This window comes from Sedimentibacter saalensis (assembly GCF_007830175.1).
In the GTDB taxonomy this organism is placed as follows: Bacteria; Bacillota; Clostridia; order Tissierellales; family Sedimentibacteraceae; genus Sedimentibacter; species Sedimentibacter saalensis.
The window spans coordinates 1-115343 of sequence record NZ_VLKH01000002.1 but is presented as its reverse complement, the minus strand read 5'-3'; the positions used below and the strand labels follow the sequence as shown (position 1 = coordinate 115343).

The window sequence follows — 115343 nt, the reverse complement described above, 5'->3', positions numbered from 1 at the left end:
AGAGGGTGCTGAAGTAACAATTTATAAAATTACCTATTCAGGTTTATATAATGAAAAGGCTGAAGGAAGGAGGGTTGGACAGTATAAGACTGATGTCAGCGGTAACACCCCTAAAATTGAACTTCCTATATTAAATGAATTATTGCCGGGTGAACATTATTATTATGTTACCATAAGAGCTGACGGATTCAACAATGCCTTCATTATGAATGTGCAGGTATATTCGAATATACTTACTTCATATAAGGTTAACTTAATCCACTATGGTTATAGTGACGTTGAATTCAATTTTATGATTCAGCCCACAAGGACTGAAATGCACAATCCATTTCATCTCCATCAGCACAATCATGATTCAAGGAGGCCATAAGGTCTCTTTGTTTTACTTGACAATATTTTGACATTTGTGTAGTATTAAATCAAACATCACATAATCTGAACTTATTACTATCTTAAATAAAATATTATTTTTCAGAAAGTAAATCTACAGCAACAATTAAAAATTCGGAGCAAAATATGATTAAAGACAATACAGCAGAAATAATAGATGTAATGCAAAAATCCATGGAACTTATGAAATGCAGGAAATGCGGATGCATGAAAAAGTCTCTTGAAAGTATGAAGTGTGCTTTAGATGCCAGTAATAATGATTATGCAGCACTTATAGATGAAATTCAAAATGCACTTGATCTTACTGAACCATCTGAATACACATGAATTGGATGTAATCCATGCTGGTCAGCAGTTGTTTCAAATACTTTTGACAAAGTATTTTCTGATTTAAAAAACATTCATTCCATTGAAGACAATATTATAAGTACTGATATACTTCCTGCAGCAGGTGAGTATCATGTGCTGAACTTAGATGAATTAAGTCCTGTTGCTATATCTACATTGAGCAATTCTAAACTTGCCGATGAGTTAGCCGGTTTAAAGCCAAAGGGATTAAGCATTGTGGGCAAGACTGAAACAGAGAATATAGGTGTCGAAAAAATCATTAAGAATGTTTTAGCTGTTCCTTCAATAAAGTATCTTATTCTTTGCGGAAAAGATTCTGAAGGTCATTACAGCGGCAATACCTTGATGAAAATCTTTGAAAACGGAGTTGATAACAATAACAAGGTCATTGATTCAAAAGGAAGGAAACCTGTTTTAATTAACACTCTTAAAGAGGAAATTGAATCATTCAGAAAAAATGTAATAGTAATAAATATGATCGGATGCGAAAACACAAATAACATTCTTGATAAAATTGAGGAATTAAGAAAAAAAGGCTTTCAAATCCATGATAATATCAATATTAAATCTGCTGAGAATAAAGCACATAATACTAACACCAAAACAGTTACAGCATTGGAAAAAAATCCTGACAATGTAAAGTTGGACAAAGAGGGATATTTTGTAATAATGCCTGAATATAAAAGAAAAACAATTATTGTGGAGCATTACAGCAACAACAATGAACTGCTTCACATCATACAAGGTGAAAATGCAAGAAACATATATTGGACAATAATAGAACATAATTGGATTTCTGAACTAAGCCATGCGGCTTATCTTGGAAAAGAACTCACATTGGCAGAATTGTCTATCATATCAGGGAACAAGTATGTGCAGGATAAGGCATAAGGGTACCATGGCTGGCAATGCAGTGTTACATACTTTCTCGTAATTATTTTTTAGAATCATTGAATAAAATGCAAATTTAGTGTATAATGATTTAAACCATCTATATATGTGCGATTATACTCGGACATATACAGGTGGTTTAAATTTGCTTTACGAGAAAGGTAAAATATGGATGATAGTTTAAGAACTTCCGGCATTGAAAATATCGGAAAAATTTATTGGGGGACTCACATAGCCCAGCTATATGATTCTGTCGAAGATTTTTTTAATATTTCAGTGCCGTATATTATGTCCGGTTTAAAAAGCAATGAATTGTGTTTGTGGATTTACTCCCAAAATACAAGTTTCGATGAAATAATTAAATTTCTTGAAGTTCATATGGTTGATGTTGATTCCTATGTTAAAAGCGGACAGCTTATATTAATACCATATACGGAAATTTATATTGAAGATGACTCATTTAATGAAGTGCGTGCTAACAGACAGTGGAAACACTATGTTGAAAGAGCTCTGAAAGAAGGATACGACGGTCTTCGAGCAGTTGCAGACACATACTGGCTTGAAAAAAGCTATTACAGAACTTTTGAGCGTTATGAAAATAACATTCAAAAAATAATACCTGAAATGAACTTCATTGTGCTTTGTCTTTACGATGCAAGCAAATCTGATACGTTGCAGATAGCAGAAATCATTAAAAATCACAGCTATGTCATTATAAAAAGCGATGACAAATATGAAATAGTAAAAAATGTTGAACTTCTGATCAAGGACCGGCAGTTATTGCAAGCTCATGAATATGACAGACTTAAAAATGAATTTATGGCGAATGTTTCTCATGAGCTAAGGACACCTTTAAACGTTATTTTGGGAACTGTACAACTGCTTGAACTTAAAAAAACAGATGTTGATATAAAGGAACACAAGTACATAAAAATATTGAAACAAAATTGCTACAGACTTGTAAGGCTCATCAATAACGTCATAGATATAACTAAAATCGACGCTGATTTTTACAAAATAAAAAAGCAGAATTGCGATATTGTAAACTTTGTTGAAGAAATAACCGTTTCAGTTGCGGAATACGCATTGAGCAAGGAAATTACTGTTGTTTTTGATGCTGACACCAAACAAAAAGTTATAAATTGTGATCCTGATCAAATTGAAAGAATTGTATTGAACCTCTTGTCCAATGCAATAAAGTTTACGCCTGCCGGCGGCAAAATTTCAGTCCTGGTGCATGACAAGGGAGAAAAAATAGAACTGATTGTAAAAGATAATGGAATCGGCATTCCTAAAGACAAACAAAAAAGCATATTCAAAAGGTTTGAGCAAGTGGACAAATCCTTATCAAGGCATGAAGGAAGCGGAATTGGGTTATCTCTTGTAAAGGCACTGGTTGAAAAGCATGACGGAAATATTGCTGTCAACAGTGAAGAAAACAAGGGGAGCGAATTTATAATTGGACTTCCATGCAATATACAAAACAGTGAATCAGAAGAATCCTGGATTGTTCAATCCTTATTGAAAAGACCGGAAAAAATTAAAATTGAGTTTTCTGACATATAATCTTAATAAATAAAGCCCTGATAAACAGGCATACTATGACTTAAGAACATTCCGGCTATATGGTTACAATGAATGAGTTAACGGAGTCAGTTATAGCTGCCTCGAATATGAGGGCTTTAATTTGTTTATTTTATTCTAACGCATTGATAACTTGTCATAAGCAGAATTTGCACCGCTTGACATATCTTTTTTATTCATTTTATTAACTGCAAAGTTTTTTATTGCTGGAACAGCATAAACAGCAGCAGCAGTCAATCCTGCGCCAAGCAGCATGCTTCCTGCAGATTTGTTCATTTTCATAATATCACCTCTCTATAAGAATGTAATATATCTTCTGCATTTAATTTTTTAATATTCTGAGGTTAATTTTTAAAAACAGCATTATTGACTTGAGTTCATTGGTATGATTTAATAATACTGGTGCAAACATTAACAAATTAAATTTTTTTAATAATGGATTGCATTCTTTTAAATAGACAACTTTTCGGAGAATATATGAACGAAGAATTTTTAAAAGCTAAAAACAAAATATCTGTAATTGAAGCAACCGTTGTTGCTTTCATTGCATTTGTAATTGTGTATTACGCACCGTTTTTAATGGGTTTTATCAGAAATTTTTATGTGAGACTGGTTGTCAGACCTTTATTTTATGTACTTCTTACCATAATTCCGTTTATTGCAGGAAAAATTACAGATAATCGTTTAGGGCCGTTGATTTTTAAAAAAGAAGATATTTTAAAACAGCTTGTTGCAGGTTTGTATGTGTTTTCAATAAGCGCTATGATTCTTACGGCAGTATCACTCATGGTTGGAGATTACAAATATTATTTGATTGGTCCAAAGCAAACTGACATAATCCTTATTATATATAACATATTTTTTTATATCTTGTTTGTAGGAATGGGCGAGGAAATTTTGTTCAGAGGATATTTCATGCAGCGAATTGAAGCTGTAAGCGGTTCTAAAAAAATATCTGTTGTGGTATCAGCCTTAATTTTTGGTTTATGGCATTTTCCGGGAGGCAATAATTTCATTCAGGTATTCATAACTGCAGGGCTTGGAGCTTTTTACGGAATAAGCCTTTACAAGGTCAAAAACTGCTCTGTGCTGTCCTTAATAATTGCCCATGGTCTTTACAACATCTACATAATATTTCTTGCGCTGATGTTTCTTTAATTTATCTGTTAAATCCATACTGTCCAAACAATTGTTTTGCCGGTGTGATTATGGTATAATGTATAATAAATTTTAAGGAGTATATATGGCCATCTGGAATCCGTGGCATGGATGCCATAAATTAAGTGCGGGCTGCCAAAACTGTTATGTGTATCGAACAGATGCAAAATATGACAGGGACAGTTCGGTGGTTTCAAAAACAGTAAATTTCAATCTTCCGGTTAAAAAAACAAGAAATGGACAATACAAACTTCAAACGGATGAAATTGTTTACACATGCTTCACATCAGATTTTTTTCTTGAAGATGCTGACAACTTCAGAATTGAAGCATGGAACATGATATCTGCAAGAAGAGATTTGCATTTTTTGATTGTCACCAAAAGAATACACCGTTTCAATATAAATCTTCCATGGGACTGGGGAGATGGGTATGACAATGTTACAATTTGCTGCACATGCGAAAATCAGAACATGGCAGACTTCAGACTCCCAATATTCAAAAGCCTTCCCATCAAGCACAAGCATATAATCTGTGAGCCATTACTTGAAAAAATAGATATGTCCAATTACCTTGATTCCTCCATAGAAGGAGTCACCGTGGGAGGTGAATCCGGAAATGAAGCAAGAATTTGCAGATACGACTGGATTCTTGACATTCGCAAGCAGTGTATGGAAAAAAATGTTCATTTTCATTTTAAACAGACAGGTGCAAAATTTGTAAAGGATGGCCGTTTGTACAATATAAAGAGAAAACTTCAGCATTCACAAGCTGCAAAAGCAAATATAGATCTTTAACAAAGGAAGAAATCAATTGATGTTTGACAAGAAAATTATAAAGGTAATGCTGTTGCTGGTGGCATGCGCATTTTTATTCCTTGCAGATCAGTTTACAAGCAATACATATGATTTAACCCTTTTTGAATATTTTAAGTATTCTTCTGACATTACGGAGCAGGAAAGAGAGTATTTACAAAAAAAGAAAGTTATTTATCACGCTTCTGACAAAAACGCTCCTCCTTTTACTTTTAAGGATGAAAAAAATGGTCAGTACAAAGGGCTGGTAATCGACTATCTGTCTGCATTGTCCATAGAGCTTGAAGTTGAAATGGAATTTGTTCCCAAGGTATGGGAAGAGGCTCTTTCAAGCGTTATCTCCGGCGAAACAGATATGACAGAACTTATACCAAGCCAGGAAAGGTCTCAGTACTTTGCTTTTTCCGAAAGTATTTACACCTTCAGATCAATAATAATGACTAAAAATGAAAATTTTCATATAATTACCAGCAAGGATCTTTCAGGTAAAAGAGTTGCAATACAATCAGGTGATTATGCAGCGGAATATATAGAAAAAAACATACCCGGTGTTGAAATTGTAAGCACCTTAGATGTGTTAGAATCCATAAAGCTACTAATTAACGGTGAAGTTGACGCTGTGGTTGGAGATGAGCCTGTTGTTGTTTATTTCACGGGACAGCTTGGAATAGAAGATGACGTTGAAATACTACATCCTCCATTGTATGAAAGAGACATATGTTTTGGAGTAAATAAATCAGATGCACAGCTTTTAACCATATTAAACAAGGGGATACTAAACCTTAAGCAAAAAGATTTTGTTCAAAAAATTCAACAAAAGTGGCTGGGACTTTCAGAACCTATATTAAATGACAGAATGTCTGCTAATGTAATGCTTTTTTTCATGACCATAATAGTTATTTTTGTTATTTTCTTTGTTGTGGTAATATTATGGAGCTATACGCTAAAATCTGAGGTTAAGAAGCGTACTCTTGAACTTTTAAGGAGTCGCAATGACTTGCAGATGACTTTTGATGCAATGTCTGATTTCATAGCAGTGGTGTCAGAAGAAGGAACAATAGAAAATGTAAACAATTCATTTTGCCAATGGCTCAAAAAAGGCAGAGATGAAGTAATAGGAAACAATTTAAAAATGTTTCCTGTTTTAGACAAAGCGTCACTAAATGTAAAGGAAAATTTAATCATTGAAACCAGTTACATCGGTCGTCACTATGTGCTGTACATTACACCCCTTAAATATGATGACAATCGTGACCTCATAGTAATCGAAGACGATACGGATAAAATCATAACACAACAGCAAATGCTGCAGCAGAATAAAATGATAGCAGTTGGACAGCTTGCTGCAGGTGTTGCTCATGAAATAAGAAATCCTCTGGGGCTTATAAGAAATTACAGCTATGTTCTAAAAGGGAAGCTTCCTGTAAAAGATAAAGATCCTCTAATTGACAAATCAATAAACATTATTGAATCATCTGTTTTAAGAGCCGGAAAAATGGTAGATAATCTGCTTAATTTTTCAAGAATCAATGATCATGAATTAAAAGACATCAACCTTTTTGAATCATTAAATGAAATAATTGCTTTTGAATGCAAGAGAATATCTGAAAAAAATATTGATGTAAAAATAAACTGTGATGAAAATCTGATGTTCCTTTCAAATTTGGAAACACTTACTCATATTGTTCTTAATTTGCTTTCAAATGCTATTGATGCTGTATCTTCTGGAGGAAGTATAAAAATAGACTGCTGGACTGATACTAAATATTTGTATATTAACGTAAGAGATACAGGTGAAGGAATTTCAAAGACTGACATTGAGCATATTTTCAACCCGTTTTTCACCACAAAGACAGCAGGCAAGGGAACGGGCTTAGGATTATACATTGTTTACAATGAAATACAAAAAATAAACGGAGATATATCTGTTGAAAGCCAGGAAGGAATAGGCACAACATTTAAATTGAAGTTTTTATTAAAGGAGGATTAAGTGATTGACTTTAAAATATTAGTAGTTGATGATGAAACAGAATTCACGGACGTTTATAAAATTATTTTTGCAGATAAGGGTTTTGATACTTATAGTGTATCTTCAGGAGAAGAGTGTCTTGAACTATTGAAAGACCAAAGTTTTGACCTTGTCATAACTGATTTGAAAATGGGTGGCATGAACGGAATGGAACTTTTAAAAGCAATTCATGAGCACAAATACAACTGCGAAGTAATGCTTGTAACAGGCTATGGAACCATAGAAAGTGCAGTAAATGCCATGAAGCTTGGAGCATTTGGATATTTTATCAAAGGAAACGACCCTGAGGTATTATTGAAAGAAATCGATAAGCTGGTAAAAATAAAGACTCTTGAACAAGATAACATGAAAATAAGAAGCAGGCTCAATGATTTCAATTACCTGCTTGATAGCAACAGCACAAAGTTTAAAAATATTCTTAAGGTTTCTGAAAAAGCAGCTCTTAGCAATTCCAATATTTTAATTCTCGGAGAATCCGGCACAGGCAAGGAAGTTATAGCAAAATACATTCATCATGTAAGCCAAAGAAAAGATGAGAATTTTGTTGCTGTAAACTGTCAGATATTTTCAGATGGTGTTTTGGAATCAGAGCTTTTCGGCCATGAAAAAGGAGCATTTACAGGTGCTATTGAAAGGCGTATAGGCAGATTTGAAGAAGCAAACAACGGAACTTTATTTTTAGATGAAATTGGAGAACTTTCCCTTAACACGCAGGTGAAACTTCTAAGAGCCATAGAAAACAAGTCTTTTGAAAGAATAGGAAGCAACAAGAACATTTCCACCAACATAAGACTTATTAGCGCCACAAACAGAAAATTGTCAGAGGAAGTTAAAATCGGCAGATTCAGAGAAGATTTGTTTTACAGAATAAACACCATAACTATTGAAGTTCCTTCTCTCAGAGAAAGAAAGGAAGATATTCCTATTTTATTGAATTTCTTTTTAAACCAGTTGCAGCAGGAAATGAAGAAAAAAATTACAAAAGTGGAAGATGGTCTTTTAGATTTGCTGACTGTCTATGATTATCCCGGGAACATACGAGAGCTTAAAAATATAATTGAAAGGCTTGTGGTACTTGCTGACGACGGAACAATCAGAAAAAGGGACTTGCCGGATTTGAAAATGTACGATGACTCTTTACAGTCACCGGAAGAAATCAAATCACTGAAGGACATAAGACAAAATGCAGAAGAAAAATACATCAGAAATATTCTTGCTATGTGCAGCGGAAACGTCAGTGAAGCAGCAAGGCTCATGGACATAAGCAGAAGGCAGCTCTTCAACAAGCTTGTGGAATACGATATTAAACACTGATGTGGAAATAAATTGCACACGCTGGGAAATTAATTGCTCAACTTAAAAAGACTGATAAATGACACATTTTTATCAGTCTTTTTTTATTAAAAATAATTATTGAAATTTAAAAGTAAAATATGTTTGTCAGGAAAATATTTTCATATTGGTACGATTATTGCTTTATATAAAGCAAACATAAATCAACGGAGGTTTAATAATGAAAGACACAACAGTAAGAAAACCCTATTTATGGGAAGCAATGCTATCTTTTGGATTTCTTATATTAGTAATGGCAATTGGTATTGCCAAATATGAAGCTAATCCACACATACCGATGCTTATCGGAACATTATTTGCAGTACTAATAGCTATGAAAATAGGGTATAAGTGGAATGACATCGAAAAATCCATGTTTGATGGAATTTATCAGGCCCTTCAGGCTGTAATCATACTTGCCATCATTGGTGTTCTCATTGGTGTTTGGCTGGTATCAGGAGTTGTACCAAGCATGATTTACTATGGCTTGGCTATATTAAAGCCAAGTATATTTCTCGCTGCAACATTGATTATTTGCTCAATTACATCATTGGCAACAGGAACAAGCTGGGGAACTGCAGGTACAATCGGTATAGCTCTCATGGGTATCTCAAAGGGTCTGGGAATTCCTGCTCCTGTGGCAGCCGGCGCAATAATTTCCGGAGCATACTTCGGTGATAAGATGTCACCTTTGTCTGATACAACAAACCTTGCTCCTGCAGTTTCAGGTACTGATGTATTTACTCACGTAAAGGCCATGCTGCCTACAACATTGGTTGCATATTTAATAGCTTTTGTTTCTTTCCTTGTTATGGGATTTCAATATGCCAACACAGGCTCAGATGTAAGCGCAATATTATCAATAAGAGAAGGTCTGGCAGCAAACTTCAATATTTCTCCGTTGCTACTTTTACCTCCTTTAGCCGTAATACTTGCCATGGCATTTAAAATGCCGGCAATACCTGGTATTACCATTGGTATATTAATAGGTGCAATAGAAGGTTTTATATTCCAGGGAGCTGATTTAGGAGCTTTGTTGTCTGCAGCATATGACGGCTTCACATCAGAAACAGGAATAGCTGTAATAGATGAACTTCTTTCTGCAGGCGGACTGAGCAACATGATGTATTCTATTTCTCTTACAATCATTGCCATGATGTTTGGCGGAGTAATGGAAAAAACAAAACAGCTTGAAGTAATAGTAAACACTATTTTAAAGGGAATAAAATCAACAGGCGGCCTTATAGCTACCACTGTACTTACTTGTATCGCATGCAATGCTACAATGCCTGAACAATATATTTCAGTTGTTCTTCCGGGAAGAATGTATCACAGCGCGTACAAGGAAAGAGGACTTCATCCAAAACAGCTTTCAAGCACTTTGGAAGGTGCAGGTACTGTTACATCATCTCTTATTCCATGGAACACTTGCGGAGCATTTCTGTATGGAGTATTAGGTGTAACTGCATGGGAATACGGTAAATATGCCATATTCAATTACATGATGCCACTTATAGTTGTTTTGTTCGGTTTCCTGAAATTGTTCATCTACAAAATAGAAGATGATCCAACTACAATAATCGGCTCTGTAAACCAAGAACAAGAATAAAATCAAATAAGTTTACAATAATAAATGTAAATGATATAATTTTATTAACAGGATACCAAGGTATCCTGTTTTGTTTATATGGAGGACTCGATGAAAAAACTTTTAGAAGGTATTGTAAAGTTCAGACAGGGAGATTTTGAAAATCACAAGGAGCTGTTTATGGGGCTTAAAGAAGGTCAAAATCCGCATACACTGTTCATATCATGTTCTGATTCCCGAATTGATCCAAACATGATAACAAAGACATTGCCTGGAGAATTATTCATAATAAGAAACATAGCTAACATTGTTCCTCCATATAGGAAGACTGCAGAATATGTTGCCACAACCTCGGCCATTGAATATGCTGTTCTTCATCTTGGAGTTGAAAACATAATTGTTTGCGGACATTCAAACTGCGGAGGCTGTGCAGCTTGTCTTAAGCCCATAGACTCTCTGGATAATCTTCCCCACACTAAAAAGTGGCTTGAATTAAGTTATTCAATCAGGGATAAAGTCATGAATGAAGTTGGAGAAGAATATCCTGAAATAAGAGAATGGATGATGGAACAGGGAAATGTGGTGGAACAGCTGAAACATCTTTTAACCTATCCTTATATTAAGGAAAAAGTATGTGCCGGCTCGTTGAAACTAAGCGGATGGCATTACATAATAGAAACAGGAGAAATATTCATATACAACAAAGAAAGCCAGGAATTTTTGCTGGCTAATGGCAGAAACTAACAGGAGGATGAAATGGGAGAAGCAAGATATTCAAGAAACAAGGAACTCATAAGCGAAGATGAACAAAGAAAACTTGCCGATTACACTGTTGCAGTTATAGGTCTGGGAGGTTTGGGAGGTCACATATCTGAGCAGCTTGCTCGTTTGGGAATAGGAACTTTAGTCTTGATTGATGCCGATAAAGTTGATGAAAGCAACTTAAACAGGCAGCTTTTTGCAACAGAAGTTAGCATAGGACAGCTAAAAGCTGAAGCAGCAAAGGAAAGGCTTGCCAAGGTTAACTCAAATGTAAATTTAAAATGTTATTCAGCTTATTTTGATGAATCCTCTGCATCTCAATTGCTTTTCGGCGTTGATATTGTTGTAGATGCTGTTGACAATATAACAACACGTTTTGTTCTGCAAAAAATATGTAAAGATTTAAATCTTCCCTTGGTTCACGGCTCCATAGGAGGATGGTACGGCCAGGTTTGCTTCATAGCTCCCGGAGATGATACTCTTGATTTAATTTATACAGATAAGCAGGGGACCGGAGTAGAAAAAAAATTAGGCAACCCATCATTTACACCGGCAATGATTGCTTCTGCAGAAGTTGCAGAAACAATTAAATTTCTTCTTGGGAAGGGTGAACTTTTAAGAAAAAAGATGCTTTTTATAGATCTTTTGATGCAGGATTATATGATAATTACGCTTAATAAAGATAACCAGTAGACATAATTATTGATATGTATACCAAATATTCTTAATATATGGTATAAACAAATTAAATTACACAACAGGAATAATATCACAGATTATAGGAAATACTGTAATTTGTGATATTATTTTATTGTGGAGGTATTATGAAGGTTGGAATTCCAAAGGGATTGTTGTACTGTAAGTACAATGATTTCTTAACTGTGTTCTTCAGTGAACTGGGTGCTGAAGTTGTTACATCAGAAGAAACAAACAAAGAAATTTTGGATGAAGGTGTAAAATACTGCGTTGATGAGGCGTGTCTACCTGTGAAGATATTTCACGGCCATGTATCAAAACTAAAAGAAAAATGTGATATTATTGTGCTCCCAAGAATTATGCAGCTATACAAAAATGAATATATTTGTCCAAAGTTTTGCGGACTTCCTGAAATGGTCCTAAACAGCATTGACAACATGCCGCCGTCCATTACAGATCCTATTTATGCTTTTTCAAAAAAAAGTCTTTACAATTGGGCCAAGGCAGCAGGAAAAAAAATTACACCCAACTCTTTTATTGTTAAAAATGCGTTTATAAAAGCATATGATAAGCATTTACAAAGTACAAGCGGTATAAAGGATGAAGGTTATGATATAAATGTGGCACTTATAGGCCACCCTTACAACATCTATGACAGCTATGTTAACATGAATCTTGTAAATAAACTAAACAATTTAGGAATAGGTGTTGAAACAATGGAGTTTACTCAGTCATTATCAATCGACCTGGAAATAGAGCAATTATTCAAGAAGCCTTTCTGGACATATTTAAAAGAAAATTACGGCTTTGCTGCAAACGTGCTTAAGGAGAAAAATGTTGAAGGGATCATTTATGTTTCGTCATTCAACTGCGGGACCGATTCAGTTATAATCGAACTAATAAAAAACATCTCAGGGAGCTTTCCATTTTTGACCCTGAAGATTGATGAGCATACAGGAGAGGCAGGACTAAACACAAGAATTGAAGCATTTGCCGACATGCTTGAAAGGAGGGTCCACAATGAAAGCAACATTCCCACACATGGGTAATGTGTACATAGGTGTAAAAACTCTTTTTGACGGTCTTGGCATTGATTATGCTGTTCCTCCAAGCAGCAACAAGACTGCTCTTGATATAGGGTCACTTTATTCTCCCGAAGAAATATGCCTTCCATTCAAAATAATGATTGGAAACTACATACAGGCCATTGAAAATGGAGCTGACACAGTGATACTTCCTGGGAGCTGCGGACCTTGCAGATTTGGAGAATACTGCGAACTGCAGATGAATTTATTGAAAAGTCTAGGACACAATCTGGACTTTGTTGTTCTTGATTTTCCAAGAGACATTGGCTTAAAGGAACTTTACAGAAGAATAAGGATGATTTCATCAAACAGCAGTAAAAAAACTTATCAAAAGATAATTGCACTTTCTGATGCTTTAAAAGCAACAAGATTAATTGATGAAATTGAAGGACTTGCTCATATGTATGCTGGCTATGAAAGAAACAAGGGTGAATGTAAGCAATTGCTGAAAATCTGCAAAGATGAAGCAATGAAATGTACTAATCCTTCTGAAATGCTTAAGCTATTAAAAGACTACAAGGAAAAAATCCATCACCTATCTGTTGACATAAACAAAAATCCCTTAAAAATTGCAATAATCGGAGAAATTTACACTGTAATCGAACCATATTCAAACTTTTTCATAGAAGATAAACTCATGGATTACGGAGTTTCCTCAAAAAGAGGGCTGACACCAAGCTGGTGGGTTAAAAACATGGCATTGAGCCCATTTAAGCTTAATTCATTGACCATTAAAAAAAATGCAAAAAAGTACCTGTCTCTTTGTATAGGAGGCCATGCTGTTGAATGTGTAGGTGAAGCAGTTGCCTCATCCTTAGAAGGTTTTGACGGTGCTATTCAGATTTTCCCCATGGGCTGCATGCCTGAAATTGTTTCTAAATCCATACTTCCCACAATTTCTAATGACATGAATTTTCCGATTATGTCTTTGGTTGTTGATGACATGACGGGGGAAGCAGGATACATAACCAGAATAGAGGCTTTTATTGATTTGCTTGAAAGGAGGAGAAGCAATGTATTATCTGGGTGTTGATGTAGGGTCAGTTAGCACTGACATTGTGCTGCTTGATGAAAATTCGCAAGTTTTAGAAAAAATATACCTGAGGACAAAGGGAAATCCCATAAATGCCATACAGGAAGGATTCAGAATATTGAATGGCAAATATGAAAAGCATGAAATAACAGGTGCAGGTACAACAGGAAGCGGAAGGATGATTGCCTCTGCCATAATCGGAGCTGATGCAGCTAAAAATGAAATAACTGCTCATGCTACTGCTGCCCTTGAAATAGACCAAGATGTGAGAACAATTATTGAAATTGGAGGACAGGATTCCAAAATAATTCTTCTTAATGACGGAATTGTTTCAGATTTTGCCATGAATACAGTTTGTGCCGCAGGAACCGGATCATTTCTTGACAGACAGGCTGAAAGGCTTGACATTCCCATTGAGGAATTTGGAAATTACGCACTTAAGGCAACATCTTCCGTCAGAATTGCAGGCAGATGTGCCGTATTTGCAGAATCGGACATGATTCACAAGCAGCAGCTTGGATACAATCAGGCTGAAATAATACGCGGCCTTTGTGATGCTTTGGTAAGAAATTATCTTAACAACATTGCAAAAGGAAAACAAATCAAAGCAAAAATTTTATTTCAAGGTGGCGTAGCAGCAAACATCGGAATGAAAAAAGCTTTTGAAAACGCCCTTGGAACAGAAGTGATTGTTCCTGAACATTTCAACATGATGGGAGCCATAGGTGCTGCAATAATTGCCAAATCTGCTGTTAGAAAAAATGGATTCACAAATTTCAGGGGGTTTGATATTGCTCATAGAGACATTTTTTCAAGAAGCTTTGATTGCGAAGGTTGTTCAAATAAATGTGAGGTTGTAAAAATCTGTGAAGAAAATAAAGTCATAGGATATTTCGGAGACCGCTGCGGCAAGTGGGGAAGCAAATTAGCTGAAGCTAAAATTGATTTGCTGGCATAAGGAGGAAACATGAAAGACAATGAAATGTATACACCAGATGACATAAAGGGACAGACTCAGACTCAGCCCGGCAGGGAAAGCCTTATGGACCCGGAGCCTATCTATGACGACACTAATATTAAAGGCTTTGAAAGGTTAAAAGGTAAGACAGCCATAATTACAGGCGGTGACAGCGGAATCGGAAGAGCAGTTGCCGTAGCATTTGCCAAGGAAGGCTGCAATGTGTCCATAGTCTACAATATTGCAGATAATGATGCAAATATTACAAAGGCATCAGCTGAAGAATATGGTGGCAATGTGCTCCTTATAAAAGGTAATATAAAAGACTCTTCATTTTGCAATGATGTTGTTGAAAGAACAATTAATCACTTCGGAGGACTTGATATATTAATAAACAACGCAGCAGAGCAGCATCCTCAGGAAAATATTGAAGACATAACAGATGAGCAGCTTGATGATACATTTAGAACAAACATCTTTTCCATGTTTTATATGACTAGATCTGCCCTCAAATACCTTAAAGAAGGATGTACCATAATAAACACAAGCTCTGTAACAGCATACAAGGGAAATGCAAGTCTAATTGATTATTCATCTACAAAGGGTGCAGTGACATCTTTTACAAGAAGCCTATCCGCAAACCTTGCAGGAAGAAAAATCAGGGTAAATCAGGTGGCTCCGGGACCAATCTGGACACCACTTATTGTATCTACATTTGATAAAGCAAAAGTGGATTCCTTTGGAGCAGACACTCCTCTAAAAAGACCGGGGCAGCCTGTGGAACTTGGAGAAGCATATGTGTTTCTTGCTTCTGACAGCGCATCATACATTACCGGTCAGACAATACACATAAACGGCGGCCACATAGTTAATGGATAGTATAAATTTACAACAAAAAACCGGATTCATATCCGGTTTTTTGTTGTAAATTTTTAATTAACATTTATAAAAAGCGGCATAGCCGCTATTATTTAACTTGTATTTTTCCGTCTTCAATAAGTTCGTTGGCAACCCATCTTGCAACCTTGCCTGTTATTGTAAAACAATGCTGTTTTCTTTCAGGGCTTTTGAAATTGTCTCCCTGCCATTGTTTTGTAATAACTCTGCAGCAAGTTGAATTGTATTCATCTTTTATGTAATCATGAAGATTCTTGGATATGTCAAACATTTTATCCTGCATTGGATCGCCTTCAACTCTTCCATAAACAATGCCAAGAGCCATTTGTCCGCCTGATACAGCTCCACAAAGACATCCTGATTTTCCCATTCCTATTGGAAATCCGCTGGCAAGCTTAACAACATCAGCACCGTAAGGCATGCCTAAAAGTTCGTTAATAGTTTGAAGCACAGCTTCACTGCAAAAATATGTTCCGCTTTTAAACAAATTTTCAGCATCAGTCTGAACTTTGTCAAGAACTTCTTCTTTTGTAAAATCCATTGTATTAATTAAAGTCATGTCACCCTCCGATTTAGTAATCTATATAATTATAATTTGTACTCAGTAAAATTACCAATAAATAAAATTCATGATATTAATACTCACTATAATTTTAATTGATGATAACTTTTTCAGTCTGTATGCTATAATTAGTTACTTTGAAATTTTACTTGGAGGTAACAATGAACGCAATATTAAAAAATTATCCTGTTCCGGCAGCAGGACTTATTCTGGGCCTGGCTGCAGCAGGCAACCTGTTTCAATCATATGGAGAAATTTACAGAACTACGTTTGGAATTATTTCTGCAGCATTGTTTATTTTAATGATTGTAAAAATAATCAAATTTCCAAAAGGAGTGAAGGAAAGCCTTGACAATCCTGTAGTAGCCAGTGTTTTTCCGACATTTTCAATGGCAGCAATGCTTTTGTCCACTTACATAAAGCCCCTTGTTCCTTCTTTTGCTTTTGCTATGTGGATTGCAGCAGTCATTTTACACACAGCATTGATTGTGATGTTTACTAAAAAATATGTTTTGAACTTTAAAATCAAGACAGTATTTCCGTCCTGGTTCATAGTGTATGTTGGGATTGTTGTTTCAAGTGTTACAGCTCCTGCATACAAAATGATGGCTGTTGGTCAGGCAGCGTTTTGGTTTGGATTTGTTACATATCTTGTACTCCTTCCCATAGTATTGTACAGAGTTTTTAAAATTAAGGAAATTGCAGAACCTGCAAAACCAACCCTTGTAATATTTGCAGCTCCGGCGAGCCTTCTTTTAGCAGGATATATGAATTCCTTTGAAACAAAGAACATGGCAATGGTAGTATTTCTGGCCTTTTTGTCAATGATAATGTACATAGGAGCATTAACTGCACTTTTTAATCTTCTGAAGCTGAAATTTTACCCAAGTTACTCAGCATTTACATTTCCTCTTGTTATAAGCGGAATATCCATGAAACTTACAAACGGATTTTTAATGAAGACAAACCAAACTGTTGAAGTGCTCAAATATATTGTGAAATTCCAGGAAGCAGCAGCTGTTTTAATCGTGCTTTACGTGTTGTACAGATATATGAAATTTTTATTTGAAGCTGAACAGCAAAAAGCTTAATCAATTAATAATTAAGAGTTAAGAATTAAGAATAAAACAAAAACCAGATTGTTCCGTTTAGAATTTTGGTAAAGTACAATTTTGCATACGTAGGGGCAGGTCTTGTGCCTGCCCGTAATTGCATAATTTCTTTGCCTTCTATCTGAAAACAATCTGGTTTTTAATTTATTTTTTTAAGCATCAATTTCGTCTATTACATCCAGTGCATCAACTAATTCAACGTCTTCGTTTCTTTCCTGGAAGCTTTTCAGAGCATATGTGTTTGTGAACAATAAAACCGGCCTGTCATAATGATCATATACAAGCATGCATCTTGAGTTTTGATATTTTTTGAGTTCTTCCGGATTATCAGTCTTGACCCAGCGGGCAACAGTGAAATCAATATTTTCCATGCGTATGTCTGTATTGTATTCATTTACAAGTCTGTATTCGAAAACCTCAAACTGAAGTATACCAACAGCTCCCAGAATAACCTCATTGTATTCATTTTTGTAAACCTGTATTGCACCTTCCTGTGCCAGCTGTTCAACACCCTTTTGAAAGTTCTTGCCCTTAAGGGAATTCTTAGCACTTACACGGCAAAATAATTCCGGAGGGAATGTCGGAAGAGGTTCGAAAAATATTTTATCCTTTCCATTTGTGAGAGTGTCACCAATCTGGAAGTTGCCAGAATCATAAATTCCTATTACATCTCCTGCATATGCTGTGTCAACAGTTTCACGTTCATTAGCCATGAGGTGGGTGGATTGGCTGAGTTTAAGCTGCTTTCCTGTCCTTGACAATGTAACGTTCATTCCTCTTACAAATGTTCCTGAGCAAATTCTTAAAAATGCCAGACGGTCTCTGTGATTAGGATCCATGTTTGCCTGAATCTTAAATATAAATCCGGTAAATTCCTCATCTGTTGGATTAACAACACCCTTTGTTGTTTTTCTTGCAGAAGGGGGAGGGGATATCTGAAGAAAATGTTCCAGAAATTCCGTAACACCAAAATCTGCCAGAGCAGAACCAAAAAATACAGGGGACAACTTTCCATTTTTAACTGCTTCAAGATCAAATTCATTTCCTGCGCCGTCCAAAAGGTCCATTGCATTTCTTAAATTCTTCAAATTTATAGGACTTAAAATTCCATCAAGCTTACTTGAATTTACACGGTTCTCATCAAGATGAATTTGTTCGTTTTTTCTGAACAAATAAACTGTGTTTCTCAGACGATCGTATACTCCTTCAAATTCCTTGCCGCAGCCTATAGGCCATGTAACTGCCACTGACGGAAGACCCAATACATCTTCAAGCTCCTGCATTGATTCTAAGGGATCCATTGATTCACGGTCTAATTTGTTTATGAATGTAAAAATTGGAATTCCTCGCATGCTGCATACCTGAAACAGCTTTTTTGTCTGTGCTTCTATACCTTTTGCGGCATCTATAACCATTACTGCGCTGTCAACAGAAGTCAAAATACGGTATGTATCTTCACCAAAGTCATTGTGACCGGGAGTGTCCATGATTGAAATAACCTTGTCGTTATATTCAAACTGCATTACAGAAGATGTAACCGAAATACCACGCTGCTTTTCAATTTCCATCCAGTCTGATTTGGCATATTTTGAATTTTTTCTTGCTCTTACAGTACCAGCTTCTCTTATGGCACCTCCGTGAAGCAGAAGTTTTTCTGTCAAAGTTGTTTTTCCTGCATCAGGGTGAGAAATTATGCCGAAAATTCGTCTTTTGTTAATAATATCTATATTATTCATTTAAAATCCTTTCTAAAATATTACTAATTCTATCCATGGTATTTTACATCATATTTGATAAAATTAAAATGATTATTTTTAATTTAACCATAATTTGTGCAAATTATTGAATGTATTATAAATTATGATTTAATGCTTAATGCTACGTGTTGATTCTCTTTCATGAAGCACAGATTCATATATAGTGTGACTGGGGACAGTTAACTCATGAGATGCAACCTCTGTAATTATTTTCATGCATTTTGCTGCCATTTTTTCCATGGGAATATCCACAACTGAAATGGAAGGTATGAAAAACCTACTGAATTCAGGACTTCCCATGCCGACAGCCATTACTTTCATTTGCTGAGGAACTGAAATACTGTGTTCTTTTAATGCATAGATAAGCCCCTGGGCAATACTGTCTGAATCACAAAAAACAGCGTCCGGAAGATTTCCTCTGCTTATAAGCGTATTTCCTGCTTCAGCTCCTCCAGCAATTGAACCTTCCACATATATTATATCATTTATGTTAATATTGTTTTTTAAACACTCATTTAGAAAAGCTCCGCTTCTTCTTGACATTGCCAGGTAGCTTTTTTTCTGACAAATTATATTAACTGATTTAACACCTGAAGCCATAAGGTGAACAGCTGCTTTTTTTCCTGCTTCTTCATTGTCTATTCCTACTGTGTGATATATTTCTGATTCTCTATTAAACATTACAGTTGGAATGGGAAGTGGATTATTATTTATATAATCATTATCGTCATCTGTGGTATTGGCAATTATTACTGCATTATAAGTATTCAAGTTGTACAGTCTTTTTTCAAACCTCAGCTTGTCAGACTCATAAGGACATATTGCTATGTCAATTGGCATTTGTAGCTTTAAAATTTCTGACTGCAGCCCTGACATGAACCGGCTTAAAAAAGACATGCGAAAGTCAGAAGCCCAGAATACTCCCACAGTGTATACATTAGATTCGTTGCTCCTCAATTTTCTTGCAGAAATGCTGGGTTGATAATTCAATTGTTTTATTGCTTCTTCTACTTTTTCTCTTGTGGCTGTTGATATTTTTCTTTCTTCTGCTTTGTTATTTATTATTACAGAAACTGTGGAAACTGAAACTCCCGCCAAATTAGCTACATCTTTAATAGTTGCCATTTTTTCCCCCGTTATATTTTCAATGATATTACAGTTCACATACATTATAAAATATGTAACGATTTACGGCAACACTTTTTAAATTTAGAATAAAATAAATCAATATTGACTTTAGGGCGTAGTTAGCATATACTAACTACATAGAATAAATTTTGAATGTACATAACAATAAAAATAAATAAAAAATTTTACAGTTAAGTTAGCGCCAACTAACCTAAGGAGGAAATATGAGCGTTGTAATAATTGGAGGACATGAGCGAATGGAAGCTCAATACAAAGAAATATGCAAAAAATATAAATGCAAAGCAAAAATTTTCACTAAAATGCCCGTAAATCTAAAGGATCAGATAGGAAATCCTGATCTGATGATTCTTTTTACATCCACAGCATCTCATAAAATGGTGCATTGTGCAGTAAATGAGTCTGAAAGAAATAAAATTGCAATTACTCGTTCACATAGCAGCAGCGCAAGTGCACTTAAAGGTATACTTGAGCAGTATTCATAGTTTACTTTTTTGTCATAATAATTACATTGAAAGAGTTTTTATTGAACAAATTTCTATTAAATGATATAATATTCAGGATGTAATTATAAAGGATATTTAGAAAGTTGGAGAATTATGAGCAAAAGAGTAATTATTAAAGATGCTAGACTTAGCAGCGACAAAATAATAGAGTTGAAAAATATAAACGAACAGTTTTTTATAATGAACGGCAGACGAAAAACTTATCACATTCTTACTTATGGTTGCCAGATGAATGAGCATGATTCGGAGAAAATTTCAGGAATGCTCACTTCCATAGGATATGAAGAAACAGATGACGATACAAATGCAGATTTGGTTATTTTTAACACATGTCTTATTAGGGAAAACGCGGAACTGAAGGTTTTTGGAAAACTCGGTGAAGTAAAAGGTTTAAAAAGGAATAATCCGAATATGCTTGTTGCAGTATGCGGCTGCATGATGCAGAAAGAAGAGATCAGAGAAAAGGTAATTAAGAAGTTTTCATTTGTGGATATAATCTTCGGCACAAATACAATACATGAATTGCCTGGTCTTATATACAATGCAGAAATTAACAAAAATAAGAGCATTGACATAATAGAAAACACTGAGCTTATATATGAAAACATGCCAAAGCAGAGAAAATTCAAGTACAAGGCTTTGGTAAACATAACATACGGCTGCAACAATTTCTGCACCTACTGCGTTGTTCCATATGTAAGAGGCAGAGAAAAAAGCAGGGAGCCTGAAGAAATAATCAATGAAGTTAAAGCACTGGCACAGGACGGATGCAAAGAAATCACGCTTTTAGGACAAAATGTAAACTCATACGGAAGCAATCTTGAAAAAAAATTCACTTTTGCCGAGCTTTTATATGAAATTAATAAAATTGATGGAATTGAAAGAATTCGCTTTATGACTTCTCATCCTAAGGATTTGACTGACGATTTAATAATGGCAATAAAACATTGCAGCAAGGTTTGCAACCATGTTCATTTGCCTGTTCAAGCCGGAAGCAATAATATATTGAACAAAATGAACCGTAAATACACTAAGGAACATTATCTTGATTTGGTTTACAAGCTAAAAAAAGAAATACCAGATGTTGCAATCACTACAGACATCATAGTAGGCTTTCCCGGAGAAACAGAGGAAGACTTTTTAGAAACTGTGGATGTTGTTAAAAATGTGCAGTATGATTCTGCATTTACATTCCTTTATTCCATGAGAGAGGGAACCAAAGCTGCTTTAATGGAAGACCAGATACCTGATGAAGTTAAGCACGAAAGATTTGACAGGCTTTTAGATGTTCTGTACAAAATAGTTCTTGAAAGAAACTCCCAATGCATAGGACATACGTATCCTGTGTTGGTTGAATCCACCAGCAAGACAAGCGACAACTTCCTCACAGGAAGAACAGAGCACTTCAGACTTGTTCACTTCAAAGGAACTGAAGAGCTTTTAGGTCAGATAGTGAATGTAAAAATAACAAACGTCAAAACATTCCACATGGAAGGCGAAATAGTTTAATTAATGAAGAGTTAAGAAATAAGAATGGGTGAAGGAATTGTGCAATGCATAATTCAAACTTTTTATTCTTCATTCTTCATTCTTAATTGTAAACGGGAGGTTCATAATGGCAAAATATACACCTATGATGGAGCAGTATTTCAGTATCAAGGAGCAGTATATGGACTGCATTCTTTTGTACAGGCTTGGAGATTTTTATGAAATGTTCTTTGATGATGCACTAATAGCATCAAAGGTACTTGAAATTGCATTGACAGGCCGTGACTGCGGCCAGGAAGAAAGAGCACCCATGTGTGGTGTTCCTTTTCATGCCGTTGACAATTACATTTCAAAGCTCATTGAAAACGGATACAAGGTTGCAATATGCGAGCAGCTTGAAGATCCGTCAGCTGCCAAAGGAATCGTAAAAAGAGATGTCATAAGAGTCATTACGCCAGGAACAATAATTGACCAGGGAATGCTTGATGAAAAAAGCAACAATTACCTATGCTGCACCTATGTTGACAAGGGGTTCGGCATGTGCTACGCAGACATTTCTACTGGAGATTTATATGTAACAGAAAACATCTCACTAAGTGATTTTGATATAAAAAGCAACAGATTTGATCTTTTGAAGGAAGAATTATTAAAAATAAATCCTTCAGAAATTATCTCAAACAAGCTCACACAAAATGATGCAATTGATTCCATGATAACATGCTCTGAGCCTTTAAGCTACAGCGAATACAAGGAAATAATACTCAAACACTTCAAAGTGGTATCCCTTGACTCATTCGGGCTTTCTGACAACAGCTATGCAGTCATGGCTCTTGGTATGCTTTTAAACTACCTTAACAATACACAAAAAACTAATCTTGACCACATTAACAAACTTCATTTTTATAATGTGGGAGAGTATTTGTACCTTGATTCAAGCACAAGAAAAAACCTTGAACTCATTGAAACCGTTCGAGGCAAAAAAGGTCAGGGCACACTGTACCACGTCCTTGACCATACCATGACAGCCATGGGAGGAAGACAGCTAAAAAAGTGGATTGAAGAACCGTTAAAAAACATTGTTTTAATCAACAAGAGACTTGATGCAGTTGAAGAGCTTTACGGAAATGTAATGGCTTCAAACAACATCAAAGAATGCTTAAAGAGCATTTACGACATTGAAAGGCTCATAAGCCGAATAGTTTACGGAAACTGCAACGGAAGAGACATGAATGCACTGAAGCAGTCTGTTTCAAGCCTTCCTGATTTAAAGAGTGAGCTTTCAGAGCTTTCCTCCAAAATGTTTATGGAAATCCAAGAAAGTTTTGATACACTGAGAGACATTTATGATCTTATAGACTCATCAATTGTTGATGAACCTCCCATTTCTGTTAAAGAAGGAGGTATTATAAAAGAAGGCTATAACTCTGAGCTTGATGAAATAAAGGAAATTACCGTACACGGCAAAAACTGGATTTCAGAACTTCAAAACAAGGAAAGAGAAGCAACGGGAATTAAAAACTTAAAAATTGGCTATACAAAAGTTTTCGGATATTATCTTGAAGTTACACAGTCATATCTTAGAAATGTACCTGAGCACTATATCAGAAAGCAGACACTGGCAAACTGCGAAAGATATGTCACACCGGAACTAAAGGAAATGGAAGCTAAAATTCTCAATGCCGACGAACAGCTCATGAAGCTTGAATATGAACTGTTTCTTGAAATAAGACAACAAATTAAAAGTCAGGTTGTGAGAATTCAGGAAACTGCATTTAATATAGCAATTATAGATACACTTAATTCACTTGCAATTGCAGCTGTCAGAAACAATTATGTAAGGCCTGTCATGAACAACAACGGCTACATGAAAATTGTTGATGGAAGACACCCTGTAATAGAAAAAATTATGAAAAACGAAATGTTTGTTCCTAACGATACATACATTGACAACAAAGAACATCGCATGTCAATCATTACAGGACCAAACATGGCCGGCAAGTCCACATACATGAGACAAGTTGCCCTCATAGCACTCCTTGCTCACATAGGAAGCTTTGTTCCTGCCAAAAGAGCAGAGCTTTGCATTCTGGACAAAATATTTACACGTGTTGGAGCTTCTGATGATCTGTCCCAGGGACAAAGTACATTTATGGTTGAAATGAGCGAAGTTTCAAACATTTTGAACAATGCCACTGAAAACAGCCTTCTCATTCTTGATGAAATCGGAAGAGGCACAAGCACATATGACGGATTAAGCATTGCCTGGAGCGTAGTGGAGTATATCACAAAAAAAATCAAGGCTAAGACATTGTTTGCAACTCACTACCACGAGCTTTCCGAGCTTGAAAGCAAATTGAAAAGTGTTAAAAATTACAGGATTTTAATTAAGGAAGACAATGATAAAATAATATTCCTTAGAAAAATAGTTGAAGGAAGCGTTGACAGAAGCTACGGCATCCAGGTAGCAAATCTTGCAGGGCTTCCTGATGAAGTTGTAGTAAGAGCAAAGGAAATTTTATCACAGCTTGACGAAAGCGACATAAACAAACCATTTGCTAAGAAAAAGAAAGACAGAATAACAGATAATTTCCAGGTTTCCATGTTCCATGAAGACCCAATTGAAAACAGCAAGAACAAAGAATACAAGGAACTATCTGAAATAATTAAACATATTGATATAAACAATGTAACTCCGGTTAAAGCCTTTACACTTTTAAATGATATAATTGAAAAGGCAAAACACATTTAAAGAAGGTGGACCATGGCTAAAATACATTTGTTGGACAACGAAACAATCAACAAAATTGCTGCAGGCGAGGTTATTGAAAGCCCTAAATCAATAGTGAAGGAACTTGTTGAAAATTCCATCGACGCCAAAGCTGATGAAATTATAGTTGAAATTAAAAACGGCGGTAAGAGTTTAGTCAGAATATCAGATAACGGTAAAGGAATCAACAAGGATGAAGTTGAGGATGCCTTTAGAAGACACTGCACCAGCAAAATTGAATCATCAGACGATCTTAATTCTCTTTTCACTCTTGGTTTCAGAGGAGAAGCACTGGCAAGCATTGCAGCAGTTGCTCATGTGGAAGTGATAACACGTACTGCAAATGATGACTACGGTATAAAGATGTCAATTGAAGGCGGAGAAATTAAATTAAAGGAAGATGTGGGATGCCCTGTTGGAACAACTATCACGGTGACAGAGCTGTTTTACAATGTTCCGGCCAGGAAAAAGTTCTTAAAAAGCGATGCGTCAGAGAGCGGAGGCGTAAATGAAGTCGTTGTGTCACTTGCACTGAGCAAACAAAATATTTCATTTAAATATGTGAACAACGGCTCCGTGGCATTCAGAACGCCCAAGACAACAAACCTTTTAAACACAATTTCAAGCCTCTACGATAAGGATTTGTACAATTCACTTTTGAAAGTGGAATATGAAGAGAACAACATAAAAATAAATGGTTATACAACAAATCTTAATTACTACAGAGGCAACAGAAAGCAGCAGGTTGTATTTGTCAACGACAGATTCATAAAACACAAGAGAATAAATTATTTTATTGAGGCTGCATACAACACGCTTCTGCCAAAAAATAAATATCCTGCATGCTTTTTAAAAATTGAAATAGATCCATGGCTTGTTGATGTAAATGTGCATCCGGCCAAGACTGAAGTGCGCTTCCAAAATGAGGAATTCATCTTAAATGAAGTAAAAAGAGCTATATACAAATCACTTAACTCTAAGAGCATAATGAAGGAAGTAACAAACGATATTTATTTAAGAGAAGAACATAGGGCAACAAAAGAACCCTCAAACAATTTTTCTGTATTTGAAAGAATAAATAAAGATAAAACGTCCCTTTATGATGGCACGGATTATTCTGACAGTTCAAATTATGATAACATAAAGTTCAAGGAAGTAAGCTTCACTGATAATAACACAGTTGATATTTTTGAAAATGCCATAGAAGAAGAATCCAGTAACCATAAATATGCCGATTTATGCCACATGGATATCTTTGAAGAAAATGATCATAAGCAACTAGATTATGCAGAAGACGAAATTAGCATAAACACTCCCATGCAGCACACGTTTTTAGAACATGAGGAGCAAACTGAACAAAAAATTCCGGAGCTTGTTGTTGTTGGAATTGTCATGGACACATATATAATCTGCGAAAATCCGGAAAAAAACCAGATGTTTATGATCGACCAGCACGCTGCCCACGAAAGAATAAACTACGAGAAATTTCTTGGACAGTACAACAAAAACCAAATCATTAGACAGGAACTTTTAGTGCCTGAAGTTGTAAATTTGTCATATGATGACTTTTGCACAGCATCAAATAATATGGAAATTTTCGAAAATTTAGGATTTTCCGTTGAAAACTTTGGAATAAATGCTATACTTATAAATAATGTGCCGACCATATTCGTAGATTCAAATATCAAGGACGTATTTTTCACCATTTTGGATTCGTTGAAAGACTCTGGCAAATCCAACTTAAACCTACTCCTTGACAAAATTATTAAGAACGCATGCGTCAAATCCGTTAAGGCTGGAGACAGATTGCATATATCAGAAGTAAGAGCACTGCTGGATAATCTTAAACAAACAGAAAATCCGTATACGTGCCCTCACGGAAGGCCGGTAATAATCAAAATGACAAAATATGAAATAGAAAAAATGTTTGAAAGAATCCAAAGTTAAAGGAAATTTAAAATGAGTAATAAAATAATAGTTATAGTCGGACCTACTGCTGTTGGAAAGACTTATGTTTCAATTGAGCTTGCAAAAAAGCTGGGCACTGAAATAATCTCAGCAGACTCAATGCAGATTTATAAGGGTATGGATGTGGGTACCGCAAAAATCAAAACTGAGGAAATGCAGGGGATAAAACATCATATGATTGATTTGGTCTATCCTGATGAAAATTATTCTGTTTCGGATTTTAAAAGAGAAGCAGAAAAAAACATCGACGAAATTATTTCAAGAGGAAAGGTTCCCGTAATTGTTGGAGGAAGCGGCCTTTACGTGAATTCCCTCATATATGATCTTGATTTTTCCAATGCAAAATCCAATGAAAAACTAAGAGACTATTACACTTATTATCATAAGGAACACGGTGAAGATGCTCTTTATGAAAAACTAAAGAAAATTGATCCTGAATCTGCAGAAAAAATACACAAAAATAATGTAAAGCGCGTAATACGCGCATTGGAGGTTTATGACCTCACAGGAAGAAAGTTTTCAGAAACGAACACTGACATAAGAAAAAAAAGCAGCAAGTATGACTTCATACTTATTGGTCTAAGCATGGACAGAAAGATCCTTTATGAAAGAATTAACCAAAGGGTTGATAAAATGATAAATGAAGGACTGGTAGAAGAAGTAAAATCACTTCTCGACAAAGGTTTTGAAAAAAACCTGATTTCAATGCAAGCAATAGGGTATAAAGAGATTATAGAATTTCTAGAAGGAAACATCACTTTTGAAGAAGCCGTAAACATTCTCAAGCAAAATACCAGACATTTTGCCAAAAGGCAGTTCACATGGTTTTTAAAGGATGAAAATGTGAAATGGTTTGACATTGAAGATGTAAATAAAATTGATGCATCTTTAGAAAATATATATGATTACCTAGACCTTATTTAACCATGAAAGGAGAGATTGTATGAATTCAATCAATTTGCAGGACGCTTTTTTAAACAATGTCAGAAGAGAAAAAATAACAATAACTATATTTTTAAACAACGGTTATAAACTTACAGGCACAGTAATAGGCTTTGACAACTATGTGGTTTTTATTGAAACAGACAAGGGGCAGCAGCTTGTTTACAAACATGCAATAACATCAATACTGCCATACAAGCAGGTAAGACTTTTCAGCAACGAAATTATAGAGGAGTAATAAATGTCGACAGAAGAAATATTATGTAAACAGTTTGGCATAAGCGAAACTGTTTATAATTATGTTACAAAAATAGAAAAAGATTTAAAAGAAAAATATTTTGATAAAATAGAAAAAACAAGGGAAGCAAATCAATATAAAGTAATTTATGCAATGCAGGAACACAAGCTTGACTACACAAACTTTTACTGGAACACAGGATATGGATACGATGATGTGGGGAGAGAAAAAGCAGAAAAAATATTTGCTTCTGTCTTTCATACTGAAGATGCACTTGTAAGACCTTCCATAGCTTCAGGAACACATGCTCTTTACCTTACACTATCAGCCATACTTCAGTATGGTGACGAAGCCATTGCCATATCAGGACGTCCATATGACACATTATTGACTGTCCTTGGAGAAGAAGGAAATGAACCCTGCAATTTGAAGGAAGCAGGAATAATATATAAGGAAATTCCTCTTTACAACAACGACATCGATTGGGAAAGTGCAATAAAGGCTGTTACTATGAAGACAAAGCTTCTCATGATTCAGCGCTCCACAGGATACAGCTTCAGACCTGCTCTTACAATTGAAAAAATAAAAAATGCAATAGCAAAAATCAGAGAAGTATATCCTAACATTTATATAATGGTTGATAACTGTTACGGAGAATTCGTAGATGAAATTGAACCCTCTGACATAGGAGCCGATGTAATAGTAGGATCCTTGATCAAGAATCCCGGAGGAGGAATTGCTCTTTCCGGAGGATATGTGGCAGGCAAAAAAGCAATAATAGACCGTGTAGCAAATCGTCTTACAGCACCGGGAGTTGGAAAGGAAATAGGTCTTACATTTGGTACAACCAGAAACACACTGCAAGGGCTATTCTTTGCTCCTCATATAGTTAGTGAAGCAGTAAAAGGTGCAATGTTGTTCGGAGGAGTTTTTAGTTCCCTTGGATTTGAAGTTACTCCTGCACTGGAAGAACAAAGAAGCGATATTGTTCAGGCAATTAAGTTCAACAACAAGGACATGGTTGTCAAAATTTGTGAAGCAGTTCAAAACGCCTCACCTGTTGATGCTCATGTTTCACCTGTTCCATGGGATATGCCGGGATACTCAAACCAGGTAATCATGGCTTCAGGTGCCTTCGTGTCAGGTTCATCAATAGAATTAAGCGCCGATGCACCAATGAGACCTCCATACATAGCATACATACAGGGCGGATTGTTTTATGACCACTGCAAGCTGGGTGTTATGCTGTCTCTTGAAAAAATGATGGAGTTTGAAGAAGTGAAAAGTAAATTATAGAAAAAATCCGCAGTCATTGCGGATTTTTTGGCATATATATCCATTTTAAATGTTGAAAATTGTAAATTTTATGATATTATTAAATGGGGGGAATAATATGCAAAATAATTCAATTATTTACATACCAAGGATTAACAAAGAATTAACAAACATCGGCAGACATCCTCTGACAATAATCACAGCACCAATGGGTTATGGAAAGTCTACAGCTGTAAAACAATTCTTATCAGGCAGCGGCTTAAGACATATCTGGATTTCTTTGAATGAAGCATCAATGGATACCGGATATTTTTGGCGTGTTTTAACAACCAGATTGACCGGAGTCAATGAAGAACTTGGAAAGACATTGGATGGACTTGGATTTCCTCTGGACAACATGCAGCGTTCAAGAATTATTGATCTATTGAAAAAATTTTCACCACCTGAAGACTTTGTTCTAGTACTTGATGATTATCAGTATGCAGAAAATGATTTGCTTACAAACTTTCTCATTTCTATAATAAAATATTGCATTCCAAACTGCCACCTTGTAATAATAAGCCGATACCTGCTGAAATATGATATTAAAGAATTGTCCGCAAAAAATCTTGTGTGCACCATAGACCAGAAAACCTTAAAATTCAGCAATGAAGATATAAAAAAATACTTTATTAACATGTCAATGTACATCAGCAAAGATGAAATTTCACACATCCAAAATCTGACCGGGGGCTGGGCTGCAGCACTTTACCTTTTTTACCGCGGATTGACCTATGGCATGCCTTTAGAAAATATAACCGAAATAAATGAGCTTCTTAAAAAAGCTCTTTACGATTCTTATGACATGAAAACAAGGCAAGTGCTTTGTTCATTGTCAGTATTGGATGATTTTACCTCTGAAATGGCAGCTTACAGCACAGGCATTGAGAATATTGGGAAAGACATAGAAAGGCTAAGCAGTGAAAATGCATTTATAAATTTTGATTTAACAATTAAGAAATATACAATACACAGTGTCTTTAGAAGTTTTTTATATAAGGAAGCTGTTAATTCAGAAATTAATATTCAAGAAATTTACAGACGGGCAGGATTATGGCATATTGGAAGAAACAACATCAACCATGGATTTTACTATTTGTTCAAGGGTGAGGATTTTGATACCATGCTCAAAGAGTTGGAGAAGCCGGCACTGTATGTAAGGTCCTCTGACAGACCCATGATGTTCCATTATTTTGAACATATACCTGCTGATCATTTCAACAACCATCCAATAGCATATCTAAAATTTATATTAATGTTTATTATAACCGGAGATAAGAAAAAAGGCGCCAGCCTTTTAAATAATTTTGAAGAAGAATTGCCGAACAGAAACTATTCAAACAATGACTTGATAGAAATAAAAGCTGCAATTCACCTTATCAGAGTTTTTTTATCATTCAATGATCTGGACACGATGATTTATCATACAGATGAAGTCCTTAAGTTACTCGATGGAAAAGCATCAGTCATTTCAAGCTTTCAAGGACCTTTTTCCTTTGGAAGCCCGCATCTGAGCTACATTTATTACAAAGAACCCGGAACATATAAAAAAATTTCCGAAACTCCCCTTGAGAAATATGCTAGGGCATCTGGAGGTGCAGGTGTTGGCTCTGAATCACTGTGTGCAGCTGAATATTGTCTGGAAACAGGAGATTTATCTAATGCTGAAATCTTTGCAATTAAATCTTTATATGAGGCAAAATCAAGACATCAAACATCAATGGCTGTTTGTGCAGCTTTTACTCTTGCCAGAATTTATATTATTGAGAACAGGTATTCTGAAGCTATTTCCATGCTTGGAAACTTAGGCCATGATGTTTCATCAAATATAGAATCAATACTTCTCAACACTTATGACCTGTGTCTTGGCTACATATACGCCTGTACCGGAGAATATGAAAAAATTCCAAAATGGATACGTGAGGGCGATATGACCATCAATTCTCTTCTTATGCAAGGGGCAGTATTTTCCTATGTTGTGTATGGAAAATCCCTCATATTGTCAGAAAATTGGTCAAAAGCAGAAGCGCTGTGCGAAACGTTCACCAATTATTTCGGGATTTTTAATAATCAACTGGGTTTTCTTCATAATTACATAAATTTGTCCATTGCAGCCTATAACAGAGGTGAAATGAGCAAAGCAAAATCATGGCTTTTAAAAGCTCTCCTCATTGGACAGGAAGACAAAATAATAATGCCTTTTGCTGAAAACAGAGCAAGACTGATTTCTGTTTTAAATCTTGTATGTATAGATGATGGTTTGAACATGGAGTATGTTTCAAAAATTATAAAAATGTGCTCACGATATGATGAAATTGTTTCGAACTTCAATAAAATCGTTCTTACTTCAAGAGAAGTGGAAGTGCTGAAACTTGTGTCTAAGGGTATGAGCCGCAGCGAAATAGCTGAAAAACTCATAATTTCAGCTGCAACTGTAAGAACACACATTCAAAACATTTATCAAAAGCTGGAAGTAAACAAAAAAAGTGAAGCAATTGACAAAGCAGCTAAGCTTAATATCATATAAATACGTCTTTTTGACCGATGGAAGACTGAAAAAAATCCCCTATAATGTAAAATATAGGGGAATTTTTTTTGCGGGAGGTGATGTTGATACTATATTTTAAAAATGCAGTTCCAAAAGATGATTATACTTTAAGCATTGAATTTTCAAATGGCAGAAATGTTGAATTCCCCTTCAGCAACATGTTGATGCAGTTTCGTTTCAGTCCTCTTAAAGATGAATGTGTATGGAAGGCGGTTGAAGTTTTTCCAACTCATCTTGAATGGAACACTGGAACATTTCAGGTAAACCTTAACATAGAAGAAATTGTTCCAATCGTAAAAATTAAATCTGAGAAAGGAGGTTGAAAATGTTTAAAAAAATTTTATCATTGTTTTTGGCTATCATGATGATTGTAGCAATGATTCCATTGAACAATGCATATGCAGGCACTGCCGTTCCAGCAATGGACAATGTGCTCATGAAAAGCAATTATCAGTACATGGACCTGTTGTACGATTTCAGCAATGAAAACACCCCTTTGCCCAAAAAAGGAACCGGACCTTTGTACGATGATATCTTTTTTACCGATCCTGATGCTTACTGGACAAGAAAAATAGACAACACCATAGGCTATGTAACTCCTGGCGAAAGACCCACAGGTTCTTTCGGATTTTGCATAGACCTGAAAAAAAGCAGGCTCCTTGGAGCAGTTAAAAAAGGGGACCTTTACGCTGAGTGCACGGTAAATGCAAGAAACTATGATTATGACGGTGATTTTGGCAAGGCAGTCATAATTCCTTACAGCAGCGGAGGAGCTTACCTGACAGAATATTCAAGTGCAGAATATGACATGAACAACAAATGGGGCAATATAAGCGTAACCAGTCCATATATACGCAGTGATGCATATTATCTTATTTTCAGCGCATACGGAGAAAGAAGAGGAGGGGTTTTAAACAAAGCCCTGAATTTTGACGTCCATTCCATATATGGGAAAATTATTGACAAAACCCCTCCCAAGGTTGTCGGCATATCCGATACGGCAACAGACCAGTATGGAAATCAGTTCATTAGGCAGGACATAAACAAGAATGACCCTTCAATTTATGTGACCATGGATGAGGACTGCACCTTTGATATTGGAAATAAAGTAATTCTCACAAGAGCTGCAGACGGCTTTTATCCTGACAAATATGAAGTTTCGGCAAATCTGATATATGTTGGCGAAGAAAAATTTGATTACAGCACAGGAAATGTAACATACAAGTTCAGAATAGATACTTCACAGATATTCGGATATCATTACGACAAATTAAGGCTCAGCGTCTTAAACGCAAAAGATACATTAGGCAACAGAATTACTCAGTCAATGGAAAATATATCGCAGCTTGGCAAAGCAATCGACCTTGGAAAACCTTACTGGTCTCATTCTGCAACTAACAAAATTGGTTTCAGAGATGATTATGGACTTTCAAATGTAGGTTATTCTGTATCTTTAGGCAGTATAACAAATATAATTAATATATACGATGTTGGTGATACGGAAAAGCAAGAAATTTCAAACGCTGTAAAAAATAAGACTATTGAAATACCAGAACAGTTAATTACCGGCAATTACTACGTAAACGCATATTCTTATGACCTGGCTAAAAATTCAAGTTCATTGTATTTCAATGTTTTTTCAATAGGAAACAGTGACCCCATAAAATTTACATTGCAGAACAGCACAGCTCATTTTGCCATATCAGAAAATGATGTAAAGGCAGATGCTGATTTTGCTCTTACAAACATGACTTTAAAGGTTGATACATCTGTAATTCCAAAAGAAAAATTAAGTTCAGCCGAAATTCGCTACAAGTGGAGCAGCGTAAAGAACGACTCAATTTTAACCGAAAACCCTTCAACCTGGCAGGTAGTTAAGTTTAAACGGGAACAATCAGGTGCTTATACAGGTGAAACAGAACAAATTAAAATACCTGTCAAATCTGACATAACGGGTGAATTCCTCCAGCCACTTTTTGCTGAAGGCTATCTTTATGTAATACCTTACATGCATGATGATGTTTCAGGCATAAAGTACAGAACAGGCAGTCTTGCAACTCCTGTTGTTGGAATTACAGGTGAACCAAACAAAGTAAATTTGTTGCAGAGTTATCCATTAAACGGAATTTTTACAAATCTTGGGTGTGAATGCACAGGTCAAACACCTTCAGGTGATACGGTGGAATCCCATTATGCTGCAGTTAGAAACCACACAAAAGAAATCGGGTTTGTAATAGATGCTTCAAGCAAAGAAAAGTTCAGCAAAATCAAATGGTTTATAAGCCGCAAAGGGGATACATCATCTTACTTGACTCCTCCTGGTTTAACAGAAATTAAAGATTTTGGAACAGGTAAATTCAGTATACCAATTTCCGACATATCAAATTCAACAGGAAGCTATACGTTTACGTTAGCTCTTTATTCCATATACGGTGATGTAACTGTAAAAAAAATTGATGTGAACATTGAAAGTCCAAATGTGTCATGTACCAATGTATTATACAATGAAGCAACTCAAAATCTTGATTTTACAATAAATTATAATAAAAAATATGCTGTATTGTCTGATGTGCAAATTGAAATTTGCGGAAGAGACATAACTGCTTTCAAAGAGAATATTCTCAATGAAGAAGGAAGCATATATGCAGGGGCTGTTTTGTTAGAAAAAGATAAATGGGATACGGGATTTGGTGACAACACTCTTGTTAGAACTGAATTTTCTAATTCTGATCCAGCAAATCCTGATAAGATGAGCGCCAGCTTCAGGGCATCACTTACAAATATGGAGAAGGCAGGAGACGAGTTCATTAAACTGTCCGGTGAAAAGAGAGTTCATTTAAAGTATTTAACAGCTAATAATGTCCAGGTGTTTAACAATAATATTACCGTAATCAAAAAAACCAATATACCTCCAAGCGTTATGCTTATAAAGGGTACTTCTGATCTATACAAGACAGCAACTGATTACAACAGCGAACCCATAACTGTAAGAGCAGAAGAAATATTGGTTGACATGACAAAATTGAATTATGGATGGGTAGAAAACATTCATAATTCATTAGTTACTACTTCAGGTGCTATAAATGGCACAGCTGTAGCCATATCTTCAAACAAAATAGAATTTTCAGCACAAGTGCCGGATTTAGAAGGTGATGAACTTTACAAAACTTATTACCTTGCTGTCTATTCAGAAAACTCATCAAAAAAACATGCAGAAAAAATATACGGTCCATTTCATGTGTTGAATGAACAAATTAACAGCAAAAGGTTTTTAATTACTGCAACCGACAAGGCCATTGATGAAAGGAGCGTCCTTATTGCAGTTGATGACCGTTTAAGTTCCATTGAGGGTTTAATTAAAGCTGACATGGTTAAAACAACGTGGAAACATGAATCAGGTGATGAAAATAGAAATGTTGTAAAGAAATACGCAGTTGACTTCACAAAGGAAGAGGGTACAACAAACGTTTCCGTCATTAATATTCCTTATCCGGATCTGGTTGACACAGATGGAATGGGAGGAAATTACACTCTCGACAATATTGAAGTTTTCAATTCATCAGACAATTTAACAATTTTTAAATCATTTAAGCCCTTAAACATTGTGCACCATCTTCCTGAGTACTTTGTGACAATAAATAATCTTCCTGACCATTTACCACAAGGAGTGCATATATCGGCAAGCCAGGACAATACGGAAATTTCATATGGATGGATCAAACATCCATGGGAAATTCCTGAAAATTGGACCACCGCCAGGACCGGTACTTCAGGATTTGACATTACACACAATTTTAAGAAAAACATTTTTAACAACAGCATTTACATGTTGGCAAAAGCATGGAACAACATTTACCGGTCAGATGAGCTGACACTGCCTGACACTGCCTTGGAAAACATTGATGCAGCAATAAGTTCGGGAAAATCATCAGACGGACATCTGTTTCCAATAATAATTGAACTGCTGCCTGAAAATATGGATAAACTGGCTAAGGTGGAAGTATTTGACCATTTCAGTACAACTTCAGGTACGGCCATAAAATTGACTGACATGTATAAAATTTCTGACAGTAAGGCAGTTGGAATGGCAGCCCTAGTTACCAGCGGAAGCGCCATAAGCTGCAATGTTGTTATTAATGGTTTTGATAAGGGCAACAAAATAGAATCTGAAATCAACGAAACATATGCAGCACCTGTTTATTCAATTTCCAACAGAACAATAACATTAACAAATAAAGACGACTATTTGAAATACAAGTTAATCTCCAAAAGCGGAACAGTTTTCTCTTTTAATATGGAAGGCACGGCCGAAGTATTTTATGAGGGAGACTACTTGCTGATTTATGATGATGGAATAGACTTCTACAAGCTGACTTTTGATTCTGTTCAATATTCAGAAAGTGATATAACAGCAGTATTAAAACCTGCAACGAAGCCTGAAGAAAAAACTACAGGACCGGTGACTGCGTCAATATATATGCCTCTTGGTGCAGTGATTGAAGATAAGTATGGCGTTGTAACAAATGTTGAGTATGAAGGAACAAAGACAATTGCAACTGCAGTATTTTACAGAAATGCAAGCTATAGATTCAATATAAAATTTGCCAATGGTTATGTTCTTCCGAATCCTTATGGTATATCGATAAATTATATTGATGAAAATTTTGCTCCGGAAATCACAGCTGTAACTTCATCCTCTGCAATAACATACTTGCCTGCCGGGCCTGAGATTACAAATGAAGATGTAACAGCTTCATTAAATCCATCAATGAAAGTTATAAACAATAACGGCATAAATTCTCATACATTTAACAGAAACGGGAAGTACAGCTTCATTGTTCTGGATGAGGATAAAACATTGAAGGAATATGTTGCAGCAACAGACTGGATAGACAAAATTTGTCCGGTTCCTAAAATATCAAAATATGTTTGGTATGACACAGATGATGATTCAGTGGTTGATGTGGGAGAGAAAACTATTCAAATACCTGAAGGATTTAAGACTAAGCAAAATATAATAGTTGAAATTGAATTTCCTCATGTGGATTTAAAATCAAGACCTGTAAAAATAAACGGTTCTTCTGAGTTTACAAAGGAGGACGTTTTTGAATCAAACACTGAATATGCATACAAATATGTTTTACCGTACAAACCATCAACCAGTGAAACAAATCCAATATGGCAGCAAAACCTTACCTTCACAGATATATTGGGAAATTCAATGAACTACAATCTTTTAATTGATGAAATAGACAGAAATGATCTGTTGACTCAGCTTAATTACAGTACAACTGATTTCACAAACAGAGATGTTGTAGTATCCATGCTGTCAAACAAGCCTATTAAAAGATTTGAGGTAGTTGAAGTAATTGATGGAAATGGAAATATAGAACAAATTGAAAAAAATGCTTCTCCAACCTATGTTTTCAAAGAAAACGGCACCAAAGATTTCAACTACAGAGAAATCAATGTTGTTCAGCCCGATCTTGAAGAAGGAACGCTGACAGCAAATGTAACATGGATTAATAAGCGTATACCCGTTGTATATGTTGAATATTCAAAAACAGTTACAAATAAGCCTGTAGAAATAAAATTTACAATAGTTGACGGAGTATCAGAAAATGCCAAGTTAAAAAATGGACTAAAAGACATTGTTTTAGCACCGTGCAGTTCAGGAAATAATCTGACAGGTACAATGACTGTAAGTTCAAACGGTAAATATTCAGTTGAAGTAAGCAACAAATACGGCAATACAGGAACAATAATAGTTCCGGTAACAAATATTGACATGGATCCTCCGTTAATAAGCATTAATGGAAGAGAAGCTGTCTATATAAAAGTTGGTGAAAAATATTATGATAAAGGAGCCACTGCTTTTGATAAACGTGACGGGGATGTTACTAAGGGATTAACCGTTACAGGCAGTGTTGATACATCTGCTGCAACCGGAAACAGTTATTATACTTTAACGTATACAGCAACTGATACAGCCGGCAACACAAGCAGCAAAACAAGGCGTGTTCATGTACTTGATATAAGTTCAGCAGTTGCTGTGGTAGAAAATGAAATAGTGGATTTAAAAAGCCAGGCAATAACAAATATCAAAATACCTAGTACCGGTACAGTATATATTGAATTTGTAGGTATAGAGGGAAATTATACAGCCAAGTACAAAAAAGGTGAGAGTGAAAGTTATGACAATTCCTATTTTAAAAGAAACGGAAGCTTTCTGTCAAAACTTGGAACAATGTCAGCTGATTCCGGCATATATACTTTGTTCGTGCAGGATCAGGAAAGAAATACCCGAATAATCAAGCTTAACTTCTACAAATAGAAAGTACAGATGCGGCTGCGGCCGCATCTGTAACTTTACAGAAAGGAGTGCAATATGAATAAAACCAATAAAATAATTTCTGTTATATTGTGTATTTCCATTATTTTTTCAATTTGTTATTCTCCTGTAGCCTATGCCGGTACAAGTGAATGGAATGATCCGGTGGTTCAGATTAACAACGGTGTCATAAGAGTTACTGCAGATAAACAGTCAGGACGATTTATAGCTGAAACACTCAGCGGCATTCCAAATAAAAGTTCAGATGACAATCAGGATTTATTGTATGGCAATAGGTTTCAAAGCCCTGAAACATCATATACCACTGTCAGAATTGACGGAGAAGACTTTATATTTGGCAATTCTTATGATTTTATGGGATTAAATGGTCATTACACAACAGCACCATATGTTGAAACCGATACAAACAGCATTGTAAGCGAGTGGGCAGTTAAAGGCGTCACAATAAAACAAAGACTTACTCTAATGACAAATCCAAAGCTCCCAAGCATTGGAAATGTCTATGTATCATACGAAATAATAAACAAGTCATCAAATTCGAAAAATGTTGGGCTGCGCATGCTTCTAGATACAAAAATAGGCCTGGTTGATTGCCCTGCACTTACCATACCGGGGCAAGGATTTATATATAAAGAATCTGAATTTAGGGGAGATGAAATACCTACAATCTGGTATGCCTATAATCAATATATTTCTCCTGAGATTATTGCAGTAGGGGCTGTATCAGGAGAAGGCCTTTCAAAACCTGATAAACTTCAGTTTGCAGCATGGGGTGATGTTTCGCAAACAAAATGGGACTACACCATAGACAGAAATAAATCCATAATTCAAGTTCTTGTTGACAATCTTCCCTATGATGGTCCTAATGGAATATACCCAGAAAATTCTACTGTGGATTATGCCGTAAAGGACAGCTGTGCAGTTATGTACTGGAACCCTGAAGAAGTTAAACAAGGGGAATCCTTGACAATCGATACTGCTTATGGAGTGGGAGATGCTTCTTCAGCCGGTGATGCTGCAAGTTACAGAATAAGCCTGCAGGGAACTGACAAACTCAACATGAAGCAGGATAAATCAGGTTATACAACAGAATTTGTAAGTGCAGAATTTAACATTGATAATAATTTTGACAATTCAACAAATATATCCAGCGCACAAATAGAACTGGAGCTGCCTGATGAATTAACACTTGTTGAAGGAGAACAAAAAACTGTTATCAGCAGCCTGACAAAAGGGAGCTATCACAGAAGTATATGGAAAATAAGACCAAAGGTTCAGGAAAACTATACTGTTTCTGCCTACTCTGTAATTTTCAGGGCAGAAGGAAAGGTAACTCAAAGGATTACTAAAATACTAATTATGGAAGGTTCAGTTGGTGGATTGCCTAATATAGCTTTTCTCGACTATGCACCTAAGACTCCTTTTTATGTTTATGACAAATCAAGAACCGTCTCTGTAAATGGCAGCGGCTTTGATGTTTTCGGCAGTGCCATTAATCAAATTATGGAGGCAAAGTTAATTAAAGGAAGTCAGTCGTTCAATATTGATCCTAAAACATTAATCAGCAGTTCTGACAATGTGTTCAGCCTTTCAATTCCTGATGGTATTCCTCTTGGCACATATGATTTGTTTGTATCTGTAGCTGATGCAACAGGAAACAACAAGGATATGAAGACATTTAAAAGTGCTGTAGTTATTTCAGAAGACATTCAATATTCACATAATCTAGTAAACTCCATACAATTTCCAATTGTTATGAAGGAAGACGGCATCAACACACCAGAAGAATACATAACAATACATGGAATATTCATCGACAACAAGGATGGAACATATACATCTTTAGGCGCTGAATATAAAAATCCTGTTATAATAAACAACACGTTGAATTACTCAGGCGGCACATTGCTGGTTAACACAAATCCTTTACAGGCATCATTGATTTCAAACAACGGACTGCTGTGGTGTGAAATAATAGATCAAAACAGCAAGGCAGTTACTCAGACCATAATAGCAAAATCAGGATTCAGGTTTGAAGCCGACGGCGAAATGGGTGATGAGGACACAAAAGTCAGAATGGTGTATGATCTTGAAAAACCAGGTGTTAATTCAACAACTGATGTTTCATATAAAAATATGCCAATCACCATCCACAAGGTCATTCTTACTCAAACAGGCATTGATATTAATGGTTCCATGGGCATACTAAACCCTCTTACATATCTTACAAATTCAGTGGTGCCAAATGAAGATGTCGACAAACTAATAGGAGAGTTGGGAGGGATTGGATATTTTCAGGCTGAACTGGGAAACATTTCACTTGACCAGGATGGAATGAACATTGACGGAAGGTTTTCTTTTGTCATGCCATTTGCCTTATCATTAGTATCAGGCACAGATGCCGTTCTTGAAATCAATACAAAGGAAGAACATATTGTGGTGGAATTAGGCGTAAGCATAGGAAATATGCTTCCTGTTTCTGCAGGAGCAAAGTCACGAGTCGGTTTCAGGCGAGGCAGAATTGATGAGTTCTACATAAAAGAGTCTTTTCCTGAAGCCATACCTGTTGCGCCTCCTATACCTTTTGGCATAGCAGGAGTGTCAGGAGGACTTAACAACTTATCATTCAAGGGAGCACTGCCTCTAACTATGGTCCTTGGTTTGTCTCTTTCAGATACTACAGGCCTAGACTTTCAAAGCTACAACTTATTGTCTGTAGACGGAGAAGCAGAAGTTTCAGCTTTCCATTATCAGAGCAATGCCTCTGCGGCAGTTTATATGATGGATATAGCCGAAGTAAATCAAAGATATGTCTGGTGGACACTGGATCCTAATATAGAAAAAAGAGGAATTAGAATTGAAGGTACTATTCTTTATTATGTATTTGAAGGTAAAGTATATGTTTCATATTTTGAAGGTGAAGGATTCATTGGAAAAGCAAATTTAAACGTAGTAGTTCCTAAACTGGTACCTGTAATCGGAGGACTGGTTCTGGTGGGTGTAGGAGCCGAAATAACCGAATACAGCATAGCAGGTTCCGCATATGTCTTGAACCTTGATATTGGCATCAGGTATTATTTCTATACAAATAAGGTTGAATTTCTGGAGATGAAGGAAGAACTGGAAAGTTCAAGGAATGGAATAGAAATAGAATACGGAGATGGCTTCATAGCAGAATACGGTTATAATTTTATTCCTGTTGATACAACACAGTATGCAGACGAAAATTTAAATTACATTACAGAGCTTAATTTAACCAACAACAGCAATGTGATGCTAGTTTTGAAAATGACGGAAGAACAGTTTAACAAGCTTGACGAAGACAGCATTAAAATCATAAGACCTGGTACAGGAGGAATTCTGAAGGTAAAATACATCAACAACACTGACTTAATTGATGCTGAAGGAAAAATTGTCAATATTGAAGCAGAACAAAATGAAATCATAGGTGTTAAACAAATTATAGATAATTCTGCTGATGGTATGGCCAATGAATACATGGTTACAGTTCCCATGGCTTCACCGGAAGACGGACAATGGACTATTATAACAAATGGCAGCATGGAAGTATTGCCTTATTCTTCAATGCAGAATCCTGAAATAGTCAGCTTAACATCTGAATACAACAGTGACGGTACCATTACTTCAAAGTGGGTATTGGATAAAGAACCTGACAAATTCAGATTGTATATTGTAAATTCAGATAACGTGAGTGAAGATGAGTTACATAATCCGGCTAGTTTGTGGGGAAAAGGCAATCTTCTTTACGGTCAGACTGTTACAACAAAAGATTACACTGTTCCTTCTACAAATGAAAAAATGCAGCTGGAGAATGAAATTATATATACAACACCCACAAAGGATGGAGAAGTTGGAACCTATACAACTGAAAAGCTGAACCTTCCTACAGGCACATACTTTATATATGCAAAGGCTGATAAAGAAAACACTGTTGCAGCATACGAAGTATGTCAAATTAGTATTGCTAATCCTGCAACTCCTGATTCACCTAAAAACTTTTTAGTAGAAGATATAGGCAACAATAGTATAAAACTTTCATGGGATGCAGATTACAGCGTATCCAGATATTTCATATACAGGAAAAACAGCTCCGACGAAAAATATGATACCGGGTCTCCTTTTGCAGTGTATGAAGTTGACAAATCAGGAGAAATGCTTGACAGGTTTGAAATAGTCATACCAGGTGATGAGGTTGACAAAGGCAATCCAACTTCAAAATCATATTATTTTGACATAAGGGCTGTTGGTAAGAAGCCTCAGCTGTTGACTTCATTAAATGCTATCAGCATCAATAATGATGAAACCATAGGTTTGCCTGCATCAGGCTTTGTTAAAATGTCAGTTCCTGAAGAAATAACTGTATACAGCGAATTAAGATCGGCAGATGACAAAATATATCAAAAGCCATTTGTGGAAAAAGATAATGACGGCATTGAACACCTGTACTACATGTATGTGACAAAGTCAAAAAATACGTTAATAAACTGTTCATCCGAGCATCCTGTTAAATATAAAATAACCCAAAACGGAACAGGACTGCCGAGTTCACATAGTGGATATGTAACAGACTTCAGTGAAAAATTAACTCTTTCAGACGGTATAAACTACTTCATAATCACATATGAAAATGAAGGGGGAGACACTCTGGTAGAAGAATATGTAGCTGAGCTTGACAACAAGGCTCCTTCACTGGTTGTACTTGAACCGGTGGAAGGTAAAGTTGCAGTTAACGGAAAAATAAATGTATCAGGTGTAACTGAACCCTTCGCAGTAGTTTCTGTAAATAATTTGAACTATGAATCTGATTATAACGGAAATTTCACTGCTGAAATTAATTTAGGAACATCTTTTATTTCTGAAATAACAATTGAAGTGAGGGACACAGCCGGAAATGTTGCTTCTAAAAAAATAAGTGTATTAAATGACATGGCAAAAATAAGTGATATAACACTGATTCCTGAATATAAAATAACTACTACAGGAATGTCGCAACAGCTTAGCACTTATGTTTCAGAAAATGATGTGCTGGGTGAGAAACTGCCGAGTAACCTTGTAAAATACAGCATAACTCAGGGCAGTGATCTGGCAGCTGTAAATGCTGATGGTATTCTGACTGCCAAATATGCAGGTACAATAATTATAAAGGCAGAGGTATTTGTTACAGACAACGCATCCTTAAGCGACAGTATTGCAGTTGAAATATCAGGAGATAAAAAACCGGGGCCAAGCCGTTATTATCCGCCGGTATATTCTAAAGAAGAACTTACATGGCTGGCAGGAAGCAGCATGTCTACATCGGGAGGAATTATTAAGACTGTTGATGGTGTGGAACTTAACGTACCAAAAGGAGCAGTGCCGTACTTCCAGGAAAATGTAGATATCTATGTGTATAATGACATTCCCGGTATTTTAAGCAAAATGAAGATTCCATCAGGAGCCTCTGCAGCAAGCAGCCCTTACTATATAAGCCTTCTGACTGATTTTAAAGTTCCAGCACAGCTTACACTTCCAGTGAACGGCTTTGACAAAGCGTATATCTACTACTTTGATGAAAACATCAAAGCATTGATTTACAAGGGTGGAGAAATGTCCTCTGACAAAACAAGAGTTACAGCCCATATAACAAAACCCGGCACATATATTGCTTTAAATTATCCTTCTCAAACTATATTTGCTGATGTAGCAGCAGATTTCTGGGGATATGATTATATTTATGGATTGAACTACCTTGATATAATAAACGGGTATGAAGCAGGCGGTAAGACAATATTTAAGACTGATTCATACATAAAGCGTTCAGAATTTATAAAACTTCTTATAATGGCTTACAACATAAATTTTGGTGATGCAGAAGGAATTGAACTTAAGTTTGCAGACAATGAAAACATACCTCCGTGGGCAGTTCCATATGTAAAAGCTGCTGTAATGAAAGGACTGGTCAACGGTAAAAATATTGACGGTAAAAATTATTTTGCTGCTGATGATTTTATTACAAGAGAAGAAATCGCTGCAATGATTGGAAGAAGCCTTGAAGAAGTTAAAGCAGGAAGCAAACCATTTAACGACAGCAGTTTTATCAGCAGCTGGTCCAGAGAAGAAATAATGAAACTAGTTGAGCTGGGCATAATAACCGGCTACGAAGACAATACTTTCAGGCCTAAAAACAATGCAACAAGGGCTGAAACAGCAGTACTGATATACAAGTATTTAATGCTGTTTAAATAACACTCCAAGACTGGCAGTTGCCAGTCTTGGTTTCTAAATGAAAGAATGAGGTGATTGTTTGAACATTAAAGTTGCTGCACTGGCTTTTTGTATGCTTTTTAATTTCAATACAACAGAAAATATAAATGAATATGAACCTACAATCGTAGCTATTATTGACAGCCATGTAAATATGGACCAGGAATACCTTAAGGGAAGATGTATACAAGGCGAAAGTTTTATATTGGATGAAGACAATAAAAACAAAGAAAATCATGGAACATATGTTGCCGGTGCAGCAATAAAGTATGCTGATATGACTTCAAGGCTGTTCTTTCAGAAAAAAAGCAGCATAATGATTCTTCCGGTTGAAATAAATGTGGAAGATACTCAGACTGACAGCGGTTTTCTATTAGGAGAAGCAATTCAATATGCCGTAGACAGCGGTGCTGATGTAATAAATATGAGTTTTTCAAGTTCTTCTCCTAATTTATATGTATATGAAAAAATAAGGTATGGCATGGAAAAAGGTGTGATATTTGTTTCAGCTGCAGGCAACAGCGGGTACAGTTCCTACTGTTTTCCGGCATCATATGATGGTGTGGTTTCAGTTGGTTCATATTCATTAGATGAGCAAGGAAACCGTAAAAGAAGTACATTTTCAAACAGCAACGATGACGTGGATTTATTGTTCCAAGGTGAAAAAATGCTCTTAAAGGATACCAGCAACAAATATTTGGAAAAAAGCGGTACATCTTATACCTCAGGAGCTGTCAGCGGAATAATTGGTGAACTCATAAGCAGATATCCCAATATAAACAAGCAACATGTATTGTATGCTCTGTACGATACTGCAAATTCAATAGACGGTCCGGGCTGCGGCTACGGAGCAGTAGATGTTTTAAAAGCTGTTGACTATCTGAATAAATATATGAGTGCAAAAATACCTCCCACATATAATGAAAGTTTACAAGACAACAGTCCGCCGAAAAAGTTTGCAGCATCAGAAATATCAATTTCTGCAGGCCGTAGCCACATAACAGTTGTGGAAAATAATAAAATCAGAATTATAGGAAACACAGGTTTAAACAGAGGTTATGCTGTGAATTGGACAAATATAAGAAAATCATATGCCGGAAGCGATAATACGTCAGCAATTGATTTAAATGGATGTTCAAAAGCCTGCGGCTACAACCTGTTCAATAAGAATATATTGCGCAACTGGGTAAATATGGACAGCCTAGCTTTGTCAAGAAATTTTACTGCAGGATTAACAAATGACGGCAATGTATGTGTTACAGACTATCTTGAGGGTAAAGTCTCTCAGTGGAACAATATCATGCAAATTACATCCGGTTCTCATCATGTTGCAGCATTAGATTCAAGCGGCAGAGTTTATACGGCAGGATACAACATATACGGGCAAATAAATACATCTGATTGGAAAAATATAAAATACATTGCCGCCAGCACAAAAAACACTTATGGTATTGATTCTGAAGGAAACGTGCTTGCGGCAGGGGATAATCATTACAATCAATGCAATTTAAATGATTGGAAAGACATGGTATCAGTTGATGCGGGAGATGGTTATGTTGTAGGGCTCAAATCAAACGGTAAGGTAGTTGCAAAGGGAAGAAACCTATACGGTGTATGCATTGTGGAAGATCTGAATAATATAATTTTCATAGATGCATATGACACCTACTTTGTTGCCGTGGATGAAAATCTGAACATGTTTATTAAAGGAAAAATGAGATAATAAAACCTCATGGTACCAAGGTACATGAGGTTTATTGTTAATATTTTCGAACAACTGCTTTTACAACACCTAGGATGTAAGGGTTTTTTACTAAAATAGGATCCATGGCGCTGTTTTGAGGCTGCAGACGAATGTGGTCTTTTTCCTTGTAAAAAGTTTTTACTGTTGCTTCATCATCTATGAGAGCAACAACTATGTCTCCGTTTTTTGCAGTATTCTGAGAGTTTACAATTACAAAGTCGCCGTTTAAAATTCCGGCTTCAATCATGCTTTCACCTTTTACTTTCAGCACATATGATTCTTTGTTTCCTACAAAGTCTACGGAAATAGGAAGAGTGTCATCAACATTTTCAACGGCAAGTATGGGAGCTCCGGCAGTAACTGTTCCTATAATTGGAACATTCACAATTTCTTTTTTGGGAAGATTGCAGCAAATATCATCTATATCAATAAGTTCGAGAGCTCGTCTTTTGTTTGTTCCTTTTTTTAAATAACCTTTTTCTTCCAATGTGCTCAAATGCGCATGTACTGAAGAAGTAGAGCTTAAACCTACAGCTTTGCAGATTTCACGGATTGACGGGGGATAACCTCTCAGCGCCAGCTCATTCTTTATGTATTGCAGTATTTTAACTTGCTTATCGCTTAAGCCTTCATAATTCATGGTTCCACCTCTTTTGTTTTTCTTTATATTACCATACTTTTCATAATAAATCAAACATTTGTTTGAGAAAATTTCAAAAACATGTTGACATCGAACAGATGTTCTGCTAGAATTAAGACAGAAAATATGTTCGAGGTGAATTATGATAATATTAAACAAGTACAAAGTAACCAATATGAAAAAGTTTAAAAGATTTATGTTTTTATCAATATTATCAATCAGCATGCTTGTTTTTACATTTGCTGCAACTTTTAATGCATATTCCAAAGACATACCGCAGTTTGACATTGTAACTGTTCAGTACGGAGATACACTTTGGTCAATTGCATCAAGCTATGCTGCTGACAGAAATGCGGACATAAGGGAACTGGTTTACGAAATTTCTAATGAAAACAGCATTTATAATGCTTCTATTCATCCCGGTGATGTGATTAAAGTTCCTGTGAATGTAGAATAATATAATAAGTTTTTATTGACATTCATCATTTCAGTGAATATAATAAATTTAAAGGTAGATTATAGATTTTATGTGATCAATAGGAGAATTTTATGTTAGAGAGTGTATCTAACCAATAGATTAAATTAATATATAATGAGCAAAAGCTGTGATAACAAAAATGTCACGCTTATTTGAATTTGCTTATTATCATTGTCTATGGAAGATACAATCACACTACTGAAGCATTATTTATAATGTTATATTTCCTTATTAATAATAGAGAAAATATATAGCTGTGGATATATCCGCAGCTATTTTTGTGCAATAAATAAATCTACCTGGTACTTCCATAGCTTATTTTTTAAATAAGAAAGGAATGAAAATGAATAATACAACCTTAACAAAATTACAATTTGAAGAATTAAAAAATATTGTAAAAGATTTTTGTGTAAGCAATCTTGGAAAAAACATGATCCAAAAGCTCTTGCCTTCTTCAAATATTCAGACTGTCAAAAATAGACTTCTTGAAACATCAGAAGGAAAAATACTTCTGGAAAGCAGCACTGTTCCGCTGCAAGGCATAGTCAACATTGATAACATTATTATAAATGTTGAAAAAGATGGTGTTTTAAGCCCTGAACAATTGAGTAATGTTTCTGACTTTTTAAGAGGGTGCAGAAAAATCAAGTTTTACATGAAAGATAAAGAATTTTATGCTCCAACATTAATGAGTTACAGTTATTCAATACGAGAGCTTGAAAATGTTGAAGAAGAAATCAATAATTCTATTCACAATAATGTTATAGACTCAAATGCAACAAAAGAATTGAAAAGGATCAGAAGGCTCATTGAAAACGCAGAAATTAAAATAGAAGAAAAGCTGGATGGGTTTTTAAAATCAGCAAACAACAAAATTTTAATACAGGATTTCTTTGTGACAAAAAGAAATGGACGATTTACCATACCAATTAAATCATCCTACAAAAATCAGGTTGATGGAACTTTAGTAGACACTTCTTCTACAGGTTCAACTGTTTTTATTGAACCATCCATGGTGAGCAAGCTGACAGCAGAACTAATGCAGCTAAGGGCAGAAGAGTCAAATGAAGAATATCAGATTTTATGTTATTTAACAGGCCTTGTGCGCGAGTATATAAGCGAATTAAAAGCGAATATAGAAGTAATAGGTTTATATGACATGATTTTGGCCAAGGCAAAATACAGTATATCAATTGGAGGCATTTCTCCGGACATCAATGATTATGGTTATATAAATATAATAAATGGTCGACATCCGCTGCTTAAAGGAAAAGTTGTACCTTTGAACTTTTCAGTGGGAAAGGATTACAGAACACTTGTTATTACAGGACCTAATGCAGGCGGTAAGACTGTTGTGTTAAAGGCTGTGGGATTGTTGACATTGGCGGTTCAATCAGGTTTTCATGTGCCATGTGAAAAAGGTAGTGTAATTTCAGTATTCAGTCACATCTTTGCAGATATTGGTGATGATCAAAGCATTGAAAATGCATTGAGTACATTTTCTTCTCACATAAAGAACATTGCTGAAATCATAAAAGAAACAAATAAATCAACACTTTTACTTTTTGATGAAATTGGAAGCGGAACTGAACCAAACGAAGGTGCAGCACTAGCTATTTCCATATTAGAAGAGGTTTATCACAGAGGCGCCATAACCGTTGCAACAACACATTACGGCGAAATTAAAAACTTTTCATTGAAACACAGTGATTTTCAAAATGCTGCAATGCTTTTTAACAGCGATACATTAGAACCATTATATAAATTGTCAATTGGCGAATCAGGAAAGAGCAACGCATTGTGGATTTCTAAAAAAATGGGTATTCATGAAGACGTCATACAAAGAGCAGAACATTATATTAAAAACAAAGATTACAATTATAATTATGTAAGTAAAAATAAAATTAGAATCGAACAAGAGATTACAGAAAATGTTCCATATGAAAATTACGATTATAATATTGGCGACAAGGTTTATTTGACAGAATACAAAAAAAGCGGCTTGATTTATAAACCAAAAGACGAACTCAACAATGTAACAGTCTTATATGACAATAAGTTTATGGAAGTGAATGTAAAACAAATCAAATTGGAATTTAAAGCTTCAGAGCTGTATCCCCAAGATTATGATTTGAATTCTTTATTTACAAGCTTTGCAGAAAGAAAATTAGAAAAAGATATTGCAAGAGGATCAAAAAAAGCACTTAAAAAACTGCAGAAAGCAAGAAAAGAAAGGCAGTAATAAAAACTGTAGATTTCATGTATTCAGGAAATCTACAGTTTTTTTATATAGCAAAGTTGCTGAGCAACCTTTTTATGTTTCAGATTCTTCTAAATTTAACGGATTTAATTTAACTGCATCCCGCAGCTGTTCTTTATTTATATGAGTGTAAATTTGTGTGGTTGAAACACTTTCATGACCAAGGAGCTCCTGCAGGGTTCGAATATCCACATGACCGTATTGATACATGAGCGTTGCAGCTGTGTGGCGGAGCTTGTGAGGAGAGTAGTGCTTGCCTGACAATCCAGCTTCAGCCAGGTACTTGTCAACCATGTGCTGGACACCTTTTTGCGAAAACCGGCTTTTTCTGTTGCTGATGAAAAGTGCCTTTTCATGACCGGGCTTAGGATCAGGCCTGACTTCCAGATATTCTTCAATTGCTTGTACACATACATCATTGAGATATATTGTCCTTTCCTTATTTCCTTTTCCAACAACCGTAAGAGTGTCTCCCTTGATTTTGTCGATGTTTATGCTTATGAGTTCAGACAAACGCAGTCCGCAGTTTAAAAAGAGAGTAATGATTGCATAATCGCGCTTTTCGTTTGAACCGTTTATTGATGTAAGAAGACTTTTTGATTCATCCAGAGACAAGGCAACGGGAAGACGGCTGTTTTTCTTTGGAGTTTCAAGGTCTAATGCTGGATTTTCAGGAATGAGTTTTACAATTGAATACAAATATTTGAAAAAAGAACGAAGGCATGCAATTTTTCTTGCCTTTGTTCTGTTTGAATTGTTTCTTTCCCTGTCAATATAACCTATGAAGGAGTGAAGGTCCATAATTTTAATTTTTTTGATGGTGTCAATGTCCACCAGGGAAATGTCTATATCTTCAAACACATCAGTATTGTCGCTTAATTTGTATCTCATTACAAGAAATCTGTAAAAAGTGCGAAGATCAAGAAAATATTCGTTAACTGTTTTTTCTGATTTACCTCTGATGGACAAAAGATATTCTAAAAAATTGCTCATGGGAGCAGGGCATAGGTCACTGTAATTTATGTACATAGTTTCTCCTTTGCAAAAATGTCGCAAAATAATTATAATACAATTATAGACAAAATTTACATTAAATGCAATGGAAACTGCAAATTTAATTATTATTTCGAATAATACAAATTGAATCATGAATTTTAATCAAAAAATTTCGTAAGAGCTAATTAATTTGCTCAATTAATAATATTAAACTCAAAATAGAACATTACTAACAAAATTCATTGGTATAAATAATCGACAAACAAAATATCTTTCGTTTAAACGCATTTTACGGCCTCGTTTTTTTAAAGATAAAAATTGAAGAGTTATTATCCATGAAGTGCAAATTAGCAGGTCAAAACATCGGCTAACAAAATCAAAAGGTATAAATACTTGGCAATGAAAATATCTTTTGTTTAAACGCATTTTGAAGCCTTGAAATTTTGAACATTTAAAGAATGCTGTAACATTAATTATAACTGCAGCAAAAAATAAAATAAGTAAAAATATTTTTCAAAACAATAATCGAAAATTAAAATTGTAATTTAAAAATGATATTTGAAAATATATCAAAAATAATATAAAAGTTGTCAACAGAACTGTAAAAATTAATTATTAAAAGCAAAAAAAGGCTGAGAGACTGCAATTCGATAAACGTTGAAATTTCAATATTTGTAGAGCCTTCCCCTTTTTCTTTAATTTTTTTGTCGCAAAATATCTATTTTGCGACATATAAAACGTCCTTTAAAGTGGAGATTTTGCACATTTTTCTCCTAAAATGTCAAATCTCCACTATTTCCACAGGAATATTTCCAAAATTTCATCATATGCAATTTGCTGTCATGTATAGATTGTTAACTTGCACAAATCTGAAAAATCTCATTTTGATTTTAAAATTGTTTATTGAATTATATAATAAACATTAATTAATATGTCGTGACAATTCTTAATTTTTAAGTTAGGTACTGTTAAAGACATAAAATATTTCAAAGCACTGCATTTATTCTTTATTCAGAGCAACTACAATTAACTCCGGTCGATTGAATATTCGAAAGGGAAAGAGACTATTCCCCAATCCTCTGCTTACAACCATGGATGTTACGCCTTCCCTATGCATTCCTTCTGAATACTTTGGAAAAAACCCTTGGTTTGGAGACAAAATCCCTCCTAAAAAAGGAATTCTGATTTGACCGCCATGAGCATGTCCGCTGAACACCAAATCTACATTAAATTCTTTGTAAATTTCAAAAAGCTCAGGTCTGTGAGATAAAAGTATATTAAAATCTGTTTTTATGTTGTGAGTTAGCTCATGTAATGTATTTCTCATATATGTTGTATTGTTTTCGCTATGATATGTTTTTTCATTTTGGTTAATTGAAGGATCAGCAATACCTAACAATACTATTTCACTGCCTTCAATATTAATTTTAGTATATACATTATCCATTATTATAACGTGTAATTTATTAAATTCCTTTTTCAATTCCTCATAATTTCCTGATAACTGTTCATGATTGCCGGAAACATAATATACAGGTGCAATTGTAACAATTTCTTTTATAAATTTGACTGCCAAAGCTACATTTGTTTTTCTTCTGTCTATTAAATCTCCAGTAATAAAAATAATATCAGGATTTATTATTTTAATTTTCTTTGTTAATTTCCCATGAAAATTTTTGTTGTGTAAGTCAGATACATGCACAATTTTCATACCGCTTAATTTATCCGGAATCTTATTATTTATATAATTATATCTTGTTATAACAATGCCATTGTTTTGCCAAACAAGGAATGGAACTAAAATTGATAATATGAATAATGCTATGTATAATTTCATAAAACCTACTTTCTATGTACTAAATAAGCGAAAACTTATTTTTTATAATTAAAGCTGCTTCTTCCGGCCGTAGATTTGAATTGTCTATTCTTAAATAATTTTCTTTTGATACTTCCCCATCAAATGAATTTAGTCGATATGTATTTTCTAAACTTCTAAATAATGATTCGGATTTTTCTATGTTTCTTTTTGTAGGCTTGTTCAGAAGTCTGTTTTCAGTCTTATTTCTCTCAATCCTCAGATCATAATCTGCTTCTAATTCAACGAAATATATCTGTGCTCCTCTGGAAGAAAATAATTTTTCAACATAATCAATATATTCCCAGTCTTCTTTACGGTCAAAAGCCCACATATATGTAAAAATCATTCCATATTCATCACTTTTAGAATATGCCTCAAATATTTCTTTTCTGAAAAGGTTTATTAGTCTGTTTCTTTCCTTGGGTATGTTTTCAAACAAGTCACTGACTACATCTATTGTCATATGATTGTGAAATAATTTAAGTTTAGTAATTTTGGTCAACTCCTGCCCTACAGTCATTTTACCCACTGCATGTGGTCCAAATATTATAAAAAGTTTCATAATAATTTCCATCCTCATTTAATAGATAATTGTATTTTTCTCTATGTAAATTTATTATATTCTTCAAGGAGTGTTGCTTTCTTTTCTTTGATAAACCTTTAAACTATCATTAAGATTAGCCGCTGTTTTAAAGTCAATAAGCCATGAAACTAAATGTACAATAATAAATACAATAATTATGGATACGGCCACAGATGTTAAAATCATTGTATCCTTCATTATTCCAAAAGAATATCCTGTTATTAGTATCAAACATTCCAGTACCAGAAGCTGAATTACATTTCTAAAGATCATTTGTCTTACTGTCAACTCTTTTTTAGAATAAGTTACAAAGGAAGAAACAGTACTTATTGCTCCAAAAATAAGAGGTGAAAAATATGCTTCATATCCGAATCTTCTGTTTGGTTCATAGATTAATCCTAAAATCCCAATTACAACTGAAACGAATGTAACTATTATAAAGAAATTCATTAAACACTTTTTTAAGAAATCTTTGAAATTCATACTAGTCCCCCTTTTAATCTTTCTTTTAATTCTGCGACATACTGCCTTGAAATAATCACTTTTTCACTATTATTAAGGGTTGCCATAAATCTGCCGTTAAGAGCCGGTTTTATATATTCTATTTTCATGAGATTTACTATTACGGATTTTGAGCAGCGGAAAAAATTTGTTTCTCCATATAATTCTTCAAACTCATACAACTTAATTTTAAGTTCATAAACCTTATTCTCTAAATATGCAAATACCTTATTATCAACTGCTTCAATGTAGTAAATATCCTTTAAATAAACAAAATATATTTGTGATTCATAGTAAGCTGTAAGAGATGTATCTCTTGATTTCACAAAATTAATTATTTCGTCTATTTGTTGTGTAACTTCATAACACTCGATTAACAACTGCTCTTCTTTTTTCTTGTCTATGATTTCTACATTGATTTTCATAATTATCCCTTAATATTCAGTCATAATATTTAACTCTTTACTATCCTTTAGATAATAGTTGAAATAATCCAGTACAACGTTATTCATTTTTTCTACACAATATACTTTTTCTATATTACCCGTTCCAAGAATTTTAGCTAAATACGGAGAAAACAAAGGTAAATCTGTAAAATTTAAATGTCCGGATTCTTTAAAAACTACATCATGGGAATCTATTGCATTTTCACTTGCTACCATGTTAGCATAATTTGAAGAATTTAACAATGCTTCATTATAATGCTCCTCATTATAAATATTTAAAATCGGAACTGGATATTCGTTACTATTTAAAACTGATTTTCCATCTCTAAAATAAATTTCTTCTCCAATCATTGTTCCGTCAATGACAATCACTGCATCTATATCTTTTCTTATCCTTCCTAGTTCAGCAGCTGTAGCTCCCCCAATAGAATGACCGAATAATCCTATTTTTTCTGTATCTATTATCTTATAAACATATTCATCATTTTTATTATTCAGTATTGTTTCAAGAACAAAATTAATATCATCAGTCCTTAATTTAAGCCATTCATGAGTCAGTTTAAAAGTCTTTCCATCATCATAATCACCGTTTTGTACTGCAATTGCATCATTTATAAAATCATTATTTACTATTACAGTTTTTCCATCTACTTGCTTTGAAAAAAATGACTGATATGTATGATCTACGCTGCATACCACATACCCGTTGCTGGCAAGCTCCATAAATGTTGAATAATTACTTCCTCGAAATCCAAAAGCACCATGAGAAAATATTACTAATGGATACTTTTTATTTTCTGATTCTGCACCAGGATACCAGAATTGCACTGTAATCTTCCTATAGCTGCCATCATTAGAATATGTTTCTATTCTGTCAGCATCAGTAAAAGTATAGCTTTCTGTTGCTACAGAATAATTACCACTGGGTTCAATATTCTTAAACTGTGGAAATAAAATTGATGGTATTATTGCAATGACTAGCAGCACACTGCGGTTAATAAAAGACAATACCGCATATTTCTTCTTAAAAACTTTAATAGATTCAGGTTTTTTAACTAAAAATACAATTCCTATTATTGCTTGAATTAAAAGAATGATGAATAGCATATACCATCTGAAACTAAATTGGACAATACTAACCATCACTAAGAAACCAAAAAGTGCAAACTCACATAATCTTATGATATGTTTAATTTTTCTTTGTTCTGACTTTGTTCGTAAACAATAAACCATAAACACTAACTCAATAATAAGTAATATAAATATAATAATAACCCCTAACATAAAATCCTCCTTGTAAATCATTCTACAAGGAGGATATGTTAAATAAATACTTAAGTCAATAGCCTAAGGGGTAAGTTGCAAAAAACCGAACTAAGTTGCATAAAAATATTGCTTTATATTAAATTCAACTATGTTATTTCAAAATAACTAATGTAATAATATATTTACCACCTACTAGTTTAATGCTATATATCCTGCCTGTTCAATGCATTTCTGTCCTTCTGGTGACAACATCCATTTTAAGAACTTGCCTGCGGTATTTTGTTCATCTTCCTTCCGAATGACCCCATAATAATTAGTAGTGAACGGATACGTTTTGTTTTTCAAATTTTCATTTTCAGGCGAAACACCATTTACCTTAAGAACTTTAATGTTTTCATTCTTATATAGAGTGTCTATGTAATATTTATATGTATATCCTATACTTGCCTGGCTGTTCTCATATTCTCCGACAACATCAACAAGCATTCCCATTCCTGCTGCAATCTTAATCATATTTGGCGGAAGCATAGGTATACCCTTCATTACTAAATTCTCCATGGCAGTCTGGCTGCCTGAATTTTCTTCTCTTTGATATGCATTAATTTCTTGATTATTTCCCCCAACACCTTTCCAGTTTGTAATTTCACCGGAATATATTTTTTGTATTTGTTCAATAGTTAGATTATCAACGGTGTTATCCTTATGTGTTATAAAAACAAATGCATCATAGCAAACAGGTTCTATTATCATTTCAACATTTTTTTCTTTTGCTAAATTAATTTCCTCATCTGAAGGTTCAGTGACAATAATCAGATCAACAGGGTGATATTCATCCAAAAAAGTATTGGTGGTTCTGATCATACCAAGGGTGTTAGGTTTTCTTAATATTAAATTTTCATATGCATAATGAGTTGTTGAAAATGAAGCAAAATCATTGGAATCCTCATCTGAAAAACCAAGGTGCTGCCTTGAAAATTCAACTGCCATCGGTATTGAAACTGTTGAGCCATCAAGGCTTGGATATGTTCCAAACTTAATTTCATAGTAATCTTCTTTACCGCTTGGAGTATTCCAGCTTCCCTTCACCCTTCTTTCACCCAGCTTAAATTCACTGTCTTTTACAAATTGCTGCCAATTACTGCTTCTTTGCACATTTTGATTAATTTGTGCTCATGAGCCTGTTTTATCTGGAATACCTTTTTCATTTTTATTTATTTTGTTTAAAAAAATCATAAATATTGCTACTATAAAAATGCAGAGTACAAAAATATTTTTCCTTTTCATATAAACCACCTTTATAATAATTTATTGAATAGCTAAAATAAAATTATTCCATCATCATTGTTTAATTTTACTATACAGCTTCGTTCTTCTTCATGAACTTTTTCCCACATCTGAACCTGTTTCTAAAAACGGTGAATACATCATTAAAGCATGATTCTCTGTTATATATTCTTCATCTATTATTTCACCTGTTATGGTGTATCGTCTTCGGTACAATTCATTGTGTCTGCTAAAGCCACCCCAGAATTCACTCTTGAACTGATGTTTTTTTTCAAATATTTCATATGTATAAATTGGTTTATTGTTTGATAACCAGGTGCCTTTCAGGAAAGAATGTCCAACATTAACTCTTAGCTGAAAGTCTTCTGCAGTGTCATTTCTAATCATTAAGTCTCTGTATGGATAAACACATGTGGCTCCGCTGCCAAAAGGCTGCGTGCGTTTTGAATCAGGAAATACATCAAAAGAATGACGGTAACGTTCTACAACAGTCAATGGAGTGTGGAGAGTCATCCAATAAATCAAATTTGAAAGTTGGCATAGCCCTCCACCAATACCCATAGTGTAAGTGCCACAATACAATACCATTCCGTTGACATACCCTTTTTTTGATGTTGGCTTGCCGATTAGCTTCCAATAGCTAAATGTTTCTCCAGGCTTAATAATAATGCCATCAATCCTTTTTACAGCTATTTTCAGGTTAATGATTTTATTATACTGGTATTGCATATCTACTTCCTTTAATTCTCTAAATAGCGGAGTCATATGTGAATAACACTCAAATTTTAATGATTGTTGACTTTTCTTTTGAGCAAATTTGAATTTTTCAGAATGCCATAACAAGTAACGGGACAATGTATAATAAATTTTCCCTACTAATAACCTACATTTGCTTCTTTTTATTGGTTTCAAATTATTTATTTCACTCATAATATCCCACTCTATATTTAACAATAATTCAAATAGTAAGTCCTTCTATTTTACATCAATCAATTCAATATAATCGCCGTATCCATTTTCCTCCATTTGAGACAATGGTATGAATTTCAATGATGCACTGTTTATGCAGTATCTTAAACCGCCTTCTTCAACAGGCCCATCTGAAAAAACATGACCTAAATGAGATTCAGCGTTTTTACTTCTGACCTCTGTTCTCTCCATTCCATGGGATGTATCTCTTTTATAAACAATGGTGTTTTTATCTATTGGTTTAGTGAAGCTGGGCCAGCCGCAGCCGGAATCATATTTATCAGAAGATACAAACAAAGGCATTCCGGTAACTATATCAACATATAAGCCCTTTTCTTTATTGCTCCAGTATTCATTTTGAAAAGGAGGTTCTGTTTTATTCTTTTGGGTTACATCATATTGCTCTTTAGAAAGCATTTTCTTAATCTCATCATCATCGGGTTTTTTATATTCTTCGATGTTTACATTAATATTTCTGTCTTTCATTTTATACTCCTTTATACATTTTTATCCTACAATGAGCATGCTTGCAACATCATTGCTATCTATATGAAATTATAGTCTAATATCAGTTAGAATTTGCTGATGAAGCAGCAGCACTGGATGCTATAACTGCTGTCATGGCAGCTTGTTGTGCTATAATTAAGTTTGTTATGCTGTTAACTGCTGCAATATTCATTGCATGTTTAGAAAATTGTTTTTGATATTCTTGTGAAACTAAAATAGCTGAATACATAATTCTTTGAGTCTTTCCTATTCCAAAAGTACCAAAGCCTTTAATAGATGAAAGATACTCATTTACTTCAACTATTTCATTAATTGTTGTATCAATATCTTCTGTTGTTATGGCAAGCAGGCCTAACACCGAGAGTTCAATACCGGTTCCAAATTTGCAATTTCTTTCTTTTAATTTATCGAAAATATCAATTGTAATATTACATTTGTCAACTGCGTTTCTTTCATCTAAGGCCAAAATATGACTAAGTGACTGGACGGCATTTGATGAAAAAAACTTACTTTTTAAAATATGGTAGCATTTTTCCATTTCCTCTATAGCTTCATTTTCGTTTAAATTACTTAATGCAGTTAATACCGCATAACTGCAATCCTCACTTGAAGTCAAAAATGGATGTTCGTTTTTCATCTTGTTATAAATGCCCTTGGATTTTTTAGCTATTCTTCCGTAATCATCGGTTTCTGATATATACGAAATAATGAATGCTGATAAAGGCAAATATGAAGACGAATGAAATTCATTTCTTAAAATATCATGTATTTTTAATACATCTGAAAACTTTCTTTCAGGATAATCTTCTAAAGAAAGCAATGTTACCACAGCCATAAATGGAATACCTTTAAAGCTTGAAAAAATTCCTGTATTAGTCTTTATTATTTCCTTGGACAGCTTAATTTTGTCCGCATGCATTTCCAACCCACGTTCTGTGTAAATACTTGCACATAACGGAAACATCATTGAATTTTCCCATCTGAAATTTTCCTTCATTATATCTCTGTTTCTTACAAACAGTTCACATCTGTGTTTTAACAAATCATTCACTGTATTACCCCCTCTGGATTTAGAACTATAACTAATAATTCATCCTCTTTTTTCTTTTCCTTTGCCGAAATGAACACTATCATTTTATTTTATTACTTTAATTGATTTAATAACCGGCTGATTTTCTTTGAGTACTGTTCCATTTTTATCTTGCACCGGTGTCTGGGAACATATTTTATCAACGATATCCATTCCCTTTGTAACATAACCAAAGACAGCATAGCTTCCATCTAATGGAGTACTGTCTTCGTGAACAATAAAAAATTGAGAACTGGCACTGTCATAATCATCTGAACGAGCCATGGATATGGCACCTCTTGTATGAGACAACGTATTATTAACTCCGTTTTCAGCAAATTCTCCTTTTATTTTCTCATCTGAACCACCCCTGCCATTCCCCAGAGGGTCGCCGCCTTGAATCATGAAACCGGAAATTATTCTATGAAATGTCAATCCGTCATAAAAACCTTCTTCAGCTAATTTAACAAAATTATTTACTGTAATTGGAGCACTCTCTGCATCTAAATCAACATAAATAGTTCCATAGTTTTCTACTTCTATTTCTACTTTATGAGTGGCTTTGAAACTTGATTCAGAACCAGTATCACTTCCAATTTCTTCATTTTTAGAATCATTCTTATTACAACCCACTAATCCAAATATTGATAGTGAAATAATAAGTAATATTAAATATACATTTTTAATTTTCATAGTTTCTCCTTAAATTTAAACAATATTTTAATTTTATAATTTAAAACTTTCAGGTATTTACATTCCTATTAATTTATTAATTAATTTTTTCGGTTAATATACCTTCTGAAGTAATTGTGCACTTTATTTCATGAGGGCTACTCATATTAACATTATCTAAAGCTTCATCATAACCTTCAGTTTGTAGTATAAATTCATTATCATTTATAACTTCTTTCAGGTTATAATAATAATTATATTCAACAGGTATAATTACTTTTTTAGGATATTCATTATTTATATAATAATATTCTCTCTCCTTTAAACCATCATTTTCATCATATACAGTGTAATTAACAACTACAAAATCATCTGCTATACCTGAATTACCAACAGATTTGCCACCTTCAACAGTAAACAGATTCTTATAGTCTTCATCTAGAGAAATAATTTCATTCAATACTCCTCCAGGGCCCCACCCCATGCCATAATTATAAACTAAGAAGTAACCGGATGTTTTAAATTTTCCCTTTCCAAACAATGAATTATTCGTTAATTCATCATATAGTTCATTAGTCTTTGAAAACCAGACGGAACTATTTGTTCTTTCCCCATAAATTGTCGGAAAGTTTTTTAAATACTTTTCGTCAACAAATATAAAGCCCGTCGGACCATACATAGAAGATTCATTGGGATCAATAAAATAGAAACCTTCACTTTCAATTTCTCCAGCAAAGCCTACTACTACACCACCATTATTTTTAACCACATGGTCAACAATAAGTCCATTTACTCTATCTTTTAGTTCAACCCTGTCATCCAAGTCATTGCCTTCATATACTTTACCTTCATAAAGAATAGTGCCTATTGTATCGGTTAACATTATGTCCTCTATAATCAAGTACCCATATTCATCTATATTCTTAATTTTAACTTTAACCTTGTAAATACCCAATTCATCCGGAAGTTCAGTCACCTTATCTAGGCTATCATACGCTAATTCATATTGTTGTTTTCCGCCATACTTGGCTTTAATTATTTCAAGACTTTCCTTATCAGGAATAAACGTAATAAAGTTTTTACCAATTTCTTCAATGACTCTGTAATTGCCTTCTGTTATTATTTCACCTGTTATGTATTCTGATCTATCAATAACATTGACAGACGTCTCATGTTCATTTTGTTCTTCTTCATCTCTAGAATCAGTCTTGATAACAAAAGCATATTCACATTCATTTTCACCCCAGGAAGCAATCATCCTGAATCCTCTCAATTCTTGTTTATTGGGCTCATAATATGAACTTAAGGCTGAGGCAAAATGATTTTCTATTTCAAAAACATACTTACTGTCAACTAATTCTACGGGAATATTTTTTATTTCTTTGTCCGTATAAATTTGCTGTCCGTTTTTATCAATTAAAATATCCGAAACAGTAAATTTGCCAGGTGGATTGCTTTTAAAAGATATTTCAACAATGCTGTCATTTTCAAAAACAGGAATATCTTTTTGTTCCTTTAATATTGTAACAAATGTATCTTCTCTATCATAAATACTTCCATTCCATTTATTTTTAGCTGATATATATTCAATTACCTTATCCCCAATATTAATTACTAACTCCGGCGGTTCTTCCATGGAATTCGAAGAGCACCCCACAAGAACTAATGTCATTAATATCACCGCAAATAAAAGTTTTGATTTTCTCACTACTATCCCCCCTCTATTAAAACAGTTAAATTGATATACACCATATTATTAATGCAAAGCTCTTCATAATATAGCCTAACATATAAATAGACGATTTACCAGTACGTTATGTTCCTTTAATAAAAAAAGGCTGAGAATTTCTCTCAGCTCTTAGTTTTAGATTTAATTTATTTATCACATGAATTTAATTCTCTTATTGCTGTTTTAATAAATCTGCAATATCATTGTATCCGTATTTTTTTGCATATAAAAATGCTGAAAAATTATTTGCATCTTTTAATTCCGGATCTGCACCGCCATTTAATAATGCTTCAACAGGTTCAATAACACCGTTGGCTGCTGCATACATCAAGGGAGTCCAACCAGATGAGTCAGCCATATTTGGATCAGCGCCAGATAATAGCAATAAGTTGATTGCTTCAACATTTTGACTGTATATGGCTCTTATTAATGCTGTTTCTTCATAATAATCAACCATGTTTGGATCAGCTCCCGCCTGGATTAAAACATTCATAATTTCAACATCACCATCTTGAGCTGCCCACATTAGCGGAGTCCATCCGTCCATGTCCTGTACATCAGCATACATTCCATCATTTAATAATTCATTGACCCTTTCAACATCACTCTCAGCTACTGCCTCAGTAATAGCTGTTGCGTCTTCTTCAGCAAGTGTATCTGATAAAAAGTTATCTGCTGCCATCATTATATTATTGTTATACTTTATCACAATAAATGCTATAATACCTACCACAAGAACTATCATTGATGATGATAATATTTTTTTAAAATTCTTTTCAATGGGATTAAAATTATTCTCAAAATAGTTTTTAATTTCATAAATTCTTTTAGGCAACGAAGGATGTGTGGAGCTTTTTTCAGCCAATTTATTTAATAACCCTTTATTTTTGCTGTGTTGAAGAAGATATTCATCACGATTAACCTTATTAAACAATGTCTTGCCTATTGCAAGTATTGTCAGTGCATTCATAGAAGCTTCTGAATTATTGATATAATAAGCAGCAATGCGGTCACTGGTATATTCGCAAGCTCTCAAATAAGCATTTCCAAGCGAAGGAATCCACATGGCCGGCAAAATAAACAAATGTTTGGCTACATGACGCCTTTTAATATGAGCAAGCTCATGAGCAATTATAAATGATAATTCATCATTGTTTTCAGTATTTATCAAATCAAATATGTCTGAATATAAAATAACTATATTCTTTCTAAATGATTTTGCAGCAAATGCATTTAATATTCCGCCTGATTCAATTACATAAACTTCCGGAATACTTTGTATTTCCATAGAGTTACATAATTCAACGACTTTATTATAAACCTCAGGAAATTGATTAGCACTTAAGCGTACTCCGTTTGTCCTAATGCGGGCTATCATTAATCCATTTGAAAATAAAGAAATTGCAGTTAATAACAAAAGCACTCCTAATCCTTCCAAATAAAATAGTAATGATACATAAATTATAATGCTGACTATCAGTGCCACAGAAAAATATCTTTTTTCATCTTTGTGAATCAAGTTCTTTAATGATAATTCTTTTGTCATTTTATCTCCTTGCGAATTTAATTTACATAGATAAATGATTATATCATGCAATTATTTTATAACATACTGGTAATCAATGTTATTCATGTATTATTTTAAAGTTAAATATTAGATTTCATTCATTATTTTTTCTGCAAATTTTTCTGCATTTTTAAAATCCACATTGTTAGGATGACCTTTTGCAGTGCCTCCAAAGATATCTAGAATTTTTGTTGTAAAAAAACCTCTGCAGGAAAAGCTTCCTACAACTTTTGCGTTTTTGTCTAAAAGAAGCTTTATAGCATCATTATTGTACTTTTTTATACCAACAGCACTTGTTGAAAAAACAAAAGTATTTTTGTTTTGTAAATTTGATTTTTCAATTGCTTTAAAAATTGACGGATGCATTTTTTGATTGTAAACGCCTGAACCAAACCCTACCAAGTCGTAATTATTAACATCATTTTCATTGTAGTCTTTTGCATGTACTAAATCTCCACAAAATTGTCCTGCCATACATTCTGCTATTTTTTCGGTATTTTTTCTGTAAGCTGAATAATACACAATCAAAGTCTTCATTTACCACACTGCTATGTGACCGTCGGCTCTTTTTTCAGTGCCGCCGCACAAAGTCCCCTCCTCTGTTCTGATTATTATCTGCCCTCTTCCAAAAGATGTTTCATCTGTTTGTATTTTTATTTCATGACCTTTTTTTATAAGTTCCTTAACAACATGAACAGGAACATCGTGTTCCACTTCAATATTCTTGTCTTTGATCCATTGCCATCTTGGTGCATCCAGCGCTTCCTGTGGATTCAAGTTAAAATCTATCATGTTCATAACAACCTGCACATGGCCCTGTGGCTGCATAAATCCTCCCATAACTCCGAAAGGCCCAACTGGTTTGCAGCCATGAGTTATGAATCCGGGTATTATTGTGTGGTATGGTTTTTTGTGAGGAGCTAGACAATTGTCATGATTGTTGTCATAATTAAAATTATGTCCCCTGTTTTGAAGAGCTATGCCTGTTTCTGGTACTACTATGCCTGAGCCAAAACCCATGTAGTTGCTTTGTATGAAAGAAACCATGTTTCCATCGCCGTCAGCAGTGCAAAGATAAACTGTTCCTCCGCTGTCCGGATCCCCTGCTTCCGGCATTTGAGCTGCATCATTTATCAAATCTCTTCTTTTTTCTGCAAAACTGTCACACAAAAGTTTTTCAACTTCTGTTGTCATATGATTTTTGTCTGTTATGTACTTCCTGCCATCTGCAAAGGCAAGCTTCATTGCTTCAATTTGTTTGTGGATTGTATCTGCATCTTCTTTTTTGGAAAATTCATATCCCTTCAATATGTTAAGCGCCATGAGAGCAACAATGCCGTGTCCATTGGGAGGTATTTCCCATATGTCATATCCCCTGTAGTTTACGCTGATTGGCTCAACCCACTGTGGTTTGTAGTCGTTAAGATCTTTTCTTGAAAGAAATCCGCCGTGCTTTTCAAAAAAATATGAAATTTTATCAGCTAAATCTCCTCTGTAAAAGGATTCCGCATTTGTTCTTCCTATGGATTCAAGGGTGTCCCCATGACATGGCAGTTTCCACAGTTCGCCGTATCCCGGAGTTCTTCCTTCTTTTGTGAATGTATCAAACCATCCCTTGAATTCTTCACCATTTTGACCGCTATAAATATTAAAAGCTCTATCCCATGCATTTTTTACAGTTACTGAAACTGCAAATCCGTTTCTTGCATAGCTTATGGCTGGTTTTAATACTTCTTCAAGGGATAATCTGCCGAACTTTTTAGAAAGCTCTGCCCATGCAGCAGGAGCTCCCGGAACTGTTACTGGAATAACTCCGTATTTTGGAATTTTCTTTAGGCCTTTTTCCTTTAATTTTTCTATAGAAATGCTGTACGGAGAATAACCGCTTGCGTTAAGCCCGTGTAGTTTATCCTTGAACCAAACTATTGCAAAGGCATCACTTCCAATACCATTTGATGTGGGCTCAACAACTGTCAAACATGCTGCAGTGGCAATAGCAGCATCCACAGCATTTCCCCCCTTCTTTAAAATTTCAAGTCCTGCCTGAGCTGCAAGAGGTTGTGATGTTGCAACCATGCCTTTTTGTCCGTAAACTAAATTTCTTCTAGAATTGTACTTGTATTCAGATGGATTGTATTCCATGTTGTCCTCCTATTATGAATTACCAGGGTCTTGCTCCTTCAAGCCATCCCTGTTCTTTCCAGTAATTGTTGTCAGCTGGGTTAAACCCTCCGCCCTTCTGAGCATACCTCATTAAGTAAAACAAAATTCTAACCTTTAAATTTGGTGTTACATTTTTTGATATGCTGATGATTTTTGAACTTATTTTTTCAACTTTTTTTTCAATTTTATCCTTGTTTTCTTTTTTTACTCCATCCCAGTTTATTGCTGCAACGCCTTTTCCAAACTTGAAGATCCTTCCCACTCCCCAGTAAGAAAGGCTGTCAATCATATCTGTATTTGTCTTCCTCATGCCGGCTCCCGCTGCAGTGGTAACAACAAGCGCCATTTTCTTGAACATTGTTTTATTTGGTCTGTGAACCATCCATTGATATGCAAAATGATCAAGCAACGTTTTCATCTGCCCTGAAGCATGATATGCGTATACCGGGCTTGTGAAAATCAGCAGATCTGCTTTTTCCATTGTCTCCTTGATTTTGTTCACCTGATCGAAATCCGGGCATAAATTTTCATTTTTCATGAAACATAAAGCACAGCCTCTGCAGAAATTTGACATGTCTCTGGGAAGAAAAAATTCAGTCACTTCAGTAATTTCATTTTCAAGTTTTTTTAAAAATAATTGAGCTATGTTATAAGTGCTTCCTTTGTGCTCAGTTCCATAAACAACAGCTACTTTCATTTCTCTCTCCTTATTATTTATAAATATTTATAAAAAGGGCAACAACTAATAGTCATTGCCCGGATGATTTATTTAAATGTCACCTTTACATTACCCAACTGGCTGAATTCAAAATTAAATACATCATTTTCACTTGCACTTGGAGCAGAAGTTATTGCTCCTGTAAGTATTAATTCACCTTTTTTAAGTGTTATACCATATTTCATAAGCTTATTAGCAAGCCATGCTACACTTATGGCAGGATTTCCTAGAACATCTGATCCCTTACCTGAATTAACTATTTCGCCATTTTTATACACTGTCATTTCAATATCCGGCAGCGACACATCATTAAGCTTTACTTTTTTATCTGATAAAACGTAACAGCTGCTTGAACCGTTGTCAGCAACAGTGTCAACAAGTTTTATTTTCCATTCCTTTATTCGGCTGTCTACAATCTCAATGGCAGCCATAACATAATCAGTGGCTCTGTATACATCTTCAACCGTAACATCCGGTCCTGCAAGGTCTTCTTTCAGAACAAAGGCAATTTCACCTTCTGCTTTTGGAGCAATTACATCCTTCATGAATACAATACCGTCTTTTTTGTTCATGCTCTCGTAAAGATGTCCGTAATCCGGTTCGCTTATTCCCAAAAGTTCCTGCATTGGTTTAGAAGTAAGTCCGATTTTTCTGCCCGATATTATTTCTCCTTCACCGACATATCTTTTTACATTCATAAGCTGAATTTCATAGGCATCTTCAACTGTAAGTTCCGGATATGTGTCGCTTAACACATCTATGGGTTCACATCCTGCAAGTGCGTTGTATAGTTTTTCTGCTGCTTCCTTTTTCATTGTTTCTCTATGCATTCAAGCCTCCAAGTATTATTAAAGCAATATTAAACGTTAAGCTCTATATTTACTCCCAGCAGTTCTTTGTTTTCTTCCAATATTGGCTTTATAGTTTCATTGTAGAACTCTTCAACCTGCTGAGGCGCCCTTCCTATATAATTGGAAGGATTTATAGTTGCATCTATTTCTTCCTTAGTCATGTTTATTATTTTACTTCCATACATTCTTTCTATGAGGTCATTTTGCTTTCCGAATTTTTTAACCTGTTCTGCAGACTGCATGGACAATACTCTTATTTCTTCATGAAGGTCCTGTCTGTTTCCGCCGCGCTTAACAGCTTCCATGATTATATTTTCAGTTGCCATGAACGGTAGTTCTTCAAGAATGTGCTTTTCAATTACTTTTTCGTTTACAACCATTCCATTGAAAACATTTATGGCAATTCCAAGCACTGCATCTGCTGCCAGGAAACCCTGTGGAATGCTCAGGCGCTTTATAGCAGAGTCATCAAGTGTTCTTTCAAGCCACTGTGTTGTTACTGTGTTTGCCATGTTTGCTTCATTTGAAATGATAAATCTTGAAAGAGAGGCGATTCTTTCACTTCTCATAGGATTTCTTTTGTAAGCCATGGCCGAAGATCCTATTTGGCTCTTTTCAAATGGCTCTTCTATTTCCTTCTGGCTCTGGAGAATTCTTATGTCATTGGTAGCCTTGTGAAGACTTTGCGCTATTCCGCTTAAAGCAGCCAGCACATAAAAATCTACCTTTCTTGTGTATGTCTGCCCTGTAAGCTTAAATGCTTCTTTAAAGCCCATTTTAGCGACTACAAGCTCTTCAAGTTTTTTCACTTTTTCACTGTCGTTGTCAAACAAGCTCATGAAACTTGCCTGAGTTCCTGTAGTTCCCTTTACTCCTCTTAATTTAACCATATCTATTACGTGATTGATTTCTTCATAATCAAGATATAAATCCTGAAGCCAGAGGCTTGCTCTCTTGCCTACAGTAGTAAGCTGAGCTGGCTGGTAGTGAGTGTAACCAAGAGCCGGTACATCTTTGTATTTCATGCAAAAATCTGACAATACAGCTATGACATTTACAAGTTTCTTTTTTATTAAAAGAAGTGCTTCCTTCATGAGAATAGCATCGGTGTTATCAACCACATACATGCTTGTTGCTCCAAGATGTATTATGGGCATTGCCTTTGGACATGCGGTACCAAAAGTATGTACATGAGCCATTACGTCATGTCTGAATTCTTTTTCTTTTTTAGCTGCAAGGTCGTAATCGATGTTATAAATGTTTGCTTTCATTTCATCTATTTGTTCATCAGTTATGTTAAGTCCTAATTCTTTTTCTCCTTCAGCCAATGCAATCCACAATTTTCTCCATGTGGAAAATCTGCTTTCATCTGAAAAAATGTAACTCATATCCTTGCTGGCATAGCGCGTTATTAACGGGTTTTCATACGTATCTCTTGACATTTAATCTTTCCTACCTTTATTCTTCATTCTTAATTCTTAATTGTTTTTATTTATTCTATAACTAAATTAAAAAGAAGTAAACAATAAATTTGTTTACTTCCGTACATTTCGTTTTATTTATTTTGCATATTCTGTTGCTCTTGTTTCTCTTATGACATTTACTTTAATTTGTCCAGGGTATTCCATTTCTTCTTCAATTTTCTTAACTATGTCTTTTGCAATGAGGATTATGCTTGCATCGCTTGTAACTTCTGGTTTAACTACGATACGAATTTCTCTTCCTGCCTGAATAGCAAAAGATTTTTCTACCCCTTCAAATGAATTCGAAATTTCTTCTAATTTTTCCAAACGCTTGATATAAGTTTCAAGTGTTTCTCTTCTTGCTCCCGGTCTTGCTGCTGATATAGCGTCGGCTGCCTGAACCAATACTGCTTCAACAGACTGAGGTTCCACATCTCCGTGGTGAGCTGCAATACCGTTAATTACTGCTTTGCTTTCTTTATACTTTCTAGCCAAATCTTCGCCTATTGTAACATGAGGTCCTTCAACTTCATGGTCAACTGCCTTGCCTATGTCATGCAATAAACCTGCACGCTTAGCCAATTTAACATCAGCGCCTAATTCAGCTGCCATAATTCCAGCCAAATATGATACTTCAACAGAATGTTTCAATACGTTCTGACCGTAACTTGTTCTGAATTTCAATCTTCCCAGCAATCTTACAAGTTCAGGGTGAAGACCGTGAACACCGGTGTCAAGAGTTGCTTGTTCACCTTCATCTTTAATTTGCTGTTCAACTTCTTTTTTTGCCTTTTCAACCATTTCTTCAATTCTTGCAGGATGTATTCTTCCATCTGCAATAAGTTTTTCAAGAGCTATTCTGGCAACTTCTCTTCTAATAGGATCAAATCCAGAAATTACTACGGCTTCTGGTGTGTCGTCTATTATTATATCTATACCCGTAAGTTGTTCAAGAGCTCTGATATTTCTACCTTCTCTTCCTATAATCCTGCCCTTCATTTCATCGTTAGGCAAGTCAACTACTGATACAGTTGTTTCCGCTACATGATCTGCAGAACATTTTTGAATTGCATATGTAACAATTTCACGTGCTTTTCTGTCTGCAGTTTCTTTGGCTTCTCTCTCAATTTCTTTGACTGCTATTGAGGCTTCTTGTTCCGCTTCCCTCTTGATATTGTCGATTAACATGTTCTTTGCATCATCTGTTGACAATCCGGAAATTCTTTCTAATTCCTCGACCTGCTTTTCATGAATCGCTTCTAACTTATTTTGCTTTGTTTCAATATCTTTTAGTTTCTTTTGAAGCGTTTCTTCTTTCTTTTCAACAAGCATACTTTTGGAGTCGAGCATTTCTTCTTTTTTAATTAATCGTTTTTCTGATCTTTGTAATTCATTTCTGCGTTCTTTGTTTTCTCTTTCGTACTCATTTCTCATTTTGTGAGCTTCATCTTTTGCTTCAACAAGTATTTCTTTTTTCTTTGTTTCGGCTTCTTTTGTTGCATCATCAACTATTCTTTTAGCTTCTTCTTCAGCACTACCTATTTTGCTTTCAGATATATTTTTACGAACTATAATTCCTACAATTATACCTATTATTGCGCAGATAATACCTACTATTACTTCTTTGAATAACAATTCAGCACCTCCCAATATTAAATTTTCAAGCTGCGAAATATATACATTCTTTACATATCACTATAGTATGAAAAATAAAAAATGTTTATCTTCTAAGTTATATTTAAATAGTAAAAGTTATTTCTTTATACTTGAATATACTATATTTTATAATTTTTTATGCCCAATGTCAAGATATAATGTTAAAGTTTGCAATTTTAGGCGTTTTATAAACTTCTGACTAGCTATGTCAGTTTACATATTTTTATTTCGGTAATCTTTATTTTGCAAGAATATGAATTTTTATATAATTTTTGGCGAATTGTTGCATAAAATAATTTGTTAATGAAATAAACATTTAAAAATATTGCGAACAATAAAAAGAGGCACATGAGTGCCTCAGGTTGATTATAAAGAATATATTTGACATTGTCATTCTGAGAGCTTGCTCGAAGAATCTCACGTTTCAACAAAGATGAGATACTGCAGTTTCGCACACAAATTTATTTATTCGCTAACGCCCATATAAATTTGGTGCTCATTGCGAATGACTACCGCTATTTTTCAGAAAAACACTTGAAAAATAGGGTTAGAGCAACTTTCACTATCGTTCAGGATGACAGCGTCCGAGTATGTCACAGTCTAAGGCATGTGAGTGCCTATTAATCATCTAAATCATTTTTTTCAGTATCGTCGGAGCTTAAATTAATGTCTCCCATTTCAAACTTTTCTCTTACTTTCTTTTCTATTTCTTCCATGAGCTCAGGGTTAGCCAGCAAAAATTCCTTTGAGTTTTCCCTGCCCTGACCTATCCTGTTGCTTTCGTAGGAATACCATGCCCCTGCTTTGTTAACAACATTGGCTTCCACAGCCATGTCAAGAATGCAGCCTTCCTTTGATATTCCTTTGCCGTATATAATGTCAAATTCAGCCTGTTTGAATGGAGGAGCAACCTTATTTTTCACTACTTTTACTCTTGTTCTGTTTCCATATACTTCATCGCCTTTTTTCAATGATTCGATTCTTCTTACATCAAGCCTCATTGATGAGTAAAATTTAAGAGCTCGTCCGCCGGTTGTTACTTCAGGATTTCCAAACATTATGCCCACCTTTTCACGGAGCTGATTTATAAATATGGCAACTGTATTAGATTTGCTTATGGCTCCGGCCAGCTTTCGAAGAGCCTGTGACATAAGTCTTGCCTGCAGACCAACATGAGAATCTCCCATGTCTCCGTCGATTTCAGCTTTAGGAACAAGAGCTGCAACAGAGTCAACAACTATTACATCCACAGCACCGCTTCTTACTAAAGCCTCTGCAATTTCAAGTCCTTGCTCTCCTGTGTCCGGCTGGGATATAATTAAATCTTCAATAGAAACTCCAAGTTTTTTGGCATATCCAGGATCAAGGGCATGTTCTGCATCTATGAATGCTGCTATGCCACCCCTTTTTTGTGATTCAGCTACTATATGTAATGCCACTGTTGTCTTACCAGACGACTCAGGTCCAAATATTTCAATGATTCTTCCTTTAGGTACTCCGCCGATTCCAGTTGCAATGTCAAGAGGCAGCGCACCTGTTGGTATGGATTCTATATTCAATTTGGCATTTTCTCCAAGCTTCATTATAGAACCTTTTCCAAATTGTTTTTCTATTTGAGCAATTGCCAGCTCAAGGGCCTTATCTTTTTCCATTTCACGACTCCTTCTTAGAACATTTGTTCTCTTTAATTATATATATATTTCTTTGCCTTGTCAACTAAAACTTATGTAAGTTATATAATTTTAAACGTTATGGTATTAAGATATTTAAAATAAAACAAAAACAATTTTTAATCAAAAACGCCTCAATAGAGGCGTTTCTGGCTTTAAGCCTTAATTACATTCATATTTTCATAAATATAAGTTGCACCTGAAGTTACTGTCAAAAGAACAACTACAGCAACTAATGGATTAACCCAGCCGTTTGTAAATGCAAAATATCCTGTGTAGTTAAATAAAACCACAACAATCAAAATCATCTGGAAAACAGTCTTAATCTTGCCCCATGGATTTGCAGCTATTGTAACTCCCTTGGAAGCAGCCAGGGTTCTGAAGCCTGAAACAAGAAACTCCCTGGAAATTATAAGCACAACAACCCAAGCGCTCATGTATCCCATTTCAACAAACGCAATAAATGCTGAAGCCGTCAGAAGCTTATCTGCCAAAGGATCCATGAACTTACCGAAATCAGTTACTAAATTATCTCTTCTTGCAATGTATCCGTCAATTGCATCTGTTACTGCAGCAGCTATGAAGATTAAAAGAGGCAAAAAGCGGAACACTCCCTTTGTAACATAAAGAAAAAATAAAAACAGTGGTATTGCCAAAACTCTGAGAACTGTAAGCTTGTTTGGCAAATTCATTTTTTTAAACCAATCCATCAACCACATCTCCTATCAAATCATATTCTAAGGCATCATTTATATTGACTTTGTAAATATTGCCTATAACAAGTTCTTCATCAGATGTTACATATACACAGCCGTCAATTTCTATGGAATCCATGTATGTTCTTCCCACATATATGTTCTCAACATCTTTTTCTTCAATGAGAACATCGTATGTTCTGCCGATTTTTGAAAGGCTGTTTTCGTAGGATATTCCAAGCTGAAGCTCCATGAGTTCATTGTGTCTTTGTTCCATAACTTCTTCATCAATCTGATCCGGAAGTCTGTATGCAGGAGTGTTTTCTTCTCTTGAATACTTGAATATTCCTACTCTGTCAAGCTTGTACTCCTGTAAAAACTGTTTCAGTTCTTCATGTTCTTCTTCAGTTTCACCAGGGAAGCCTGTTATGAGAGAAGTTCTGATTACAGCGCCTTCAACTTCTTTTCTAATTTTTTCAATTAAACCCTTAATCTCTTTACTGCTTGTGTTACGGTTCATTCTTTTTAATATTCTGTCGTTTATGTGCTGCATTGGTATGTCAAAATATTTAAGAAGCTTTGGATTGTTTTTAAATTCATCAATCAGTTCATCGTAAATATCTTCCGGATAGAGATAATGCACTCTTATCCATTGAACTTCTTCTATTTCCGATACTTTTTGTATGACTTCGTGAAGCTTTCTTTCATTGTAAACGTCAAGTCCATACTTGCTTGTATCCTGAGCGATAATAATTATTTCTTTTGCGCCGTTTTTAGCAAGTGATTTTGCTTCTTCAACTATGCTTTCTATTTTACGGCTCTTGTAAGGGCCTCTAAGCTGCGGTATTACGCAGTAAGTGCAGTTGTTGGAGCAACCTTCGGCAATTTTTAAATAAGCGTACCACTTTGAAGTCAAAGGGTTTCTGGGAAGATCCATATCGATGTCAAGCTGTATTTTAGTGTCGACAACCAGCTCTTTTTTCTTTTCATATTCATGGATGTATTCATCGATTTTTTCAAATCCGCTTGTTCCTATTATAACATCTACTTCAGGAATTTCCTTGGCAAGCTCTTCACCAAATCTTTGTGAAAGACAGCCTGTAACAACTATTTTTGCTTTCTTGTTCACATTGTTTTTTATGTCTGCTGCTGATATGATTGCATTTACAGACTCCTGCTGAGCGTCGTTTATGAACGAGCATGTGTTTATTATGATGTAATCTGCCTTGTCAGCATAGTCTGTAACTTTGTATCCTTTTTTTGTTAATATACCCAGCATGTTTTCTGAATCCACTAGATTCTTTGAGCATCCCAGGGAATGCATGTAAATTTTCTTCATTAATTTCCTCTCATTTCGTCTAATTCTTCTTTTGTTATAAGTACCTTACGTGGCTTGCTTCCTTCGTGCCCGCCCACAATGCCTCTTTCTTCAAGCTGGTCTATGATTCTAGCTGCTCTAGAATAACCAACCTTAAACTTTCTTTGAATGTATGAAGCTGAAGCCTGGCCGTCCTGAACAACCATTTCAATTGCCTGTTCCAGGAATTCGTCAGCATCTTCGTCTTGTACCTGTGCTTTTTCAATTTCTTCTATTATTTCGTTTTGTTTGCCTGTTTTTATTTCTATCTGCTGTTCCTTTATGCTTTCCACAACTCTTTTAATCTCATCATCTGATATAAATGTTCCTTGAATACGAACAGGCTTTGGAAGCCCCATTGGATGGTAAAGCATGTCTCCCTTGCCAAGAAGCTTTTCTGCCCCTCCCGTATCAAGTATAGTTCTTGAGTCTATGTGGGATGAAACAGCAAATGCTATTCTTGATGGTATGTTAGCCTTTATAACACCGGTTATAACGTCGACAGAAGGTCTTTGAGTTGCAATTACAAGATGTATGCCGCAGGCTCTTGCAAGCTGGGCAATTCTTGTGATGTATTCCTCAACCTCAGTGGAAGCAACCATCATGAGATCTGCGAGTTCATCTATTATTATTACAATCTGCGGCATTTTTTCGCCGTTTTCCCTAAGCATCTTTTCATTGTAGGTTTGAATGTCTCTTACGCTGTTAGCTGCAAAAACCTTGTAGCGGTTTGTCATTTCTGAAACCGCCCAGTTAAGAGCATTGGCAGCTTTTCTTGGATCCGTGACAACAGGTATCAATAAATGAGGCAGTCCGTTATAGACGCTCAGTTCAACTACCTTTGGATCTACAAGTATAAGTTTAACTTCATCAGGCTTACCCTTGAACAAAATGCTCATTATGAGCGAGTTGATGCACACGCTCTTGCCTGAGCCTGTTGCTCCTGCTATTAAAAGGTGAGGCATCTTGTCAATGCTGGCAATAATATTTTTCCCGGCAATGTCTTTTCCAAGAGCAAAAGGAATGTTTGAAGAAACTGCTTTGTATTCTTTTGACTCTATAAGGCTTCTTAAATAAACGCTGGTCTTGTTCCTGTTTGGTACTTCAATTCCTATGGCAGCTTTACCCGGTATGGGTGCTTCCATACGTATTTCTGAAGTTGCAAGGGCAAGAGCTATGTCATTTGAAAGCCCTGTGATTCGGCTTACCTTTATTCCCGGTGCCGGTTGAATCTCATATCTTGTTATTGTAGGACCTTTGTTTATTTGGGTGATATTGCACGGAATATTGAAATTGTTCAGCGTTTCAATAAGTTTTTCTCCGTCCTTCTTCAAATCTTCCTTATCCCCTTTTGCCTGCTGTGGAATAGGATCTAGAAGAGATGTTGGAGGAAGTTTATATTTGTCTGCCTTTACTCCTGCAATGTTTATGATGTCGTCAGTAATTTCTTTTGCTTCGAATTTTTCCTTACTCTTCTTATCTTCGGTTCTTTCCTGACTTTTATCTTCAACTGCTGCTATGTTGTCATGCATGTCATGAATTACCGGTTCTTTTGTTTCTGTCTTTCTGACTTGCTGAGCTTCCTGCAATAATTTTGCTTCATCTTTTTTATAGTCATCAAGCTTAAGTTGAGTAATTTCTGCTTTCTTACTATCAGAAGACGGGTTTAAATAATCGTAAATTTTTATGTTTTCCTGTTCCTCAAGTTCTTTTGTCTTTTTTTCCTGTTTTAATTGAGCTTTCTTTTGTGAATCTTCTGTTTCCGTAAACAAGAAATTGTATATAGCTCTCACAAATTTCTGTACATATCCAATTAATAGCTTAAAAATTCCAATTAAGCTCTGGTTTGTCAGAAGTATGAAAAATGAGAATAAAAGCGCTCCAAGAATTATATATGTTCCGTTTTTTCCCACCAGCTTAACAAAAATAAAAGTGAGCAGGTTTCCAATGAGGCCGCCGCCTTGATTGTTTATCCCGTTTTCTATGGATGATTTCATTATTTCATTAAAAGTGCTTGTTCCTGTGAGCAGACTGTAAATACTGCTGTTGGAAAGAGCTGAATACATGATGTAGCATGTAAAAAATCCAAGTACAGCAACAACCTGGTTGCTGTCATTAAATACTATAATATTCAATAAACGCATTATTCCTATTGTCAAAATAAAATACGGAAGAACTTCCGAACCCTTGCCAAAAACAGAATGGGTAAATAAGTTTATTGTCTTTCCTACAATGCCCGTCTGGTTTTCCTTGGATGTTACAACTATTAAAAACACAGCAAAAGCTACAATAAAAATCCCCATTATTTCTTTTTTAAGCAATTCAACATTGTCATTTTTCAATGACTTTGTGCTTGTACTTTTTTTTCTTACAGTTGCTTTTGTTTTATTTTCAGTTTGTGACTTAGCCATTTGATACAGCGTCCCCCTGTTTTTTCTAAATTTAATTATATCATATTACAACGTTAATCCGCAATGATTATTTGACTCTCAAAATCATCATGAGTTGCTATTTTTGTCGATTAAATCTCTTAGGATAGTCATGGCGCTGCTGAATCCACCTATCTCATCAATGAGCCCTATGTCAACAACTTCATCAGCATTTAATACTGTTCCCACATCATTAGCTATTTCATCCGTGTCATACATGTACTTAAGAAGAGCTTCCCTGTTTACCCTTGAATTAGAAACAATGAAGTTAGTGATTCTTTCCTGCATCTTCTGAAAATATCTGAAGGTTTGAGGAACACCTATTACAAAGCCATTTGTGCGTATGGGATGTATTGTCATAGTTCCTGTTGGTGCAATAAGAGAATATCTTGCTGATACAGCAAGAGCTGTTCCAATGCTGTGCCCTCCCCCAAGAACAAGTGATACTGTTGGTTTAGTAATGCTTGCAATAAGCTCTGATATGGCAAGACCAGCCTCCACATCGCCTCCTATGGTGTTTATAAGCAATAAAACTCCCTTTATCTGAGGGTCCATTTCAGCACCGATTATCATAGGTATTATGTGCTCGTACTTTGTTGTCTTGCTCTGTGGAGGAAGTGAATTGTGTCCTTCAATTTCTCCTATGATGCTTATAAAACAAATATCCTTCACAGGATTTATATCTGTTACGCTTCCCACTTCTTTTACATTTTCAAGCTGCTCATCAGAATTAGAATCATTTTTGTTGTTGCTTGAGCTGAACAAAAATGGATTTGCAGGCTCTTGATTGTTGTTTATGTTGGTTCTGCCGTCCTGATTTGTGTTGTCTTCGTACCTGTTGTTTGAGTTTTTATTAATGTTGTTTGAGTTTTGTCCTGAACTTTGTCTTTCGTTTTGATTGTTGCCGGAAATATTTGTTTTCATGCTTAAGTCCAAATTATTTAGTGCCACTTTATTATTAACTTGCATATTCTTGTTTTCCATATTACCTCCAAAAAAATAATCAGGTTTTTGATATCCTGATTATTCTTTGAAGTTTTGCATATTTTATTCACCGCATCATAAATTTCTATTCGTTTTCAATGATTATCATGTCACTGCCGATTTTTTTTATATTTTTCCACAATATTTCTTTTCTTTTCGGTTCCTTAAAAAATCCGAAATGTGATGAATTTCCGGAAATAAAACTGATTATCTCTCCTGTTTTTTCTTCAATAACCAAGTCACAGTCACCAAAAATCCCCAAATTTTCTCCTGTGTCCACGTTTATTATTTCCTTGCTGTAAAGTTCGCTGAGCTTCACAATATCCCCCCTTTTACAATTATACCCCTGTGTGGCCGAAACCGCCTGCTCCTCTTTCGGTTTCATTTAATTCTTCAACCAGTTCAAAATCTGCCTGTTCATGTTTGATAAATACCATCTGAGCAATTCTGTCTCCTGAATTGATGGTGAAGTCTTTTTCTCCAAGATTTATTAAAATAACCTTTATTTCTCCGCGGTAGTCGGAATCAATTGTGCCTATTCCATTAACAAGGCTTATGCCGTGTTTTATTGCAAGACCGCTTCTTGCTCTCACTTGTGCTTCATAGCCTTCTGGTATTTCAATGAACAGTCCAGTGGGCACAAGATGTCTTTCCATTGGCTTCAAAACAACAGGGCTTTCAACATTCGCCTGCAGGTCAACTCCTGCTGAACCTTTGGTTTCATATTCCGGCAATTTGAACGGATTGTTTTTTACAATTTTAATCTTCATATTTTTCTCCAAGCACTTTATTTATTTTATCTTCAATGTCTTTGTTTTTGTTCAGATTTCCTGTAAATGTTATGCTTAAACTATCAATGTCGAACAACTCTGCTGCAACATTTAAAACATCTTTCTTTTTAACGTTGTTGATACTTTCAATCACTTCTTCAGGATATTGTATTTCATTGTATAAAAGCTCTCTTCGCCCTATGGATGACATACGGCTGGAAGTACTTTCAAGGCCCAGTATGTAGTTTCCTTTAATCTGCTGTTTTGCCCTATTGAACTCCTCATCAGAGATGTTTCCATTTTTAATGCTTATCATTTCTTTTAAAATTGTCCTCAAAGCATCTTCTGCCTGATTGTAGGACATTCCAGCATAAATGCTGAAAATTCCTGTGTTGGAATAATTAGATACAAAGGAATAAATTGAATACACAAGCCCCTTTTTTTCTCTTACTTCCTGGAATATTCTTGAACTCATTGTCCCGCCGAAAAGGTTGTTCAGCACCAGAAGAGGATAGTAATTTTTATGGTGTCTTCCGATTGTCTTGTTTCCTATACACATGTGCAGTTGTTCTAAATCCTTGTTGACACCCACAACGCTTCTTTTGTATTCTGCTTCCGGATCAACATGCTTAATGTTGTCATTGTGCCAGTCCTTGAATTTCTCGTTGATCATCCGCACGAATTCTTGTTCGTCAAAGCTTCCTGCCACTGCAATAACAGTGTTGTAAGGTGTGTAGTTCTTTTTCATGTATTCCACAACTTTTTTAGTTGTGAATGTTTTTAAATTTTCTTCTGTACCAAGAATGTTGTAAGCCATAGGGCTGTTTTTAAAAATCAACTCTGTAAGCTTATCGTGTACAACGTCCTCCGGAGAATCTTCATACATTTTAATTTCTTCTATTACAACTGATATTTCCTTGTCTATTTCTTCCTGCTGGAACAAGGAGTTGAAAAACATGTCAGAAAGTATGTCTACAGCATCTTTTATATTTTCATCAAGCACCTTAACGTAAAAGCATGTGCATTCTTTGCTTGTGAAAGCATTGAGCTGACCCCCGAGGTTGTCAATATCTTCTGCAATTTCATTTGCCTTTCTGTTTTCTGTTCCCTTGAAAAGCATGTGTTCAATGAAATGAGACAATCCGTTTGTTTCTTCATTTTCATTGTTTGAACCCACATTAACCCAAATTCCAATGGATGCAGATTTTACATAATCTATTTTTTCCATCACAATTCTGATGCCGTTATCCAAAGTGTGTTTCTTAATCATATTTCCTCCAATATTTTATCATTTGCATTCTAAAAGCTCATAAGCATAAACCTCGCTTAAAAATCTCATCCTAGAGTTGCTGCACCTTGTAGCCAATAGAAGCACAATAATTGCTGCCATAAGAACTATTACTATAATTCTTCTGATAAACGCTATGTTATTTAAAAAAAATCTCATAAAAATCCCCCTTATAATAATGTATTATAAAAAGGGTCTATTTATGATTTGCCAAATAAATATTTTACTACATTCGTATATTATCAAATTTTTGCAAAAAATACAACTGTTTTATGTGTAATGAGATCCATGTTCACAATGTATTAGATTAACTGAAATAAAAGAACTTCTGCAGCAACTTAATTACTGGTAAAGAAGCGTAAAATTATATAAAATAAAAAATAACAAAATCAATGACCTTTGTCATGATATTGTTATCTTATAGTTGTTAGTTATTTTCAGTTTCTTTCAGAGCATCTTTTCTTGAAAGTTTGATTTTTCCTTGTTGGTCAATTTCAATTACTTTTACAAGAATTTCATCTCCCACATTCAGAACATCTTCAACTTTTGCAACTCTCTTGTCGGAAATCTGTGATATGTGAAGAAGTCCGTCTTTGTTGTCAGTAAGTTCTACGAAAGCTCCGAATGTTGCCAATCTTACAACTTTACCAAGTATAATTTCTCCGACTTCGATTTCTTTTACGATGCCTTCGATTATTTTCTTAGCTTTGTAAGCACTTTCAACATTTTCTGCTGCTATTAATACAGAACCGTCGTCTTCAATATCAATTTTAACTCCAGTTTCTTCAATAATCTTGTTGATTACTTTTCCGCCTGCACCAATAACGTCTCTTATCTTGTCAGGTTTAATTGTCATCTTGATTATCTTAGGAGCGTACTTGCTAACTTCTTCTCTAGGTTTGTCAATGCATGCAAGCATTTTGTCAAGAATGAATAGTCTTCCTTTATGTGCTTTTTCAAGTGCCTGGGTAAGAATCAATTTGTCAATTCCATGAACTTTCATATCCATTTGAATTGCAGTTATTCCTTCAGCAGTTCCGGCAACCTTGAAGTCCATGTCTCCCAAAAAGTCTTCCATTCCCTGAATATCAGTAAGAACAGCCACATCGTCGCCTTCTTTTATCAATCCCATTGCAACACCTGCTACAGGAGCTTTAATAGGAACACCGGCATCCATTAAAGACATTGTGCTGCCGCACACACTTGCCTGAGAAGTTGAACCGTTTGAGCTTAAAACTTCTGAAACAAGTCTTATAGTGTAAGGGAATACATCAACACTTGGAATAACAGGTTCCAATGCTCTTTCAGCCAATGCGCCGTGACCTATTTCTCTTCTTCCAGGTCCTCTTGAAGGTTTAGTTTCACCTACTGAGTATGAAGGGAAATTGTAGTGGTGCATGTAACGTTTAGAAGTTTCTTCGGAAATTCCGTCTAAAGTCTGTTCATCGCTGGAAACACCCAGTGTTGCAACTGTAAGAACCTGAGTCTGACCTCTTGTGAAAAGTCCTGAACCGTGAGTTCTTGGCAACAAGCCAACTTCACATGTAATTTTTCTTATTTCGTCTATTGTTCTGTTATCAGGTCTTATGCCTCTCACAAGTATGTTTTCTCTTACTTTTTCTTTTACGATTTTGTAAAGAGAATCATCTATGTCAGCTGCATTTTCCGGATATTTTTCAAGGAATATTTCTTTTGCCGCTGATTTGAAATTGTCTATTTTTTCTTGTCTTTCAAGCTTATCTTCAACAATTATTGCTTCATTAATAATAGGAGCAGCATATTCTCTTATTTCCTGTTCTATGTTTGCATCAGCAACGAATTTAACGTAGTCTGATTTTAATTTGCCCACTTCATTTTGAATTTCGCTTATGAAATCACAAATTTTCTTTATTTCTTCATGAGCAAACATTATGGCATCAAGCATAACAGATTCTTTGATTTCATTTGCACCGGCTTCAACCATCATTATAGCGTCTTTTGTTCCTGCTACAGTAAGATTTAAAACAGTTGCTTCTCTTTCTTTGCTGTTTGGGTTAACTATAAACTCGTTGTTAATGAGTCCTACGTTAACTGCACCAGTTGGTCCTTCAAATGGCACGTCTGAAATTGACAATGCAATTGATGAACCTATCATGCCGGCAATCTCAGGAGAACAATCCTGATCAACTGATAACACTGTTACTGTAACAGATACGTCATTTCTGTATCCTTTAGGGAACAACGGTCTCAAAGGTCTGTCAATCAAACGAGATGTAAGAATTGCCTTTTCCCCCGGTCTTCCTTCTCTTTTAATGAATCCTCCAGGAATTTTTCCTACGGAGTAAAGTTTTTCCTCATAATCCACACTCAGCGGGAAAAAATCTATGCCTTGTCTAGGCTCTTTTGATGCTGCCACATTGGCCATTATGACTGTGTCGCCATATTGTACAATACAGTTACCATTTGTAAGCTCTGCTATTTTGCCAACAGTAACTTTTAATTCTCTTCCGGCAAGCATGTATTTAAATACTCTTTCTTCCATTAGTACCTCCTTTTATATTTTTCTGTAAGGCTATTACCTCATTGCGTTTGACCTACCGCCATTTTTTTCTTCCTTCGGTCGAAAAAATGGGGTTAGGACAGGACATATCGCAGTTTCGTTCACCAATTTATCAGCTCCCTAACGGTCGCATAAATTGTGCAGTTTCATTCACAAATTTGTTTGCTCGCTGTCGCTCGCACAAATTTAGAATTCATTGCGGTTGAATTACCATCAATTTATCCTTCGCTATCGCTCGTATAAATTGGGTAAATCATACGGAACTCATTGCGTTTGACCTACCGCCATTTTTTTCTTCCTTCGGTCGAAAAAATGGGGTTAGGACAGGACATATCGCAGTTTCGTTCACCAATTTATCAGCTCCCTAACGGTCGCATAAATTGGGAACTCATTGCGTTTGTTCTACCAACGATTTCTCTTTCCCTAACGGTCAGAAAAATCGGGTAGAACATAAACAATAGAGCGGGTATCCCCCGCTCCTAAAATTATCTTCTTAATCCTAATCTTGCAACAATGCTTCTGTATCTTTCGATATCATTATCTTTTAAGTAGTTAAGAAAACCTCTTCTTTGTCCAACCATTTGCAGAAGACCTCTTCTTGAGTGATGGTCTTTTTTGTTTCCTTTTAAATGCTCTGTAAGGTTGTTAATTCTGAAAGTCAACAATGCAATTTGAACTTCAGGAGAACCTGTATCCTTCTCGTTGATTCTGTATTGTTCGATAATTTGTGTTTTTTGTTCTTTATTCATTTCATACCTCCGTGGTTTCTGTTTTATTTCACCATAATCCAAGCAATACGTTGAGGATTCGTAAAACTTAGGCTATGGAAACACAATAAATTCTACCATATTACATTATTTTTGTAAATAAAAATTTTGAATATTTACAATTATTTACAAAGCCTTGTCAAGAAAAACAATGTTCTCGTTTTTGCCTATAGCTTTGTCAAATGTGAGCACCGAACCTGACTTGTTGGTAACTATTGTAAGAACTGCCTTCTCATCACCTGCCAAAACAAAATATCTTCCATCGGCCGGTACAACAATGCTGCTCTTATTATCTACAAAACCTATGTTTTTATTATAATCCATTTCAATTTCTTCGCAATAAATTGTGTAGTTGTCAACTAACAAATTGTTGGCCTCATGAATTTTGCCTTCCTGTAAAAGGTTTCTCACAAGTGTGCTGCTGACAACAACCCCGTTGTATTTCACAGGATATATTTCTTCTACATCATATCCGTACTTGTCCGCAAACTCCTTAAGTGTGGAAATGCTGCCTGAGGCCTTGTATCCAAATGTAAAATTGTAGCCTACAACGATATTTCTTGCATTGAATCTGTCCACAAGTATTTCCTTTATAAACTGTTCCGGAGTATACTTTGAAATAACTTCATCCAGCTCAATTTCAACAACATCCGTGACGTTGTATAATTTGAGCAGATTTAGTCTTGTAGGGAGGCTGTTTATATACTTTATGTTGAATGTAGATTTTTTCAAATCTTTTTTTACAAATTTAAATGTTATTATTATGCTGTCTTCATTGGTTTCGCGGCTTAATTCAATCATCCGTCTGATAAGTGTGTCATGACCTATATGAATGCCGTCAAAATTACCAATTGCAATACATGATGCATTTTTCATATCTTCACCCGGCTTTTACATTAGTAACTTTTCTACTTTTATTATATTTTCATGCACTTTTTTTCCAATGCCCACAAGATTGTCTTTGCAGTATATGTAAAATTCATCACTTAATATACTGCTTGTGTCGGCCGGTATTTCATTGCCGCAAACAAGTCTGTCAAAATAAAGTTCATCTGCATCCACTCTTTCAAGGGGATATATGACATCCACCGGAATAAGGCATTCATGCAATCTGTTGTTGTCGTTTAAAAATTTTAGTTCATCAAGGGTTACAGAATTTTCGATATGTAAACCTTTTGCATTTGTTCTAACCAGTACACCCATATGTCCCAGAGTTCCAAGCATGTCACCTATATCATTGCAAAGTGTTCTCATATAAGTTCCCTTTGAGCATTTGATTCTCATGAGAACTCTATTACCGTCAAATTTAATTAGCTTTATTTCTTTTATATCAACAGTTTTTCCTGGTTTTTCCACTGCTATGTTTTGTCTTGCATATTCATAGAGTTTCTTGCCGTTTAACTTCACAGCCGAAAATGCCGGAGGAACCTGTAGCTGTTCTCCTTCAAAACATTTTAAAACTCTTTGTATTTCTTCATAATTTACGTGAACATTTTCTTTTTTTTCAATTGTTTTGCCATAGCTGTCCTGGGTGTCAGTTTTTTCTCCCAATATCATTTCACAGATATATTCCTTGCTTCCGTTCATGAGATATTCACTGAACTTTGTTCCCTTGCCCACACAAATAACAAGCACTCCTGCTACATTAGGATCAAGTGTGCCTGCATGGCCAACCTTCTTGGTATTTAATATTTTGCGCACGGAGCTTACAACATCGTGAGACGTCATTCCTGTAGGTTTTAAAATATTTAATATTCCGTTCATTATTCTCCAAAATATTCTTTAAAAGTATTAATCATTAATTTTTTAGTGTTTTCAACTGTGTCCTTAATCTCAAAACCAGCAGCTTTTTTGTGTCCTCCGCCTCCGAATTTCAGAGATATTTCAGAAACGTCAATATCATTTTTGGCTCTTAGGCTTACTTTTGTGTACATATCCTCTGTTTCTTTAAGAACACATGAAACTTCAACTTCTTTTATTTCTCTTATGAATTCAACCACACCATCAATGTCGCCCATTGATGCATTGTTAGTTTCAAGAATTTTCTTTGTTATGGCAGTAATGCCAAATTTGTTCCCATAGTGAAGTTCAATTCCCTTAATACAGTCAATAAAAGCTTTTACCACATTAGCAGGCTTCGAATTGTACACTTCGTTGTCAACATCTGAAACATCAACTCCAAGTTCAATGAGCTCTGAGACCTTTATGTGAGTGAGGCTGCTTGTGTTTGAATAGCTGAACTTCCCTGTATCTGTAAGAATGGCAACATAAATGAGTGTTGCAGTCTTCTTATTTATTTCCATTCCCGTCATTTTCATGATGTCGTACAAAAGCTCTCCCGTTGAACTCATTTCCGGGTCTATTATGTTTATGTCAGCAAAGCTTTGGTTTGTTTTGTGGTGGTCAATGCAGATTGTTTTTTTTGCTTGTTTAGTTACGTCTTTAAACTTACCAAGTCTTTCGGCGTCACTGCAATCAAGCATAAATAAAATATCATATGTGGTATGGTCAATTTCTTTCATTATTGCATTTTCTTCTGCAAATGCCTTGTAATTAAAAGGCACATCTCCATCAATAAAAACATCAACTTTTTTATTTAACGGTTTTAAAAATTCGTATAGGGCCATTACAGACCCTATACAATCTCCGTCAGGCGCCTTGTGTCCTGCGATGCCGATATTACAAGAATTATTTACAAGTTCAAATATTTCTTCTACATCATTCATCATCAGATTCATCTTCGACCTTCCTGCTTGCTTCTTCTTCAATAACTTTGTTTATCAAACTGCTCATATAAATTCCCTTTTCAATGGAGTCATCTTTTTCAAATATGAGTTCCGGAATTATGCGCATTTTTATTCTTTTGCCGATTTCTCTTCTTATAAATCCTTTGGCGCTTTGAAGAGCATCAAGTGTAGATTTTGTGTCACCGTATACTGATATAAATACTTTGGCGAATTTTAAATCCTCAGTAACATGTACATCAGTCACGCTTGTGAGCTCAGACAATCTTGGATCTTTAAGTTCGGTTCTGATTATTTCAGATATAACTCTTTGCATTTCACCTGACAATCTGCTGTTTCTTCTATTTGCCATGTTATACCTTCTTTCTTTATACTATCTCTTTATTTCTTCCATAATATAGGCTTCAAGAGAGTCGCCTTCTCTTAAGTCATTGTATTTTTCTATGCCTATACCGCCTTCATAGTTCGAATTCAACTCTGAAACATCATCCTTGAATCTCTTCAGTGAAGAAATTGTTCCGTCATGAATAACTATGTCGTTTCTCAATACTCTTATTTTTGATTTTCTAGTAATTTTTCCGCTTGTTACATAAACTCCGGCAACAGTACCTATGTTAGGAACTTTGAATGTCTGACGAACATCTGCTCTTCCAAGTACAACTTCCTTGAAAATTGGAGCAAGCATACCCTTTACGGCCTGCTGGATATCTTCTATTGCCTGATAAATTATGTTGTACGTACGTATATCAACATTTTCTCTCTTTGCAAGTTCCATGGCTGCAATTGAAGGTCTTACGTTAAAACCTATAACTATTGCATTTGAAGCCGAAGCCAGAAGAACGTCATTTTCATTTATTCCGCCTACACCGCCGTGAATTGGATTAACTTTAACTTCTTCCATGCTCAGTTTTAGAAGAGATTGCTTAACAGCTTCTATGGAGCCGCTTACATCCGCTTTAATTATGATGTTCAGATCTTTAACTTCACCCTTTTGTATTCTGTCAAACAAGTCATCCAGTGAAACTTTTGAAGAAGCGTTCATGTGTTCAATATGTCGTTTGTCTTTGCGTTTTTCAGCTATGTTTTTAGCATCTTTTTCGCTGTCCATAACAACAAGGATGTCTCCTGCATGTGGAGTTTCAGAAAGACCAAGTATCTCTACAGGAACAGATGGACCAGCCTGATTGATTCTTTTTCCTTTGCTGTTGAACATTGCTCTTACTTTGCCGTGAGCGCTGCCTACAAGAACAACATCACCTTTGTTCAATGTTCCTTTGTCTATTAATACTGTAGCAACAGGTCCTCTTCCTTTGTCAAGTTTTGCTTCAATGATTGTTCCTTTTGCTTTTCTGTTTGGATTTGCCTTGAGTTCCTGAACTTCAGCTACAAGAAGAATCATTTCTAACAAATCTTCAATACCCATGTGCTGCTTTGCTGAAACTGGAACGAATATTGTGTCTCCGCCCCATTCTTCAGAAACAATTCCTTGTTCTGAAAGCTCCTGTTTAACTCTGTCAATATTTGCAGCAGGTTTGTCGATTTTGTTAACTGCAACTATAATAGGAACTCCTGCAGCCTTTGCATGGTTTACTGCCTCTACTGTCTGAGGCATAACTCCGTCGTCTGCAGCAACAACCAATATTGCAATGTCTGTAACCTTTGCTCCCCTTGCTCTCATGGATGTAAAAGCTTCATGTCCCGGTGTATCCAAAAATGTAATTTTCTTGCCTTTTATCTCAACCTGTGAAGCTCCTATGTGCTGAGTAATTCCACCAGCTTCATGTTCTGTTACGGATGTATTTCTGATAGCATCCAATAAAGATGTCTTGCCGTGGTCAACATGACCCATTACAGTTACTATTGGAGGTCTTGGCATAAGATCTTTTTCATCGTCTTTGTCATCCTTGAACATGGAATCTTCAAGATTTTGAAGTTCATCAACCATTTCAATTTTAGTAACCTTAGCACCCAGTTCTTCACCTATTAACACAGCTGTGTCAAAATCAATTTCCTGGTTCATGTTTGCCATTATTCCAAGAAGTATGAGCTTTGAAATAATTGCATTAACAGGAACACCCAGCTTGTCGGCAAAAGTTCTTACAACTATAGTGTCTTCCATTTCCACATTTTTAATCTTCACTTGATGTGATTTCTGCTCAGGCTCAGCAGGTTTTTGCTGCTGGTACTGTGGCTTGTTTTTCTGCTGGAAAGGCTTCTTCTTGTTGTTAAAATTGTTACTGTTGTTATTTGAATTGTTGTTATTGTTATTGCTGTTATTGTTGTTTGAATTGTTGTTTCTTGTCTGCTGCTGTGCTTTTACAGGCTGCTGTACCGGTTTTTTGACCGGTGAGATCAGGCTCTTGTCAACTTTTTTAAGTTTTGCCTGGTTTAAATCAATATGTTCATCTACTAATGGTTCATCGTCTATTATAATATTTTTACCGCCTTTGACTGTCTTTGTTGTAGTTTTATTGTTGTTAATTAAATTTAATGCTTTTCTGAGCCTTATTACTTCAAGGTCAGTTAATGAACTCATATGGTTTTTAATTGAAATGCCAAGTTCCTGTTCTGCAATTCCAACTAAATCCTTACTGTTCAAGTCTAATTCCTTTGCAAGTTCGTATATTCTCATGCAACCACCTCCGGTTTATAGGTTATTTAGTAAGTATGACGCAATGTTCTCGTCATTTACCGAAAGAACACTCACCATCTTCCTCCCGAGAAATTTACCCAGGAGTTCCTTTTCTCCATACTCTATATGTTTGCAATTGAATTTGTCGCACACATACAGAATATTTTTTTTGGTTTTTTCTGATGCATCTGCTGCAATCAAAACCAATACACTTTTATTTTTTTCTATATTCAAACAAGTCACATCATATCCGATAGCAACTTTGCCGCCTTTGTTTGCAATGCCGATCATTGAATATATCTTATTATTCATTCTTGGCAATCTCCAATTTTATTGATTCATATATTTCTTCAGGAATTTCTGCTTCAAGAGATTTTGACAATCTTTTTGTTTTTATTGCTTTTTCAAAACATTCAGTTTTTTTGCAGATATAAGTGCCTCTGCCGTTAATTTTTCCTGTTGAATCAAATAAAATTTCATTATCTTTGTTCTTAACTATTCTGCACAATTCTTTTTTTGGAAAGCTCTCCATGCAGCCAATGCATTTTCTCATAGGTATTTTACGGGTTTTCATACTTCCTCCTTAGAGTTTCTTTCCTTCTCCTGCATTTCGCTGATAATATCTATTTTCCATCCTGTAAGTTTTGCTGCCAGCCTTACGTTTTGTCCTTCCTTGCCTATGGCAAGAGAAAGCTGATTGTCCGGAACAACAGCAACCGCACTTTTTTCTTTTTCATTTGCTGTTACCTTGACTATTTTAGCAGGTCCAAGGCTGTTTGCTATAAACTTTTCAGGGTCCTTGTCATAAATTATTATATCAATTTTTTCCTGACAAATTTCATCAATTATATTTTTAACTCTTGTACCCTTGTTTCCTACGCATGATCCAATAGGCTCAACGTTAGGGTCATGAGTGAACACGGCAATTTTTGTTCTGGAGCCGGCTTCTCTTGATATTGAATATATTTCAATTGTTCCGTCGTGAATTTCAGGAACTTCCAGTTCGAACAATCTTTTTACAAGGTTCGGATGGCTTCTTGAAAGCATTATGCTTGCGCCCTTTCCAGAGTTTTTAACTTCCACTATTACAGTCTTGACTCTGTCTCCAGGATTGTAAACTTCTCCAGGTATCTGTTCATTGGCAGTGATTACGCCTTCAATTTTTCCAAGATCCACATAAATGTTTCCCTTGCTTTCTCTTTGAACAACTCCTGTCAATATGTCTGACTCCCTGCCATAAAATTCGCTGAAAATAGATTCTCTTTCAGCTTCTCTTATTTTTTGAAGAATTACCTGTCTTGCAGTCTGAGCAGCTATACGTCCAAAATCTTTCTTTGGCTTTATTTCAATTTTTACTACGTCTCCCACTTCATACCTTGAATCTATCTTTCTGGCATCTTCCAATGATATTTCAAGATTCTCGTCATTTACATCTTCTACTACATTTTTATCCTGAAAAAGTTTGTATTCACCGTTTGCTTCATCTATGTCTATGCTGAAGTTAGTTGCCTTAGCAAAATTTTTCTTGTATCCTGTTTCAAGTGCAGCTTTTATAGCCTCCAACACTACGTCCTGGCGAATTCCTTTTTCTTTTTCAAGTTCGCTTAACGCATTTAAAATCTCCTTGTTCATATATCCTCCACTAAAAATCTTCTAGAACTCTGTTTATTTTTGAAATATCTTTAACTTCAATTTTAATTTGTTCTTCGCCCGCTTGTATAATTACTTGATTATCCTGTTTTTCAGAAAGTATTCCTTCAACTGATTTTCTGCCGTCAATGGGTTTGTAAAATTTCACTTCAACAAAATTACCTATGTTTTTCTGATAATCAGCATCTGTCTTGAAGGGTCTTTCTACTCCGGGAGAAGAAACCTCCAGAAAATACTGTTCTTTTATTAAATCAACTTCATCAAGTTTTTTATTTAGTGCCCTGCTGACATCTGCACAGTCGTCCACAGTTATTCCTTCAGCTTTATCCAGGTAAACTCTCAGATATTTAAAAGGACCTTCTTTAACATATTCAATGTCCACCAGTTCAATTTCCGAAGATCTGATAATATCTTCTACAAGGTCCTGAACTGATGATTCAATAGATTTTTTGTTCATTCTCTCTCCTTATCTCGTTATGTAAGTATACAATCAGAAAGAGTGGGATATCCCACTCTTTCCGTCAAAAATCATCTTTTGTGTAGTATAACACAAAATTTACGAAAAATCAAATATAAATTTAATTTTTCGTAAATTATTGAATAAAAATTAATCATAAATCATTCTAGTTATGTAATCAGTTATATTAATCAAAACATTTAAACAACATAAGTTCAATTTAATATTGCAGTCACAAAAAAATTATATCATTGCCTTACCATTTGACGTTTCGTACTCTTACGATTAGTAATAATTTCATTAATTTTGATGAAAAGCTTTACCAAATTCAATTTTAATGATAAAATAATTAACAAGCGTAACATTTAATCCTAATCAATTACATGAAAGATTATCATATCTCAAAAACTACTCTACAAATTCTTTTTATTATCAGTTAAATTTCTTTGACATAGTATTATTTAACTTTAGATTTGCTGTTGAAATTTTTGATATATGGTAAATTAATATTATTAAAGGAGAACCATATGGAATGGAAAAAAGAATTGGAAACTAACATCAAGACTGCAGAAGGGGTTAAAAAGGCATTGAACTGGGACCTAAATGCCGAAGACGAGGAAAAATTAAAAAACATAATAAAAAGATATCCTATGTCTATACCCGAATATTATTTGTCCCTTATAAATCCCAATGACCCAGAGGATCCTATCAAGAAGCTGTGCATACCTTCAATAAAAGAAACTGATCTAAGCGGCAGCCTTGATACAAGCGGCGAAGCCAGCAACACTGTTGTAAAAGGACTTCAGCACAAGTACAGACAGACCGGAATGATACTATCAACCAGCAAATGTGCCATGTATTGCAGGCATTGCTTCAGAAAGCGCCTTGTTGGCCAAAGCGATGATGAAATCAACAACAGCTTTGATGATATAATAAATTACATCAACAATCATGAAGAAATGACAAATGTACTTATTTCCGGCGGAGATTCTTTCATGAACTCCAATGAACAAATTAAACATTATTTAAGTGAATTAGTAAAAATTGATCATCTGAGTTTTATCCGCTTCGGCACAAGAACACCGGTTGTTCTCCCTTCAAGGATATATGGCGATGAAGAGCTTCTTGAAATACTGAGCCATTACAACAAGCAAAAACAAATATATGTAATAACACACTTCAACCACCCAAATGAAATTACTAAAGAATCAGTTAAAGCAATTGATGCATTGAAAAAACAAGGAATAATTGTAAGAAATCAAACCGTGCTTTTAAAAGGCATTAACGACAATTCAGAAACACTTGCCACTCTGCTCAGAAAACTTACAGAAATCGGAGCTGTTCCTTACTATGTATTTCAATGCAGACCTGTAACTGGAGTTAAAAATCAATTTCAGGTACCTTTCAAAACATCATGTAAAATTGTAGACGGAGCAAGAGCTCGTCTTAACGGCATAAGCAAAAGCTTCAAATATGCCATGAGCCATCCAACAGGAAAAATAGAAATTCTTGGAGAAATCGAAAACAATAAAATTCTTTTTAAATACCACCAGACAAAATATGACAAAGATCAGGGAAGAATAATGGCTATTGAAGTAACAGACGACCAGGCTTGGCTTCCGGATGTTATTTAATTAATTAAATCCAAAATAATTTATAAATATATACACCCAGACAATGATTTGCTATAATATATAGTATTCAACAGTGTCAAAGGAGTGTTAAAATGGAAATGTTGCACGAGTTAAACATTGTTTCAATTTCTTTTCGTGTATTTCTGTCGCTTATTTTCGGAGGAATAATAGGACTGGAGAGAAGCAGAAAAAGCAGACCTGCGGGTTTTAGAACATATATGATTGTTTCACTTAGCTCCACTTTGGTAATGATGACAAATCAATACATGTTCATCCATTATGAAGGAACAGACATAGCAAGACTTGGAGCTCAGGTCATAAGCGGTATAGGCTTTCTTGGAGCTGGTGCCATAATAGTCACAAGCAGATCTCAGGTCAAAGGACTTACCACTGCTGCAGGTTTGTGGGCATCTGCATGTCTTGGTCTAGCCATAGGAATTGGCTTTTATGACGGAGCCTTAATAGTTGCCATTTCAGTATTTCTTGTCATTACAGTCTTTAAAAAACTTGACAACTACCTTACATCAACAAACAAGGCCATCACAGTCTATACTTCATTTTCATCCGTTGAGAGCTTTGACAAATTCATTTTATATTGTTACAAATCAAAATATAAAGTACGTGACATAGAAATTACAAAAAACCCTCATCTGAACGAAGCTGCAGTTGTGGCTATTTTGCAGCTTGAAGCTGACAAACGCCTGAACCACGTTGAAACATTGCAGCATTTAAGTTCTTTTGACGGATTAATTCACATAGAAGAACTGTAAGTTAAAAAAGTTGCTCCGCAACTCTGCTAGGGGGACCTATGTCCCCCTTCGGCGCAAAAAATACTAACGTATTTTTTGCTGAGCACCCCCCCTTGACGGCAAGGGCGTCCCGCCCTTTGCAATCCCCGTTTTTTATATAAAATGTTTTACATCTTTTCGATTTCATCAAGAAGAGTGTTTACAATGTCTTCTTCCTTTATTTTTTTGATAATCTCGCCTTTTTTAAACAAAAGCGCTTCACCCATGCCTCCGGCTATTCCTATGTCAGACTGTCTTGCTTCTCCGGGGCCGTTTACTGCGCAGCCCATTATTGCAACAGTTATGGGTTTATCTACATTTTTAAGCCCTTCCTGAATTTTTTTCGAAAGTTCTATAAGCTGTATTTTTGTTCTTCCGCATGTGGGACATGTTATGTAGTTAATTCCGAAATTTCTAAGACCAAGACTCTTTAAAATTTCTCTTGCAACCTTTACTTCTTCTCTTGGGTCGTCAGTTAATGAAATTCTTAAGGTATCTCCTATACCGTCAGCAAGAAGACTTCCAACTCCAATGGCTGAGCGTATGCTTCCTTCAAAAAGAGTTCCTGCATGGGTTATTCCAAGATGAAGTGGGTAATCTACTTTCTTTGCCATGCTTCTGTAAGCTTCAATGGTCATTTTAATGTCTGTACCCTTCATGGAAATTACAATGTTGTCATAATCCAGGTCTTCAAGGATCTTAACATGTTCAAGAGCAGATTCAACCATACCTTCAGAAGTAGGAACACCGTTGTATTTTTTAAGTATTTCCTTGTGTATGCTTCCTGCATTCACGCCTATTCTTATGGGAATATTTCTTGGTTTGGCCATTTCCACGATTTTTTGCACCCTGTCAATGCTTCCAATATTTCCGGGATTAATTCTTAATTTATCGATGCCGTTTTCTATGCTTTTTAAAGCCAATCTGTAATCAAAGTGAATGTCAGCAACAATAGGTATGTGTATTTGTTTTTTAATTTCCTTTATAGCTTCTGCATCTTCAGCATCTGCAACTGCAACCCTTATTATTTCACAGCCTGTTTCTTCAAGTCCTAAAATCTGATTTACCGTCGATTGTACATCCTTCGTGAATGTGTTTGTCATGGACTGCACAGGAATTTTAGCTCCTCCTCCAATTTGCACATCTCCGCACATGACTTTTTTACTTTGCCTTCTTGTTATAGTATCCATAAATCCCTCCGTACAAAAATAATGAAGAATTAATAATTAAGAGTGAAAAATTGATGAAAGGATTTGTGCTCGCACAAATCCTACCATTAATTCTTAATTCTTAACTCTTAATTCTTAATTAAAAATGCTTTTTATATTCTAAATAATCTGAGTATATCCTTGTATGTTATGAAAAGCATGAAACCGATTAACACAACAAAACCTATGAAATGAATGTATCCTTCTTTTTCCACGGGAATTGATTTGCCTCTTACAGCCTCAACAACAAGGAATACAAGCTTGCTTCCGTCAAGTGCCGGTATTGGCAATAGATTCATGAATCCAAGGTTGATGCTGATGAACGCTGCGAGGTTCAAAAGTGATAAAATTCCGCTTTCTGCAGCTTCCCCTACCATTGAAATAACCATTACAGGCCCTCCAAGAGAGTCGCTTCCAAGCTTTCCTGTAACCAGCTGAGCTATTGTTTTAAACATCAATTTAATGAAATAAACAGTCTTGTATGCTGATGATGATATAGCTGTTGAAAAAGACTTGTCAAGAGCTGTATTGAATTTCACTGAAATTTGTGTTTGAGGAACAATTGTAAAATCCATTGTTTCACCGTTTCTTTCAACGGTGATCTTTACAGCCTTATCTGAAGTTTTTTCAATGTTTGAAGTTATTTCTTCCCACGAACTGACAGGAACATCATTGATTTTTGTTATTACATCTCCATCCTTTATACCTGCTTCATATGCAGGAGATGTAACATCAGAAGGAGACACTGTTGTTGTTGTTTTTCCATCTACAAGCTTTGAAGTAACTCCAACAATTTTTCTGTAGTTGTTTGAAATTTTAGCTTGTTTTAAAACTCCGTCTCTTTCGTACTCCACTGTGTAATATGTATTGTCCGGATTTGTAATTTCATAATAAATATCTTCCCAGATGTAGGATTTGTCACCATTTACAGAAACAATACTGTCTCCGGTTCTTAGTCCTTCTGCATATTCATTAGAATTTTCATCAATAAAGTCAATTGTATTTCCGTAAACTCCAAAAGAAAAAGCAACAATTAAAAATAATGCAAGAGCCAATACAAAGTTCATTACCGGTCCTGCGGCCACAACTTTAAATCTCTGCCATACTGACTTTGTGGAGTAACTAGTGGAAGTTTTTACATCTTCTTCTTCGCCTTCCATTTGCACAAATCCACCTATGGGAATGGCTCTTATGGAATAAACTGTCCCGTTTTTTTCCCTTTTCAGAACTGTAGGTCCCATACCTATGGCAAATTCATATACTTTTATGCCTACACTTTTTGCAGCCTTGTAATGTCCAAACTCATGAACCAGAACTATGGCTGAAAAAACAAGTATAGATGCTATTAATGTTAACAATATATTCCCTCCATGTTATAAGAAGTGACGAACAAAGTAATAAACAACCGGTGCCACGAAAAGCACGCTGTCAAATCTGTCAAGTATTCCTCCGTGTCCCGGAAGCATGTATCCAAAATCCTTTATTCCGTGTTCTCTTTTTATTTTTGATGCAGCCAAATCGCCTGCAATTGAAAATACAGAAGCGCTGACACTAAATATTATAATGTAAATATATTTATTTATGCTTAAATAATTAAAATAAATTAACGATAAAAGCGTGCTTCCTATTACACCGCCAATTGCACCTTCAATTGTTTTATTGGGACTAACTTCGGGATACAACTTGTGTCTTCCGAAAAATCTACCTGTAAAATAAGCAAATGTGTCTGATCCGAATGCTATTATGTACACAAGCCACACATAGACAGAACCGTTCATAAGCATCATGTGGTACATAAAAAACACTACATAGCATCCTATAAATACTATTTCTGAAATTTTCTTTATGTCTGTTTTTTTATTGAACACAAAAATCAGAAAGTTCAATGATATGTACATGAATAAAAAGAAATCAAAAAAATGCTGGTATTTTGTTGTTTTTTCTATGAATAAAGCAATTGCAAACATATAGTTAACAACAGCTCCGTAATCAAATCCGTTATTGAAAAATGCTTTTGAAAGCTCATATATTCCTATGCATATAATACCAAAATACACAAAGTCATAAAGGGTACCTCCAAAATATGTAACAGCAGCAATAAATGCTCCCCCTGCCACTCCGGTCAACACTCTTTGTCTCATAACAACACCGCCTTAATTTCCGAATCTCCTTTTTCTTGCTTGATAGTTAAGTATTGCTTTCAATAATTCATCTTTTCCAAAATCAGGCCACATTATATCCGTAAAATAAAACTCTGTATATGCAAGCTGATATAAAAGAAAATTGCTTACACGCATTTCACCGCTTGTTCTTATTAACAAATCCGGATCTGGCATGTCATGGGTAAACAAATATTTCTTGAAGCTATCTTCATTTATTTCATCTATGTCAATTTCATTGTTTTCATAATCTTTAACTATGTTTTTTACAGCATTTATAATTTCGAATCTTGAACCATAGCTGAGGGCTATGTTCAAATGAAGTGTATGATTGTATTTAGTAAGTTCCACAGAGCGTTTGACTTCCTGCCTTGTTTTTTCAGGTAAATCGTCCATGTTGCCCATCATTGTTATCTTAACGTCATTTTTATTTAAGTAGTCAAGCTCCTTTACCACAAATTCCACCAGGAGATTCATCAAATAATCGACTTCTTTTTTTTCTCTTCTCCAGTTTTCAGTTGAAAATGCGTATACAGACAAATATTTTATGCCTATGTCAGCGCAGTTTCTTACCAAATCAGTAACTCTTAAGGCACCTTCTCTATGTCCCATTTTTGTAGGCAGATTTCGTTGTTTTGCCCATCTTCTGTTGCCGTCGAGTATTACTGCAATATGTGCAGGAATTGTACCACTCAGCACTTGCTCCTCTAAATTCATAATATCCTCACCATTTCTCAAAAAATACACTAAACAGGCTTATGAAATCATAAGCCTGTACTTCAGACTAATAGTATGAAACATACAAAGTTACATAATTGTCTTTGTAATGTTCCCTTATGACATACGGCTTGTGAAGTTCATTGAATTTTTTATTCCAGCCGATAATTTTCTTTATATTTATAATCTTATTGTTGTTTTCTTCTAATATTTTAAGAGCTTCTAACAGCGGGTAACCAATTAAAGTATCCATTGTTAAACCTCTAAAATTTCTTTTTCCTTTTCCTTGTAGATGTCTTCAACAAATTTGATGTATTTATCAGTGAGCTTTTGCATGTCCTCTTCTGCTTTTTTCAGATCATCTTTAGTAATTTCACTTGATTTTTCAAGTTTTTTCAGTTCTTCGTTAGCATCTCTTCTTATGTTTCTCACTGCAACCTTAGCATTTTCTGTTTCTTTTTTTACAATCTTCAGAAGATCTTTTCTTCTTTCCTCTGTTAAAACAGGAATAACTAGTCTGATAACCTTTCCGTCATTAGAAGGTGTGATTCCTAATTCTGATGCTAAAATTGCTTTTTCAATTTCTTTTACCAAGCTTGCATCCCAAGGCTGTATCATAATTGCTCTTGGTTCCGGCACAGATATGTTTGCTACTTGGTTAAGGGGGGTCATTGTTCCGTAATAACTTACTTGAATTTTGTCAACCAGTTTAGGATTTGCTTTACCGGCTCTGATTGTGGCAAGGTCTTCTTTAAGAAAACCCATTGATTTTCTCATTGTTTCTTCTGATTTTGCTACTACTTCTCTATACATTACTACGCCTCCTTGATTATTGTTCCTATATTATCTCCCATTACAATCTTTTCGATGCTTTCCGGTTGTTCAATTCCAAAGACCAAAATAGGAATTTTGTTATCCATACACAATGACGTTGCTGTGGAGTCCATTATTTTCAAACCTTTATTCAACACATCTATGTAATTGAGCTCGTCATACTTCACTGAATCCGGATTTTTGTTAGGATCATCGCTGTAGACACCGTCTACGCCGTTTTTAGCAAGGAGTATTATATCTGCATTTATTTCTGCAGCTCTTAATGCTGCTGTAGTGTCAGTTGAAAAATATGGATTTCCGGAACCACCGGAAAAAATAACAACTCTGCCTTTTTCCAAGTGACGTACTGCTCTTCTCCTGATGTAAGGCTCTGCTATTTGTCGCATTTCTATAGCAGTCTGAACTCTGGTTTCCACGCCAATCTTTTCTAAAGCATCCTGCAAAGCAAGTCCGTTGATTATTGTGCCCAGCATTCCCATGTAATCAGAAGTTGTTCTGTCCATGTCTTTAGCACTTGCACCTCTCCAGAAGTTTCCTCCTCCGACTACTATAGCAACTTCAACTCCCATGTTTATGACATTCTTCACAACATTAGAAATTCTAGATACTATTTCAGGGCTTATGCCATGACCAGCATTGCCGGATAAAGCTTCTCCACTTATTTTTAATATTATTCTCTTATATTTGCAATCCATCTTATCCTCCTGAAGACTGTATTTTTATTAATGGAGAACTTAAAAAAGTTCTCCATTTGTATCATTTTCTATCAGGATTATTTACCCATTTGTTTTGCAACTTCATCAGCAAAGTTTTCTGATTTCTTTTCAATGCCTTCGCCAACTTCAAATCTTTGAACTCCGGCAATTTTTATGTCTTTTCCTAATTTAGCAGCTGTGTTTGCAATAACTTTCTTTACTGTTAAATCACCATCTTTAACAAATGCTTGTTCCAACAAACATACTTCTTTCAATTCTTTCTGAAGTCTTCCTTCAACCATTTTTTCAACAATGTTTTGTGGTTTTCCTTCATTTAATGCCTGAGCAATAAGAACTTCTCTTTCATGTGCAATGAATTCCTGATCAACATCATCAGTAGATATGTATTTAGGATTCATAGCTGCAACCTGCATTGCAAGGTCTTTTCCAAGAACTTCAAGAGCTTCTTTGTCTCCTTCTGATTCAAGAGCAACTATAACAGAAATTTTTCCGCCGCCGTGAATGTAGCCTACAACTGCTCCGTTGTTTACTTTTTCAGCTGCAAATCTTCTGATTGACATGTTTTCGCCTATTTTAGCGATTTTGTCAGTCAATGTTTCCTGAACAGTCTTGCCTGATTCAAGAACAACAGCTTTTAACGCTTCAACGTCTGCAGGAGTATTTTCAACTACAACCTTAGCAACGTCCTGTACAAAGTTATGGAATTCTTCATTTTTTGCAACGAAGTCAGTTTCTGAGTTTACTTCTACTACAACACCTGTTTTTCCGTCTGCAGAAATTATAGCAGTTGTAAGACCTTCTGCTGCAATTCTGTCAGCTTTTTTAGCTGCTTGAGAAAGTCCTTTTTCTCTCAAATAGTCTATTGCTTTTTCCATGTCTCCATCTGTTTCTTTTAAGGCTTTTTTGCAGTCCATCATACCTGCATTAGTTTTATCTCTTAGTTCTTTTACCATTGAAGCTGTAACTTCCATTTAAATACCTCCAAAATTTAAAAAAGCAAGGCGTAAGGAAAAAATTCCTAACCCCTTACTTTGATTTTTATTTTATTTTTTATTTTTATTCTTCTATTTCTGTTTCTTCAACTTTTTCAAGTTCTTCTTCTGATACTTCATCTTCAACTTCTTCTTCAGTCAACTGAACGCCTTGTCTTCCTTCAAGGATAGCATCAGCAATTGTAGCTGTTAAAAGTTTTACGGCTCTGATAGCATCATCATTTCCAGGGATTACATAGTCTACTTCATCAGGATCGCAGTTAGTGTCAACTATTGCAACAACTGGTATTCCCAATATTTTAGCTTCCTGAACAGCTATTCTTTCTTTTCTAGGGTCAACTATGAACAATGCTCCAGGAAGTTTTTCCATGTTCTTGATTCCGCCTAAGAATTTTTCAAGTCTTTCAGCTTCACCTTTCAACTTTATAACTTCTTTCTTAGTTAAAAGAGCAAATGTTCCGTCTTCTTCCATTCTCTTCAACTCATTGAGTCTGTCAATTCTTCTTCTGATTGTCTGGTAGTTTGTAAGCATACCACCCAACCATCTTTGGCTTACAAAGTGCATTCCGCATCTTGCAGCTTCTGATTTAGTTGATTCCTGAGCTTGTTTTTTTGTTCCAACGAACAATACTTCTTCTCCGCTTGCAACAACTTCTTTAACAAAGTTGTAAGCTTCGTCTACTTTATCGCTTGTTTTCTGCAAGTCGATTATGTAGATACCGTTTCTTTCTGTAAAAATGTACTCTGCCATCTTAGGGTTCCATCTTCTTGTCTGATGACCAAAGTGAACTCCTGCTTCCAGCAATTTTTTCATGCTAATTATTGCCATTATTTTTTCCTCCTTTTGTTTTACCTCCAGAAATATCATCCCGTGCAGAAGACCTTTCGGCACAACTCCTGCACAATCTAAATCTGTGCGTAATTATGTTTAGTATAACACAGCCATTTTTCAATTGCAACAACAAATTGTAAATTAATTGCATATTTTATTGAAAGCTGCATAAAGTCAAATTATTAAAACTTATTCTTCTGTTTTCCCGCATTTTTTATTGATGCATGTTATCTTGTTATCTTTAATAACCATCATCTCACCGCACACAGGACATTTTTCTTTTGTTGGTTCAAGCCATGACATGAAATTGCACTCAGGATAATTTGTACATCCAAAAAACCTTCTTCCAGCCTTGGAAAACTTAATTGCAATCTTGCCGTCGCACTTGGGACAATTCACATCTATTGTTTTTACTATAGGCTTAGTGGTCTTGCAGCTAGGATAATTTGAACAGGCAAGAAACTCACCGTATCTTCCTTTTCTTTTGAGCATCTTAGCTCCGCAAACTTCGCAAACTTCATCAGTTTCCTCAACAGCCTCTTTGCCTCCCAGAGGTTTTGTATTCTTGCACTCCGGATAGTTTGGGCATGCCAGAAATTTACCATACCTTCCCTTCTTAATAACCATGAAGGCACCGCAGTTCTCGCACTGTACATCGCTTACTTCATCCTTAATTTCAATTTCTTCCATTTCCTTTTCGGCAACGTCAAGTTCTTCTTTAAAGTCCTTGTAAAACTCATTTATTACTTCATGCCATTCAACCTTACCGGAAGCAACTTCATCAAGCATATTTTCCATTTCAGCTGTAAACTTTTCATTTATTACCTTGGAAAAATACTTTTCCATCATTTCAGTAACAAGAAATCCCATGTCAGTAGGAAAAAGACTGCCTTTGTCCTTGACTATATATTCCCTGCTTGTAATGGTTGTTATTGTAGGAGCATATGTGCTTGGCCTTCCTATTCCTCTTTCTTCAAGATCCTTTATAAGGCTTGCTTCCGTGTATCTTGCAGGTGGCTGTGTGAAGTGCTGCTCCGGAGATATCTGGCTGATTTCTAACATCTCACTTTTCTCAACTTCCGGAAGAAGCTTGCTTTCCGAATCATCTGAATACTTGTAGACTTTTTTATACCCGTCGAAAACCAATATTTTACCACTTGCTTCAAAAATATTTCCGTTTCCGTCTAAAAGAACCTTTGTAACATCATATTCTGCATCAACCATCTGACATGCAATAAATCTTTTCCATATGAGGCTGTAAAGCTTGTATTGGTCTGATGAAAGGCTGTCCTTGATGAGATCAGGATTTTTGTTTACATATGTTGGCCTTATGGCTTCATGGGCATCCTGAACCTTGTTTTCATTTTTCTTAGGCTTTGTGAACACCCTGTTCATGTAGTATTTATCACCGTAGTTTGAAACTATGTAATCCTTGGCCATTGTCACTGCTTCGTCAGAAAGTCTGAATGAGTCAGTCCTGATGTATGTAACCAAACCTACGCTTCCTTCTCCCTTAATGTTGATTCCCTCGTAGAGCTGCTGCGCAATCATCATTGTTTTCTTTGCCGGGAAGTTAAGCCTTCTGTTTGCTTCCTGCTGCAGGGTGCTTGTTGTAAAAGGAGCGCTTGGTTTTGAATAGCTCTTTGTTTTTTCAGTTTTATAGACGGATATTTTTTCCGTATCCATACTATTTATGATTTCTTTTACTTCATCTTCATTTTTTATTTTTATTTTGCTTAACTTATCATTTTTAAGAATTCCCGCATACTTGGCAATAAACTTTTTTTTATTTTTTTTAACTTCAAGTTCCAGTGTCCAGTATTCTTCAGGAACAAAATCCATTATTTCTCTTTCTCTGTCTATTACAAGTTTCAATGCAACAGACTGTACTCTTCCGGCACTCAATCCCTTTTCAATCTTTTTCCACAACAGAGGGCTTATATTATAACCAACCAATCTGTCTAGAATTCTCCTGGCTTGCTGGGCATCAACAAGATCAATATTTATTTTTCTGGGATTCTTGCTTGCTTTTTTTATGGCTTCCTTAGTAATTTCATTGAACTCTACTCTTATATCCTTGCTTTCATCAAGATTGAGTATTTTAGCCAGATGCCATGAAATTGCTTCACCTTCTCGGTCAGGGTCCGTTGCAAGATACACGTTGTCTGCCTTTTTTGCTTCCTTTTTAAGTTCCTTTATTACATCCCCTTTACCTCTTATGGTAATATAGTTAGGTTCAAAATTATTATCAACATCAATGCCAAGCTTGCTTTTGGGCAAATCTCTCACATGACCAACCGAAGCTTTAACAGTATAGTTTTTTCCTAGAAACTTAGCAATTGTCTTTGCTTTTGCCGGAGATTCAACTATTAACAAATTATTCATTTTTCCTCCAATACCTCGTATACGTTTAATTTTAACAATAATTACCGTATAATTCTATTATAACATATAATAGATTTTTTTATTTGTCAATAGCTTATCAATTAAGCAAAAGACTCATCATTCATTATTATTACAAAAAATATGTATCATATATTTATTCATTTAAAAACTTTTTAATCAGTATTCCAAGGAATAAATATCAGAAAATTCTATATTTATTTTGTCTATTTTGCTGTCATAAAATATTGCGTCACTGACTTGTTTTTCGTCCAAGACAATGACCGGCAAATCAAAAATAAATTCGCTTCCTTCCCCCACAGTGCTGTTGACCATAATTTTTCCTCCGTGCATTTCAACAAGAGTCTTGACCAATGACAAACCTATTCCGCTTCCTTCCCTGTTTCGGGTTAAAGACCTGTCAACCTGGCAGAACCTGTCAAAAATAGCATCTAGCTTGTCCTTTGGTATGCCAATACCTGTATCCTTCACACTTATGCGCACAAAATCTTCGTGGTCTTCAACATTTACCATTATTTCGCCGCCGTTATTTGTAAACTTTACAGCATTTGAAAGCAAATTTAACAGTATCCTTTCAAGTTTATCTTCATCCACTGCCATTACTTTTTCTTCTGTATCCGTGTCAAAAATGATTTTAACGCCTTTAGATTTGAAATTTTCGCTTACCGACACTGAAATGTCTTCTGCAATTTTTACGATGTCATGGTTGTGCATGTCCAATTTCAAATATTTCGAATCATATTTAGAAATATCAATAAGGTTATTAATAAGCCTTATGAGCCTGAAAGTATTTTGCTTCATTATTCTCAGATACCTGCTCTTTCTATACTCACATGAATCCGGCAGCTTTTCTTTTACCGGCATTTCAAGAAGCTGTATTGTACCCAGTATTATGTTAAGCGGTGTTTTAAGCTCATGGGATATATTCGTGAAAAATTCCGTCATCAGCGTGTTGTACTCGTTAGATTGCTCAAGTTTCTTTTCTCCTTCTGCTATGTCGTTCTTAAGTGATATTATTCTTTCCTGAGAACTGAATCCCCTGAATATGGTCATGACTGCAGGTTCTCCTCTGTACATGATATAATTGAAGCTGCATTCTGCTCCTACTTCAACACCTTGGATATTTAACAACTTAATTTCTTCAAATGGAAAATTTAAATGATTGTTTTCAATATTCATAAAATGATCTTTTGTCATTTCAGTTTTGTCATCATGAATAAAGTCCCAGATGTTTCTTCCCATAATGCTTGATATTTCTCCAGCTCCAACATTTAAAGCAAAAGTTGAATTTGCATATATGATTTTATTATTCTTGTGAATCACTATACCGTCTCCCGAGCGGTCTATTATAAGATCGTAACACTTTTCATTTTTAAGTATTGCATCTTCAATATGTTTGCGGTAGTTTTCCTCCATATCCAGATTGTGTATCAGCTTCTCATAAGGCCTCTGAAGTCCGTTTTCAACTATTCCCTTGTACATTAGGAAAAATGATACAACTTTTATTATGTGTCCAAGTGAAAACATAATGTCTGTATTAAATGAATAAAGTGATATTAATATTTCAGAAATTATTTTCAGTACCATTGATAATTCAAGATAAAAAAACAAATTGGAATCTATAGATTTTCTGGCCTTAAAAAAATGAAAAAGACTTATAATAAGTACCGTGGTAATAAAATATTCCATGACCAGTTTAAACTCAGTCTTTCCATTATCCCAGCTGTCAGGCAAAAAATTGAAATACATAATATCCAGCACAGAGAAGACAAATGCTGTAAAGTAAATTATTTGAACCATGTTTAATTTTTCATGACTGATTTTATTATACAAGAACAAACTTGACATCAACAAAGTTGCAGCTTCGAACAATCTTGCTGCTACCCAAAATCTAACAACCATATCGGCTGAAGCACCTGGAAATATGCCCATGGACTCATAAGAAAATGCATGCAATATATCAAGCATTCCTACAAATAAATACCCGTATCCTAAAAAAGCGAAAAAATCATTTTTTGAAAATTTGTAGGTGTTCAGGGAAAACATAAATATGCCGAAACAAATTACAGCACTGAATATTTCTATGAAGCTGTGAAACATATAGAAATTATTAAAATGAAGAAAGTACAACCATGTAATTACAAAAACATAAATTATAAGTCTGTAATCGTTTTCATCTTTATTGTTATTTTTGCTCAAAGATTGACCTAATTCCATAATATACCCCTATATCCCTGTTATTTGTTATATTATACCATATTTTAGAAATAAAGATATATTTTCATGTTTATATTTCCAACAATTTTCGACATGATTACAAGCATATTTCCTTCTTTTATTAATTTGATTCTTTTGAGTAAGAGAATTTTATCCCCCCGTTATATTACGTAAAATATAAAATTTTTAAGCGAAACAATTCTATATTCTAAAAATTTATCCTTTAATTATATCTGCAATACTTTATGTTAATTGGTTTAAACTGTAAGCAAATATTCTTTTATTGATTAAGCGAAAATTTGTTTCCTGAAATCTTTGTTATTTTGCCCTTCATTTCAAGAAATGTAAGAATGCTTAACAAAAGAGGAGTTTCCAATCCTGTTTCTCCTGCAATTTCATAAACAGTCTTGTTTCCTGACAAAATGCTTTTTATGACTTTCATTTCATCACTGCTTAAACATGTTAAGTCTATGCTGTTCTTTTTTGCAGATTTTTCTTTTAGCAGAGGAATTTCTTCTATTATATCATCCAAAGAAGATGTAATTTTAGCTCCGTCTCTTATAAGAGCATTTGTTCCCTTGCTGTAGATGCTGTCAATGTTGCCGGGAACTGCAAATATTTCTCTCCCCTGGTCTGCCGCATGCCCTGCTGTAATTAATGTTCCGCTTCTTTCCTGTGCTTCAATGACAAGCACTCCATGGGATAATCCGCTTATTATGCGGTTTCTGTCATGAAAGTTGTTAGGCATGGGCTGCATGCCGAAAAAATATTCCGTAATTACAGCACCGTCTTTTTCAGCAATTTCATTGTACAGTTGCTCATTGATTTTAGGATACACAACATCTATTCCACAGCCAATTACACCTATTGTTTTTGCACCGCATTTCAGTGCTGTTTTGTGTGCTACTGAATCAATTCCTGCAGCAAGACCGCTTACTATATTAACTCCAATTTCGGAAAGTTCCCTGGTGAATTTTTCTGTAGCCCATTTTCCATAACTTGTTGCCTTTCTGGAACCTACAACTGCAATTGAAAGATTGTCTATGTTTTTTATGCTTCCCCTGCAATACAAAATGTAAGGCGGCAATACTATTTCCTTAAGCAGCAAGGGGTAAGTTTCATCAAAAATGGTCACGGCAAAAGCATTATGTTCATTTAATTTTTTAAGCATGTTTTCTTCAAAGCTGTCCTTTGTTCTTGAAAGTTCTATTATGATTTCTTCCTTTAGCTGCAAATTCTTTTTCTCACATTCAAAATTATCCCACAGATATGTTGTGTTTCCTTCAAAATAGTTAAGTAATTTTTCTATTTTTCCGTTTGATATTCCTCTGGCAGAATTTAGCCAGCCAATGGTTTTTTGATTTATGCTTAAGCAGTCCATATTACCTCCAGTACTTCCTGTCAAGGTTTCTATACTGAATTGCTTCTGCCACATGGATGGTTTTTATATTCTCACAGCCTTCCAAATCAGCAATTGTTCTTGCTACCTTCAATATTTTGTTGTATGCCCTGGCGCTTAAACCAAGTGTTTCAAAGGCACTTTTTAGAAGACTTTCTGATTCACTGTTTGTTTTGCAGTATTTAGAAATATATCTTCCTGAAAGCTCAGAATTTGTTATGATACCAATTTCCTTATATCTTTCCTTTTGGATATTGCGTGCATTTATTATTCTTTTTTTGATTTCAGATGAAGATTCCTCTTCATTTGTATTTTTCAAATCTTCATATTTTACCGGAGAAACTTCAACCTGTATGTCGATGCGGTTTAACAAGGGACCAGAAATTTTCCCAAGGTATTTGTCAATCTGACTTTGGGTGCATGTGCATTCATGAGTTGAATCGCCCAGGTACCCGCAGCAGCACGGATTCATAGCGGCTACAAACATAAATTTAGCAGGAAATGTAAAAGAACCATTGGCCCGTGATATGGAAATTTTCCCGTCTTCCATGGGCTGCCTTAAAACTTCCAGCACATTTTTAGGAAACTCTGGGATTTCATCGAGAAACAAGACGCCGTAGTGAGCCAGGGATACTTCTCCAGGGCTTGGCTTTGAACCGCCTCCAGCCATTGCAACTCGTGAGGAGGTGTGATGAGGTGAACGGAAAGGTCGTTTCCTTATGAGACCTTTGCCTGACAACAAACCGGATATGCTGTATATTTTTGTAACTTCTAGGGACTCTTCAAATGTTAAATCAGGAAGTATGGTTGGAATTCTTCTTGCTATCATAGTCTTGCCTGAGCCCGGTGATCCAAGGAGCAACACGTTGTGCATTCCTGCAGCGGCGATTTCTACAGCTCTTTTCATGGCAGGCTGTCCCTTAATTTCTGAAAAATCTTCATTGAAAACTTCGAGTTGATTAAATTTTTCATAATCATTTTTAAATGGATCTATTTCAATTTCTTTGTTAAGATATTCAACCAATCTGATTAAATTATTGACTGGCACTACTTCTATTCCTTCTATGGCGCCACATTCTTCCTTGTTGTCTTCAGGAATTATTATTCTTTCAAAATTATTGTTCCTCATGGATATTACCATGGGCAGTGCCCCTTCAACAGCGGTAATTTTGCCGTCCAGGGACAATTCTCCTATAATTATTGTCTTATTGCCGATTTTTTCCTTTATAATCTTGCTGGCTGCAAGAATTCCCACAGCAATAGGAAGGTCAATCTGGCTTCCTTCCTTTTTCAAATTTGCAGGAGCTAGATTAACGGTAATCCTGCTTACAGGAAAGCTGTATCCGCTGTTCTTAACTGCTGAGCGAACTCTTTCCTTCGATTCCTTAATTGAAATATCAGGAAGTCCCACAATGCTAAAATTCGGAAGTCCTCCTGATAAGTCTGTTTCCACATCAATTTCATATCCTTCAAGTCCATACAAAACACAGGTCTTAATTTTCGAAAGCATAATTACCTCCAATATTTTGCCAATCGAATTATGCAATTTCCTATTCATAATATAGTAACTTTATCTTAAGACTATTTTGCCTGGGAATGCTTCTTTTCTAGAAACATTCCATACTTTGTCGATGTATTTTCTTGTGTAAGATTGTTCAATAATATGATACCAGTATGAAGATTTCGGTGTTAGCTCATAGAAATCTTTGTTTTTAACTAAGAGATTTAATTTTTCAGCCAGTAAAAGTTCAAAGCCGAACATCTTATCAATGGATTCTCCGATGATTTTTTCAAATTTCTGAATATCAATTTTTAAGGAGTAAGCGCTCCAGAACAAATAATATACTGCTCTTTGCCTTTTTGTGAAATACAGAGTCAATGAAGATGGAAGAATGCTGTTGTTTATTCTTTTTATGTACTCAGAAATTGAAAATGTGTTTATTTTAAATGTATTCTTTAAAAGTGTTGCTGCTGACACACCAAAACCAAGAAAATTATCTCTCGTAACTGAAGAATAGCGCTTTGTTCCTTTCTTTGCAAATGTCCAAACAGAAGTTCTTTCTATATTAATGTTGCTGCAGAATTCTGTAAGTTTTTTAAGCATCCTTTTTTTTGTTTTTTCCGGCATTGCCTTATAGTCGTTGTCTGCAAAAGTGAAATCTATGAAAGGGTATGTTGAAACTTGAGTGGCTCCGTTATCAAATGCAGCCGTAATGTCTTTCAGCAGAATTTTGTCCGTCTGACCTGGAATAGCAAAAATCAAGTCAACATCAACAACATCAAATTCATAACTTTTGACGAGATTCAGCTTTTCTTCAAAAAGATCATTTTTTCTTCCCAGCCTTTGCAGACATTTTTCATCAAAAGACTGAATTCCTATACTCACCATATTTATACCAATATTCTTCAATTTATCAAGTGTTGATTCTTTAATATCTTCCGGATGAAGTTCAACGCCTATGCTGCCTTCAATGATGAAATAATTTTTAAGCTTGTCAATAATTTCTTTCATGTCATCTATCATGAGTGCAGGAGTACCTCCTCCAAAGTACAGGCTTGCAGCATTCTTTTTCTCCTTAAGATTTCTGCACACAATGTCTATTTCCTTTAGCAGTGCTTTCTTATATGATTCAGCCTTATGTTTGTCATATACTTCCTTGAAATAAGGACAGAACCTACAGATACTCCTGCAAAATGGAATATGAACGTACAATCCCAGATCTTCAAGAGAATCAAATTTAAGTTTATTCTCGTTTCTCCCCGTAAAAACAAACGGCTTTAATGAGCGGGTCAGAACAACCCTTAACATTGATGTTATAAGCATAAACACCTCCTGAAACAAACTGATTGCTGTACATCTATATCTTCAATCATTCTGTAATTTAATTTATTTTTTTTGCAATATGTTTTTAGCACATTCAATGACCTTAAAGTTATCCATTTCATCACCTTTTATTTTTACCTTTTATACCCTTTTTAATATGCTGTTAAACTTTTAATATTTTTTATGTTTTAAACAAATACTAATTTAAATACTTTGAAAGGAATTAATATTATGAATAAAGTTCATTACAACGTTGACAGACTGCAAAACACTGAAATGAAGACACAAATAAAAAACGCCCTCAGCGAAATTCCAGGTGTTAAAATGATAAATATTGATATTGGAAGAGGATCCATAGAAGTTGGATATGGAGATCTTGCAGAAGAAAGCATAATAAGGCAGCGAATAGAGCAAACAGGCTGCAAGATAGAATAAAAGACCCTTGAAGGGTCTTTATTTTCTTAACTTAAGCTCTATATTTTTATCTTTTGCCTTTTTTTCAATGAGAAAAACAGCTTTTTTTGTTTTCTGTTCATCTTGAACATCAAGATTATTTATTGAAAGTAAGACTTCTCTTAAATCTTCAATTTCGAGCAAGTTAACTGCTGTGCAGTAAAAGTTTTTTCTTCTTCCGTCATTGAAATTTTCCATGAGATATTGAAATATTTTTATTTTTTCATTTAAAATTTCTATATATTTTTCAATGCCCGCACTTTCTGCTTTCTTGAAATCCAAAAGAACATTTTTATAAGTGATGAAAGAATCTTTGTTGCTTTCTTCCCTGTATTTTGGGCATGGAAAAGAAGTGCACTGAAAACAATATTCTACATTGTCATGATTTTTGCTGCATGTGATGACAGAACATGTGGGATGCTTTAAATGGAACTCTTCGCCTCCGCATCCGGGACATTTTGAATGTCCGTCTGTGTGGTATCTTGGGCACAAGCCGCAATTAAGACCACATAAAGAAAAAATCGGATATTGTCTTTTATATTCTTTCATATGTCCACCTATTCCTATTCATCTTGTTACTTTGTCACAGACAAAACACCAGATGACTTTTCTGTAATGTGTGAATTGAAAAATTCTTCTGAAGCTTTAATTAAATACAATGTGTCTTTTATACCGGCAGTTTCGTAGGATGAATGCATGGAAAGCTGTGCAAGACCTATATCAACCATGTTTATGCTAACTTTTGATGATGCAATGTTTCCAAGTGTACTTCCTCCTGCAACATCAGAGCGATTAGTGTAATTTTGGTATGGCACATCTGCTCTTTTGCAGAATTCCTTAAACAAAGCTGAACTTACTGCGTCTGTGGTATATTTCTGGTTTGCATTGTGTTTTATTACAATCCCTTCGTTCATGTACACACGGTTAGTGGGATCACTTAATTCAGGATGATTTGGATGAACTGCATGTGCATTGTCAGCTGAAATCAAAAATGAAGAAGCAAGTGCACAAAGATATTCTTCACTGGACTTACCCAGATTGTCATTTATTCTTTTAAGAACATCCTCCAAAAATGTTGATGCTGCACCTTGTTTTGTTCCGCTGCCAACTTCTTCATTGTCAAAGCAGCAATAAACGTTGACTGATTTTGTGTTGCTTCCTCTTAAAAATCCCTGCAGTGTTGCATATGCACACTGAAGATTGTCAAGCTTTGGCGATGACATGAACTCGTCATTTTCTCCCCATACAGTGGGCTCTGTCCTGTTGTAAAGGAATAAGTCTGTGCTTATTATGTTATCTTTTTGAACACCTGCATAGATGCTTACTAAATCCATGAAGCTGTCTTTTCCTTCTGCACATATTCCGTACAGCGGCAGCAGGTCAACTTGTTCGTTGTACTTCATGCCGGAGTTGATTTCCTTGTTCATGTGGATTGCGACATTAGGTATCAAAACAAGGTTCTTGTCTATGTTTACAAGCACTGTTTCAAAGTTTTCTCCGTTTTTTGCAATAATTCTTCCTGCAACAGAAAGAGGCCTGTCAAGCCAAGTGGAATAAATCATTCCGCCGTATTTTTCAGTATTTAGCTGGACATATTTTTTACTTGCTTCAATTTTATAATTGTCCTTAATCTTAAAACTTGGAGAATCACAGTGTGAAGCAACTATGTTGAAGCTGTAGTCATCTAAATATTCTCCGACTTTAAAAGCTATGATCGATGAATGATTTCTGGTAACAAAATATTTGCTTCCTTTTTGAATGTTCCATTTTTTACCTTCTGCCAGTTCTTCAAATCCTTCTGACTTAAGTTCTGTCTTCAATGCATCAACTGCATGAAAAACACTTGGACTTTTTTTAATAAATTCAATTAAATCCTTAGATGCTTTTATGTACATTTTTCACTCCTTCTTATTTTTCTCTTTTTATGCTTATTTCTATGTCTCCGTTTTCAGGGCAGCCATTAAGTTCCTTTGTAACAGCTTCAATTGTATTCATTAATATTTTTTGCACAAATGGAACCATCGCTATCTCTTGTCCGTTTACTTTTAATATTATTTGATCGCTCATATAATACTCCTTATCATGATATTTGTTGTATATATTATCTTATATTTTCATTATTTTTTCAATGACTAAATCTAACTGTTTAATACTGAAAATATTAACTTTAACAATATCTTTTTCTTATCATATTATATCTTAAATACATAAAATTAAGAGGTGACTTTTTTTCATGGATTATTATAAATATAATAATAGATATATCACTCCAAAACCTTATACTGCTAAAAATATGATGGTAAAAACTTTAGAAACACCATCACAGCCTCCGTCAGAAACTCCTGAGAGTGCGGAAACTGGAACATTGACTGTCAGAGTCTTTACAGCACTTGGAGCGCTTCCGGTTGAAAACGCATCTGTTACGGTATATAGGATGTTGGAAGGCGGTGAAGTTCAGTCATATTCTCAACAAACAACAGATTCAAGCGGCAGGGTTCCTGATATTTTGCTGCCTGTAATACGTGATCCCATGGATACTTCACAATATTACTATACCACGTACAGCATGAGAGTTTTAGCTGAAAATTATTATACTGTGAACGTTTTAAATTTCCGAATTTTCCCTGGCATAAAAACCGATTATAAAGTTGACATGGTTCCGTTAGTTGCCGGTGAAACAGGAGCACCTGAGCAAACATACATAATTCCCCCAAGCCCAATTGACAGATTTAATGAGTAGAGACGGAATATGTTGATTTTCATAGAAAGAGTTAATGAAATATATTTGCAGAATAAAAGCAGACTAAGTCTGCTTTTATTCTGCAATAAGCCTAAACATTAATTTATGTCCTGCTGATTTTCCATATTACGCCTGTATTTGGAATGTAAAGATTTGGATTTATGGGCGTAGCCATATTGTAATCAAGCACATACATGGCTTCGTCCGGTCCGAAGACAACATCCATGGGTCTTTCAAATCCGCCACCTCCAGTAAAAGAAGCTCCAAGTCCTGTTCTGTTAATGGCAAATGTGCTTACATTGCCGTCGTTCATGTCGATTCTGACAATTCTTCTGCCTACTCCAGGAAGAGGATACCCTCCTGTAGTTACTGGATATATGCTTCCTGACAAAGCTACATAAGCATTCCCATATGTTCCAAATTCCTGGGTGTAGTCAAAGTCAAACCCTCTCACTCCCGCATGGGGCTCTATGATTGCAAAGGGTTTTGTAGGTATCATAGGATGCCTTGACATTAAAAATTCAGGCTGGGGGCCTACATCAGGTCTGAACTGCGGCAATGTAACAGGAAGGTTTCCGCAAAAATCAGGAAATCCATACCATGACCCATGATTTATAAATAAAAACTCATCAGGACAATCTTTTATGGGCCTGCTTCCTCTCACATCATATGTGAGATTGGTGGCAAACATTCTGTTAAACCTGTCAAATTTCACTCTGTAAGGCTGTGTCACACCCCAGGCATAAACTTCAAGATTTGAACCGTCAAGTTCTGACCTGTATATGCAGCTTGTGGGCCTTAAGTTTCCAAGCACAACATAATCAGGCCTGTTTGGTGTTCCAAAAGGACGAAATGCACCTGTGAATGCGTAATCCGTTGGAGAATAAGAAAAAAAGTTGTATGACACGAAATTTTGTCCAACCAGTTCAATGTCTTCTGCCGGAAAATCATGAAAATATGGATGAAATGCAGTCCAGCTGTTGTCAGGTCCCACAACTCCAGAATTTGTCGCCGAACCTTGTCCGAAATACATTTTTCCATCAATACTGAACTCAACCTGGCTGTTTCCAAAATCACCCAAACTTGGCAACCCGGATATTACATTATATCTTCTTCCATCCTCTTTAAGTAATGTTATCAAACCTTTGTGAGATACGTATTTATCCTTATTCAGAACGTTCACTCCAGAAAGGGGAACATTGAAGCCTTCAGCAATAACCTCATAGCTGCCGTTTCTAAGCCGCATTACTCTTGCGTTTCCGTCTACTTCCCCAGATTCTCCTATTAATATGCTGCCGTCTTCATCAAAAACCATGCTTACCGGTGAATTCAACCCCTGAGCAAAGACCTCCACTGTGTATCCCGGCAGCACATATATATCTAAAGGATTGAGGTTCCTGGAATTAAAACTAGATTCAATAGCGCTCATATCAACCTCCATTTTATTGTTTATATAATATATTCAAGGTTTCTGATACACGTTACTGAATGTTTATGGTACAAACAGAAAACAAAAATGCTGCTAACGTAGCTTAATGTAAATTATCTTTTGATTAAAAGCTCTATGTTCCCGTTTACTGAATAACCGTCTAGTTCCCCTGCAACCGCTTCAACAGAATTTTGAAGAATTTTTTGCACAAAAGGAACCATTGTTATTTCTTTTCCATTAACTTTTAAAATTACATTTTGTTCTCTCAAAACACAATCAGTCCTGCTTTTTTCTCCTTTTAAAATCAATGAACTTAATTCTTTACATGTGTGACCGCACTTCATGCAGCATTCATCTTTCATGTCAGGAAGGCGTTCAAACACCTTTTCTTCTATTAAGTCCACAAGTTTTTCAATTTCTGTAAGGGAATTAATTGCCGGTATTCCTTTATATTCACTTAAATTTCCTGAAATAACACCGGAAAAAGCAAATGTTGTTTCACTTATTCTGTCTTCAATCCCCTGAACATCGTGAGCAGTTACAATGGTGGGCGCCCATGTACCCCTTACACCCTCCAATATTACAAAATCATGAGAATAAAAATCTAGAATTTCATTTAAATTCAATTTTCTTTGGTACATTATATTTGTTTCATTTGCACCTCTTGCTGCAATAAGGCTAGAGCCAGCCTTCTTGTGCCGGTCTGTATTTGTTCCATCCATATCCATCTTAAAATTGTGAAAATGAATTTCTTTTACCGTTCCAACTGAATAATTTCTTTTGACAAGTTCCTTAATTATGTTTTCTATTGTTGTTGTCTTTCCAGACTTTGATATTCCTATAACTGAAAATACCTTCATTTTCCACTCCTGATTATTTGATTTAAACAACATTCTACATAATATTATCTTATATTGAAATTTTTTTCAATCCATAGCAATAGAAAGTTGCTCCGCGACTCCGCTAGGGAGACCTATGTCCACCTTCGGCGTAAAAACGCATGCGCGTTTTTGACTCCGCTCCCACCTTAAGGTTAAGGATGTCCCGTCCTTTGCAATCCCCGTTTTTTATATACTAGGAAAGAAAACTTTCAGTATATAAAAAAGCAGTTGCTCTGCAACTGCCGTTATTTTTTTAAAAAGGTGCAAAACCCTGTTCTGCCCACCAATCTTCCTTCAATATACCATACTGTTCACTAAACTGCAGAAGGTGTACTCTTTCCCATCCAGATAATATGTCAAATAAATCCTTACTTGCTTGAGATTGTACTTTTTCTTTAGCTTTTTCATAAAAATCAATTGAACTTTGCTCCATCTGCATTCCAATTCCAAAAACTGACATTGCAACAGAAGCGTCATTTTTATCTACCTTATCCCATCTGTATATTTCCGGTGATGGAATAACTACACCTGAGCCTAAAATATCTTCTATTTTTATTTCTCCGCCGCCGCTTAACTGAGTCCACAATTTCCTTAAGTACTCAGCATGCTTCATTTCTTCATTTGCAAGTTCCTTAAAAGCTTCCCTTGTTCCGTCAGAAGATGCTCTTTCGCTTGCCATCTTGTAAAATTCAAATCCTTCAACTTCATTCAACACTGCCTGTGAAATAATTGCTAATTCTTCTTTATACATATTTCCTCCTGAAAATCGTTATATGTTGATTATACCACCCACGGATTTTTTTAAACATCAATTTGAATTAAACAGCTGCTCTTCACGAATGAAAACAAAAATGGCCTTTGTAAGGCCATTTTTTTGTTATAATGAAGCTAATACTTCTTTTACAAATTCAACATTTGTGTTTGTCTCTTCTGCAAGAAATGCTATATCAGCATCATTAGGTGTTACATTGCATGTTGCTACTGCATTTTTTATCAGTGATTTTCTCATGTGCGTTAAATCTGCATCTTCTGCTTTTATCATTGATGGATGTTCTGGCAGTATTATGTTTGTTCCAGGTACTTCTTCTTTTGGATTTCCAAATTTTATTTCTATGCCGTTTGATCTTGCAAATGACAGCTGCGGCTGAATGTGCTTGCCTGCTCCTGTGTATTCTGTTTCCTGAAC

At 35.2% G+C, this 115343-nt stretch carries 97 protein-coding genes and 2 pseudogenes (1 of these 99 running past the window's edge); 34 read left to right on the top strand and 65 right to left on the bottom strand.

The genetic code is table 11. The annotated features are described in order from the left end of the window. From LY60_RS03405 to LY60_RS03390, 4 genes are all read left to right on the top strand, one after another. A protein-coding gene (locus tag LY60_RS03405; RefSeq protein WP_145080026.1) for a hypothetical protein crosses the window boundary here: on the top strand, positions 1-370 show its 3' portion. It extends 110 nt beyond the left edge of the window; only the last 370 of its 480 coding nucleotides appear in the window; its start codon lies beyond the left edge, outside the window; it ends in the stop codon at positions 368-370. Positions 371-516: 146 nt separating this feature from the next. Continuing rightward, complete coding sequence (locus tag LY60_RS03400) at positions 517-717, top strand: hypothetical protein (protein WP_145080023.1); 201 nt, start codon at positions 517-519, stop codon at positions 715-717. Beyond that, complete coding sequence (locus tag LY60_RS03395) at positions 718-1629, top strand: DUF4346 domain-containing protein (protein ID WP_342783525.1); 912 nt, start codon at positions 718-720, stop codon at positions 1627-1629. It begins immediately after the preceding gene. Positions 1630-1797: 168 nt separating this feature from the next. After that, the gene (locus tag LY60_RS03390) at positions 1798-3195 is read left to right on the top strand and encodes an MEDS domain-containing protein (RefSeq protein WP_246145357.1); all 1398 of its coding nucleotides are present in this window, start codon (positions 1798-1800) and stop codon (positions 3193-3195) included. A gap of 135 nt (positions 3196-3330) precedes the next feature. Here LY60_RS03390 and LY60_RS17950 read toward each other — a convergent pair whose 3' ends face one another. Further along, positions 3331-3495 (bottom strand): hypothetical protein, encoded by a 165-nt coding sequence (locus tag LY60_RS17950; protein ID WP_019227037.1) that lies wholly within the window; start codon positions 3493-3495, stop codon positions 3331-3333. A gap of 195 nt (positions 3496-3690) precedes the next feature. Here LY60_RS17950 and LY60_RS03385 point away from each other — a divergent pair, with 195 nt between their 5' ends. From LY60_RS03385 to LY60_RS03335, 11 genes are all read left to right on the top strand, one after another. Further along, positions 3691-4371 carry a CPBP family intramembrane glutamic endopeptidase gene (locus LY60_RS03385; RefSeq protein WP_145080017.1) on the top strand — a complete coding sequence of 227 codons (681 nt, stop codon included), beginning with the start codon at positions 3691-3693 and terminating at the stop codon, positions 4369-4371. 85 nt (positions 4372-4456) lie between these two features. Further along, a complete protein-coding gene (locus tag LY60_RS03380) occupies positions 4457-5167 on the top strand; it encodes a DUF5131 family protein (protein ID WP_145080013.1) in 711 nt (236 codons plus the stop codon). A 19-nt stretch (positions 5168-5186) separates the two neighbouring features. Then, positions 5187-7175 carry an ATP-binding protein gene (locus tag LY60_RS03375; RefSeq protein ID WP_145080010.1) on the top strand — a complete coding sequence of 663 codons (1989 nt, stop codon included), beginning with the start codon at positions 5187-5189 and terminating at the stop codon, positions 7173-7175. Beyond that, positions 7176-8528 carry a sigma-54-dependent transcriptional regulator gene (locus LY60_RS03370; protein ID WP_145080007.1) on the top strand — a complete coding sequence of 451 codons (1353 nt, stop codon included), beginning with the start codon at positions 7176-7178 and terminating at the stop codon, positions 8526-8528. Between the two features lie 199 nt (positions 8529-8727). Then, positions 8728-10155 carry a Na+/H+ antiporter NhaC gene (gene nhaC, locus LY60_RS03365; RefSeq protein WP_145080004.1) on the top strand — a complete coding sequence of 476 codons (1428 nt, stop codon included), beginning with the start codon at positions 8728-8730 and terminating at the stop codon, positions 10153-10155. Between the two features lie 90 nt (positions 10156-10245). Further along, positions 10246-10878 carry a carbonic anhydrase gene (locus tag LY60_RS03360; protein ID WP_212633445.1) on the top strand — a complete coding sequence of 211 codons (633 nt, stop codon included), beginning with the start codon at positions 10246-10248 and terminating at the stop codon, positions 10876-10878. Positions 10879-10890: 12 nt separating this feature from the next. After that, positions 10891-11589, top strand: coding sequence for a HesA/MoeB/ThiF family protein (locus tag LY60_RS03355; RefSeq protein ID WP_145079999.1), 699 nt, complete (start codon positions 10891-10893; stop codon positions 11587-11589). A 131-nt stretch (positions 11590-11720) separates the two neighbouring features. Further along, positions 11721-12641, top strand: coding sequence for an acyl-CoA dehydratase activase-related protein (locus LY60_RS03350; protein WP_145079996.1), 921 nt, complete (start codon positions 11721-11723; stop codon positions 12639-12641). Then, positions 12613-13710, top strand: a complete 1098-nt coding sequence (locus LY60_RS03345) for an acyl-CoA dehydratase activase-related protein (RefSeq protein WP_145079993.1) — start codon at positions 12613-12615, stop codon at positions 13708-13710. Before LY60_RS03350 ends, LY60_RS03345 begins: the two co-directional genes overlap by 29 nt. Beyond that, positions 13691-14668, top strand: a complete 978-nt coding sequence (locus LY60_RS03340; RefSeq protein ID WP_145079991.1) for an acyl-CoA dehydratase activase — start codon at positions 13691-13693, stop codon at positions 14666-14668. Before LY60_RS03345 ends, LY60_RS03340 begins: the two co-directional genes overlap by 20 nt. Before the next feature lie 9 nt (positions 14669-14677). Next, a complete protein-coding gene (locus LY60_RS03335; protein WP_145079988.1) occupies positions 14678-15547 on the top strand; it encodes an SDR family oxidoreductase in 870 nt (289 codons plus the stop codon). Between the two features lie 88 nt (positions 15548-15635). Here LY60_RS03335 and LY60_RS03330 read toward each other — a convergent pair whose 3' ends face one another. Next, entirely contained in the window at positions 15636-16124 is a 489-nt protein-coding gene (locus tag LY60_RS03330) for a C-GCAxxG-C-C family protein (RefSeq protein ID WP_145079986.1), read from the bottom strand. Positions 16125-16288: 164 nt separating this feature from the next. Here LY60_RS03330 and LY60_RS03325 point away from each other — a divergent pair, with 164 nt between their 5' ends. Then, positions 16289-17218 carry a TDT family transporter gene (locus LY60_RS03325; protein ID WP_145079984.1) on the top strand — a complete coding sequence of 310 codons (930 nt, stop codon included), beginning with the start codon at positions 16289-16291 and terminating at the stop codon, positions 17216-17218. A gap of 173 nt (positions 17219-17391) precedes the next feature. Here the strand turns inward: LY60_RS03325 and LY60_RS03320 are convergent, their stop codons facing one another. Together LY60_RS03320 and LY60_RS03315 are read right to left on the bottom strand one after the other, a co-directional pair. Then, complete coding sequence (locus LY60_RS03320; RefSeq protein ID WP_145079981.1) at positions 17392-18975, bottom strand: peptide chain release factor 3; 1584 nt, start codon at positions 18973-18975, stop codon at positions 17392-17394. A gap of 129 nt (positions 18976-19104) precedes the next feature. Continuing rightward, positions 19105-20121, bottom strand: coding sequence for a LacI family DNA-binding transcriptional regulator (locus LY60_RS03315; RefSeq protein WP_246145356.1), 1017 nt, complete (start codon positions 20119-20121; stop codon positions 19105-19107). A 227-nt stretch (positions 20122-20348) separates the two neighbouring features. Here LY60_RS03315 and LY60_RS03310 point away from each other — a divergent pair, with 227 nt between their 5' ends. The 12 genes from LY60_RS03310 (at position 20349) to LY60_RS03255 (ending at position 46252) form a co-directional block, all read left to right on the top strand. After that, a complete protein-coding gene (locus LY60_RS03310; RefSeq protein WP_145079978.1) occupies positions 20349-20627 on the top strand; it encodes a DUF2325 domain-containing protein in 279 nt (92 codons plus the stop codon). 114 nt (positions 20628-20741) lie between these two features. Further along, the gene (gene miaB, locus LY60_RS03305) at positions 20742-22157 is read left to right on the top strand and encodes a tRNA (N6-isopentenyl adenosine(37)-C2)-methylthiotransferase MiaB (protein WP_145079975.1); all 1416 of its coding nucleotides are present in this window, start codon (positions 20742-20744) and stop codon (positions 22155-22157) included. Positions 22158-22263: 106 nt separating this feature from the next. Beyond that, positions 22264-24885, top strand: coding sequence for a DNA mismatch repair protein MutS (gene mutS / locus LY60_RS03300; RefSeq protein WP_145079972.1), 2622 nt, complete (start codon positions 22264-22266; stop codon positions 24883-24885). A gap of 12 nt (positions 24886-24897) precedes the next feature. Continuing rightward, positions 24898-26850: a DNA mismatch repair endonuclease MutL gene (gene mutL, locus LY60_RS03295; protein ID WP_145079968.1), complete on the top strand. Its 1953-nt coding sequence runs from the start codon at positions 24898-24900 to the stop codon at positions 26848-26850. Between the two features lie 12 nt (positions 26851-26862). Further along, positions 26863-27795 (top strand): tRNA (adenosine(37)-N6)-dimethylallyltransferase MiaA, encoded by a 933-nt coding sequence (gene miaA, locus LY60_RS03290; protein ID WP_145079965.1) that lies wholly within the window; start codon positions 26863-26865, stop codon positions 27793-27795. 19 nt (positions 27796-27814) lie between these two features. Continuing rightward, entirely contained in the window at positions 27815-28051 is a 237-nt protein-coding gene (gene hfq / locus LY60_RS03285; protein ID WP_019227016.1) for an RNA chaperone Hfq, read from the top strand. A gap of 3 nt (positions 28052-28054) precedes the next feature. Next, positions 28055-29347, top strand: a complete 1293-nt coding sequence (locus LY60_RS03280; protein WP_145079962.1) for a methionine gamma-lyase family protein — start codon at positions 28055-28057, stop codon at positions 29345-29347. Positions 29348-29444: 97 nt separating this feature from the next. Beyond that, positions 29445-31892: a LuxR C-terminal-related transcriptional regulator gene (locus LY60_RS03275; protein ID WP_170226094.1), complete on the top strand. Its 2448-nt coding sequence runs from the start codon at positions 29445-29447 to the stop codon at positions 31890-31892. Positions 31893-31975: 83 nt separating this feature from the next. Beyond that, positions 31976-32236, top strand: coding sequence for a DUF2442 domain-containing protein (locus tag LY60_RS03270; RefSeq protein ID WP_212633444.1), 261 nt, complete (start codon positions 31976-31978; stop codon positions 32234-32236). A 2-nt stretch (positions 32237-32238) separates the two neighbouring features. Further along, positions 32239-38247 (top strand): DUF5011 domain-containing protein, encoded by a 6009-nt coding sequence (locus tag LY60_RS03265; RefSeq protein ID WP_145079953.1) that lies wholly within the window; start codon positions 32239-32241, stop codon positions 38245-38247. Between the two features lie 54 nt (positions 38248-38301). Continuing rightward, positions 38302-44511 (top strand): S-layer homology domain-containing protein, encoded by a 6210-nt coding sequence (locus LY60_RS03260; protein WP_145079950.1) that lies wholly within the window; start codon positions 38302-38304, stop codon positions 44509-44511. A gap of 58 nt (positions 44512-44569) precedes the next feature. Continuing rightward, positions 44570-46252, top strand: a complete 1683-nt coding sequence (locus LY60_RS03255) for a S8 family serine peptidase (protein WP_145079947.1) — start codon at positions 44570-44572, stop codon at positions 46250-46252. A gap of 37 nt (positions 46253-46289) precedes the next feature. Here the strand turns inward: LY60_RS03255 and lexA are convergent, their stop codons facing one another. Next, positions 46290-46913: a transcriptional repressor LexA gene (gene lexA, locus LY60_RS03250; protein ID WP_145080967.1), complete on the bottom strand. Its 624-nt coding sequence runs from the start codon at positions 46911-46913 to the stop codon at positions 46290-46292. A gap of 142 nt (positions 46914-47055) precedes the next feature. Here lexA and yneA point away from each other — a divergent pair, with 142 nt between their 5' ends. Both yneA and LY60_RS03240 read left to right on the top strand, forming a co-directional pair. Continuing rightward, positions 47056-47370 carry a cell division suppressor protein YneA gene (yneA, locus tag LY60_RS03245; protein ID WP_145079944.1) on the top strand — a complete coding sequence of 105 codons (315 nt, stop codon included), beginning with the start codon at positions 47056-47058 and terminating at the stop codon, positions 47368-47370. Between the two features lie 364 nt (positions 47371-47734). Beyond that, positions 47735-49633: an endonuclease MutS2 gene (locus LY60_RS03240; protein WP_145079941.1), complete on the top strand. Its 1899-nt coding sequence runs from the start codon at positions 47735-47737 to the stop codon at positions 49631-49633. A gap of 72 nt (positions 49634-49705) precedes the next feature. On the opposite strand, the gene LY60_RS03235 is transcribed toward LY60_RS03240, so the two are convergent. From LY60_RS03235 to LY60_RS03050, 39 genes and pseudogenes are all read right to left on the bottom strand, one after another. Further along, the gene (locus LY60_RS03235; RefSeq protein ID WP_145079939.1) at positions 49706-50680 is read right to left on the bottom strand and encodes a tyrosine recombinase XerC; all 975 of its coding nucleotides are present in this window, start codon (positions 50678-50680) and stop codon (positions 49706-49708) included. Positions 50681-51647: 967 nt separating this feature from the next. Next, on the bottom strand, positions 51648-52484 hold the full coding sequence (locus tag LY60_RS03230) for a metallophosphoesterase (RefSeq protein ID WP_145079936.1): 837 nt from the start codon (positions 52482-52484) through the stop codon (positions 51648-51650). 19 nt (positions 52485-52503) lie between these two features. After that, on the bottom strand, positions 52504-53067 hold the full coding sequence (locus LY60_RS03225) for a DEAD/DEAH box helicase family protein (protein WP_145079933.1): 564 nt from the start codon (positions 53065-53067) through the stop codon (positions 52504-52506). Between the two features lie 63 nt (positions 53068-53130). Then, positions 53131-53571, bottom strand: coding sequence for a hypothetical protein (locus tag LY60_RS03220; protein ID WP_145079930.1), 441 nt, complete (start codon positions 53569-53571; stop codon positions 53131-53133). Continuing rightward, positions 53568-54014, bottom strand: coding sequence for a LytTR family DNA-binding domain-containing protein (locus LY60_RS03215; protein WP_145079928.1), 447 nt, complete (start codon positions 54012-54014; stop codon positions 53568-53570). The genes LY60_RS03220 and LY60_RS03215 overlap by 4 nt, the downstream gene beginning before the upstream one ends. Before the next feature lie 9 nt (positions 54015-54023). Continuing rightward, positions 54024-55319: an alpha/beta hydrolase gene (locus LY60_RS03210; RefSeq protein WP_145079926.1), complete on the bottom strand. Its 1296-nt coding sequence runs from the start codon at positions 55317-55319 to the stop codon at positions 54024-54026. 174 nt (positions 55320-55493) lie between these two features. Continuing rightward, positions 55494-56453, bottom strand: a complete 960-nt coding sequence (locus LY60_RS03205; RefSeq protein ID WP_246145355.1) for a PstS family phosphate ABC transporter substrate-binding protein — start codon at positions 56451-56453, stop codon at positions 55494-55496. A gap of 222 nt (positions 56454-56675) precedes the next feature. Then, positions 56676-57515, bottom strand: coding sequence for a VanW family protein (locus tag LY60_RS03200; RefSeq protein WP_212633443.1), 840 nt, complete (start codon positions 57513-57515; stop codon positions 56676-56678). Positions 57516-57560: 45 nt separating this feature from the next. Beyond that, a pseudogene (msrB, locus tag LY60_RS03195) lies at positions 57561-58004 on the bottom strand (peptide-methionine (R)-S-oxide reductase MsrB); the annotation flags it as partial. A gap of 118 nt (positions 58005-58122) precedes the next feature. Then, positions 58123-59112 carry a DUF4003 family protein gene (locus tag LY60_RS03190; RefSeq protein ID WP_145079921.1) on the bottom strand — a complete coding sequence of 330 codons (990 nt, stop codon included), beginning with the start codon at positions 59110-59112 and terminating at the stop codon, positions 58123-58125. 84 nt (positions 59113-59196) lie between these two features. After that, positions 59197-59823: a peptidylprolyl isomerase gene (locus tag LY60_RS03185; protein WP_145079919.1), complete on the bottom strand. Its 627-nt coding sequence runs from the start codon at positions 59821-59823 to the stop codon at positions 59197-59199. Between the two features lie 76 nt (positions 59824-59899). Beyond that, positions 59900-61510 (bottom strand): hypothetical protein, encoded by a 1611-nt coding sequence (locus tag LY60_RS18135; protein ID WP_246145354.1) that lies wholly within the window; start codon positions 61508-61510, stop codon positions 59900-59902. 193 nt (positions 61511-61703) lie between these two features. Continuing rightward, positions 61704-63077 carry a M48 family metallopeptidase gene (locus tag LY60_RS03175; RefSeq protein ID WP_145079917.1) on the bottom strand — a complete coding sequence of 458 codons (1374 nt, stop codon included), beginning with the start codon at positions 63075-63077 and terminating at the stop codon, positions 61704-61706. 108 nt (positions 63078-63185) lie between these two features. Beyond that, positions 63186-63635, bottom strand: a complete 450-nt coding sequence (locus tag LY60_RS03170; RefSeq protein ID WP_145079915.1) for a flavodoxin domain-containing protein — start codon at positions 63633-63635, stop codon at positions 63186-63188. Next, positions 63636-65240, bottom strand: a complete 1605-nt coding sequence (locus LY60_RS03165; RefSeq protein WP_145079913.1) for a gamma-glutamyltransferase family protein — start codon at positions 65238-65240, stop codon at positions 63636-63638. A gap of 19 nt (positions 65241-65259) precedes the next feature. Continuing rightward, positions 65260-65958, bottom strand: coding sequence for a flavodoxin family protein (locus tag LY60_RS03160; RefSeq protein ID WP_145079911.1), 699 nt, complete (start codon positions 65956-65958; stop codon positions 65260-65262). 68 nt (positions 65959-66026) lie between these two features. Then, a complete protein-coding gene (locus tag LY60_RS03155; RefSeq protein WP_246145353.1) occupies positions 66027-66809 on the bottom strand; it encodes a 2-keto-4-pentenoate hydratase in 783 nt (260 codons plus the stop codon). Positions 66810-66838: 29 nt separating this feature from the next. Then, positions 66839-68272, bottom strand: coding sequence for an adenylosuccinate lyase (purB, locus tag LY60_RS03150; RefSeq protein ID WP_145079909.1), 1434 nt, complete (start codon positions 68270-68272; stop codon positions 66839-66841). 117 nt (positions 68273-68389) lie between these two features. Then, on the bottom strand, positions 68390-69928 hold the full coding sequence (gene rny, locus LY60_RS03145) for a ribonuclease Y (protein WP_145079907.1): 1539 nt from the start codon (positions 69926-69928) through the stop codon (positions 68390-68392). Between the two features lie 641 nt (positions 69929-70569). Beyond that, entirely contained in the window at positions 70570-71601 is a 1032-nt protein-coding gene (gene recA, locus LY60_RS03140; RefSeq protein WP_019226995.1) for a recombinase RecA, read from the bottom strand. Between the two features lie 173 nt (positions 71602-71774). Next, a complete protein-coding gene (pgsA, locus tag LY60_RS03135) occupies positions 71775-72329 on the bottom strand; it encodes a CDP-diacylglycerol--glycerol-3-phosphate 3-phosphatidyltransferase (protein ID WP_145079904.1) in 555 nt (184 codons plus the stop codon). Next, complete coding sequence (gene rimO / locus LY60_RS03130) at positions 72316-73653, bottom strand: 30S ribosomal protein S12 methylthiotransferase RimO (RefSeq protein ID WP_145079901.1); 1338 nt, start codon at positions 73651-73653, stop codon at positions 72316-72318. The genes pgsA and rimO overlap by 14 nt, the downstream gene beginning before the upstream one ends. Beyond that, complete coding sequence (locus tag LY60_RS03125; RefSeq protein ID WP_145079898.1) at positions 73653-76082, bottom strand: FtsK/SpoIIIE family DNA translocase; 2430 nt, start codon at positions 76080-76082, stop codon at positions 73653-73655. Before LY60_RS03125 ends, rimO begins: the two co-directional genes overlap by 1 nt. A gap of 87 nt (positions 76083-76169) precedes the next feature. Continuing rightward, positions 76170-77084 (bottom strand): ClpP family protease, encoded by a 915-nt coding sequence (locus LY60_RS03120; RefSeq protein ID WP_145079895.1) that lies wholly within the window; start codon positions 77082-77084, stop codon positions 76170-76172. A gap of 85 nt (positions 77085-77169) precedes the next feature. Beyond that, the gene (locus LY60_RS03115; RefSeq protein ID WP_019226990.1) at positions 77170-77403 is read right to left on the bottom strand and encodes a YlmC/YmxH family sporulation protein; all 234 of its coding nucleotides are present in this window, start codon (positions 77401-77403) and stop codon (positions 77170-77172) included. Between the two features lie 19 nt (positions 77404-77422). Then, entirely contained in the window at positions 77423-77854 is a 432-nt protein-coding gene (gene dut / locus LY60_RS03110; RefSeq protein WP_145079892.1) for a dUTP diphosphatase, read from the bottom strand. Continuing rightward, positions 77844-79124, bottom strand: a complete 1281-nt coding sequence (locus LY60_RS03105; RefSeq protein WP_145079889.1) for a M16 family metallopeptidase — start codon at positions 79122-79124, stop codon at positions 77844-77846. The genes dut and LY60_RS03105 overlap by 11 nt, the downstream gene beginning before the upstream one ends. A gap of 18 nt (positions 79125-79142) precedes the next feature. Next, positions 79143-79301: a hypothetical protein gene (locus LY60_RS17945; protein ID WP_170226093.1), complete on the bottom strand. Its 159-nt coding sequence runs from the start codon at positions 79299-79301 to the stop codon at positions 79143-79145. A 268-nt stretch (positions 79302-79569) separates the two neighbouring features. Next, positions 79570-81663, bottom strand: coding sequence for a polyribonucleotide nucleotidyltransferase (locus tag LY60_RS03100; protein ID WP_145079886.1), 2094 nt, complete (start codon positions 81661-81663; stop codon positions 79570-79572). A 503-nt stretch (positions 81664-82166) separates the two neighbouring features. Beyond that, positions 82167-82430, bottom strand: a complete 264-nt coding sequence (gene rpsO / locus LY60_RS03095) for a 30S ribosomal protein S15 (RefSeq protein ID WP_145079883.1) — start codon at positions 82428-82430, stop codon at positions 82167-82169. A 144-nt stretch (positions 82431-82574) separates the two neighbouring features. Further along, entirely contained in the window at positions 82575-83324 is a 750-nt protein-coding gene (locus LY60_RS03090; protein WP_145079880.1) for an FAD synthetase family protein, read from the bottom strand. 15 nt (positions 83325-83339) lie between these two features. Then, entirely contained in the window at positions 83340-84212 is an 873-nt protein-coding gene (gene truB, locus LY60_RS03085) for a tRNA pseudouridine(55) synthase TruB (RefSeq protein ID WP_145079877.1), read from the bottom strand. Then, complete coding sequence (locus LY60_RS03080) at positions 84212-85216, bottom strand: DHH family phosphoesterase (protein WP_246145352.1); 1005 nt, start codon at positions 85214-85216, stop codon at positions 84212-84214. The genes truB and LY60_RS03080 overlap by 1 nt, the downstream gene beginning before the upstream one ends. Continuing rightward, positions 85167-85544: a 30S ribosome-binding factor RbfA gene (gene rbfA / locus LY60_RS03075; RefSeq protein ID WP_145079870.1), complete on the bottom strand. Its 378-nt coding sequence runs from the start codon at positions 85542-85544 to the stop codon at positions 85167-85169. Before rbfA ends, LY60_RS03080 begins: the two co-directional genes overlap by 50 nt. Positions 85545-85565: 21 nt before the next feature. Beyond that, positions 85566-87824: a translation initiation factor IF-2 gene (infB, locus tag LY60_RS03070; protein WP_145079867.1), complete on the bottom strand. Its 2259-nt coding sequence runs from the start codon at positions 87822-87824 to the stop codon at positions 85566-85568. Positions 87825-87839: 15 nt separating this feature from the next. After that, the gene (locus LY60_RS03065; protein ID WP_145079864.1) at positions 87840-88136 is read right to left on the bottom strand and encodes a L7Ae/L30e/S12e/Gadd45 family ribosomal protein; all 297 of its coding nucleotides are present in this window, start codon (positions 88134-88136) and stop codon (positions 87840-87842) included. Beyond that, entirely contained in the window at positions 88129-88398 is a 270-nt protein-coding gene (gene rnpM, locus LY60_RS03060) for an RNase P modulator RnpM (RefSeq protein WP_019226978.1), read from the bottom strand. Before rnpM ends, LY60_RS03065 begins: the two co-directional genes overlap by 8 nt. Continuing rightward, positions 88395-89456 carry a transcription termination factor NusA gene (nusA, locus tag LY60_RS03055; RefSeq protein ID WP_019226977.1) on the bottom strand — a complete coding sequence of 354 codons (1062 nt, stop codon included), beginning with the start codon at positions 89454-89456 and terminating at the stop codon, positions 88395-88397. Before nusA ends, rnpM begins: the two co-directional genes overlap by 4 nt. A 10-nt stretch (positions 89457-89466) precedes the next feature. Beyond that, the gene (locus LY60_RS03050) at positions 89467-89931 is read right to left on the bottom strand and encodes a ribosome maturation factor RimP (RefSeq protein WP_019226976.1); all 465 of its coding nucleotides are present in this window, start codon (positions 89929-89931) and stop codon (positions 89467-89469) included. Positions 89932-90458: 527 nt separating this feature from the next. On the opposite strand from LY60_RS03050, the gene LY60_RS03045 reads away from it, so the two are divergent. Further along, entirely contained in the window at positions 90459-91565 is a 1107-nt protein-coding gene (locus LY60_RS03045; protein ID WP_145079861.1) for a KamA family radical SAM protein, read from the top strand. A 92-nt stretch (positions 91566-91657) separates the two neighbouring features. Beyond that, positions 91658-92335 carry an MgtC/SapB family protein gene (locus LY60_RS03040; RefSeq protein ID WP_145079858.1) on the top strand — a complete coding sequence of 226 codons (678 nt, stop codon included), beginning with the start codon at positions 91658-91660 and terminating at the stop codon, positions 92333-92335. Positions 92336-92481: 146 nt separating this feature from the next. Here LY60_RS03040 and ispG read toward each other — a convergent pair whose 3' ends face one another. The 14 genes from ispG to LY60_RS02970 form a co-directional block, all read right to left on the bottom strand. Next, positions 92482-93543, bottom strand: a complete 1062-nt coding sequence (ispG, locus tag LY60_RS03035) for a flavodoxin-dependent (E)-4-hydroxy-3-methylbut-2-enyl-diphosphate synthase (RefSeq protein ID WP_145079855.1) — start codon at positions 93541-93543, stop codon at positions 92482-92484. A gap of 131 nt (positions 93544-93674) precedes the next feature. After that, positions 93675-94919, bottom strand: coding sequence for an RIP metalloprotease RseP (rseP, locus tag LY60_RS03030; protein ID WP_145079852.1), 1245 nt, complete (start codon positions 94917-94919; stop codon positions 93675-93677). 15 nt (positions 94920-94934) lie between these two features. Continuing rightward, a complete protein-coding gene (locus LY60_RS03025) occupies positions 94935-95702 on the bottom strand; it encodes a phosphatidate cytidylyltransferase (RefSeq protein ID WP_145079849.1) in 768 nt (255 codons plus the stop codon). Between the two features lie 12 nt (positions 95703-95714). Then, a complete protein-coding gene (locus LY60_RS03020; RefSeq protein WP_145079846.1) occupies positions 95715-96437 on the bottom strand; it encodes an undecaprenyl pyrophosphate synthase in 723 nt (240 codons plus the stop codon). A 67-nt stretch (positions 96438-96504) separates the two neighbouring features. Continuing rightward, a complete protein-coding gene (locus LY60_RS03015) occupies positions 96505-96690 on the bottom strand; it encodes a hypothetical protein (RefSeq protein WP_145079843.1) in 186 nt (61 codons plus the stop codon). Between the two features lie 2 nt (positions 96691-96692). Further along, on the bottom strand, positions 96693-97250 hold the full coding sequence (frr, locus tag LY60_RS03010; protein ID WP_019226968.1) for a ribosome recycling factor: 558 nt from the start codon (positions 97248-97250) through the stop codon (positions 96693-96695). A gap of 2 nt (positions 97251-97252) precedes the next feature. Next, the gene (gene pyrH / locus LY60_RS03005) at positions 97253-97966 is read right to left on the bottom strand and encodes a UMP kinase (RefSeq protein WP_019226967.1); all 714 of its coding nucleotides are present in this window, start codon (positions 97964-97966) and stop codon (positions 97253-97255) included. 77 nt (positions 97967-98043) lie between these two features. Further along, complete coding sequence (gene tsf, locus LY60_RS03000; RefSeq protein WP_145079840.1) at positions 98044-98958, bottom strand: translation elongation factor Ts; 915 nt, start codon at positions 98956-98958, stop codon at positions 98044-98046. 85 nt (positions 98959-99043) lie between these two features. Next, positions 99044-99808, bottom strand: coding sequence for a 30S ribosomal protein S2 (gene rpsB / locus LY60_RS02995; RefSeq protein WP_145079837.1), 765 nt, complete (start codon positions 99806-99808; stop codon positions 99044-99046). Positions 99809-100000: 192 nt separating this feature from the next. Beyond that, positions 100001-102196 carry a type I DNA topoisomerase gene (gene topA / locus LY60_RS02990; RefSeq protein WP_145079834.1) on the bottom strand — a complete coding sequence of 732 codons (2196 nt, stop codon included), beginning with the start codon at positions 102194-102196 and terminating at the stop codon, positions 100001-100003. Positions 102197-102373: 177 nt separating this feature from the next. Next, the gene (locus LY60_RS02985; protein WP_145079831.1) at positions 102374-104431 is read right to left on the bottom strand and encodes an MASE3 domain-containing sensor histidine kinase; all 2058 of its coding nucleotides are present in this window, start codon (positions 104429-104431) and stop codon (positions 102374-102376) included. 280 nt (positions 104432-104711) lie between these two features. Beyond that, positions 104712-105812, bottom strand: coding sequence for a DNA-processing protein DprA (gene dprA, locus LY60_RS02980; protein WP_145079828.1), 1101 nt, complete (start codon positions 105810-105812; stop codon positions 104712-104714). A 1-nt stretch (position 105813) separates the two neighbouring features. Next, positions 105814-107340, bottom strand: coding sequence for a YifB family Mg chelatase-like AAA ATPase (locus LY60_RS02975; RefSeq protein ID WP_145079825.1), 1527 nt, complete (start codon positions 107338-107340; stop codon positions 105814-105816). A gap of 60 nt (positions 107341-107400) precedes the next feature. Then, a complete protein-coding gene (locus LY60_RS02970; RefSeq protein ID WP_145079822.1) occupies positions 107401-108654 on the bottom strand; it encodes a radical SAM protein in 1254 nt (417 codons plus the stop codon). 231 nt (positions 108655-108885) lie between these two features. On the opposite strand from LY60_RS02970, the gene LY60_RS02965 reads away from it, so the two are divergent. Beyond that, positions 108886-109089, top strand: a complete 204-nt coding sequence (locus LY60_RS02965) for a heavy-metal-associated domain-containing protein (RefSeq protein ID WP_145079819.1) — start codon at positions 108886-108888, stop codon at positions 109087-109089. An 18-nt stretch (positions 109090-109107) separates the two neighbouring features. Here LY60_RS02965 and LY60_RS02960 read toward each other — a convergent pair whose 3' ends face one another. The 3 genes from LY60_RS02960 to LY60_RS17940 are packed head-to-tail and all read right to left on the bottom strand — an operon-like array spanning position 109108 to position 111174. Further along, a complete protein-coding gene (locus tag LY60_RS02960) occupies positions 109108-109656 on the bottom strand; it encodes a DUF3795 domain-containing protein (protein WP_145079816.1) in 549 nt (182 codons plus the stop codon). A gap of 26 nt (positions 109657-109682) precedes the next feature. Then, on the bottom strand, positions 109683-111002 hold the full coding sequence (locus LY60_RS02955; protein ID WP_145079813.1) for a M18 family aminopeptidase: 1320 nt from the start codon (positions 111000-111002) through the stop codon (positions 109683-109685). A gap of 13 nt (positions 111003-111015) precedes the next feature. Continuing rightward, positions 111016-111174 carry a hypothetical protein gene (locus LY60_RS17940; protein ID WP_170226092.1) on the bottom strand — a complete coding sequence of 53 codons (159 nt, stop codon included), beginning with the start codon at positions 111172-111174 and terminating at the stop codon, positions 111016-111018. Between the two features lie 166 nt (positions 111175-111340). Here LY60_RS17940 and LY60_RS02950 point away from each other — a divergent pair, with 166 nt between their 5' ends. Continuing rightward, on the top strand, positions 111341-111847 hold the full coding sequence (locus LY60_RS02950) for a peptidase associated/transthyretin-like domain-containing protein (RefSeq protein WP_145079810.1): 507 nt from the start codon (positions 111341-111343) through the stop codon (positions 111845-111847). Positions 111848-111950: 103 nt separating this feature from the next. On the opposite strand, the gene LY60_RS02945 is transcribed toward LY60_RS02950, so the two are convergent. The 4 genes and pseudogenes from LY60_RS02945 to LY60_RS17935 form a co-directional block, all read right to left on the bottom strand. Next, positions 111951-113276 carry a PQQ-dependent sugar dehydrogenase family protein gene (locus LY60_RS02945; protein WP_145079807.1) on the bottom strand — a complete coding sequence of 442 codons (1326 nt, stop codon included), beginning with the start codon at positions 113274-113276 and terminating at the stop codon, positions 111951-111953. A 113-nt stretch (positions 113277-113389) separates the two neighbouring features. After that, positions 113390-114136 carry a molybdopterin-guanine dinucleotide biosynthesis protein B gene (gene mobB, locus LY60_RS02940; RefSeq protein WP_145079804.1) on the bottom strand — a complete coding sequence of 249 codons (747 nt, stop codon included), beginning with the start codon at positions 114134-114136 and terminating at the stop codon, positions 113390-113392. Positions 114137-114410: 274 nt separating this feature from the next. Next, complete coding sequence (locus LY60_RS02935; RefSeq protein WP_145079801.1) at positions 114411-114908, bottom strand: ferritin-like domain-containing protein; 498 nt, start codon at positions 114906-114908, stop codon at positions 114411-114413. 126 nt (positions 114909-115034) lie between these two features. Then, positions 115035-115343 (bottom strand): annotated as a pseudogene (locus LY60_RS17935) (2-amino-4-oxopentanoate thiolase subunit OrtB); the annotation flags it as partial.

Excerpts from the sequence above, each read along its gene's own strand:
- LY60_RS03340 (WP_145079991.1), top strand. The coding sequence starts at position 13,691 with ATGTATTATCTGGGTGTTGATGTAGGGTCAGTTAGCACTGACATTGTG.
- pyrH (WP_019226967.1), bottom strand. The coding sequence starts at position 97,966 with ATGGATTGCAAATATAAGAGAATAATATTAAAAATAAGTGGAGAAGCT.
- LY60_RS03345 (WP_145079993.1), top strand. The coding sequence starts at position 12,613 with ATGAAAGCAACATTCCCACACATGGGTAATGTGTACATAGGTGTAAAA.
- infB (WP_145079867.1), bottom strand. The coding sequence starts at position 87,824 with ATGAGAATATACGAACTTGCAAAGGAATTAGACTTGAACAGTAAGGAT.
- LY60_RS03400 (WP_145080023.1), top strand. The coding sequence starts at position 517 with ATGATTAAAGACAATACAGCAGAAATAATAGATGTAATGCAAAAATCC.
- LY60_RS03380 (WP_145080013.1), top strand. The coding sequence starts at position 4,457 with ATGGCCATCTGGAATCCGTGGCATGGATGCCATAAATTAAGTGCGGGC.
- LY60_RS02960 (WP_145079816.1), bottom strand. The coding sequence starts at position 109,656 with ATGAAAGAATATAAAAGACAATATCCGATTTTTTCTTTATGTGGTCTT.
- purB (WP_145079909.1), bottom strand. The coding sequence starts at position 68,272 with ATGTCAAGAGATACGTATGAAAACCCGTTAATAACGCGCTATGCCAGC.
- LY60_RS03170 (WP_145079915.1), bottom strand. The coding sequence starts at position 63,635 with ATGAAGACTTTGATTGTGTATTATTCAGCTTACAGAAAAAATACCGAA.
- LY60_RS03120 (WP_145079895.1), bottom strand. The coding sequence starts at position 77,084 with ATGGAAAACAAGAATATGCAAGTTAATAATAAAGTGGCACTAAATAAT.
- mutL (WP_145079968.1), top strand. The coding sequence starts at position 24,898 with ATGGCTAAAATACATTTGTTGGACAACGAAACAATCAACAAAATTGCT.
- rpsB (WP_145079837.1), bottom strand. The coding sequence starts at position 99,808 with ATGGCAATAATTAGCATGAAAAAATTGCTGGAAGCAGGAGTTCACTTT.
- dprA (WP_145079828.1), bottom strand. The coding sequence starts at position 105,812 with ATGGACTGCTTAAGCATAAATCAAAAAACCATTGGCTGGCTAAATTCT.
- nusA (WP_019226977.1), bottom strand. The coding sequence starts at position 89,456 with ATGAACAAGGAGATTTTAAATGCGTTAAGCGAACTTGAAAAAGAAAAA.
- LY60_RS03275 (WP_170226094.1), top strand. The coding sequence starts at position 29,445 with ATGCAAAATAATTCAATTATTTACATACCAAGGATTAACAAAGAATTA.
- LY60_RS03220 (WP_145079930.1), bottom strand. The coding sequence starts at position 53,571 with ATGAATTTCAAAGATTTCTTAAAAAAGTGTTTAATGAATTTCTTTATA.
- frr (WP_019226968.1), bottom strand. The coding sequence starts at position 97,250 with ATGTATAGAGAAGTAGTAGCAAAATCAGAAGAAACAATGAGAAAATCA.
- LY60_RS03280 (WP_145079962.1), top strand. The coding sequence starts at position 28,055 with ATGTCGACAGAAGAAATATTATGTAAACAGTTTGGCATAAGCGAAACT.
- LY60_RS03105 (WP_145079889.1), bottom strand. The coding sequence starts at position 79,124 with ATGATTAAGAAACACACTTTGGATAACGGCATCAGAATTGTGATGGAA.
- LY60_RS03225 (WP_145079933.1), bottom strand. The coding sequence starts at position 53,067 with ATGAAACTTTTTATAATATTTGGACCACATGCAGTGGGTAAAATGACT.
- LY60_RS17945 (WP_170226093.1), bottom strand. The coding sequence starts at position 79,301 with ATGAGATTTTTTTTAAATAACATAGCGTTTATCAGAAGAATTATAGTA.
- LY60_RS03045 (WP_145079861.1), top strand. The coding sequence starts at position 90,459 with ATGGAATGGAAAAAAGAATTGGAAACTAACATCAAGACTGCAGAAGGG.
- tsf (WP_145079840.1), bottom strand. The coding sequence starts at position 98,958 with ATGGAAGTTACAGCTTCAATGGTAAAAGAACTAAGAGATAAAACTAAT.
- LY60_RS03025 (WP_145079849.1), bottom strand. The coding sequence starts at position 95,702 with ATGAGACAAAGAGTGTTGACCGGAGTGGCAGGGGGAGCATTTATTGCT.
- LY60_RS03215 (WP_145079928.1), bottom strand. The coding sequence starts at position 54,014 with ATGAAAATCAATGTAGAAATCATAGACAAGAAAAAAGAAGAGCAGTTG.
- LY60_RS03385 (WP_145080017.1), top strand. The coding sequence starts at position 3,691 with ATGAACGAAGAATTTTTAAAAGCTAAAAACAAAATATCTGTAATTGAA.
- hfq (WP_019227016.1), top strand. The coding sequence starts at position 27,815 with ATGAATTCAATCAATTTGCAGGACGCTTTTTTAAACAATGTCAGAAGA.
- LY60_RS03235 (WP_145079939.1), bottom strand. The coding sequence starts at position 50,680 with ATGTACATAAATTACAGTGACCTATGCCCTGCTCCCATGAGCAATTTT.
- LY60_RS17950 (WP_019227037.1), bottom strand. The coding sequence starts at position 3,495 with ATGAAAATGAACAAATCTGCAGGAAGCATGCTGCTTGGCGCAGGATTG.
- LY60_RS03260 (WP_145079950.1), top strand. The coding sequence starts at position 38,302 with ATGAATAAAACCAATAAAATAATTTCTGTTATATTGTGTATTTCCATT.
- LY60_RS03350 (WP_145079996.1), top strand. The coding sequence starts at position 11,721 with ATGAAGGTTGGAATTCCAAAGGGATTGTTGTACTGTAAGTACAATGAT.
- nhaC (WP_145080004.1), top strand. The coding sequence starts at position 8,728 with ATGAAAGACACAACAGTAAGAAAACCCTATTTATGGGAAGCAATGCTA.
- LY60_RS03315 (WP_246145356.1), bottom strand. The coding sequence starts at position 20,121 with ATGGCAACTATTAAAGATGTAGCTAATTTGGCGGGAGTTTCAGTTTCC.
- LY60_RS03320 (WP_145079981.1), bottom strand. The coding sequence starts at position 18,975 with ATGAATAATATAGATATTATTAACAAAAGACGAATTTTCGGCATAATT.
- LY60_RS03040 (WP_145079858.1), top strand. The coding sequence starts at position 91,658 with ATGGAAATGTTGCACGAGTTAAACATTGTTTCAATTTCTTTTCGTGTA.
- LY60_RS02975 (WP_145079825.1), bottom strand. The coding sequence starts at position 107,340 with ATGCTTTCGAAAATTAAGACCTGTGTTTTGTATGGACTTGAAGGATAT.
- dut (WP_145079892.1), bottom strand. The coding sequence starts at position 77,854 with ATGAAGATTAAAATTGTAAAAAACAATCCGTTCAAATTGCCGGAATAT.
- LY60_RS03125 (WP_145079898.1), bottom strand. The coding sequence starts at position 76,082 with ATGGCTAAGTCACAAACTGAAAATAAAACAAAAGCAACTGTAAGAAAA.
- LY60_RS03355 (WP_145079999.1), top strand. The coding sequence starts at position 10,891 with ATGGGAGAAGCAAGATATTCAAGAAACAAGGAACTCATAAGCGAAGAT.
- LY60_RS03210 (WP_145079926.1), bottom strand. The coding sequence starts at position 55,319 with ATGTTAGGGGTTATTATTATATTTATATTACTTATTATTGAGTTAGTG.
- LY60_RS02965 (WP_145079819.1), top strand. The coding sequence starts at position 108,886 with ATGAATAAAGTTCATTACAACGTTGACAGACTGCAAAACACTGAAATG.
- mutS (WP_145079972.1), top strand. The coding sequence starts at position 22,264 with ATGGCAAAATATACACCTATGATGGAGCAGTATTTCAGTATCAAGGAG.
- LY60_RS03050 (WP_019226976.1), bottom strand. The coding sequence starts at position 89,931 with ATGAACAAAAAATCTATTGAATCATCAGTTCAGGACCTTGTAGAAGAT.
- LY60_RS03065 (WP_145079864.1), bottom strand. The coding sequence starts at position 88,136 with ATGAATAATAAGATATATTCAATGATCGGCATTGCAAACAAAGGCGGC.
- miaA (WP_145079965.1), top strand. The coding sequence starts at position 26,863 with ATGAGTAATAAAATAATAGTTATAGTCGGACCTACTGCTGTTGGAAAG.
- LY60_RS03015 (WP_145079843.1), bottom strand. The coding sequence starts at position 96,690 with ATGGATACTTTAATTGGTTACCCGCTGTTAGAAGCTCTTAAAATATTA.
- LY60_RS02955 (WP_145079813.1), bottom strand. The coding sequence starts at position 111,002 with ATGTACATAAAAGCATCTAAGGATTTAATTGAATTTATTAAAAAAAGT.
- mobB (WP_145079804.1), bottom strand. The coding sequence starts at position 114,136 with ATGAAGGTATTTTCAGTTATAGGAATATCAAAGTCTGGAAAGACAACA.
- topA (WP_145079834.1), bottom strand. The coding sequence starts at position 102,196 with ATGAATAATTTGTTAATAGTTGAATCTCCGGCAAAAGCAAAGACAATT.
- LY60_RS03335 (WP_145079988.1), top strand. The coding sequence starts at position 14,678 with ATGAAAGACAATGAAATGTATACACCAGATGACATAAAGGGACAGACT.
- lexA (WP_145080967.1), bottom strand. The coding sequence starts at position 46,913 with ATGAATTATGAAGGCTTAAGCGATAAGCAAGTTAAAATACTGCAATAC.
- LY60_RS02935 (WP_145079801.1), bottom strand. The coding sequence starts at position 114,908 with ATGTATAAAGAAGAATTAGCAATTATTTCACAGGCAGTGTTGAATGAA.
- LY60_RS03310 (WP_145079978.1), top strand. The coding sequence starts at position 20,349 with ATGAGCGTTGTAATAATTGGAGGACATGAGCGAATGGAAGCTCAATAC.
- LY60_RS02945 (WP_145079807.1), bottom strand. The coding sequence starts at position 113,276 with ATGAGCGCTATTGAATCTAGTTTTAATTCCAGGAACCTCAATCCTTTA.
- ispG (WP_145079855.1), bottom strand. The coding sequence starts at position 93,543 with ATGGATACTATAACAAGAAGGCAAAGTAAAAAAGTCATGTGCGGAGAT.
- LY60_RS03160 (WP_145079911.1), bottom strand. The coding sequence starts at position 65,958 with ATGAAAGTAGCTGTTGTTTATGGAACTGAGCACAAAGGAAGCACTTAT.
- LY60_RS03360 (WP_212633445.1), top strand. The coding sequence starts at position 10,246 with ATGAAAAAACTTTTAGAAGGTATTGTAAAGTTCAGACAGGGAGATTTT.
- rpsO (WP_145079883.1), bottom strand. The coding sequence starts at position 82,430 with ATGAATAAAGAACAAAAAACACAAATTATCGAACAATACAGAATCAAC.
- LY60_RS03165 (WP_145079913.1), bottom strand. The coding sequence starts at position 65,240 with ATGGAATACAATCCATCTGAATACAAGTACAATTCTAGAAGAAATTTA.
- rimO (WP_145079901.1), bottom strand. The coding sequence starts at position 73,653 with ATGAAGAAAATTTACATGCATTCCCTGGGATGCTCAAAGAATCTAGTG.
- miaB (WP_145079975.1), top strand. The coding sequence starts at position 20,742 with ATGAGCAAAAGAGTAATTATTAAAGATGCTAGACTTAGCAGCGACAAA.
- LY60_RS03200 (WP_212633443.1), bottom strand. The coding sequence starts at position 57,515 with ATGAGTGAAATAAATAATTTGAAACCAATAAAAAGAAGCAAATGTAGG.
- LY60_RS03155 (WP_246145353.1), bottom strand. The coding sequence starts at position 66,809 with ATGCATAGAGAAACAATGAAAAAGGAAGCAGCAGAAAAACTATACAAC.
- LY60_RS03330 (WP_145079986.1), bottom strand. The coding sequence starts at position 16,124 with ATGACTTTAATTAATACAATGGATTTTACAAAAGAAGAAGTTCTTGAC.
- rnpM (WP_019226978.1), bottom strand. The coding sequence starts at position 88,398 with ATGAAAACCCGTAAAATACCTATGAGAAAATGCATTGGCTGCATGGAG.
- LY60_RS03175 (WP_145079917.1), bottom strand. The coding sequence starts at position 63,077 with ATGACAAAAGAATTATCATTAAAGAACTTGATTCACAAAGATGAAAAA.
- LY60_RS03090 (WP_145079880.1), bottom strand. The coding sequence starts at position 83,324 with ATGAAAAATGCATCATGTATTGCAATTGGTAATTTTGACGGCATTCAT.
- LY60_RS03100 (WP_145079886.1), bottom strand. The coding sequence starts at position 81,663 with ATGGAAGAAAGAGTATTTAAATACATGCTTGCCGGAAGAGAATTAAAA.
- rbfA (WP_145079870.1), bottom strand. The coding sequence starts at position 85,544 with ATGGCAAATAGAAGAAACAGCAGATTGTCAGGTGAAATGCAAAGAGTT.
- yneA (WP_145079944.1), top strand. The coding sequence starts at position 47,056 with ATGATAATATTAAACAAGTACAAAGTAACCAATATGAAAAAGTTTAAA.
- LY60_RS03185 (WP_145079919.1), bottom strand. The coding sequence starts at position 59,823 with ATGAAAATTAAAAATGTATATTTAATATTACTTATTATTTCACTATCA.
- LY60_RS03265 (WP_145079953.1), top strand. The coding sequence starts at position 32,239 with ATGTTTAAAAAAATTTTATCATTGTTTTTGGCTATCATGATGATTGTA.
- LY60_RS17940 (WP_170226092.1), bottom strand. The coding sequence starts at position 111,174 with ATGAGCGATCAAATAATATTAAAAGTAAACGGACAAGAGATAGCGATG.
- LY60_RS02985 (WP_145079831.1), bottom strand. The coding sequence starts at position 104,431 with ATGGAATTAGGTCAATCTTTGAGCAAAAATAACAATAAAGATGAAAAC.
- LY60_RS02970 (WP_145079822.1), bottom strand. The coding sequence starts at position 108,654 with ATGCTTATAACATCAATGTTAAGGGTTGTTCTGACCCGCTCATTAAAG.
- LY60_RS03390 (WP_246145357.1), top strand. The coding sequence starts at position 1,798 with ATGGATGATAGTTTAAGAACTTCCGGCATTGAAAATATCGGAAAAATT.
- LY60_RS03325 (WP_145079984.1), top strand. The coding sequence starts at position 16,289 with ATGAACGCAATATTAAAAAATTATCCTGTTCCGGCAGCAGGACTTATT.
- truB (WP_145079877.1), bottom strand. The coding sequence starts at position 84,212 with ATGAACGGAATATTAAATATTTTAAAACCTACAGGAATGACGTCTCAC.
- LY60_RS03230 (WP_145079936.1), bottom strand. The coding sequence starts at position 52,484 with ATGAAATTATACATAGCATTATTCATATTATCAATTTTAGTTCCATTC.
- LY60_RS03375 (WP_145080010.1), top strand. The coding sequence starts at position 5,187 with ATGTTTGACAAGAAAATTATAAAGGTAATGCTGTTGCTGGTGGCATGC.
- LY60_RS02950 (WP_145079810.1), top strand. The coding sequence starts at position 111,341 with ATGGATTATTATAAATATAATAATAGATATATCACTCCAAAACCTTAT.
- LY60_RS03020 (WP_145079846.1), bottom strand. The coding sequence starts at position 96,437 with ATGAATTTAGAGGAGCAAGTGCTGAGTGGTACAATTCCTGCACATATT.
- pgsA (WP_145079904.1), bottom strand. The coding sequence starts at position 72,329 with ATGGATTGGTTTAAAAAAATGAATTTGCCAAACAAGCTTACAGTTCTC.
- LY60_RS03240 (WP_145079941.1), top strand. The coding sequence starts at position 47,735 with ATGAATAATACAACCTTAACAAAATTACAATTTGAAGAATTAAAAAAT.
- recA (WP_019226995.1), bottom strand. The coding sequence starts at position 71,601 with ATGGAAAAAGATAAGGCCCTTGAGCTGGCAATTGCTCAAATAGAAAAA.